The organism is Streptomyces sp. WAC05374, assembly GCF_004353505.1.
Lineage (GTDB): Bacteria > Actinomycetota > Actinomycetes > Streptomycetales > Streptomycetaceae > Streptomyces.
In genome coordinates this window covers 227855-339782 of record NZ_SMNQ01000001.1, presented here as the reverse complement: position 1 = coordinate 339782, position 111928 = coordinate 227855, and the positions used below count along the sequence as shown (strand labels likewise).

At 72.9% G+C, this 111928-nt stretch carries 109 protein-coding genes and 4 pseudogenes (2 of these 113 cut by a window edge); 57 read left to right on the top strand and 56 right to left on the bottom strand.

Annotation, left to right across the window (positions count from 1 at the left end):
• On the bottom strand, positions 1 to 187 hold the 5' portion of the coding sequence (locus E2B92_RS01625; protein ID WP_126889347.1) for an EF-hand domain-containing protein. It extends 71 nt beyond the left edge of the window; 187 of the gene's 258 nt are visible here — the first part of the coding sequence; it begins with the start codon at positions 185 to 187; the stop codon falls past the left edge of the window.
• A 715-nt stretch (positions 188 to 902) separates the two neighbouring features.
• Here E2B92_RS01625 and E2B92_RS01620 point away from each other — a divergent pair.
• Entirely contained in the window at positions 903 to 2384 is a 1482-nt protein-coding gene (locus E2B92_RS01620) for an amino acid permease (RefSeq protein WP_133087355.1), read from the top strand.
• A 106-nt stretch (positions 2385 to 2490) separates the two neighbouring features.
• Here the strand turns inward: E2B92_RS01620 and E2B92_RS01615 are convergent, their stop codons facing one another.
• Both E2B92_RS01615 and E2B92_RS01610 read right to left on the bottom strand, forming a co-directional pair.
• Positions 2491 to 6219 carry a DUF4132 domain-containing protein gene (locus E2B92_RS01615; protein ID WP_160159725.1) on the bottom strand — a complete coding sequence of 1243 codons (3729 nt, stop codon included), beginning with the start codon at positions 6217 to 6219 and terminating at the stop codon, positions 2491 to 2493.
• 193 nt (positions 6220 to 6412) lie between these two features.
• The gene (locus E2B92_RS01610) at positions 6413 to 6916 is read right to left on the bottom strand and encodes a MarR family winged helix-turn-helix transcriptional regulator (protein WP_235023636.1); all 504 of its coding nucleotides are present in this window, start codon (positions 6914 to 6916) and stop codon (positions 6413 to 6415) included.
• A 104-nt stretch (positions 6917 to 7020) separates the two neighbouring features.
• Here E2B92_RS01610 and E2B92_RS01605 point away from each other — a divergent pair, with 104 nt between their 5' ends.
• Complete coding sequence (locus E2B92_RS01605) at positions 7021 to 9117, top strand: MMPL family transporter (RefSeq protein WP_126886173.1); 2097 nt, start codon at positions 7021 to 7023, stop codon at positions 9115 to 9117.
• Between the two features lie 19 nt (positions 9118 to 9136).
• On the opposite strand, the gene E2B92_RS01600 is transcribed toward E2B92_RS01605, so the two are convergent.
• Together E2B92_RS01600 and E2B92_RS01595 are read right to left on the bottom strand one after the other, a co-directional pair.
• Positions 9137 to 10387 (bottom strand): NAD(P)/FAD-dependent oxidoreductase, encoded by a 1251-nt coding sequence (locus E2B92_RS01600; RefSeq protein ID WP_126886171.1) that lies wholly within the window; start codon positions 10385 to 10387, stop codon positions 9137 to 9139.
• Between the two features lie 134 nt (positions 10388 to 10521).
• Entirely contained in the window at positions 10522 to 11550 is a 1029-nt protein-coding gene (locus E2B92_RS01595; RefSeq protein ID WP_133087354.1) for a MerR family transcriptional regulator, read from the bottom strand.
• Positions 11551 to 11694: 144 nt separating this feature from the next.
• Here E2B92_RS01595 and E2B92_RS33205 point away from each other — a divergent pair.
• The 4 genes and pseudogenes from E2B92_RS33205 to E2B92_RS01575 all read left to right on the top strand — a co-directional run.
• A pseudogene (locus E2B92_RS33205) lies at positions 11695 to 12297 on the top strand (RNA polymerase sigma factor); the annotation flags it as partial.
• Between the two features lie 335 nt (positions 12298 to 12632).
• Entirely contained in the window at positions 12633 to 13487 is an 855-nt protein-coding gene (locus E2B92_RS01585; RefSeq protein WP_126886167.1) for a DUF4397 domain-containing protein, read from the top strand.
• Between the two features lie 193 nt (positions 13488 to 13680).
• Positions 13681 to 13983, top strand: a complete 303-nt coding sequence (locus tag E2B92_RS01580) for an ArsR/SmtB family transcription factor (RefSeq protein ID WP_126886165.1) — start codon at positions 13681 to 13683, stop codon at positions 13981 to 13983.
• Entirely contained in the window at positions 13980 to 14372 is a 393-nt protein-coding gene (locus E2B92_RS01575) for a VOC family protein (protein ID WP_126886163.1), read from the top strand. The genes E2B92_RS01580 and E2B92_RS01575 overlap by 4 nt, the downstream gene beginning before the upstream one ends.
• A 47-nt stretch (positions 14373 to 14419) precedes the next feature.
• Here E2B92_RS01575 and E2B92_RS01570 read toward each other — a convergent pair whose 3' ends face one another.
• Positions 14420 to 15958 carry a serine/threonine-protein kinase gene (locus tag E2B92_RS01570; RefSeq protein WP_160159724.1) on the bottom strand — a complete coding sequence of 513 codons (1539 nt, stop codon included), beginning with the start codon at positions 15956 to 15958 and terminating at the stop codon, positions 14420 to 14422.
• Between the two features lie 355 nt (positions 15959 to 16313).
• Between E2B92_RS01570 and nsrR the strand changes: the two genes are divergently transcribed.
• The 4 genes and pseudogenes from nsrR (at position 16314) to E2B92_RS01550 (ending at position 19015) form a co-directional block, all read left to right on the top strand.
• The gene (gene nsrR / locus E2B92_RS01565; protein WP_126886159.1) at positions 16314 to 16757 is read left to right on the top strand and encodes a nitric oxide-sensing transcriptional repressor NsrR; all 444 of its coding nucleotides are present in this window, start codon (positions 16314 to 16316) and stop codon (positions 16755 to 16757) included.
• Between the two features lie 73 nt (positions 16758 to 16830).
• Complete coding sequence (locus E2B92_RS01560) at positions 16831 to 18027, top strand: globin domain-containing protein (RefSeq protein WP_126886157.1); 1197 nt, start codon at positions 16831 to 16833, stop codon at positions 18025 to 18027.
• 26 nt (positions 18028 to 18053) lie between these two features.
• The gene (locus E2B92_RS01555) at positions 18054 to 18482 is read left to right on the top strand and encodes a hypothetical protein (protein ID WP_126886156.1); all 429 of its coding nucleotides are present in this window, start codon (positions 18054 to 18056) and stop codon (positions 18480 to 18482) included.
• Positions 18483 to 18593: 111 nt separating this feature from the next.
• Positions 18594 to 19015 (top strand): annotated as a pseudogene (locus tag E2B92_RS01550) (GNAT family N-acetyltransferase).
• A gap of 45 nt (positions 19016 to 19060) precedes the next feature.
• Here the strand turns inward: E2B92_RS01550 and E2B92_RS01545 are convergent.
• Positions 19061 to 19732 carry an NAD(P)-dependent oxidoreductase gene (locus tag E2B92_RS01545; protein ID WP_126886179.1) on the bottom strand — a complete coding sequence of 224 codons (672 nt, stop codon included), beginning with the start codon at positions 19730 to 19732 and terminating at the stop codon, positions 19061 to 19063.
• 98 nt (positions 19733 to 19830) lie between these two features.
• On the bottom strand, positions 19831 to 20796 hold the full coding sequence (locus tag E2B92_RS01540) for an EamA family transporter (protein ID WP_126886154.1): 966 nt from the start codon (positions 20794 to 20796) through the stop codon (positions 19831 to 19833).
• Positions 20797 to 20875: 79 nt separating this feature from the next.
• On the opposite strand from E2B92_RS01540, the gene E2B92_RS01535 reads away from it, so the two are divergent.
• A complete protein-coding gene (locus E2B92_RS01535) occupies positions 20876 to 21766 on the top strand; it encodes a LysR family transcriptional regulator (RefSeq protein ID WP_126886177.1) in 891 nt (296 codons plus the stop codon).
• 57 nt (positions 21767 to 21823) lie between these two features.
• Here E2B92_RS01535 and E2B92_RS01530 read toward each other — a convergent pair whose 3' ends face one another.
• On the bottom strand, positions 21824 to 22381 hold the full coding sequence (locus E2B92_RS01530; protein ID WP_235023635.1) for an NADPH-dependent F420 reductase: 558 nt from the start codon (positions 22379 to 22381) through the stop codon (positions 21824 to 21826).
• Positions 22382 to 22464: 83 nt separating this feature from the next.
• Between E2B92_RS01530 and E2B92_RS01525 the strand changes: the two genes are divergently transcribed.
• From E2B92_RS01525 to E2B92_RS01510, 4 genes are all read left to right on the top strand, one after another.
• A complete protein-coding gene (locus E2B92_RS01525; protein ID WP_126886152.1) occupies positions 22465 to 23244 on the top strand; it encodes a helix-turn-helix transcriptional regulator in 780 nt (259 codons plus the stop codon).
• Positions 23245 to 23441: 197 nt separating this feature from the next.
• Complete coding sequence (gene fabV / locus E2B92_RS01520) at positions 23442 to 24650, top strand: enoyl-[acyl-carrier-protein] reductase FabV (protein WP_126886150.1); 1209 nt, start codon at positions 23442 to 23444, stop codon at positions 24648 to 24650.
• Between the two features lie 136 nt (positions 24651 to 24786).
• Positions 24787 to 25038, top strand: coding sequence for a DUF6400 family protein (locus tag E2B92_RS01515; protein WP_126886148.1), 252 nt, complete (start codon positions 24787 to 24789; stop codon positions 25036 to 25038).
• Positions 25022 to 25252 (top strand): hypothetical protein, encoded by a 231-nt coding sequence (locus E2B92_RS01510; RefSeq protein ID WP_126886147.1) that lies wholly within the window; start codon positions 25022 to 25024, stop codon positions 25250 to 25252. The genes E2B92_RS01515 and E2B92_RS01510 overlap by 17 nt, the downstream gene beginning before the upstream one ends.
• 31 nt (positions 25253 to 25283) lie before the next feature.
• On the opposite strand, the gene hypE is transcribed toward E2B92_RS01510, so the two are convergent.
• From hypE to E2B92_RS01440, 15 genes are all read right to left on the bottom strand, one after another.
• The gene (gene hypE, locus E2B92_RS01505; protein ID WP_185923621.1) at positions 25284 to 26273 is read right to left on the bottom strand and encodes a hydrogenase expression/formation protein HypE; all 990 of its coding nucleotides are present in this window, start codon (positions 26271 to 26273) and stop codon (positions 25284 to 25286) included.
• A 70-nt stretch (positions 26274 to 26343) separates the two neighbouring features.
• Complete coding sequence (gene hypD, locus E2B92_RS01500; RefSeq protein WP_126886143.1) at positions 26344 to 27531, bottom strand: hydrogenase formation protein HypD; 1188 nt, start codon at positions 27529 to 27531, stop codon at positions 26344 to 26346.
• Positions 27528 to 27872, bottom strand: coding sequence for a HypC/HybG/HupF family hydrogenase formation chaperone (locus E2B92_RS01495; protein ID WP_126886141.1), 345 nt, complete (start codon positions 27870 to 27872; stop codon positions 27528 to 27530). Before E2B92_RS01495 ends, hypD begins: the two co-directional genes overlap by 4 nt.
• 10 nt (positions 27873 to 27882) lie before the next feature.
• Positions 27883 to 30267 carry a carbamoyltransferase HypF gene (hypF, locus tag E2B92_RS01490; RefSeq protein WP_399431747.1) on the bottom strand — a complete coding sequence of 795 codons (2385 nt, stop codon included), beginning with the start codon at positions 30265 to 30267 and terminating at the stop codon, positions 27883 to 27885.
• Between the two features lie 38 nt (positions 30268 to 30305).
• Positions 30306 to 31001 (bottom strand): hydrogenase nickel incorporation protein HypB, encoded by a 696-nt coding sequence (gene hypB / locus E2B92_RS01485; RefSeq protein ID WP_126886137.1) that lies wholly within the window; start codon positions 30999 to 31001, stop codon positions 30306 to 30308.
• Positions 31002 to 31003: 2 nt separating this feature from the next.
• Entirely contained in the window at positions 31004 to 31417 is a 414-nt protein-coding gene (locus tag E2B92_RS01480) for a hydrogenase maturation nickel metallochaperone HypA/HybF (RefSeq protein ID WP_126886136.1), read from the bottom strand.
• Positions 31418 to 31570: 153 nt separating this feature from the next.
• The gene (locus E2B92_RS34060; protein ID WP_382678384.1) at positions 31571 to 31687 is read right to left on the bottom strand and encodes a DUF6893 family small protein; all 117 of its coding nucleotides are present in this window, start codon (positions 31685 to 31687) and stop codon (positions 31571 to 31573) included.
• 51 nt (positions 31688 to 31738) lie between these two features.
• Positions 31739 to 32269, bottom strand: a complete 531-nt coding sequence (locus E2B92_RS01475) for a hydrogenase maturation protease (RefSeq protein ID WP_126884460.1) — start codon at positions 32267 to 32269, stop codon at positions 31739 to 31741.
• The gene (locus tag E2B92_RS01470) at positions 32266 to 33723 is read right to left on the bottom strand and encodes a hypothetical protein (protein WP_126884461.1); all 1458 of its coding nucleotides are present in this window, start codon (positions 33721 to 33723) and stop codon (positions 32266 to 32268) included. Before E2B92_RS01470 ends, E2B92_RS01475 begins: the two co-directional genes overlap by 4 nt.
• On the bottom strand, positions 33720 to 34358 hold the full coding sequence (locus E2B92_RS01465) for a DUF6084 family protein (RefSeq protein ID WP_126884462.1): 639 nt from the start codon (positions 34356 to 34358) through the stop codon (positions 33720 to 33722). The genes E2B92_RS01470 and E2B92_RS01465 overlap by 4 nt, the downstream gene beginning before the upstream one ends.
• Positions 34355 to 34996, bottom strand: coding sequence for a DUF5947 family protein (locus E2B92_RS01460; RefSeq protein WP_126884463.1), 642 nt, complete (start codon positions 34994 to 34996; stop codon positions 34355 to 34357). The genes E2B92_RS01465 and E2B92_RS01460 overlap by 4 nt, the downstream gene beginning before the upstream one ends.
• On the bottom strand, positions 34993 to 35544 hold the full coding sequence (locus E2B92_RS01455; RefSeq protein WP_126884464.1) for a hypothetical protein: 552 nt from the start codon (positions 35542 to 35544) through the stop codon (positions 34993 to 34995). Before E2B92_RS01455 ends, E2B92_RS01460 begins: the two co-directional genes overlap by 4 nt.
• On the bottom strand, positions 35541 to 37322 hold the full coding sequence (locus tag E2B92_RS01450; protein WP_126884465.1) for a nickel-dependent hydrogenase large subunit: 1782 nt from the start codon (positions 37320 to 37322) through the stop codon (positions 35541 to 35543). Before E2B92_RS01450 ends, E2B92_RS01455 begins: the two co-directional genes overlap by 4 nt.
• Positions 37323 to 37402: 80 nt before the next feature.
• Complete coding sequence (locus E2B92_RS01445; protein WP_126884466.1) at positions 37403 to 38491, bottom strand: hydrogenase expression protein HypE; 1089 nt, start codon at positions 38489 to 38491, stop codon at positions 37403 to 37405.
• Between the two features lie 56 nt (positions 38492 to 38547).
• Positions 38548 to 40272, bottom strand: coding sequence for a hydrogenase maturation protein (locus E2B92_RS01440; protein ID WP_126884499.1), 1725 nt, complete (start codon positions 40270 to 40272; stop codon positions 38548 to 38550).
• A 277-nt stretch (positions 40273 to 40549) separates the two neighbouring features.
• Between E2B92_RS01440 and E2B92_RS01435 the strand changes: the two genes are divergently transcribed.
• Together E2B92_RS01435 and E2B92_RS01430 are read left to right on the top strand one after the other, a co-directional pair.
• Positions 40550 to 40933, top strand: coding sequence for a hypothetical protein (locus E2B92_RS01435; RefSeq protein ID WP_126884467.1), 384 nt, complete (start codon positions 40550 to 40552; stop codon positions 40931 to 40933).
• Positions 40934 to 41197: 264 nt separating this feature from the next.
• Positions 41198 to 43273 carry a SpoIIE family protein phosphatase gene (locus E2B92_RS01430; protein ID WP_126884468.1) on the top strand — a complete coding sequence of 692 codons (2076 nt, stop codon included), beginning with the start codon at positions 41198 to 41200 and terminating at the stop codon, positions 43271 to 43273.
• A 128-nt stretch (positions 43274 to 43401) separates the two neighbouring features.
• Here E2B92_RS01430 and E2B92_RS01425 read toward each other — a convergent pair whose 3' ends face one another.
• Positions 43402 to 43875 (bottom strand): hypothetical protein, encoded by a 474-nt coding sequence (locus E2B92_RS01425; RefSeq protein WP_126884469.1) that lies wholly within the window; start codon positions 43873 to 43875, stop codon positions 43402 to 43404.
• 49 nt (positions 43876 to 43924) lie between these two features.
• Positions 43925 to 44212: a DUF1330 domain-containing protein gene (locus tag E2B92_RS32580; RefSeq protein WP_160159723.1), complete on the bottom strand. Its 288-nt coding sequence runs from the start codon at positions 44210 to 44212 to the stop codon at positions 43925 to 43927.
• Between the two features lie 136 nt (positions 44213 to 44348).
• Between E2B92_RS32580 and E2B92_RS01415 the strand changes: the two genes are divergently transcribed.
• Positions 44349 to 45305 (top strand): AraC family transcriptional regulator, encoded by a 957-nt coding sequence (locus tag E2B92_RS01415; protein WP_126884471.1) that lies wholly within the window; start codon positions 44349 to 44351, stop codon positions 45303 to 45305.
• A gap of 87 nt (positions 45306 to 45392) precedes the next feature.
• Here E2B92_RS01415 and E2B92_RS01410 read toward each other — a convergent pair whose 3' ends face one another.
• From E2B92_RS01410 to E2B92_RS01400, 3 genes are all read right to left on the bottom strand, one after another.
• Positions 45393 to 45755 carry a hypothetical protein gene (locus tag E2B92_RS01410; protein WP_126884472.1) on the bottom strand — a complete coding sequence of 121 codons (363 nt, stop codon included), beginning with the start codon at positions 45753 to 45755 and terminating at the stop codon, positions 45393 to 45395.
• Positions 45756 to 45945: 190 nt separating this feature from the next.
• On the bottom strand, positions 45946 to 47694 hold the full coding sequence (locus tag E2B92_RS01405; protein WP_126884473.1) for a hypothetical protein: 1749 nt from the start codon (positions 47692 to 47694) through the stop codon (positions 45946 to 45948).
• Positions 47695 to 47745: 51 nt separating this feature from the next.
• Positions 47746 to 50460, bottom strand: a complete 2715-nt coding sequence (locus E2B92_RS01400; protein WP_200836904.1) for a hypothetical protein — start codon at positions 50458 to 50460, stop codon at positions 47746 to 47748.
• Positions 50461 to 50638: 178 nt separating this feature from the next.
• On the opposite strand from E2B92_RS01400, the gene E2B92_RS01395 reads away from it, so the two are divergent.
• Positions 50639 to 50830, top strand: coding sequence for a hypothetical protein (locus tag E2B92_RS01395; protein WP_126884474.1), 192 nt, complete (start codon positions 50639 to 50641; stop codon positions 50828 to 50830).
• Positions 50831 to 50925: 95 nt separating this feature from the next.
• Here E2B92_RS01395 and E2B92_RS01390 read toward each other — a convergent pair whose 3' ends face one another.
• The 3 genes from E2B92_RS01390 to E2B92_RS01380 all read right to left on the bottom strand — a co-directional run bounded on the left by E2B92_RS01390 (position 50926) and on the right by E2B92_RS01380 (position 53495).
• The gene (locus tag E2B92_RS01390) at positions 50926 to 52086 is read right to left on the bottom strand and encodes an oxygenase MpaB family protein (protein WP_126884475.1); all 1161 of its coding nucleotides are present in this window, start codon (positions 52084 to 52086) and stop codon (positions 50926 to 50928) included.
• Positions 52087 to 52171: 85 nt separating this feature from the next.
• Positions 52172 to 53227, bottom strand: coding sequence for a polyprenyl synthetase family protein (locus tag E2B92_RS01385; RefSeq protein ID WP_126884476.1), 1056 nt, complete (start codon positions 53225 to 53227; stop codon positions 52172 to 52174).
• Entirely contained in the window at positions 53217 to 53495 is a 279-nt protein-coding gene (locus E2B92_RS01380; protein WP_126884477.1) for a polyprenyl synthetase, read from the bottom strand. The genes E2B92_RS01385 and E2B92_RS01380 overlap by 11 nt, the downstream gene beginning before the upstream one ends.
• A gap of 379 nt (positions 53496 to 53874) precedes the next feature.
• Here E2B92_RS01380 and E2B92_RS01375 point away from each other — a divergent pair, with 379 nt between their 5' ends.
• The 4 genes from E2B92_RS01375 to E2B92_RS01360 all read left to right on the top strand — a co-directional run bounded on the left by E2B92_RS01375 (position 53875) and on the right by E2B92_RS01360 (position 58492).
• Positions 53875 to 55065 carry a cytochrome P450 gene (locus E2B92_RS01375; RefSeq protein ID WP_126884478.1) on the top strand — a complete coding sequence of 397 codons (1191 nt, stop codon included), beginning with the start codon at positions 53875 to 53877 and terminating at the stop codon, positions 55063 to 55065.
• A gap of 279 nt (positions 55066 to 55344) precedes the next feature.
• Positions 55345 to 56964 (top strand): PP2C family protein-serine/threonine phosphatase, encoded by a 1620-nt coding sequence (locus E2B92_RS01370; protein WP_126884479.1) that lies wholly within the window; start codon positions 55345 to 55347, stop codon positions 56962 to 56964.
• Positions 56961 to 58091, top strand: coding sequence for a cobalamin B12-binding domain-containing protein (locus E2B92_RS01365; RefSeq protein ID WP_126884480.1), 1131 nt, complete (start codon positions 56961 to 56963; stop codon positions 58089 to 58091). Before E2B92_RS01370 ends, E2B92_RS01365 begins: the two co-directional genes overlap by 4 nt.
• Entirely contained in the window at positions 58088 to 58492 is a 405-nt protein-coding gene (locus E2B92_RS01360) for an STAS domain-containing protein (protein ID WP_126884481.1), read from the top strand. The genes E2B92_RS01365 and E2B92_RS01360 overlap by 4 nt, the downstream gene beginning before the upstream one ends.
• A gap of 41 nt (positions 58493 to 58533) precedes the next feature.
• Here the strand turns inward: E2B92_RS01360 and E2B92_RS01355 are convergent, their stop codons facing one another.
• A complete protein-coding gene (locus E2B92_RS01355; RefSeq protein ID WP_126884482.1) occupies positions 58534 to 58755 on the bottom strand; it encodes a DUF5133 domain-containing protein in 222 nt (73 codons plus the stop codon).
• A gap of 270 nt (positions 58756 to 59025) precedes the next feature.
• Here E2B92_RS01355 and E2B92_RS01350 point away from each other — a divergent pair, with 270 nt between their 5' ends.
• The 6 genes from E2B92_RS01350 (at position 59026) to E2B92_RS01325 (ending at position 63350) form a co-directional block, all read left to right on the top strand.
• A complete protein-coding gene (locus E2B92_RS01350; RefSeq protein WP_126884483.1) occupies positions 59026 to 59343 on the top strand; it encodes a hypothetical protein in 318 nt (105 codons plus the stop codon).
• Positions 59344 to 59549: 206 nt separating this feature from the next.
• Positions 59550 to 60110, top strand: a complete 561-nt coding sequence (locus E2B92_RS01345) for a VanZ family protein (protein WP_235023634.1) — start codon at positions 59550 to 59552, stop codon at positions 60108 to 60110.
• 245 nt (positions 60111 to 60355) lie between these two features.
• A complete protein-coding gene (locus tag E2B92_RS01340) occupies positions 60356 to 60871 on the top strand; it encodes an ATP-binding protein (RefSeq protein WP_327437478.1) in 516 nt (171 codons plus the stop codon).
• 182 nt (positions 60872 to 61053) lie between these two features.
• A complete protein-coding gene (locus E2B92_RS01335; protein ID WP_126884485.1) occupies positions 61054 to 61401 on the top strand; it encodes an STAS domain-containing protein in 348 nt (115 codons plus the stop codon).
• 184 nt (positions 61402 to 61585) lie between these two features.
• Positions 61586 to 62791: a phospholipase D-like domain-containing protein gene (locus E2B92_RS01330; RefSeq protein WP_126884486.1), complete on the top strand. Its 1206-nt coding sequence runs from the start codon at positions 61586 to 61588 to the stop codon at positions 62789 to 62791.
• Between the two features lie 130 nt (positions 62792 to 62921).
• Positions 62922 to 63350 carry an SRPBCC family protein gene (locus E2B92_RS01325; RefSeq protein WP_126884487.1) on the top strand — a complete coding sequence of 143 codons (429 nt, stop codon included), beginning with the start codon at positions 62922 to 62924 and terminating at the stop codon, positions 63348 to 63350.
• Positions 63351 to 63365: 15 nt separating this feature from the next.
• Here E2B92_RS01325 and E2B92_RS01320 read toward each other — a convergent pair whose 3' ends face one another.
• Complete coding sequence (locus E2B92_RS01320) at positions 63366 to 64076, bottom strand: MOSC domain-containing protein (protein ID WP_126884488.1); 711 nt, start codon at positions 64074 to 64076, stop codon at positions 63366 to 63368.
• Positions 64077 to 64258: 182 nt separating this feature from the next.
• Here E2B92_RS01320 and E2B92_RS01315 point away from each other — a divergent pair, with 182 nt between their 5' ends.
• Together E2B92_RS01315 and E2B92_RS01310 are read left to right on the top strand one after the other, a co-directional pair.
• Positions 64259 to 65107: an RNA polymerase sigma factor SigF gene (locus E2B92_RS01315; RefSeq protein ID WP_126884489.1), complete on the top strand. Its 849-nt coding sequence runs from the start codon at positions 64259 to 64261 to the stop codon at positions 65105 to 65107.
• A 336-nt stretch (positions 65108 to 65443) separates the two neighbouring features.
• Positions 65444 to 66409 (top strand): YihY/virulence factor BrkB family protein, encoded by a 966-nt coding sequence (locus E2B92_RS01310; protein ID WP_126884490.1) that lies wholly within the window; start codon positions 65444 to 65446, stop codon positions 66407 to 66409.
• A gap of 59 nt (positions 66410 to 66468) precedes the next feature.
• On the opposite strand, the gene E2B92_RS01305 is transcribed toward E2B92_RS01310, so the two are convergent.
• From E2B92_RS01305 to E2B92_RS01295, 3 genes are all read right to left on the bottom strand, one after another.
• Positions 66469 to 66978: a MarR family winged helix-turn-helix transcriptional regulator gene (locus tag E2B92_RS01305; RefSeq protein ID WP_126884491.1), complete on the bottom strand. Its 510-nt coding sequence runs from the start codon at positions 66976 to 66978 to the stop codon at positions 66469 to 66471.
• Positions 66979 to 67241: 263 nt separating this feature from the next.
• A complete protein-coding gene (locus E2B92_RS01300; RefSeq protein WP_126884492.1) occupies positions 67242 to 68120 on the bottom strand; it encodes an STAS domain-containing protein in 879 nt (292 codons plus the stop codon).
• A 574-nt stretch (positions 68121 to 68694) separates the two neighbouring features.
• Entirely contained in the window at positions 68695 to 69186 is a 492-nt protein-coding gene (locus E2B92_RS01295; RefSeq protein WP_235023633.1) for a MarR family winged helix-turn-helix transcriptional regulator, read from the bottom strand.
• Positions 69187 to 69288: 102 nt separating this feature from the next.
• Between E2B92_RS01295 and E2B92_RS01290 the strand changes: the two genes are divergently transcribed.
• Positions 69289 to 70455: a PP2C family protein-serine/threonine phosphatase gene (locus tag E2B92_RS01290; protein WP_126884494.1), complete on the top strand. Its 1167-nt coding sequence runs from the start codon at positions 69289 to 69291 to the stop codon at positions 70453 to 70455.
• A 17-nt stretch (positions 70456 to 70472) separates the two neighbouring features.
• Here the strand turns inward: E2B92_RS01290 and E2B92_RS01285 are convergent, their stop codons facing one another.
• The 4 genes from E2B92_RS01285 to E2B92_RS01270 form a co-directional block, all read right to left on the bottom strand.
• The gene (locus E2B92_RS01285; RefSeq protein ID WP_260604325.1) at positions 70473 to 70913 is read right to left on the bottom strand and encodes an ATP-binding protein; all 441 of its coding nucleotides are present in this window, start codon (positions 70911 to 70913) and stop codon (positions 70473 to 70475) included.
• Positions 70914 to 71054: 141 nt separating this feature from the next.
• Positions 71055 to 71897, bottom strand: coding sequence for an alpha/beta fold hydrolase (locus tag E2B92_RS01280; RefSeq protein WP_126884495.1), 843 nt, complete (start codon positions 71895 to 71897; stop codon positions 71055 to 71057).
• A gap of 4 nt (positions 71898 to 71901) precedes the next feature.
• A complete protein-coding gene (locus E2B92_RS01275) occupies positions 71902 to 72519 on the bottom strand; it encodes a dihydrofolate reductase family protein (RefSeq protein WP_126884496.1) in 618 nt (205 codons plus the stop codon).
• Between the two features lie 126 nt (positions 72520 to 72645).
• Positions 72646 to 73293, bottom strand: a complete 648-nt coding sequence (locus tag E2B92_RS01270) for an FMN-binding negative transcriptional regulator (protein ID WP_126884497.1) — start codon at positions 73291 to 73293, stop codon at positions 72646 to 72648.
• Between the two features lie 443 nt (positions 73294 to 73736).
• Here E2B92_RS01270 and E2B92_RS01265 point away from each other — a divergent pair, with 443 nt between their 5' ends.
• The gene (locus E2B92_RS01265; protein WP_235023632.1) at positions 73737 to 74156 is read left to right on the top strand and encodes a subtilase-type protease inhibitor; all 420 of its coding nucleotides are present in this window, start codon (positions 73737 to 73739) and stop codon (positions 74154 to 74156) included.
• A gap of 72 nt (positions 74157 to 74228) precedes the next feature.
• Here E2B92_RS01265 and E2B92_RS01260 read toward each other — a convergent pair whose 3' ends face one another.
• Positions 74229 to 75059 carry a dienelactone hydrolase family protein gene (locus E2B92_RS01260; protein WP_133087353.1) on the bottom strand — a complete coding sequence of 277 codons (831 nt, stop codon included), beginning with the start codon at positions 75057 to 75059 and terminating at the stop codon, positions 74229 to 74231.
• A gap of 145 nt (positions 75060 to 75204) precedes the next feature.
• Between E2B92_RS01260 and E2B92_RS01255 the strand changes: the two genes are divergently transcribed.
• The 4 genes from E2B92_RS01255 (at position 75205) to E2B92_RS01240 (ending at position 79224) form a co-directional block, all read left to right on the top strand.
• Positions 75205 to 76248, top strand: a complete 1044-nt coding sequence (locus E2B92_RS01255) for a GlxA family transcriptional regulator (protein WP_133087352.1) — start codon at positions 75205 to 75207, stop codon at positions 76246 to 76248.
• Between the two features lie 122 nt (positions 76249 to 76370).
• Positions 76371 to 77315 (top strand): RNA polymerase sigma-70 factor, encoded by a 945-nt coding sequence (locus E2B92_RS01250; protein WP_126888697.1) that lies wholly within the window; start codon positions 76371 to 76373, stop codon positions 77313 to 77315.
• Between the two features lie 112 nt (positions 77316 to 77427).
• Positions 77428 to 78630, top strand: coding sequence for an NAD(P)/FAD-dependent oxidoreductase (locus E2B92_RS01245; protein ID WP_126888698.1), 1203 nt, complete (start codon positions 77428 to 77430; stop codon positions 78628 to 78630).
• Between the two features lie 183 nt (positions 78631 to 78813).
• Positions 78814 to 79224: a DUF3995 domain-containing protein gene (locus E2B92_RS01240; protein WP_235023631.1), complete on the top strand. Its 411-nt coding sequence runs from the start codon at positions 78814 to 78816 to the stop codon at positions 79222 to 79224.
• Positions 79225 to 79253: 29 nt separating this feature from the next.
• Here the strand turns inward: E2B92_RS01240 and E2B92_RS01235 are convergent, their stop codons facing one another.
• The 3 genes from E2B92_RS01235 to E2B92_RS01225 are packed head-to-tail and all read right to left on the bottom strand — an operon-like array spanning position 79254 to position 83433.
• Complete coding sequence (locus tag E2B92_RS01235; RefSeq protein WP_126888700.1) at positions 79254 to 80510, bottom strand: ATP-grasp domain-containing protein; 1257 nt, start codon at positions 80508 to 80510, stop codon at positions 79254 to 79256.
• Positions 80507 to 81784, bottom strand: coding sequence for an MDR family MFS transporter (locus E2B92_RS01230; protein ID WP_126888701.1), 1278 nt, complete (start codon positions 81782 to 81784; stop codon positions 80507 to 80509). Before E2B92_RS01230 ends, E2B92_RS01235 begins: the two co-directional genes overlap by 4 nt.
• On the bottom strand, positions 81781 to 83433 hold the full coding sequence (locus E2B92_RS01225; RefSeq protein ID WP_126888702.1) for an AMP-binding protein: 1653 nt from the start codon (positions 83431 to 83433) through the stop codon (positions 81781 to 81783). The genes E2B92_RS01230 and E2B92_RS01225 overlap by 4 nt, the downstream gene beginning before the upstream one ends.
• A 416-nt stretch (positions 83434 to 83849) precedes the next feature.
• Here E2B92_RS01225 and E2B92_RS01220 point away from each other — a divergent pair, with 416 nt between their 5' ends.
• From E2B92_RS01220 to E2B92_RS01165, 12 genes are all read left to right on the top strand, one after another.
• Entirely contained in the window at positions 83850 to 85214 is a 1365-nt protein-coding gene (locus tag E2B92_RS01220; RefSeq protein WP_126888703.1) for a condensation domain-containing protein, read from the top strand.
• 140 nt (positions 85215 to 85354) lie between these two features.
• On the top strand, positions 85355 to 87865 hold the full coding sequence (locus E2B92_RS01215) for an ATP-grasp domain-containing protein (RefSeq protein ID WP_133087351.1): 2511 nt from the start codon (positions 85355 to 85357) through the stop codon (positions 87863 to 87865).
• Between the two features lie 96 nt (positions 87866 to 87961).
• A complete protein-coding gene (locus tag E2B92_RS01210; protein ID WP_126885082.1) occupies positions 87962 to 89638 on the top strand; it encodes a carbamoyltransferase C-terminal domain-containing protein in 1677 nt (558 codons plus the stop codon).
• Positions 89635 to 90990, top strand: a complete 1356-nt coding sequence (locus E2B92_RS01205; protein WP_126885083.1) for a KamA family radical SAM protein — start codon at positions 89635 to 89637, stop codon at positions 90988 to 90990. The genes E2B92_RS01210 and E2B92_RS01205 overlap by 4 nt, the downstream gene beginning before the upstream one ends.
• The gene (locus E2B92_RS01200; RefSeq protein WP_126885084.1) at positions 90987 to 92252 is read left to right on the top strand and encodes a pyridoxal phosphate-dependent aminotransferase; all 1266 of its coding nucleotides are present in this window, start codon (positions 90987 to 90989) and stop codon (positions 92250 to 92252) included. The genes E2B92_RS01205 and E2B92_RS01200 overlap by 4 nt, the downstream gene beginning before the upstream one ends.
• A 42-nt stretch (positions 92253 to 92294) precedes the next feature.
• Positions 92295 to 93053, top strand: coding sequence for a maleylpyruvate isomerase family mycothiol-dependent enzyme (locus E2B92_RS01195; RefSeq protein WP_133087350.1), 759 nt, complete (start codon positions 92295 to 92297; stop codon positions 93051 to 93053).
• A gap of 68 nt (positions 93054 to 93121) precedes the next feature.
• On the top strand, positions 93122 to 94309 hold the full coding sequence (locus E2B92_RS01190; protein ID WP_133087349.1) for an acyl carrier protein: 1188 nt from the start codon (positions 93122 to 93124) through the stop codon (positions 94307 to 94309).
• Positions 94310 to 94356: 47 nt separating this feature from the next.
• A complete protein-coding gene (locus tag E2B92_RS01185) occupies positions 94357 to 94620 on the top strand; it encodes an acyl carrier protein (RefSeq protein ID WP_126885085.1) in 264 nt (87 codons plus the stop codon).
• Positions 94617 to 95795 (top strand): acyl-CoA dehydrogenase family protein, encoded by a 1179-nt coding sequence (locus tag E2B92_RS01180; RefSeq protein WP_126885086.1) that lies wholly within the window; start codon positions 94617 to 94619, stop codon positions 95793 to 95795. The genes E2B92_RS01185 and E2B92_RS01180 overlap by 4 nt, the downstream gene beginning before the upstream one ends.
• The gene (locus E2B92_RS01175; RefSeq protein WP_126885087.1) at positions 95788 to 96975 is read left to right on the top strand and encodes an acyl-CoA dehydrogenase family protein; all 1188 of its coding nucleotides are present in this window, start codon (positions 95788 to 95790) and stop codon (positions 96973 to 96975) included. The genes E2B92_RS01180 and E2B92_RS01175 overlap by 8 nt, the downstream gene beginning before the upstream one ends.
• Entirely contained in the window at positions 96969 to 97652 is a 684-nt protein-coding gene (locus E2B92_RS01170; protein ID WP_200836903.1) for a 4'-phosphopantetheinyl transferase family protein, read from the top strand. The genes E2B92_RS01175 and E2B92_RS01170 overlap by 7 nt, the downstream gene beginning before the upstream one ends.
• A gap of 8 nt (positions 97653 to 97660) precedes the next feature.
• Positions 97661 to 99208 carry an AMP-binding protein gene (locus tag E2B92_RS01165; protein ID WP_126885088.1) on the top strand — a complete coding sequence of 516 codons (1548 nt, stop codon included), beginning with the start codon at positions 97661 to 97663 and terminating at the stop codon, positions 99206 to 99208.
• 53 nt (positions 99209 to 99261) lie between these two features.
• Here the strand turns inward: E2B92_RS01165 and E2B92_RS01160 are convergent, their stop codons facing one another.
• From E2B92_RS01160 to E2B92_RS01150, 3 genes are all read right to left on the bottom strand, one after another.
• The gene (locus E2B92_RS01160) at positions 99262 to 99675 is read right to left on the bottom strand and encodes a VOC family protein (protein WP_126885089.1); all 414 of its coding nucleotides are present in this window, start codon (positions 99673 to 99675) and stop codon (positions 99262 to 99264) included.
• A 49-nt stretch (positions 99676 to 99724) separates the two neighbouring features.
• Complete coding sequence (locus E2B92_RS01155; protein ID WP_126885090.1) at positions 99725 to 100114, bottom strand: thiol-disulfide oxidoreductase DCC family protein; 390 nt, start codon at positions 100112 to 100114, stop codon at positions 99725 to 99727.
• A gap of 94 nt (positions 100115 to 100208) precedes the next feature.
• Complete coding sequence (locus E2B92_RS01150) at positions 100209 to 100961, bottom strand: ZIP family metal transporter (protein WP_126885091.1); 753 nt, start codon at positions 100959 to 100961, stop codon at positions 100209 to 100211.
• A gap of 239 nt (positions 100962 to 101200) precedes the next feature.
• On the opposite strand from E2B92_RS01150, the gene E2B92_RS01145 reads away from it, so the two are divergent.
• From E2B92_RS01145 to E2B92_RS01130, 4 genes are all read left to right on the top strand, one after another.
• Positions 101201 to 101596, top strand: a complete 396-nt coding sequence (locus tag E2B92_RS01145; protein WP_126885092.1) for a hypothetical protein — start codon at positions 101201 to 101203, stop codon at positions 101594 to 101596.
• A gap of 542 nt (positions 101597 to 102138) precedes the next feature.
• Positions 102139 to 102357, top strand: a complete 219-nt coding sequence (locus E2B92_RS33200) for a hypothetical protein (protein WP_235023630.1) — start codon at positions 102139 to 102141, stop codon at positions 102355 to 102357.
• 626 nt (positions 102358 to 102983) lie between these two features.
• Complete coding sequence (locus tag E2B92_RS01135) at positions 102984 to 104156, top strand: outer membrane protein assembly factor BamB family protein (RefSeq protein WP_160159722.1); 1173 nt, start codon at positions 102984 to 102986, stop codon at positions 104154 to 104156.
• Positions 104157 to 104342: 186 nt separating this feature from the next.
• On the top strand, positions 104343 to 104819 hold the full coding sequence (locus tag E2B92_RS01130; protein ID WP_126885095.1) for a hypothetical protein: 477 nt from the start codon (positions 104343 to 104345) through the stop codon (positions 104817 to 104819).
• A 77-nt stretch (positions 104820 to 104896) separates the two neighbouring features.
• Here E2B92_RS01130 and E2B92_RS01125 read toward each other — a convergent pair whose 3' ends face one another.
• Positions 104897 to 105241 (bottom strand): hypothetical protein, encoded by a 345-nt coding sequence (locus E2B92_RS01125; protein WP_126885096.1) that lies wholly within the window; start codon positions 105239 to 105241, stop codon positions 104897 to 104899.
• Between the two features lie 284 nt (positions 105242 to 105525).
• Between E2B92_RS01125 and E2B92_RS01120 the strand changes: the two genes are divergently transcribed.
• Complete coding sequence (locus tag E2B92_RS01120; protein ID WP_126885097.1) at positions 105526 to 106428, top strand: hypothetical protein; 903 nt, start codon at positions 105526 to 105528, stop codon at positions 106426 to 106428.
• Positions 106429 to 106446: 18 nt separating this feature from the next.
• Here E2B92_RS01120 and E2B92_RS01115 read toward each other — a convergent pair whose 3' ends face one another.
• The 4 genes and pseudogenes from E2B92_RS01115 to E2B92_RS33195 form a co-directional block, all read right to left on the bottom strand.
• Positions 106447 to 106824, bottom strand: a complete 378-nt coding sequence (locus E2B92_RS01115; protein WP_235023629.1) for a DUF4240 domain-containing protein — start codon at positions 106822 to 106824, stop codon at positions 106447 to 106449.
• Positions 106825 to 106868: 44 nt separating this feature from the next.
• Positions 106869 to 107630 carry a maleylpyruvate isomerase family mycothiol-dependent enzyme gene (locus tag E2B92_RS01110; RefSeq protein WP_126885099.1) on the bottom strand — a complete coding sequence of 254 codons (762 nt, stop codon included), beginning with the start codon at positions 107628 to 107630 and terminating at the stop codon, positions 106869 to 106871.
• A 133-nt stretch (positions 107631 to 107763) separates the two neighbouring features.
• Positions 107764 to 108270 (bottom strand): DUF6624 domain-containing protein, encoded by a 507-nt coding sequence (locus E2B92_RS01105; protein WP_126885100.1) that lies wholly within the window; start codon positions 108268 to 108270, stop codon positions 107764 to 107766.
• 201 nt (positions 108271 to 108471) lie between these two features.
• A pseudogene (locus E2B92_RS33195) lies at positions 108472 to 108549 on the bottom strand (DUF4287 domain-containing protein); the annotation flags it as partial.
• 99 nt (positions 108550 to 108648) lie between these two features.
• Between E2B92_RS33195 and E2B92_RS01095 the strand changes: the two are divergent.
• Positions 108649 to 108822, top strand: a complete 174-nt coding sequence (locus tag E2B92_RS01095; protein ID WP_126885102.1) for a DUF4259 domain-containing protein — start codon at positions 108649 to 108651, stop codon at positions 108820 to 108822.
• A complete protein-coding gene (locus E2B92_RS01090) occupies positions 108822 to 109043 on the top strand; it encodes a hypothetical protein (RefSeq protein WP_235023685.1) in 222 nt (73 codons plus the stop codon). Before E2B92_RS01095 ends, E2B92_RS01090 begins: the two co-directional genes overlap by 1 nt.
• A gap of 9 nt (positions 109044 to 109052) precedes the next feature.
• Here E2B92_RS01090 and E2B92_RS32845 read toward each other — a convergent pair.
• Positions 109053 to 109734 (bottom strand): annotated as a pseudogene (locus E2B92_RS32845) (IS5 family transposase).
• 106 nt (positions 109735 to 109840) lie between these two features.
• The gene (locus E2B92_RS01080) at positions 109841 to 110362 is read right to left on the bottom strand and encodes a hypothetical protein (protein ID WP_126885104.1); all 522 of its coding nucleotides are present in this window, start codon (positions 110360 to 110362) and stop codon (positions 109841 to 109843) included.
• A gap of 197 nt (positions 110363 to 110559) precedes the next feature.
• On the opposite strand from E2B92_RS01080, the gene E2B92_RS01075 reads away from it, so the two are divergent.
• A complete protein-coding gene (locus E2B92_RS01075) occupies positions 110560 to 111180 on the top strand; it encodes a DinB family protein (RefSeq protein WP_126885105.1) in 621 nt (206 codons plus the stop codon).
• A 722-nt stretch (positions 111181 to 111902) separates the two neighbouring features.
• Here E2B92_RS01075 and E2B92_RS01070 read toward each other — a convergent pair.
• Positions 111903 to 111928 carry the end of a hypothetical protein gene (locus E2B92_RS01070; protein WP_126885107.1) on the bottom strand. It continues 319 nt past the right edge of the window, so the window shows 26 of its 345 coding nt (coding positions 320-345); its start codon lies beyond the right edge, outside the window; it ends in the stop codon at positions 111903 to 111905.

The window sequence follows — 111928 nt, the reverse complement described above, 5'->3', positions numbered from 1 at the left end:
GGTCGGCGGAGTCGAACAGCGCGGAGGAGGCATCGGCGTCGCCCAGCCCCCAGAACGGCAGGTCCCCCGCCGCGGCCAGGGAGGGCCCCTTCGTCCGCAGCGCGGTGATCACCTCTTCGCGGGTGAGCGTCCCGTCCTCGTCGAGGTCGAGCGCCTCGAACAGCTTCCGGGCCTTGTCGCTGGTCACGTCGTGTGCGTCCTTCGAACGGAGGGCGGGACGGTCGCCCGCTCACCGGTGAGAACGCCTCCTGCGCCCCGCCGGTTCCCGGCCAGGGAAGGGGTTCTCCGCCGCCCCAGCGCGCCCACAGTGTCCGTGCCCAGTCGCCCGCTTCCGGACCCGGCCGCTCCGGTGCCGGCAGGGCGCCGGATGCCGTGTCGACGAGGTGCACGAGCATCCAGGCGAACGCCGTCCACCGATGCCGCCAGGCCCCAGCGGCGGAGGCCATGATCTCCTCTGCGCCGCTACAGTCCGTGCGCGATCACGTACCCGGGCCGGAAATTCGCCGGCGTCCGGAATCAGCCAATCGACCCACGCGGCGGAGGTGCCGGACCGGGTCCGCGAAACGGCGATGTGCGCGCGTCTTACCCCTCCATCCATGGGAAACATCCGCGGGAGTTCGCTCAACGGATGCTCAGATCCGAATAACGATCCGGTCACCGCCCCACCGCTTTTGCCTGGCCATGACCCTTCAAGCCTTGAACGACGTGGTCCGCGTCACAGTCGATCGTCACTCCCCGTGATACACCTTCCCGACCGCCTGCCGGACGACACCCATGTCCGCGCCGAGGCGCTGAGCCGACCGATCGTCGGCATGCAACTCCAGCAGTGTCCGGGGGATCGGAACCCGATCTGCCGCCGAGAGTGGCGGGGGTCGGTATGGAGCGGAAAGGCGCACCACAACATGACCTCAGCGCAGGTCGGCAAGCACAACGACGGCAACACGGCGGCGGGAGGCACTCCCGAAGAGGGGTATGAGCGCGGGCTCGGCAGCCGCCAGGTCCAGATGATCGCGATCGGCGGCGCCATCGGCGTGGGCCTCTTCCTGGGCGCGGGCGCGAACATCGCGAAGGCCGGACCCAGTCTCATCCTGATGTACGCCCTCGCGGGCGTGATCGTGTTCTTCATCATGCGGGCGCTCGGCGAGCTGCTCCTGTACCGCCCGGTGTCGGGGTCCTTCGCGGAGTACGCCCGGGAGTTCCTCGGCCCGTTCTTCGGGTTCGTGACCGGCTGGACGTACTGGCTCATGTGGGTCGTCACCGGCATGGCGGAGCTGACGGCCGCGGCGATCTACGTGAACTTCTGGTTCCCGCAGATTCCGCAGTGGGTGACCGCCCTGGTCTTCCTGCTGGTCCTGTACCTGGCCAACCTGATCTCGGTGAAGATCTTCGGCGAGATCGAGTTCTGGTTCTCGATGGTCAAGGTCACCGCGCTCATCGGCATGATCGTGATCGGTCTCGGTGTCGTCACCCTCGGCTTCAGCCAGGCCGGTGACACCGCGGCGGTCTCCAACATCTGGGCCCACGACGGGATCTTCCCCAACGGCATCGGCTCCAGCCTGATGACCCTCCAGGGCGTCATGTTCGCCTACCTCGCCGTCGAGCTGGTCGGCGTGACGGCGGGCGAGTCGGAGAACCCGGAGAAGACCCTCCCCAAGGCCATCAACACCCTGCCCTGGCGGATCATCGTCTTCTACGTCGGCGCGCTCAGCGTGATCCTGATGGTGGTCAAGTGGACCGAGTTCGAGGCGGGTGTGAGCCCGTTCGTCGCGGCCTTCGCGCAGATCGGCATCCCGGCCGGTGCGGCGATCGTCAACTTCGTCGTCCTGACCGCCGCACTGTCGTCCTGCAACTCCGGCATGTACTCCACGGGCCGCATGCTCCGTGACCTCGCCGCCAACGCCGAGGCGCCCAAGGCGCTCGGGAAGCTGAGCTCCACCAAGACCCCGGCCGTCGGCATCACCCTCTCCGTCGCCCTGATGGGCATCGGCGTGGTCCTCAACTACGTCGTGCCGGAGAAGGCGTTCGGTTACGTCACCTCCGTGGCCACCGCGGCGGGTATCTGGACCTGGCTGATGATCCTGGTCAGCCACATCCTCTACCGCCGTGCCGTCGTCGCGGGCCGCCTGCCCGCCTCGTCGTTCCCGGCGCCGGGCGGCACGGTGTGCAGTTGGATCGCCGTGGCGTTCCTGCTCATGGTCACCGGCCTCATCGCCATCGACCCGGACAGCCGTATATCGCTGTACGTGGGCGCCGGCTGGGCCGTGTGCCTGGGCATCGGCTGGGCGGTCCTCAAGGCCCGCAACCCGCAGCTCGCGGCCCGCGCGGCGGCCGCCGACGGCGACGGCGGGAAGTCGCTGGAGACGGCGGGCAGCCCGCGCGGCTGACCCGACCACCGCGACGAGGCGCCCCGGCAACCATGCCGGGGCGCCTCGCTGTTCCCCCGGGGGGCCCGCCCGCCCCCAACGACCCCGCCCCAGTGCGCGGTACCGCTCAGGCACCCCGCGGGCGCGCGGCCAGTTCCCGGCACTCGACGGCGGACCAGAGCACTCCCGCGAGACCGTCCACCACGTGCTCGTGCGTCACTTCGGGCAGCACCCGCCGTATCGCCTCGCCCAACTCCGACCAGACGCGCTGCGTGGTCTCATGGACGACCCTCGCCCCGGAACGGGCGCCGCGCAGCTCCCGTACCGAGGTGCGCGTCTCCGGCCCCACGGCGGCGAGCAGTTCCTCCGCCGTGGCGGTGTCGACCGTACGCAGCCGGGCGGACCCCTCTTCGTCGCGCGGGCGCAGCAGGTGCCACCAGCCCGGGGGCGGGGCGAACGGGGACCCCGCGACCCACCGCCCATTGCGGCGGCCGAACACTCCCCGGCCCGTCAGCGCCCAGGCCGCCACGACGTCGCCGCCGGGGCCCCGAAGCTCGCCGAACTCCTGGGCGGTGCCGCCCACACGGTGTACGGCGCGGTGCACGGTCCGGGGCCGGTCGTCGCCGGGGAACAGCACCGTCTCCCGGGCGGCGGGCTCCGCCGGGGACCGGACCCGGTCGGCCCCGTCGAACGGGACGGTGACGAACGCGCCGTCCTCCCAGCGCAGGCCCGTCTGCCACGGCTTGCGGTGGTCGTACGTCTCGTCCTGCCAGCGCGTGCGCAGCCCCGAGCCGTCCACGGCGACCGCCCGGCCGGCGCCCACCAGGAGCAGGGCGTCACCGCCGTCGCGTATCTCCGCCCAGTCACCCCTGTGCCACTGATCGCCGTCGCCGGGCCACCCCCACTCGTCTGGGATGCCGTCGCGCAGGGTCCGGGCCAGTGCCACGGCGGGCTCGATGGCGAGCAAATGCTCCGTCTCCACGGCGACATGCCGACGGGCCGCCGGAACGGCGAACGGCTCCAGGTCGCGCAGTGCCGTGTGGAGCGGCAGCACACCGCCCGCCGCTGCCCGGCGACCGTGCTCGCGCAGGCGACCGACGGCGAAGGCGCGCAGCGCCGGTCCGGCCATGAGCGTCCTGACGCGCCCTGGGTCCTGGACCAGCGGATGGGGCGGACGGGGGCTGAGTGACAGGCAGACGGACGGGTGCGCAAGTTCGGCCGTCAGCCGGGGCGCGAAGCGGTCGTCCCGGAGGACATGCGGGAGGTCGTCGCCCTTCGCGCGGCCGAGCCAGTTCACGAACCCGAGCGGTTCGGCCGCGTCCTCCCGCACCGGCACACCGGCCGCCAGCAGGGCGTCGAGCAGGCCGAGGTCCAGCCAGCGGTCACGCGCCGATGCCTGGGTGTCCGGCAGGCGCAGCACGGGCAGGGCCCGGAAGACCGCGCCCTCCGCGCGCAGCCGCGCACCGATCCCCGTGAGCAGCTCGTGAAGCCCGTCCACCGGCGGCCGCAGGCCCCGATAGCGCCGGGCGAAGCGGTCGAGCCAGGCGCACAGGTCCTCGGCGTCCACTGCGGCACCCGCCTCTCCGGTGCCGGCCGGTGCCGGTTCCCCGGTCGCGGTGAGGAGTGCGGCCGCACCCGTCTCGCGCAGCAGCCTCACCCATCCCGCCGCCGCCTCCGCGAGCGCCGCCCGCCCGCCGCCGGTGGGCGCCGCGGTTGCATGGAGCAGTTCCTCCGGCCCGACGGTGCCGTCCCGGAGCAGTGCCGTGAGGACCGGGGCCCACCCGTCCCAGACGTCCATCGTGGCCTCGTCCATGCCACCGTGCGACAACAGGCCGCGCAGCAGCACCCGGTGCTCCTCGTCCACCGGTGCCGTGCCCCCGGCGAAGTCCAGCAGGACCGGTGCGAACTCGGGCCTGGACGGCAGCCCCGCTCGGTGCCAGGACAGCACCAGCCGGCGGTAGCAGCGGGCCGCCCCCGGCGCGGGCAGACGCGCGACGAGGGCGTCGCGGTGGTCGGCCAGGGCACGCTTCGACACGGCGCCCGCCGCCGCACAGTCCACGAACGACTCGATCAGGGCGTCCTCGTCGATGAGTGCCCCGCTCCGGTTCTCCACCTCACGGGCGCGCGCGAACAGCGGCTGGGCCATGGCGGGACTGCCCGCGTCGGCGACGATCCGCGCGCCCTCCTCCAGAGCGGCGGTGACCAGACCCGGTGACTGCTTCTCCAGGGGCGTGACGGCCGCCTCCAGGCCCTTGGCCGCGCGCCCCGGCTTCGTGGCCGCGGTCACGCCGCACGCGCGGAGCTGTTTCAGCAGTCCGATCGCCCGGCGCGCGTCGGCGGGTTCGGCCCGGCAGACCCGGGCGAGGAAACCCGCCGGGGCGGACCGCACACGACCGACGACCTCACGACCGACGACCTCACGCCCGGCGACCTCACGCCCGGCGACCTCGCGCCCGGCGACCTCACGCCCGACGACCTCACGCCCGACGACCTCACGCCCGGCGACCTCGCGCCCGGCGACCTCACGCCCGGCGACCTCGCGCCCGGTGTCGTCACGCCGCCCGGCGTCCCCGGGCCCGGATTCCTCCTGCCCGGAGCCTGACTCGGCCAGGGGGACGAGACCGAGCACCCGCGCCACGGCGTCCTCGGCGCCGGCGGCCCGCCGGGGCACCAGCCGCACGATCCGGGCCCCTTCCTCCAGCCCCGCCCAGCCGTACCGGCACACGACGAGCGCGTCCTCGCCCGCGGCGGCGTCCGGCTCCGTACCCGGAGCGATGCCGCCCGCGTCGAGCAGCTCCGAGTCCTCCCACGCCCCGGGAGCCGTGCTGTCACCCACGCCCGAGCCTTCCCCGTCCGCGTTCTCGGCGCACCGGGCCAGGAACCTTTGGTACGCGGTGGACGCGTCGGGCCGGTCCTCCTGGCGGTAGCCACCGTCCCGGGCGTCGTACAGGTGGGCGACCGTCCGCATGCCCTCCGACCAGGCGACGAGCGGGATGTCGTCGTAGGCACCCGCCCCCTGCCGGGCCGTGCCGCGCGCGCCCCAGTACACGTCGTTCATCAGGGTGCCGCTCATGGGGCCCTGCCAGCGCAGGTCGATCCGCATGGCGTGACGCGTGCGGCCCGCGTACACGTCGAAGTGGGCGGTCTCCCCCCGGATGCGGCCGCCGAACCGGGACACGGCCCGTTCGAAGCGCGCCCCGCTGTCGAAGTCCGCCCCGTCGAAGGCGTCCACGCCCCGCCAGTCGTGCCGTGTCGCGGGCGCCGCACGGGGCCGCCACCACACCGTGCGGTGCAACTGCTCGACGCCCTGCTCGCCCCCGTACGCGTCCAGGAGGGAGCGCCAGCGCTCGAGCTGTCCCCGTCCCTCGGGGTCGAGCAGCACCGGGTGAGGGATCGTCACCAGCGGTTCCTCGAGGTACAGCTCCCCCTCGGGCGACACCACCCGCAGCCCCCGCACCGGGTCGCCTCCGGCCCGGACGAGCAGCCCGGCGCGAGCGACGTCCGCCGAGCCGTCCGGCCGGTACGGCGCGACGACCGCGTGGCGCAGGACGCGCTGCCAGTAAGGGTCCGGCCACACGGCGTGCAGCAGCCTCGCCGGCAGCGGCAGGGAGCGCGTCATCCACCGCTCCGCCTGCGACCGGGCGTGTGCCGCGTGCTCGGCCAGCCAGTCGGCCAGTGCCTGGAGCAGATCTGCCTCGTCGCTCTTGCGCACGGGAGCGGGGACCTTCTTGAGGACCCGCCCCGCCGCGTTCCGGCACACGAGTGCGGGGCGCGGCTCCGCGTACGGGTCCAGCGCCACGTCATACGCCGCGCGCCCGGACTCCCCCTCCGTGCCGTCGACCGCCACCCACTCCATCGCCGTACCCCCCGTTCGTCGAGCAACCGGCGGCATGGCGCACCGCCGTACGCCGGCATCCGTCGCGGACGAAGGCCGACGTGATCACTGTAGGGCCGGCCACTGACAACGCCTCGCGGGCCACTGACACCCCCTCACCGGCCCGCGCCCCGCCTCGCGGGCCCGAGGCCCCAGGGCGGGGGAGGGGGTCTGCTCAGCCGGCGTCGCGGCGCAGCAGGGCCAGCTCCCGGTTCATCTCGGTGAGGAACCGGACGACCACCGCCAGCTCGTCGGGCGTGAACCGGCCGCGTGCCGCGTCGGTGCCGCGGGCCAGCGGGCGGAAGTAGTCCCGGGCGATGCCCTTGGCCGCCTCGGCGTAGTGCAGGTGCACCACCCGCCGGTCGTCGACGGCCCGGACGCGCCGGATGTGGCCCGCCTTCTCCAGCCGGTCGACGCACGCGGTCACCGCGCCCGACGTCAGGTTGAGCTGCCGCCGCAGCCGCCCGGGCGTCATGGGTTCGTCCTCGTCGTCCGCGTCGGCGTCCAGGATCGCGATCAGTGCCTGCACGTCGGTGAGGTGCAGCCCCTGCGCCTGGGCGAATTCCTGGGCGATGCGGTTGAACTCGGCGTTCATCCGGCGCAGGAGCACCGCGAAGGCCTGCAACCCCGTCGGGTCGTCCCCCGGAAGTAGGGGCAAGGGTACGCCGGAGCCGCTCATGGCATCAGTATAGGATCACTCAATCATTGAGATACTTAATGAATGGCTTACCCGATCCGGGTGACTCTCCTACCGACTCATCCGTCCAACCGCTGGGACTGCTCATGAAAACCGCACAGCGCCGGGCCCGATGGCTCGTGCCCCTCGTACTGCTCCTCGTCTGGCTCGGTATCGGCGGGACGCTGGGGCCCTACGCGGGCAAGCTGGGCGAGGTGGCCACCAACGACCAGGCCGCCTTCCTGCCGCGCAGCGCCGAATCCACCCAGGTGCTGGAGGCCCGCAGGGCCTTCGACCGGGCGGAGACGCTGCCGGCCATCGTGGTCTGGACGGCGGACGGGGACCGGGTCAGTGAGGCCCAGCGGGCCGCCGCGACACGCGCCGTCACCGCGCTCGCCGGGGACACCGGTGTCGTGGGCCGGCCGTCACCCGCGCTCCCGTCCGACGACGGGAAGGCCCTCCAGGCGGTGGTTCCCCTGGAGCCGGGCCTGGGCGACGAGTTGCCGGCGGTCCTCGACCAGGTGCGGCGAGCCGCCGACGGTGTGCCGGACACCACCGCGCGGATCGCCGGCCCGGCGGCGAGCCAGGCCGACCTTTCGGACGCGTTCTCCGGCATCGACGGCCTGCTTTTGGCGGTGGCGCTCGGCGCCGTGCTGGTCATCCTGCTGCTCGTCTACCGCAGCGTCCTGCTGCCGTTCCTCATCATCATCGGCTCCGTGTTCGCCCTGGGGCTCGCGTGTGCCGTGGTGTACGCACTCGCCGACCGGAACGTCGTCCGGGTGGACGGCCAGGTGCAGGGCATCCTCTCCATCCTGGTGATCGGCGCCGCCACCGACTACGCGCTGCTGCTGACCGCCCGCTTCCGGGAGGAACTCGCCGTACGCGGTGACCGCGTCGCGGCCGCGGTGGCGGCGGTCCGCAGGTCGGCCGGCGCGATCACCGCCAGCGCCGCCACCGTGGCCCTGGGGCTGCTCGCCCTGCTCGCCAGCGACCTCACCAACAACCGCGCCCTCGGGCCGGTCGGTGCCATCGGCATCGTGTGCGCCGTGCTGTCCTCGCTCACCTTCCTGCCGGCCGTCCTGGCCCTGCTGGGCCGGTCCGCCTTCTGGCCCTCCCGCCCGAAGGCGTCCGACGCGACCGTGGAGGGGCACGCCGTGTGGCGCCGCGTCGCGGCGAAGGTGGACGCCAGGCCGCGCCGGGTGTGGCTGGTGACCGCGCTGGTCCTCGGCGTGTTCGCGGCGTTCGCCCCGTCGCTGACGTCCAAGGGCGTACCGCTCGACGAGATCTTCGTCCGCGACGCGCCCTCGGTCACCGCCCAGGAGACGCTCGGCCGGCACTTCCCGGGCGGCTCCGGCAACCCTGCCGTCATCATCGCCGACGCCGACCGCGCGGAGCAGGTGACCGCCGCGGCGAGGAACACCGGGGGAGTGGCCTCGGTGACCGCGTTCTCCGGGGCCGGGCGCCCGGGCAGCGGTGAACCGCTGGTCGTCGACGGACGCGTACGCATCGACGCCACCCTTGAGGCGGCGGCCGACAGCGACGCCGCCAAGGAGACCGTCCAGCGGCTGCGCGACACGGTGCACGCGGTGCCCGACGCCGACGCGCTCGTCGGCGGGTACACGGCCCAGCAGTACGACACCCAGCAGACCGCGGCCCGGGACCAGGGCGTGATCGTCCCGGTCGTCCTCGGCATCATCCTGCTGATCCTGGTCGTTCTGCTGCGCTCCCTGCTGGTGCCCGTGCTGCTGGTGGCGACCGTGGGGCTCAACTTCCTCGCCACGCTCGGCGTGTCCGCCCTGGTCTTCGAGCACCTCCTCGGATTCAGCGGTACGGACGCGTCGGTGCCCCTGTACGGGTTCGTGTTCCTGGTCGCGCTCGGCGTGGACTACAACATCTTCCTGATGTCCCGGGTCCGGGAGGAGGCGCTCACGCACGGCCCCCGGCAGGGCGTCCTGCGCGGACTGACGACCACCGGAGGGGTCATCACCTCGGCCGGTGTGGTGCTCGCCGTCACCTTCGCGGCCCTGATGGTGATCCCCCTGGCCTTCCTGGTCCAGATCGCCTTCATCGTGGCCTTCGGCGTCCTGCTCGACACCCTCGTGGTCCGCTCCCTCCTGGTGCCCGCGCTGGTCATCGACATCGGGCCCCGGGCATGGTGGCCCACCTCCTTCGGCCGGGAAAGCGTTGAACGCCCGGCGACGTAGGGGCGGCGCCGGGTCTGGCTCAGCCCGGCAGCAGCGGGTCGGCCAGCACCTCGCGGGCGGCCCGCGCCCCCGACGCCAGCGCGCCCTGCACCGAACCGGTCGCCCGGTGGTCCCCGCACACATAACGGCCCGGCCCGAAGCGGGTGGTGCGGCTCAGCGGCCACGGCGGCCGCATCACGGGCAGGGCGCCCTCGACCGTCCGGACGGCGACCCGGTGCCAGTCACCGGTGTCCGTCGCGTACAGCTCGGACAGGCGCCGCAGCACCGCATCGCCCGCACCGGGCCGGTCCGGGCCCAGCACGGACGTGGAGACCAGTGAGGTGCCGGCCGGGGCGTACGTACGCGTCACCTCGGTCAGCACGCAGGTGTTCAGGACCGCGCCGGAGTCGTCCACCACCAGGGTCGGCTCCGCCAGGGGCGTGTGCGGCGCCGCGTGGTAGTACGTGGTCACCGTGCGGCCGTCCGGTACGGGCAGCCCCGGCAGCAGTCGCGCCGCCGTGGCGGCGTCCGTCGCCACCACGACCGTGGCGGCCGGCACCTCCCCTCCGTCCGACAGCAGCACCCCCGACGGGGTGATCTCGGCGACGGGCGTCTCCAGCCGCAGCACGCCCTCGGGCAGGCCCTCGGCGAGCTGGGCCGGTACGGCGCCGATGCCGTCGGCGGGCAGGCAGAGCGTTCCCCTCACCATGCTGCGCCAGACCAGGTGGAAGAAACGGGCGGACGTCTCGAGCCGGTCCTCCAGGAACACACCGGACAGGAAGGGCCGCAGCACCCGCTCGACCGTCGCGTCCGACACCCCGGCCCGGGACAGGGCGGCAGCGGTCGAGCCGTCCGGACGCCGCTTGACGAGACCCGCCGGTGGCAGCGCGTCCCGTGCGGTGAGCGCGGCCAGCGCCGCGAGGTCCCGCGCCGGAAGGACCCGCCCCAAAAGCAGCGAGGCGGCCGAACCCGGCCGCCTCGTGGGGTCGGAGAGGCGGACCGGCCCGGTCGGAGAGGGGAGGACGAGGCCGGGAGTGAAGGGCCGCAGCCGCAGGCGCCGAAGGTCCAGACGCCGCCTGACCTGCGGATAGGAGGTGTTGAACACCTGGAACCCGCGGTCCAGCAGGAACCCGTCGCGCCGGTCCGTGCGCATCCGGCCGCCCACGCCGTCGGACGCCTCCAGCAGAACCACCCGCCGCCCGGCGCGGCCGAGGTCCAGGGCACAGGCGAGGCCAGCGAGACCGGCGCCCACGACGACGGTGTCCGGTCGGCCGTGATGATGCGTGGTCATGCTCCTCCTCCGTCGGCGCCCGCCCGCGGCGAGCGGGGCCGTGGTGAGCCGTAGGCGCCCGCCCGCGGCGAGGGGGGCCGTGGTGGGCGGGCGCGGGACCCGCGCGAACGGCTCGACGCGGCCCGTCGTCACGCCTACCCCGTAGCGCGCCCCTCGTCACGCCAGGGAGGAGCCGCGGACCGGGGCACCAGGGACTCCACCGCCGCGACCGCCTCCGCCAGTCCCGCCGGACGGCGCAGCCCCGGTACGGCGCGGCCCGCCCAGCCGGGCCCGAGCGTGAGGACGGCCGCCTTCCTCCGCGCGCCGCGCACGCCCCACTCCATCGCCGCCACGTGCTCGGCGAGCGGCCGGCTGGCGGTGGTACGGGACTGGGCCCACAGCCCCACAGCGGCCGGCCCTGTTCTGCGTACCGCCGCTATGAGGGACTCGACCGGCAGGGCGCCGCCGAACATCCGTACCGGGACGTCGCGTTCGGCGAGTGCGGCGGCGAGCACCTCCAGCGGCAGCGTGTGGTTCTCCCCGGGCACGCAGGCGAGCACCACGGTCGCGCCGGGACGGTCGGCCACCACCGGCGGGGCACAGCGCCGCAGCGCACCGGAGACGTGCCAGGACAGGAAGTGCTCGACCTCGACGTACCTCTCACCCGAGCTCTCCCACTTGCGGCCCACCGCCTGCAACGTCGGCATGATCACCTCCGTCCAGGCGGTGACCAGCCCGTACTCGTCGATCGCACTCGCCAGCAGCCGCTCCAGGGTGGCGGCGTCCAGGCGCAGCGCCGCGCGGGCGACGCCCTTGCACTCCTGGCGCACGTCCCCCAGCCGCAGGCCGCTGCCGGCCCGACTGCGCGCACGCACCGGCGGGCGGGGCGGCGGTGCGGGGGCGGGCGGCGTCCGGGCAGGGGCCGGCGGCTCTTCCGTCCTCACCACGCGCGCGGCCTCGGCGGGCGGCACGCCGGTCGCCGTCAGGGCGCACATGCGCTCCAGACGCGCCACGTCCGCGGGGGTCCACCGGCGGTGGCTGCCGCCGGTGTGCTCCTCGGGCCCGAGGCCGTAACGGCGGTCCCAGGTACGGACGGTGGTGGGCGCGACTCCCAGGCGCCTGGCCACCTCCCCGGTGGTCAGTCCGCCGCCGCTCCTGTTCCCGTCGCCCCTTTCGCGCGCCATGCCTCCAGCTTACGACGCACAAACGACGCATGTTGTCTGCGTCGCTTTGGTGCTCCAAGACTGGACGTACGGCACGTACGACGACCCGCTCCCTGGCGGACGGCCTTCCGCCCCCGAAGGGGACACAGGCAGGAGGAAAAGGCCATGAGCAGCACGGACACGCGCAGCACCCGCTCCCGCACCCCGTCCACGGGCACGCCCGCGGCGGCGGAGAGGGTGTACGAGGACGAACTGGGCCGCGCCCTCCGGGCCGCCGACGAGGACGCCTTCGCGGTGATCTACCGGCGGTGGGGGCCGCTCGTGCGCACCATGGCGACCCGGTCCCTGGGCGACGCCGATGAGGCCGAGGACGTGACACAGCAGGTGTTCATAGGCGCGTGGCGGGGACGGGCCGGCTTCCATCCGGAGCGGGGCCCGCTCGGCGCATGGCTCGTCGGCATCACCCGGCGCAAGATCGTCGACGCGCTGTCGGCCAGGACCAGGCGCCTGGAGCTGGTCGGCTCGGCGGCGCGCGGCGCCCGTCCGGGGCTCGCCGACGGAGTGCAGGAGGAGGTCCTGGACCGGGTTCTCATCGTGCACGAGATGTCACGGCTGTCGCGCGACCAGCGAGACGTGCTGTGCCTGGCCTTCTTCGAGGACCTGACGCAGGCGCAGATCGCGGAACGGACCGGGATGCCCCTCGGCACCGTCAAGAGCCACGCCCGCCGTGGCCTGAACCTCCTGCGCCGGGGCATCGAACAGGGCCGGGGCGGCGGCGTCCCCGGACGCGTACCGGCACGGCGAGCGGCGCCGCCCGCACCCCCGGCGCGGCCCGCGTCCCCCGCGCGACCTCCGTCCCCCGCGCGGCTCTCGTCCGCAGTGCCGCGCACGACCGCCGTGCCGCCCGTGTCCACCGCACCACGGGCGTCCACCGCACCACAGGCGCCCTCGGCATCACGGGTGTCCTCAGCATCCGCCGCATCCCACGCACCCCTCACATCTCCCGTATCCGTGGCGCCCACCCGCATCCGCGGAACCGCCCGTACCGGAAACATGTACGACTCCCCGCCAACCGGGGAGGTTCTCCCGAAGGGATGATCCCCATGACCCGTCGGACCCCCCACACCATCGCCGCCGCAGCCGGCGCGGGCGCCCTCGTGCTCGGCGTCACCGTGCCGGCCGTCGCGGCCTCCTCCACCAGCGCGGCCGCCGCCGACAGCACCGAAACCGCCATGGTCTCCGTCTTCCACGGCGTTCCCGGGCTGACGGTCGACGTCTACGCCAACGGTGACGAGCTGCTCGGCGACTTCAAGCCCGGCACAGTCACCGCCCCGCAGGCGCTCGACGCCGGCACGTACAACATCCAGATCTTCCCGGCGGGCCAGGGGCCCGACGGCACACCGGCCATCGCAAAGGAGATCAAGGTACCGGCCGGAACCAACGCCACCATCGCCGCCCACTTGTCCGCCGACGGCAAGCCGCAGCTCACGGCCTTCGTGAACGACGTCGCCAAGGTCGACGCCGACAAGTCGCGCCTGACCGTGCGACACGTCGCCGCCGCCCCGGCCGTCGACGTCCGCGCGGGCGGACAGCCGGTGTTCAAGAACCTCCAGAACCCCAAGGAGGCCACCGCTGTGGTCGACGCCGGCAGCGTCAAGGCCGACGTCGTCCTCGCCGGTACGCAAACAGTGGCCATTGGCCCGGCCGATCTGACCCTCAAGGAGGGAACCAGCAACGTCGTCTACGCCTGGGGCAGCGCCACGGACAAGAACCTGGCCCTGGCGACGCAGACGTTCAGCGCCATGAAGTCCGATCCGAGCGCGATGGGCGTGGGTGGCGGCGGTGCCACCGCGACCCCGAACTCCTCGGGCGAGTGGCTCGCCTGGATCGCCGCCGCCGGTGCCGTGACGGTGACCGGCGTCCTGGTGACCCGCAGGCTCGCGGGCCGGGGTATCTGACCCCGTCGCCCGTCCCACCGGACCGACGGTGGGGGCCGCCTGATCATTGATCCTCGCCAGGCGGCCGCCACCGTCGGTCCGGTCGTGCGCGCTCCGTGCGACGGGCCATCCCGGGTCCCCTGGAGCCGGCCCGGTGAACCACCGTTCCGTGTCGCAGTTGATAGGCAAGTGATTGCTTGCGTATGGTGGCGTTGTGGCCGACGACCTTTTCAAAGCCCTGGCCGATCCCACCCGGCGCACCATCATGGACGAGCTCGCGGAGAAGTCCGGACAGACGCTGTTCGAGATCTGCTCGCGACTGAGCATGAAGCACCGGCTCGGCATCTCGCGCCAGGCGGTCTCCCAGCACCTCGCCGTGCTGGAGGCCGCCGGGCTCGTCGAGACCAGGCGGGAGGGTCGCTACAAGTTCCACGACCTGAACAGGGCCCCGCTGCGGCAGATCACCGAGCGATGGCTCCTGCCCGACACATCCGGAGCGGAAGAGAGCACGCCGTGAAGATCCACCTGACCAGCGTCTTCGTCGACGACCAGGCCAAAGCCCTGCGCTTCTACACCGAGGTCCTCGGCTTCGTGAAGAAGCACGACGTCCCGGTGGGCGAGAGCGACCGGTGGCTGACCGTCGTCTCGCCCGACGAGCCCGACGGCACCGAACTGCTCCTGGAGCCCCTCGGCCACCCGGCCGCCAGGACCTACCGCGACGCCCTCGTCGAGGACGGCATCCCGCTGGCCCAGTTCGCCGTCGACGACGTGAAGGCGGAGTACGAGCGCCTGAGCGCCCTCGGCGTCCGCTTCATCCAGGAGCCGCTGGACATGGGTACCGTCACCACCGCCGTCCTCGACGACACCTGCGGCAACCTGATCCAGATCGCCACGCAGCCGCAGTAGGCGCGCGACCGGGCGGTGCCCGGCCGGTACCGGCGTACGCCGCGGCCTCAGGGGTCCGGCACGTGGTCCGGGTCGTCGTACAGGTGGCCCGCGAACCGGCGCAGCGGCTCGCGCAGCCGCTCGGGGTCGACGGCGCCGGGGCGCTTGGGCGTGGCCTCGTAGACCCACAGTCCGCCGCCCTCGCGTGTCGTGACCCCGTGCCGGGCCCGCCACGCGGCCGTCGGCTCGTTGGCCGGCCGGAACCACGCGGCGAGGGCCGAAGGCGCCGTCACGTTCGGCTCGCGCTTCTCGACGGCGACGCGTTCCACCGCGTCCCAGCGGATCGTGAAGGTGGGGGGCGCGCCGGGCAGGAGAGTGCCGTCGGGTGCGCGCCGCACCTGCGTCGGCGGCTTTCCCGAGGTCACCGTGATGCCCTGCTCGTCGACGGTGACGCTGTCCGGTTTCGTCCACGCGCCGACGCCGGCGCCGATCGGTGCGAAGGCCACCAGGCCGAGGACGGCCAGCACCCCGGCGCCCAGCACGGCGTTCCCGAACCGATCGTCGCCCTCGATCACCACGTCCCCGAGGGAGATGACGGGTTCCCCGAAGGTGATCGCCCCGAGCACGCCCCCGATGGCGAAGCACCAGGCGAGGGCGAGCATGCCGTACCGTGCCGCGCACACCCCCGCCATCGCGCCCCGGGTGTTGGTGAGCGTCACGGCCGCGCCGCCGCCCGGGGGTCGCTCCCGCACCGTCTCGCGGACCGTGGTCCGGGTCGTGTCCGGAGGTCTGGTGCCGAGCATCGCGCGGGCCTCGGTCGCGGTGGGCCGGTGGGCGGGGTCCTTCTCCAGGAGGCGGGCGAGCAGCGGGGCCAGTGTGCCGGCCCGCTCAGGCGGCCGGGGCGGTTCCGTCAGGGCGGCGGTGGGGTTGTCGGAGCGGAACGGCAGGACGCCCTCGACCGCTTCGTAGAGCGTGACCCCCAGGGAGAACAGGTCGGCCCGGCCGTCGCTCGCGGCGCCCTGCCAGCGTTCGGGGGCCATGTAGGCCGGGGAGCCGATGACGAGAGTGGTACGGGTCAGCCGGGGGTCGGTCGCGGCGAGCGCGATGCCGAAGTCGGCGAGCAGGACGGAGCCGTCGGCGGCGAGCAGCACATTGGCCGGTTTGACGTCCCGGTGCACGACACCGGCACGGTGCGCCGCGTCGAGCGCGCCGAGCAGTCCCTCGGCGACCTCCCGGGTCCGGCGCACGCTCAGCGGGCCGTGCGCCCTCAACTCCTGAGCCAGGGAACGGCCGTCGACCCACTGCATGACGATCCACGGCACCTTCCAGGCGCCCTCGTCGACCTCGACCACGTCGTGGACGGTGACGATGTGCGGATGGTCCCGCAGCCGGGCCGCGTGGCGCGCCTCGCGGGCGGCGCGGGTCAGCAGCTCGGCGCGCGCCTCGTCCGGTAACGCGCCGTCGAGGCGGACCTGTTTGACGGCGACGTCCACGCCCAGGGCGGAGTCGTGCGCCTGCCAGACCTGGCCGAAGCCGCCCGCACCGATCGGGCGGGTCAGGGTGTAGCGTCCGCCGATCACCGTTCCGGGCCGTGCCCCGTTTGCCATCGCTCCCCCGTTCCGGACCGCCGCCGCGGGTCGCCGTGCGCCGGAGGCCAGCATAGGGACGGGGCCGGAAGGCCGGGAGACCTTCAAAAGATCTCCACCGGACAGGTCCCGCGCACCGCGTCCGGATCCGCATGCCGGGGCGGCGCCGACGCACCGTCGGGTACGCCGTGCGGTCGAGGCCCCCGGCGGTACCGCGAACAGCGCGTGCGGCAGGCGGGCGGGTCCCGCGTCTCGCACCTCCGGCACGGCCGGCGCCGGCCCGCCTGAGGCGGGCGAGCGGGGACCACTCCGCGGTCCATACGTCCATCGCCCCCTAAAGAAGAGTCTCAGATGCGTGTTTGATAGTGTCCTGGGCGTGAGGCTGACGAAGTTCACCGACCTGGCGCTGCGTGCCGTGATGCGTCTGGCGGTCCGCGAGCAGGACGGTCCTCTGACCACCCAGGAGGTGGCGGAGGCCATGGGCGTGCCCGCCACTCACATGGCGAAGGCCGTCACCCGCCTGCAGCACCTCGGCGTGGTGGAGGCCCGGCGCGGCCGCGGCGGCGGGCTGGCCCTCACCGGTCTCGGACGGCATGCCTCGGTGGGCTGGCTGGTCAGGGAGCTGGAGGGGGAGGACGAGGTCGTCGCCTGCGAAGGCGACCAGCCCTGCCCGCTGCGCGGTGCGTGCCGGCTCCGACGGGCCCTGCGCGACGCGCAGGAGGCCTTCTACGCCACTCTCGATCCCCTGACCGTCGCCGATCTCGTCGGCTCACCGACCGGGCCGGTCCTCCTCGGGCTGGCCACGCGCCGGCCCGACTGAGGCGCCCCGCCGCCCCCGCGTACGTCCCCACACATAAAAACACGAAGATCATTTACCTATTCAAGGAGTCGCCGTGCTCTCCGAGCAGTCCACGCCGGTCGTCCGCGCCACCCTCCCCGTCGTCGGGGCCGCCCTCGCCGACATCACGCAGCGGTTCTACGCCAAGCTCTTCGACGACCGGCCCGAGCTGCTGCGCGACCTCTTCAACCGCGGGAACCAGGCCAACGGAGAGCAGCGGCAGGCCCTGGCCGGCTCGATCGCCGCCTTCGCGAGCATGCTCGTCGAACACCCCGGCGCCCGGCCGGACGCGATGCTCGCCCGCATCGCGCACAAGCACGCCTCGCTCGGCGTCACGTCCGACCAGTACAAGCTCGTCCACCGGCATCTCTTCGCCGCCATCGCCGACGTCCTCGGTGACGCCGTCACCCCGGACGTGGCCGAGGCCTGGGACGAGGTCTACTGGCTGATGGCCAACGCCCTGATCGCCGTCGAGACCCGGCTCTACCAGGAGGCCGGAACCGCCGAGGGCGAGATCTGGCGCCCGATGCGGATCACCGAGCGCCACGACGAGACCCCGGACGCGGTGTCCTTCGTCCTGCGCCGCGCCGACGGCCGCCCCGCCGGCACCTTCCGCCCGGGCCAGTACGTCAGCGTCCGGGCCGAACTCCCGGACGGCGCCCGCCAGGTACGCCAGTACAGCCTGTCCGGAGCCCCCGACGGCGACCGGTGGCGCATCACCGTCAAGCACGTCAAGGGCGGCGACGGTCCCGAGGGCGAGGTCTCCTCCTGGCTGCACGGGCACGCCCGCGCCGGTGACGTCCTCACCGTCTCGGCCCCGTTCGGCGACCTGGTGCTGCCCGGCGGCGAAGGGCCGCTGCTGCTCGCGTCGGCGGGCATCGGCACCACGCCCATGCTGTCCCTCCTGCACCACCTGGCCGCCGAGGGCTCCACCCGGCGGGTCACCGTGGTGCACGCCGACCGCACACCCGCCGACCACGCCCACCGGGACGAGCTGCACCGCCTGGTGCGCGCGCTCCCGAACGCCACCCTGCACCTCTGGTACGAGGAGCCCGGCGCCCACGCCCCGGAGGCGGCACGTGGACGCGCCGACGTCACGGCGACGGAACTCCCGGACGGGCTGACCGCCTACCTGTGCGGGCCGCTGCCCTTCATGCGCGCGGTACGCGGCGACCTGCTCGGCAGGGGCGTGCCCGCGCGGGACATCCACTACGAGGTCTTCGGCCCCGACCTCTGGCTCGGCCGGGACTGATCCGACGTCACGAGGGAGCGCACACCATGAACGCCACGTCGGCCGGCATCGCCACCGCCGCCACCTTCATCTGGTTCGGCATGGTCCTGGCGATCTCCTTCATGGAGGCACCGCTGAAGTTCCGGGCGCCCGGCGTGACCGTGCCCATCGGCCTCGGCATCGGCCGCATCGTCTTCCGGGCCCTCAACCGCGCCGAAACGGTGCTCGCCGCCGCCGTGATCGCCGCGGTCGCCTCCGGCGGCCCTCCGGTGTCCGTCACCGTGCCCACCTGCCTGGCGACGGTGTCGCTCGCCGTACAACTCCTGGCCATCCGGCCCGCCCTCAACCGGCGTTCCGACCGCGTCCTCGCCGGAGAGACCCTGCCCCGCTCCCGTGCCCACCTCCTCTACGTGGCCACCGAGGCCGTCAAGGCCCTGACCCTGCTCGCCCTGGGCATCGGCCTGCTCGCCGCCTGAAGTCCCGCCCCGTCGCACCCGACGAGCCCGGGTGGTCGACGACACCGCGCCGTCGGCGGAAGGCGGGAAGGGCACGGCAAGGTGGGGCTCAGGGCCCGGCACGCGGACGACATGCCCATCTTGCGGGCCGAGCTCTGCGACGACGTGGTGAACGCCTCGCGGACCGAGAGCGGGCCGTGGCGGCCGATCACGCCGGGCTCGGACGACCCCCGGCTCGTGGCGGACGACGACGATCAGGGGCGCGTCCGGTTCTCCGTGGTGGAGCGCCGGGGCTGCTGCCGTCCTTCCGCGGCAAGGGCTACGGCACCGACGTGGTGGCGGTGCTGTGCCACTACGGTTTCATCGTGCGCGGTCTGCGGCGGCTCCAGATCGAGACCCTGGCGGACAACACCGCGATGCTGCGCTCCGCCGAACGCAACGGCTTCGTCCGCGAGGGCGTACTGCGCTCCTCGGCCTGGGTGATGGGCGAGTTCCTGGACGAGGTGCTGCTCGGCCTCCTCGCCCAGGAGTGGAAGGCGCGGGTGGCGCCGTAGGGCACGCGGGCACGTGACGCCGCGGCGGCCGGACCCCCGCACCGCTCAGGCCGGGAGGTGTCCGTCCCGGTGGACGACCGTGAAGTGGCGTGCGTGACCCGGGTTTTCGAGTTCGTCGACCACCGCCACGGCCAGGTCCTCGGCGCTGATCCGTGAGCGGCCGTCGGCGGCGGTGAGCAGCGTGTCGGTGCCTCTGCGGTAGTGGCCGGTCCGCGCGCCCGGTTCGAGCAGGGCGGGCGGGCTCAGGTAGACCCAGTCGGCACTCCCGTGGTCCTGGCAGGCCCGCAACTGAGCGACGCCCGCCCCGGCGATGACCCTCACTTCGTCGGGCACGTACAGCGGGTTGTCGGCCACCAGCAGGCCGGGGTCGTCCGGGCTGCGCAGCGCACCCGCGCCGCCGACCACGAGGACGCGCGTACCGAGTTCCGCCGCCGTGTCCAGCACCGTGCGGGTGGTACGCACCAGGAACTCCTGGTCCACCGGGTACGTCCGCACGCTCAGCACGACGGCCTCCGCGGCGCCGTGCGGCCGGGCGGCGCCCGCGAGCGCCTCGCGCAGGGCATGCGGGTCGTTCACATCGACCGCCACAGGGATCACCCGCGGGTCCTCGCTCACCGGTGTGCGGGACAGCCCCAGGACCTGGTGCCCGCGGCCACCGGCCTCCCGTACCACCCGGCTGCCGACCATCCCGGAGGCCCCGAGCACCGCGATCGTCATGCCGGTCGCCCTCGGACCCGCCGTCGTCGCCCGCGCCGGCGCCGGCCGCGTCGCCATCATGTCCGTGGAGTCCATCGCATCCATCCCATTCCTCGTGTTCATCGTGTACGTCCTCCTCGTGTCCGCGCGTCCCCGCGTGTCCCCCGTCGGCGGACGCGTCCGGGCAGGCTCCTGATGTCGAACTGGGCGGCGAGCAGGGCGGCCAGGGCGAGGGCGAACCCCAGTGCCTGAGGCAGCGTCAGCGATTCGCCGAGCACGATGCCGACGACGGTCGCGACCAGGGGGGACAGCAGCACGAGCGGCGCGGACGCGCCGACCGGCAGGCTGCCGATGCCGCGGAACCACAGCGTGTACGCGATCAGGCCGCCCACGCTGCCGAGCCACAGGTAGCCGCCGACGGCTCCGGCGTCGATCCGGTGCGGCACCCCCTCCACCGTGAGCGCGAGCGGCAGCAGGAGCAGGCCGCCGACCGTCAGTTGCCAGCCGGCCAGGGCCATCGGGCCGACGCCCGGGGGACGGCCCCAGCGCTTGGTGAGGACGACCCCCGCCGCCATGGAAGCCGTTCCGCCGAGTCCGGCGAGCACCCCGACGGCGTCCAGCCGGGCGCCCGGGCCGAGCACGACGAGTCCGACACCGACCGCACCGAGCACGCCCCAGACCAACCGCCAGGCCGAGGGCCGGTCGTGGACCACCGCGACGGCCAGCCCCGCGACCATCAGGGGCTGGGTGGCGCCGAGGGTGGCCGCGACCCCGCCGGGGAGCCGTTCGGCGGCCAGGAACAGCAGGGGGAACAGGGCGCCGATGTTGAGCACGCCGAGGACGGCGGCCTTGCCCCACCAGTCGCCGCGCGGGAGTACGCGGGTGAGGGCGAGCGCGAGCAGTCCGGCGGGTAGGGCGCGCATCAGTCCGGCGAACAACGGGTGCCCGGGCGGCAGCAGTTGTGTGGTCACGGCGTAGGTGGTGCCCCACGCCGCCGGAGCGAGTGCGGTCAGTGCGACGGTGGCCGCCTGCCGCGCGTACGGGAGCGGGAGCGGGCCCGGTGGCCGCTCGGTCAGGGTGTGCATGCGGTGCAGTCTCCGCCGCCTCCCTGTATGAATCCAACACATGGTTGTCATGCCAGCCATGAACAGCAACGATGGTGGCGTGGACCTCCAGCAGATGCGCTACGTCGTCGCCGTGGCCGAGACCCGCAACTTCACGCGTGCGGCCGAGCGTTGCTCGGTGGTGCAGTCGGCCCTCAGCCACCGGATCGCGGGCCTGGAGCGGGAGCTCGGGGTCAGGCTCTTCGCCCGCTCCAGCCGCCGCGTCGAACTGACCAGCGCGGGAACGGCGTTCCTCGCCGCCGCCCGCGAGTGCCTGGCCGCCGCCGACCGCGCGGTCGCCGACGCCTCGGCAGCCGCCGGTGTGGTACGCGGCCGGCTCGCCGTCGGCGTGCTCGTGACCACGGCCGCCGTCGACGTACCCGAGCTGCTCGCGCGCTACCGGGCCCGGTACCCGGACGTGCGGGTGCTCCTGCGCGCCGGGGGCAGCGACGAACTGGCGGCGGCCATCCGCGACGGCGACCTGGACATCGCCTTCCTCGGCCTGCCGGAGGGCGAGCGGCCCGCCGGTGTGGAGACCCTCGTGCTCGACGACGACGCCCACGTGCTGGTCGTCCCGGCCGGTCACCGGCTCGCGGGAGCGTCCCGGGTCGCACTGGCGGAGGTCGCGGGGGAGACCTTCGTCGACTTCGTGGACGGCACACCCGCCCGGGCCCAGTCCGACCGGGCGTTCACCGCGGCGGGCCTGGTCCGGGACGTCGCCTACGAGGCCGGGGTCGCCGAGCTCATCACCCGGCTGATCGCCCGCGGGCTCGGCATCGCGCTGCTGCCCTCGGCGTTCGTGGAACCCCTGGCCGCCGACGACCCCGAACTGGCCCTGGTTCCCGTGGTCGACGGCCCGCGCCGCATCGAGTACCTGGCCTGGAGCCGCTTCAACCCCAGCCCGGCCGCCCGGGCGATGCTCGACGTCCTCGGGGTCGGCCCCCGGACGTAGCCGCACCCACCCCGGCCGGTCCCCTCCGGCCCCGACCGGCCCCGGCGCGGACCGCCGTCAGCGGACCACCTTGACGCCGAAGGCGCCGCCGAACCGGTGGCCCAGGCCGAAGCCGATGGCGGAGTGCATGTGGGCGTACATCTCCATGCCACGGGCGCACACCAGCGGACCGAGGCCGAGGATGTCGCTCCACCCGTAGGACCTGAGGAGATCGGTGGTCCGCTGCTTCGCGTCCGCGTGGTCGCCGGCGACGAACATGGTGTGGTCGCCGCCGCCCACGGCCGCCGGGTCGACCACGGTGGTCTGCTCCTGGGTGACGAAGCTCTTGACGACCTTGGTGTCGGGCAGCGCGCGCCGGATCCGCTCGGCGAGGCTGTCCGTGTCGCACGGGTCCAGCTTGGGCATGACGCCCCACGGGGTGGGCCACGGGTGCTCGGTCTCGTACCGGTAGACGTAGGGCACGGCGTAGTCGATGAGCGTCTTGCCGGCGAGCCGGTCGGCCATGGGCGCCAGGGCGGCGCGGGCGTTGTGGCCGTCGATGCCGTCGATGCCGTCGATGACGTTGATGACCAGTCCGTCCGCGGCGGCCGCCGCGTCGGCGAATTCCTTTTTCATCCCGTTCCGGTGGTTCCACCCCAGGGTCCTTTCAGGACAGGTCATGTCCTTTGAGTGGGCCGTAGTGGGATCATGACCGCGACATGACCGCCCGGATGCTGCGCCTGCTGTCCCTGTCGCAGACCCGCCGGGAGTGGTCCGGCACCGACCTGGCCGACCGGCTCGAGGTCACCGTCCGGACCGTACGCCGTGACATCGACCGGCTCCGGGGCCTGGGCTACCCGGTCGACAGCGCGCGTGGCCACGCCGGCGGCTACCGGCTCGCCTCCGGGGCCACCCTGCCGCCGCTGCTCCTCGACGACGACGAGGCCGTCGCCGTGGCCGTCGCCCTGCGCACCGCCGCGGGAGGCCTCACGGGCATCGAGGAGACCGCCCTGCGGGCCCCGGCCAAACTGGAACACGTCCTGCCCCGCCGCCTGCGCGGCAAGGTCACCGCCCTCCAGACGTCCGTCGCCGGCATCGCCTGGGAAGGCGGGGGGCCACGCGCCGACCCGGCCCTCCTCGCCACCCTCGCCGTCGCCTGCCGCGACCACGAGATCCTCGCCTTCGCCTACACCGACCGCACCGGCACGACCACCCCGCGCCGCGTCGAGCCCCAGCACCTCGTCGCCTCGGGCGGCCTGTGGTACCTGCTCGCCCACGGCACCGCCAAGGACGACTGGCGCGTCTTCCGCCTGGACCGCATCACCGACCCCGTCCCCACCGGCCGGCGCGTACCCGCCCGCGCGCTGCCCGGCGACGACCCCGCCGCGTTCGTCGCCGCCCGCGCCGGCCTCCCCGCCGACTACACCCTCGACGCGGACCCCGACGTCCTGGACCACCTCCGGGCCACCGCCCACCGCACCCTCCGCGCCACGCCCTGACCCCGCACCCGGCTGCGGCCGCGGCGACCCTTCGGCGCGCCAGGGCCGCCGGAGCTGGTGGGAACCCTCCAAACCCGGCGGGACATCGTTGTGCCCGGTCAAGATCACGGCGGTGCTCCGCACGGCCGCAGACTTGCAGGGCGGCGGGCCCATGCGGCCGCCGCGTCCTCGTCCGTCACCACACCAGGGGCACCACCGTGAGCGAACGCGTCATCGAGCCCAGGAGCCGGGGCTTCCTGTTCCTCGACTCCCACCCCGAGGGCTGCCGCCGGCTGGTGGACGAGATGTGGCAGGCCGTCCCCGCCCCCGTCACCGCGGTGGGCGACGGACCGGTGGCGCTGGTCATCGGCTCCTCCGCCGGGTACGGCCTGGCCGCCACCATCGCGGGTCTGGCCCGGGCCGGCATCCGCGGCATCGGCGTGTGCTTCGAGAAGGCGCCCGCGCGGCGCACCGGAACGGCCGGTTGGTACCGCACCGCCGCCACCGCCCGCCTCGCCCGGCAGCACGGGCGCGACATGGTGTTCGTCAACGGAGACGCGTTCAGCGACGCGGTGAAGGAGCAGGTCGCCGACCTCCTCGCCGAGCGGTTCGGAGGACGACTCGACCACCTCGTCTACTCGGTGGCCGCGCCCCGCCGCACCGACCCGGACACCGGCGACGTGTACGCCTCGGTCCTCAAGCCGACCGGCTCGCCGCACACCACCAAGACCCTCGTCCTCGACGAACACGGCGCCCCGGAGGTGAAGGAGGTCACCACCGCACCCGCCGAGGGCGACGACGTCGAGCAGACCGTGGCGGTGATGGGCGGCGCGGACTGGGAGCGGTGGGTCACGTTCCTGGCCGACCGGTCCCTGCTCGCCCCCGGGTTCTCCACGGCCGCCCTTTCCTACATCGGCTCGCCGCTCACCGCCGCGATCTACCGGCAGGGCACCATCGGCGCGGCGAAGTCCCACCTGGAAGCCACCGCGCGGACGCTGGACGAGCGGCTCCGCAAGACCGTGGGCGGCCGGGCCATGACCTCGGTCAACGCCGCCGCCGTCACCCAGTCCTCCACCGCCGTCCCCGGCATCGCGCTGTACGTCGGGCTGCTGCGCGGCGTCCTCGGCGACGCCATGGTGGCCCCGGTCGGACAACTGGTGGAGCTGTGGGACCGGCTGACCGGCGCCCGCCCCCTCGACCTCGACGACGAGGGCCGCGTCCGCCTCGACACCTGGGAGATGGACCCCGCCGTTCAGCGGGCCGTCGCCGAACGATGGGACTCCGCCACCAGCGGCACCATCACCGCACTCGCCGACCTGGACTGGTTCAGCGACGAGGTCCGCCGGCTCTACGGCTTCTCCGTCCCCGGCATCGACTACACCGCCGCCGTCGAGACCGACGTCCCCTGGCCCACTCCCACCACCTGACCCGCACCGCGTACGCGGTGGCCCCCGGGCGATGCCGGCGGTGCCGATGAGGTCCGTCACAATGCCTTCCGGCACGGACACCCACGCTGGTACAGGTGGCTGGGACCAGTGAATCCCGTGGGAAAGTGCTCCGCGCATGAACGACAGCCCCGGCCACGAACCCGTGGCCTTCTCGATCGACCTCACCCTGGAGGAGTCCCGCCGCCGCGCCTCGGTCGTGGCCGCCATGGGGGACGACTGGGACCCCCTGGCCGTGCTCCGCTCGGAGGACGAGGCCTACCGCCTGCTGTACTCCGGGCTGGACGCGGAGCAGGAGCGGACGTACGCCATGCTGGTGGAGGCCGGTGTGCTGCCCGGACGGGACACGGGCGATGCGGCTTCCCATTGACCCGCAGGCGGACCGGGCCCGCCGCGCCTGGGTGCCGTGCCCCGGGTGCGACGACGCCCGGGACTGCGTGACCTGCGCGGAGCGGCGCAACTGCGCGGACCACTGGCGCTACCTCATCGCCAACGAGGGCGCCCGGGTCCACCTGCAGTGCCCCGGCTGCACCCACACCTGGACCCTGGACACCCGCCCCGGCAGGCGGGGCCCGGCCGCCTGAACCCACGGGGCGCGGGCCCAGGCGGCACCGGTCAGCAGATGCGCGGGAGCTGCTCCCCGAGCGGCATGTCCACCACACGCGTCCCGCCCAGGCCCGTCCGGGCCACGACCATCCCGGGATGCTCGGCCACCGCCTCACCGATGACCGCCGCCTCGGCGCCCAGCGGGTGCGCCCGCATCGCGGCGAGCACCGCCTCGGCCCGGTCCCGGGGCACGAACGCCACGAGCTTGCCCTCGTTGGCCACGTACATCGGGTCGAGGCCCAGGATCGCGCAGGCACTGGCCACCGGCGGCGGCACCGGGACGGCGCGCTCCCGCACCACCACCCCGGTGCCCGAGGCCGCCGCGATCTCGTTGAGCGAGGCGGCCAGACCCCCTCGGGTGGGGTCGCGCATCACGTGCACGTCCGGGGTGACCGCCAGCATCGCCTCCACCAGGCCGCCGAGCGCCGCGCAGTCGCTCTCGATCTCGGCCTCGAACTCCAGGTTCTCCCGCTCGCTCAGGATGGCCACACCGTGCAGGCCGATGGCCCCGCTGACGATGACGACGTCCCCGGGCACGACCCGCTCCGGACGCGGATCGACGCCGGGCGGGACCAGCCCGATGCCCGCGGTGTTGATGTAGACCCCGTCGCCGTGACCGGACTCCACGACCTTGGTGTCGCCCGTCACCACCCGTACACCGGCCGCGCGGGCGGCGGCGCCCAGCGCCTCGGCGACCCGGCCCACGGTGGCGATCTCGACGCCCTCCTCCAGGATGACGCCGCACGACAGGAACGCCGGCCGGGCGCCGCTCATCGCCAGGTCGTTGACCGTGCCGTTGACGGCGAGGTCACCGATGCTCCCGCCCGGGAAGAACAGGGGCCGCACCACGAACGAGTCCGTGGAGAACGCGAGCCGCGCCCCGCCCAGCTCGACCGTGGCCGAGTCGGTCAGCCCACCCGGCGGCGGGCCGCCCAGGGCGGGCAGGAAGACCTGCTCCACGAGCTCGGCGGACATCGCGCCGCCCCCGCCGTGCCCCATCACCACCCGCGGCCGGTCCCGCAGCGGGGCGGGACAGCTCCACGACAGGACGTCCGGCCCTGTGTACGTGTCAGACAACGGGGCTGCCCTCCAGGGTGTCGGGTGCGGCCGCCAGGGCCGCCGGGGTCGCCACGGTCACCGGGGCCTCGACCGGAGCCGGGCGGGCCGGCAGGTCGAGCCGCCGGTACAGGTAGTACGCGGCGCACGCGCCCTCACTGGAGACCATCGTGGCCCCGAGCGGGGTACGCGGCGTGCACGTGGTGCCGAACGCCTCGCACTCGTGCGGCTTCAGCAGCCCTTGCAGCACCTCGCCGCTGCGGCACTCGGCCGGCTCCTGGGTGGTGATGTCACCGACCTGGAAGCGGTGCTCGGCGTCGTGGTCCCGGTAGCGCGCGGACAGCCGCCACCCGCTGTCGGGAATGACGCCGATGCCGCGCCAGGCCCGGTCGGTGACCTCGAAGACGTCGTCCAGCATCGCCCGGGCGGCGGGGTTGCCCTCCGGCCGGACGGCACGCTCGTAGGCGTTCTCCACCCGGTGCTCGCCCCGCTCGAGCTGCCGCACGGTACGCCGTACGCCCTCGAGGATGTCGAGCGGCTCGAAGCCGGTGACCACGATCGGCACCCCGAACCGGTCGGCGAGCCCGGGGTACTCCTCGGTCCCCATCACGCTGCACACATGGCCGGCCGCCAGGAAGCCCTGGACACGGCAGTCCGGCGACCGCATGATCGCCTCGATCGCGGGCGGGACCCGCACGTGCGACACCAGCAGGCTGAAGTTGCCGATGCCGCGCTTGCGCGCCTGGTGCACCGCCATCGCGTTGGGCGGCGCGGTCGTCTCGAAGCCGATGCCGAAGAAGACGACCTCCCGGTCCGGGTTCTCCTCAGCGATCCTCAGCGCGTCCAGCGGCGAGTACACCACCCGGACGTCGCCGCCCTCCCCGCGTACCTGGAACAGGTCACGGCCGGTGCCCGGCACCCGCAGCATGTCGCCGAAGGAGCAGAAGATCACCTCGGGGCGCGACGCGATCTCCAGCGCCTTGTCGATCACCTCGAGCGGGGTCACGCACACCGGACACCCGGGGCCGTGGATCAGCTCCACCTCCTCGGGCAGGAGCTGGTCGATCCCGTGGCGGATGATCGTGTGCGTCTGGCCGCCGCACACCTCCATCAGCGCCCAGGGCCTGGTCACGGTGGCCCTGATCTCGTCGAGCAGCCGCGCCGCGAGCTCGGGGTTCTGGAACTCGTCGATGTACTTCACCGCAGCACCTCCCCGGCCGCGGCGGCGCCGTCCGCCCCGTGACCGTCCGCCCCGTGACCGTCGGTCGCGCCCGCCTCCGCGGCGGCCAGCTCCCACGGATCACCGAACTCCTCCTGGAGCATGCCGAGGTTCTCGAACAGCTCCAGCGTCCGGCGGGCCGACTCCTCGTCCAGCCGCTGCAGGGCGAAACCGACGTGGACGATCGCGTACTCACCCACCTGAAGGTCCGGCAGGTACTCCAGGCACACCTCCTTGACCACGCCGCCGAAGTCGACGCTGGCCATGCGTGTGCCGTTGCGTTCCTCGACCCCCAGTACCTTCCCTGGTACCGCCAGGCACATATGTGTCTCCTCACTGTCGCGCCACCGCATCCGCGTCCGTGGCGGTGTCCGTGTCCGCCGATCCGGCGCGGGCGGCCACGACGAGCTGACCGAGGGCGATCCCCCCGTCGTTCGGCGGGACGTTCCGGTGGCGCAGCACGGTGAACCCGTCCGCGCGCAGCCCGCGTGCGCAGGCCGACGACAGCAGCGCGTTGGAGAAGACCCCACCGGTCAGCGCCACCGTCTCCAGCCCGGCCGCCTCGCGGGCCAGCGCGCACACCGTGCGCACCAGCCGGGCCACCGCCGCGTGGAAGCGGGCCGCGACGACCGGGGCGGGGACACCACGCCGTACGTCCTCGACGACCGCGGCCAGCAGGGGGGCCGGATCGGCGGACACCGGCGACGCGTCGCCCCTGCCCCGGCCGGCCAGGCGGAAGACGTACCGCGGGTCCTCGTCCCCGCTCCCGGCGGCGACCGCGGCCGCCTCCAGCTCGATCGCGGCCCGCGCCTCGTACTCGGCGTGGTGGCACACCCCCGCCAGCGACGAGACCGCGTCGAAGAGCCGCCCCATGCTGGAGGTGGGCACACAGTTCAGCCCCCGCCCCAACTGCCGCTCCAGCACCGCCCGTTCCTCCGTCGGGCACGCGGCGGCGCACGGCAGGTCCACCTCCGCCGTGATGCCCGCCGCCCACAGGTGCGCCAGCGCCATGCGGTACGGCCGCCGCACGGCCGCGTCACCCCCGGGCAGCGGTACGTACGCCAGGTGCGCGAACCGGTGGAAGCCGCCGTAGTCCGCGAGCAGGAACTCCCCGCCCCACACCGCGCCGTCGGTCCCGTGCCCCGTGCCGTCGAACGCCACCCCGACCACCCGCTGCCCTTCGGCCACGCCGTGCTCGGCCATCACGGCGGCCACGTGCGCGTGGTGGTGCTGGACCCGTGCCACGGGGCGCCCCGCGGCATGCCGCCGTGCCCAGGCACCCGAGCGGTACCCGGGGTGCGTGTCGGTGACGAGCACTCCGGGGCGGACGCCCGTGATGGACTCGAGCTGCCGTTCGGCGCGGTCGAAGGCGCCCTGGGTGGCGAGGTCGTCCATGTCCCCGACGTGGGCGGACAGCCACGCCCTCGTCCCCTCCCCGAGGCAGAAGACGTTCTTCAGGTCGCCGCCCACCGCCAGCGCGGGCACCACCGGCACCGGCAGGGTCAGCGGCAGCGGGGCGTAGCCGCGGGAGCGGCGCAGCACCAGCGCTTCGCCGTCGCAGACGCGTACCACCGAGTCGTCGCACGGCACATGGATGGGCCGGTCGTGGGTGAGCCAGGCGTCGGCCAGGCCCGCCAGCCGCTCCAGGGCCTCGTCGTCGTCGGTGACGATGGGTTCCCCGGAGACGTTCCCGCTGGTCATCACCAGCAGCCGGGGCCCGCCCGGGCCGAGCAGCAGATGGTGCACCGGTGTGTACGGCAGCATCACCCCGAGGTCGGGGCTGCCGGGCGCCACCGCCCCGGCCGGCACGGGCGCTCCCGGTGGCACCGGTGCGCCGGTGCGCCGCCGCACCAGCACGATCGGGCGGACGCGGCCGGTGAGCAGCTCCCGCTCGGCGGGGCCGACGTGCACCAGGTGCGCCACGTCCGACACGTCCCGGGCCATCAGCGCGAAGGGCTTGCCCCCGCGCGCCTTGCGGCGGCGCAGCTCGCCGACCGCCCGGGCGTCGGTGGCGTCACAGGCCAGGTGGTACCCGCCGACGCCCTTGACCGCGACGATCGCCCCGGACGCGAGCAGCGCACGCGCCGCGCCGACGGGGTCCTCGCCCGCGGGCCGCGCGTGCGGGGCGGCCGTGACGAGCCGGAGGCGCGGGCCGCACGAGGGGCACGCCACGGGCTGCGCGTGGAAGCGGCGGTCGGCCGGGTCGCGGTACTCGCGGTCGCACGCGGGGCACAGCGGGAACCCCGCCATCGTGGTGTGCTCACGGTCGTACGGCAGGCCGGTGACGATGGTGAACCTCGGCCCGCAGTGCGTGCAGGTGATGAAGGGGTGGCGGTGGCGGCGGTCCGCGGGGTCGGCCAGCTCGGCCAGGCAGTCGTCGCAGGTGGCGGTGTCGGGCGCGACCAGGGTGCGCACGGGACCCGACGCGCGGGAGGGGACGATGCCGAAGCCGCTGCCGCCGGTGGGAGGCAGGTCGGCGGTGTCCACCGACTCCACGACGGCCAGCGGCGGGGCCTCCGGCGCGAGGCGCGCGCAGAACCGCTCGACGGCCGCCGCCTCGCCCTCGACCTCCACGACTACACCGTCACCCGTGTTGGTCACATGTCCGGCGAGCCGCAGCTCCGACGCCAGGCCGTACACGTACGGCCGGAACCCGACCCCCTGCACCACCCCCCGCACGACGGCCCGGACGCGCCGCACCGGCCCGGCCGGCGCCACCGCCGCGTGCCGTGGCGCGGCAACGCCGGGCGTCGCGTTCACGCCTGTGCCCGTGCCATCACCGGGGCGTGCACCGCCGCCCCTCCGGCCGCCGCCAGCGCCCGCTCCACCAGCAGACCGGCGCCCAGTCCACCGCGTACGGAGCTGAGGGCGACCTCCACACCGGGGTTGACCTGCTGCACGTTGGCCCGGAAGGCGGCCTCGTCGAACTCGGCGGGACCGGCCAGATCGGCCTTGGTGACGATCACGAGGTGCGCGAGGCCGAACGCGGTGGGGTACTTCAGCGGCTTGTCCTCGCCCTCGGTGACCGAGGCGAGGACCACCCGCAGCGTCTCGCCGAGGTCGTACGACGCCGGGCACACCAGGTTGCCCACGTTCTCCACGAACAGCAGCCGGGTGCCCTCCGGGAGCCAGTTGTGCAGGTGCCCGGCGAGCATGTCCGCCTCCAGATGGCACAGCCCGTCCGTGAGCACCTGCTTGACCGGCACCCCGGAACGGCCCAGGCGCACCGCGTCGTTCTCGGTGGCGAGGTCGGCCGTCAGCGCGGCGGCCGGGACGCCGCGTTCCCGGGCGATCGTCAGCTCCCGCTCCAGGAGGGCGGTCTTGCCGCTGCCGGGGCTGGAGAGCAGGTTCACCACGGTCGTGCCCCTGGCCGTCAGTTCATCGCGCAGGACGCCGGCGGCCATGGTGTTCCTGGCGAGGACCGCCTGCTTCAGGTCGACCACACGGCACATCGTCAGCTCTCCTCGAGGATGGTTGCGGGGGTGGTGCCGGCCGTGCCGGGGAGGCCGGGCGCGGGGGTGTCCTCGGCCCAGCGCACCTCGGTGATGCGCAGTTCACGGCCCCCCACCAGCTCGGTGGCGGCGGCGCGGCAGCCGGGGCACAGCATGTCCGGCGGCATTCCGGTCTCCCAGGTCCGCCCGCACGGCGCGCACCGCGCGCTGCCGGGGACGGGACGGGTGACGAGCTCGGCGCCCTCCAGGAGGGTCCCGGCACAGGCGAGGGTGAAGCAGAAGTGGAGCGAGTCGGCCACCACTCCGGCCAGCTCTCCGACGTCGAGGTGCACGTGCTGGACGGCCCGCACGCCGCGGGACCGTGCCGCCTGCTCGACCTGGTCCACGACGGACAGGGCCACGGACATCTCGTGCATCGGTCTCCGTCCGGGCCCGGGGATGTCTCTCCGGCGCCCATTACAGGGCCGTGACCCGGCGGCGCGCCGACCGGCGCGCCGGGGTCCCACGGCTGCGTAGGCCGTTCGGCCCACCCGGGTCCGTGGGACGGCGCCGGGCACGGGGCCGGTGGGTCACATCCGGCGGATGCGCAGGTAGCGGCGGACGTCGGGCAGGACGTTCGCGACGATGGCCGCGAGGGCGGTGGCGGCGGTCGCGGCGGCGGCACCGCCGATGAGGCGCTTGTTCATGGTGCTCTCCATGAGGGTCGGTGTGTCGGGGGAGGGGGTCGGTGGGGCGGGTCAGTCCCGCAGGACGGCTTCGCCGGGGAGCGGTTCGGCCACCAGCTCGGTGACCAGACGCACCGCCTCGGGGACCGCGGCGGCCACGGGCGGGCTGAGCCCCATGCCCTCCTCGACCGTGGCGGGCTCGCAGCCCACGACCAGGGTGCGCCGCGGCGGCGTGGCACCGGTGCCCGCGCACAGGGTGTCCAGCAGCGCCAGTACGGCGTCGGGGGACATGCGGTGGCCGTCCAGGGGCACGCCCTCGGCCGGCTGCCGGGCACCCGGCTCGGTGGCGTCGATGACGTACAGCGTGCCCGGTGCGCCGCCGCGGGCCGTCGCGTCCAGGAGGACGAGGGTGTCGTACCCGTCGAGGAGCCGGTACGCCAGGTGGACGCCGCGGATGCCGATGTCGGCGACCTCGACGCCGGCGGGCGGGCCCAGGGCGGCCAGCGCGCGTGCCGCCTCGACGCCGAAGCCGTCGTCGCCGAGGAAGACGTTGCCCGCCCCGGCGACAAGGGTGCGCGGGCGGGCCGGTGCGGGGGTCGTCACGCGTCCTCCATGACGTCGACCTCGTCGGGCTGGAAGTAGAGGAACCGTCCCTGCTCGCGGCGGATGTCGGCGCCCGGGTCGTCCTCGACGGTGACCGCGATGTGCACGCCGCCGTCGACGTCGTGCAGGACCGCTTCCACCAGGGCGCTGCGTCCGCTGAGGAACAGGTCCTGGGCGTCGGTGCGGCGCAGCCGGGGGCGGAGCACCACCCGGCTGCCGGCCCGTACCGGCCGTCCGCCGACGAGGACGTGGTCGGTGGCCGGGTCCACGGTCGCGTCCGCGCCCGGGTCCCACCAGGGGGTGTCCGGCCGCGTCACCCCGCCCTGCCGGAAGGGGTCGGACGGTACCGCGGTGGCCGGCGGGGCCGCCCCGGCGGTCACCTCGCGCAGGCCCCGTACGGCGCCGTGGAGGCGCTCCAGGACCTCCGGCGGCATGGAGTCGGCGAGGTCGATGACGGCCGCGGCCCGGGCGTCCGTACCGCGGGCCTCGCGCTTCTCCTCGTCCGTGAGCGCGGCGGTGCGCAGCGCCAGGATCTCGTCGATCTCCGTCGCGTCGTACAGCGCGCCCGGGCTCTCGGGAGCGATCGCCGGGTGGTCCTCCAGGATGATCGGCGAGGAGAGCACCAGGTCGCCCCGGCCCGGCTCCCCGGCCAGCACCGGCCAGGTGTGCAGGTTGCGGCACGCGGCGGCCGCTCCCCGCGCCCACTCCGGCGGATCGGTCATCGACAGGAACCGCCCCGAGTCCAGGCACAGCAGGGCGTGCGTGGCGACCAGGGACCGGGGCAGGGCGGCGTCGCGGTCCGCGTCGCCGTCCGGCGTCCAGCCGCTGGTGTTCTCCACCACCAGGCTCAGCCGGTACGTGCGGTACGGGCCCTCCAGCTCGGCCGCCGACAGGCGCAGCGCACCGCCGACCTCCTCGCGGCGGCGTACCAGCCGGCCCACCACCCGCCCGGCGGAGTCGGTGACCGGTTCGGTCTCCTCGGCCGCCGGGCGGGTGAACGGGACGGTGATCCCCTCGCCCGCCAGGGACTCCACGGGAACGGTGAGCCGGACGGTCTGTTCGTGGCCCTCGTCCCACGGGACGACCACCTGGTCGTCCAGGCGCAGTTCGGCCACCGTCTCGAAGGTGCCGTCCGGGCACGGCCGCTGCACCGTGCGCCGCTGCGTGTGCAGGAAGCGGACCTCCACGGCGAGTTCGGCACCGCGCCTGGGCTCCATCAGCAGTTCGGTGTGCTGGAAGTCGTGCTCCTCGGCCCGCGCCGTCCAGGCCGGCGGCACCAGCACGCCGAACTGCCAGCGCAGCCGGTTCTTGGCGGCCGACGCGCGGTACGGATAGAGCACGTATCCCTCGAAGAGCACCGCGTCGGCGACCCGGCGCGCCACCGCCAGCCGCGCCTCGGTCGCGGGGGTGAACGTCGTCGTCGTGAACGTCGTCGTGGACGGCGTGGTCGTCATGGCGTCCTCTCCCCGGCCGTGTCGAGGAGCTCCTCCACGGTCGCCTCCCAGGACGGCAGGGCGCGCCGCGACCGGTGGGCGAGGAGGGCGTCCATGGTGTCCCGGGGCAGCCGGACCCAGCCGGAGCCGGGGAAGTGCTGGTCGATCATCTCCCGCCAGGTCTTCACGGGCATGCGGAAGGCGGCCTCCTTGTCCCAGGGGACCGGCTCGACACGGAAGCCGCCGGCGCCGGTGAACGCGGTGCCGGAGAACAGCATCAGCAGGGGCACCTCCCCCTCCTCCAGGGCGTGGAAGTACCGGGTGGACGCGACGTCCATGTCGTAGGTGCAGGGCACCACCAGGTCGGTCTCGGCCTCGCCGGTGAAGCCGGGAACCATCACCGACACCTGGGCGAACTGCACCGGGTGCAGGCTGCCGCCCCAGCGCGAGCGCTCACCGAACAGGTCGCTCAGCCGGGCGGCCTCGGCGTCGCCGTAGCCGCGCCGCACCGGCTCGATGCGGATCTGGCAGCGCAGGGCCAGCGCGTGGACGCGGGCCCGGTCGGACGCGGTGATGCGCAGCTTGAACACCAGGGTGGGGCCCGCCGCGTACGGATCGGCGCGCACCCCGGTGCAGGCGAAGGCGAAGTCGGTCACGACCCGCTCCCTCGGACGTCACGGGCGCGGTCGCGTACGTCGGCGAAGAAGGCGTCCAGGTCGGCGCGGGCCTCCGCGCCGCCGTCGAAGCCCTGCCACCGCAGGCGCATCCGGCCCACCAGTTCGTAACAGATGTCGACGGGCACCAGGTAGCACTCGACCTCGCCCTGGTGGCGGCGCAGCAGCAGCGCCTCCACGTCGGGTTCCAGGAGCCCCGCGAGGGGCGAGCCGGCCAGTACGGCCTGCCAGGAGTCGGGTTCCAGTTCGCTCTCGGTCGCCCCGGCCGGGCTCGGGTAGAGCGCGACGAGCCGGTCGAGCGCCGAGTTGCGGAAGAAGAACGCGACGCCGACGGGGATGCGCAGGTGCTCCCAGGCGCGCTCGTCGATGCCGTGCGCGGGGTCGCTCAGGTAGCGGCCGGGGACCGCGCGGAAGCGGCCCCCCGCCCCGCCGGAGCCGTCCAGCAACTGGGCGCAGGGGCCACAGGCGCAGGCCAGCGCCCGCTTCTCGGTGTCGACGAGGTGCCGGTGACGCTCGCCGGCCAGGGGCGCCGCGCACAGTTCGCAGCGCTCCTCGCGGGGCCGTGGCGGCGCCACGAAGCGGCGCAGCCCCCGTACTCCGCCGGCCGCCGGCGCGCTCACGGCGTCGTGGCCGGTGAGCGGCCGTGGTCGACGGGGCGCGGCGGACCGGAGCCGATCTGGAGCAGGGCGGGCTCGCGGGCCGGCTCCCGCACGTCCACCGCCGTCACCTCGGGCGCGAAGGACGCGAGGGCGTCCCGTGCCGCCTGCCCGACGCCCTCCAGGGTGCCGGCGCAGCCGCAGCCCCCCGATCCGGTGAGCCGCACGCGCAGCACACCGGTCGCGGGGTCGAAGCCGTCGCTCACCACCGGCTGGGGCAGCCCTTCGAGCGCCCGGTCGATGCGCCGGGACACGTCGTCCGGGTGCAGCCCGTGCAGGACCAGCAGGCCGGCGACGAGCTCGTCACCCAGCAGGGCGGCGAGGGCGTCGGGGTGCTGTCGCAGCAGATCCACCGTACGGGCGAGCCCGGCCCCGTAGAACTCCATGAGGACCCGGACGAGTTCCTCGGCGGTCTCGCACGCCGCGCGGTCGCCGGAGTCGGCCAGCCGGTCGAGGACCTCCTCGACCCGCCGGCCGGCCGTCTCCGCGTTCATGCCCGTGGTGCCGCTCATCCGGCCAGGCCGCTCAGGCCGGTGGGGACGTGCATGGACTTCACGGTCCTGCCGTCACCGACGTACATGTGCACCCCGCAGGGCAGGCACGGGTCGAAGCTGCGCACGGCGCGCATGATGTCGATGCCCTTGAAGTTCTCCGGGGTGTTCTCCTCGAAGATGGGCGTGTTCTGCACGGCGTCCTCGTACGGCCCGGGCGTCCCGTAGGTGTCGCGGGTGGAGGCGTTCCACGGCGTCGGCGGGTACGGGTGGTAGTTGGCGATCTTGCCGTCCCGGATGACCATGTGGTGCGAGAGGACGCCGCGTACCGCCTCGGTGAAACCGACACCGATGGACTCGTCCGGCACCTCGAACTTCTCCCAGGTCTGGGTGCGTCCGGCGCGCACCTCGGCGAGGCCCATCTCCGCGGAGTGCAGCGCGACGGCGGCCGCGTACGCCTGGAAGTAGGTGCGGGCGCGGTTGCGTTCCAGCGCGTTGCTCCAGCGGGGGATCTTCCACTCGAAGGTGGTCTCCGGCTTGGTGAGCGTGCGCGGCAGGTTGATGACCACGCTGTGCCCGGTCGCCTTCACGTACCCGATGTCCACGAGGCCCGAAAGGGCGGTCGACCACAGGCGTGCGATGGGGCCGCCGCCGGTGTCGAGCGGCAGGTGGTCCTTGCCGTCGAACCAGCGCGGGGACATCACCCAACTGTATTTGTCGTTGAAGTCCCGCTTCTGCGGGGCCGGGATGGTGTGCTGGTTCCACGGGTGGCGCGGGTCGACCGGGTTGCCGAGCGGGTCGTGGGTGACGAACTGCTCCTGGCCCGCCCAGTCCTCGTAGTAGGAGCTGCCCAGCAGGATGCGGATGCCGAGGTTGATCTCGGTGAGGTCGTTGGTGACCAGCTTGCCGTCCACGATGACGCCGGGGGTGACGAACATGCGCCGTCCCCAGTCCGTCATGTTGGCGTATGTGAAGTCGCAGTACTCGGGGTCGTTGAACGCTCCCCAGCACCCGAGCAGCACGCGCCGGCGGCCGACCTCCTCGTACCCGGGCAGCGCCTCGTAGAAGAAGTCGAACAGGTCGTCGTGGAGCGGCACGACCCGCTTCATGAACTCCACGTACCGCATGAGCCGGGTCATGTAGTCCGTGAAGAGCTGTACGGAGCCGATGGTGCCGACGCCGCCCGGGTACAGCGTGGAGGGGTGGACGTGGCGGCCCTCCATCAGGCAGAACATCTCCCGCGTGTAGCGGCTGACCGCCAGGGCCTCGCGGTAGAACTCGCCCTCCAGCGGGTTGAGCGAGCGCATGATGTCGGCGATGGTGCGGTAGCCGTGCTCGGCGGCGTGCGGCGCCTCGGTGCGTTCGGCGAGTTCGAGCACCCCCGGGTTGGTCTCGCGGACCATCTTCTCGCAGTAGTCGACCCCGACCAGGTTCTCCTGGAAGATGTTGTGGTCGAACATGAACTCCGCGGACTCGCCGCAGTTGATGATCCACTCACCGAGGTGCGGCGGCTTCACGCCGTACGCCATGTTCTGCGTGTACACCGAGCAGGTGGCGTGGTTGTCGCCGCAGATGCCGCAGATGCGGCTGGTGATGAAGTGCGCGTCGCGCGGGTCCTTGCCCCGCATGAAGACGCTGTAGCCGCGGAAGACGGACGAGGTGCTGTAGCACTCGGCGACCCGCTTCTGCTTGAAGTCGATTTTCGTGTGGATGCCGAGGCTGCCCACGATCCGTGTGATCGGGTCCCACGCCATCTCCACCAGGCCGGTGCCGTCACCGGTCGTCGTCGAGGTCGCCATGGTGTCTGTGATGCCCTTCGGTCAGTGCGGTGAGCGGGAGGGGAGGCAGGGGTGCGGAGCGGACGCCGGACCGTGCGCGGTCACCACGGCGGCCGGTATCCGGTGGTGATCTCGCGGCCGGTGTGGCGCCACTTGGGCTCCTTGTCCACCGTCTTGGCGGTGATGGTCCGCAGGCGCCGGATGACGGCGCCGTAGGCTCCGCTGGCGGTGCTGGAGAACTTGCCGCCGGGAGGCTCGTCCATGAACGGCATGAACTTGTCGGGGAAGCCGGGCATGGTGCAGGCGATGCAGATGCCGCCGACGTTGGGGCAGCCGCCGATGCCGTTCATCCAGCCGCGCTTGGGCACGTTGCACTTGACGACGGGACCCCAGCAGCCCAGCTTCACCTGGCACTTGGGGGAGTCGTACTCCATCGCGAACTGGCCCTGCTCGTAGTAGCCGGCCCGGTCGCAGCCCTCGTGGACGGTGGCCCCGAACAGCCAGGTGGGGCGGAGCTTGTCGTCCAGCGGGATCATCGGCGCCGATCCCGCGGCCTGGTAGAGCAGGTACGTCAGGGTCTCGGCGAAGTTGTCGGGCTTGATGGGGCAGCCCGGTACGCACACGATCGGGATGCCCGCCTGGGACTTCCAGTCCCAGCCCAGGTAGTCGGGCACGCCCATGGCGCCGGTCGGGTTGCCGGCCATGGCGTGGATGCCGCCGTAGGTGGCGCAGGTGCCGATCGCCACCACGGCGAGGGCCTTGGGTGCGAGGCGGTCGATCCACTCGCTGGTGGTGATGGGCTGGCCGGTCTCCGGGTCGTCCCCGAAGCCGCACCAGTAACCCTCCTGTTTGATCGCCTCGTTCGGGATGGACCCCTCGATCACCAGCACGAACGGGTCGATCTCGCCCCGCTCGCCCTTGAAGAACCACTCGATGAACGTGTCGGCGCCGTCCACCGGCCCGCACTCGAAGTCGATCAGCGGCCAGTGCACGGCGATCTTGGGCAGACCGGGAAGCGCCCCGAGGGCGATCTCCTCGATGCTGGGCTGTGTGGCGGCCGTCAGGGCGACCGAGTCACCGTCGCAGCTCAGCCCGGCGTTGATCCAGAGGATGTGGATCGGTTTCTCTTCGGTACCGGGCGCGCCGGCGGCGCCCGTCTCGTCGGCCGTGGTGGGAGACGCTGTGTTCATCGGGGCCCTCCTTGGGGAGGAAAACGGCGAAACCGTTCGAACAATCCATTACCGGGCTAAGAGTCCGTCGGCCCGGCGCTCCTCGCACCCTCGGTGGCCCGATCGGAGCCACCCGCTTCCTTGCGCGCGAACGCCCCGCGCAGCGCGTGGTACGGGGCCGCGGGGTCGTCGAAGATGTCCCGCATGCGCGCCAGTTCCCGCCGCCGGACGTCCGCCAATGGGGTGACGGCCTCCCGGCGCTCGCTCTCCGCCTTCTTCGCCGCGAGCAGCGTCTGGGCGCGGGGCGAGGCGGCGAGGTGGGCGGCCAGCCCGGTGACGTGGGCGGTGAAGTGCGACGGGGTGGACTCGACCACGCGGTCGATCAGGCCGATGTCGCGGGCGCGGGCGGCGGTGACCGCGAGCGCCTCCCCGGTGAGCTGCTCCGCCCCGGGGGCCCCCACCCGGCGGGGCAGGGTGTAGGTCCAGTACTCCGAGCCGTACAGCCCCATGCGCCGGTAGTGCGGGTTGAGCACGGAGCCGGAGCGGCACCACACCTCGTCGGCGGCCAGCGCCAGCATGACGCCCCCGGCGGCGGCGTTGCCGCCGATGGCGCTGACGACCAGGCGGTCGGTGGTGGTGAGCACCGCCTCCACGAGGTCGTCCATGGCGTTGATGTTGGCCCAGGACTCGGCCGCCGGATCGGCCGCCGCCTCGATGACGCCCAGGTGGATGCCGTTGGAGAAGAAGTCGCGGCCGCCGCCGAGGACCAGCACGGAGGTGGGCCGGGCGCACGCCGCCCGGTAGGCGTCGAGCAGGCGCCGGCAGTGGTCGGTGGACATGGCGCCGCCCGGGAACGAGAACGACAGCACGCCCACCGGGCCGTCCTCCCGGTAGCGGATGTCGGACCAGGTGCTGTCGTCGTCGGCGGACGGGAGCGGCGGAAGGGGCAGCTCGGGCACGCCTTCCAGGCCCGCGCACCCGCCGAGCGCCAGGGTGGCCGGCAGCTTGCAGGCGCGTGGCGCGCCGGGTCCGGTGCGCGCCCGCAGCTCGGGGATCCACACCGCCCCGTCGCGGGTGGCCCGGCAGATCGCGCCCGCCCGGGTGGCCAGCAGCTCGCCGGGACGGCCGCGCAGCCGGCGCTCGGGATGCCCGCCGTGGAGGTACCACTGCCCACCGAGGAGGTCGTCCAGGACACCGGGCTGCGAGTCGGCGGCCCGCAGCGTGCGCAGCACCGTGCCGGTGGAGTCGTCGGCCCACGCGATACGGCGGTCAGCCTGGCGCATCGGGGGCCTGCTGCGCGCGCCCGGCCACCCGGGGAGTGTGTCCTGGCCGGCCGGGGCGTACCGGCCGGAGGCGAAGCGCTCGACCGCCAGCAGCACCGCCCCGACGGCGGCGTCGCCGAGCTCGTTGCGGTACAGGTCGCTCTTGCCGACCGGCGGGACGGGGAACGTCGCCGTCGCCCAGACGGGCCCGGCGTCCATCTCCTCCTCCGCCTGGAGCACGGTGACGCCCCACTCGCCGGCGCCCTCGCGGACGGCCCAGTCCAGGGAGGACGGCCCCCGGTCGCCCACGGGCCCGGGATGCACGATCAGGCACGTCCTGGCCGTCCACACGTCACGCGGTACGACCGCCTTCAGCATGGGCGCCACCACCAGCTCGGGCGCGTGCCGGACCACGGCGGCACGTACGTCATCGCCGTGCGGGGTCACCTCGGCGGCGACGGTGTGCCCCCGCTCGCGCAGCTCGGCGTGCAGGCGCTGGGTGAGACTGTTGCAGGCGCTGGCGACGAGCAGGATGCGCATGGCGACCCCTCCCAGGGTGCGGCGGTCGGTGGTGACGCGAACCGGCTGCCTGCGATGGTCGGGTACGGCCCCGCGCGGCCGGTGGCACCGGTGCCGCGCCTCACTCGTACGGGTCGCGGGTTCGTGCCACATGGTCGGCAGGGGACGCCTCGGCGCGTCCCACGCCCCCGCACACCCGCTCTGAGTTGATATGCCGATTTTGGGTGGTGGTGGAAGAATCCTTACTGCCCCGGCACGGGAGACGTGCCTCCACCGCAGCGGACAGGCAGGTCGGCGCATGCCCAAGGAACACAAGCCATCGAAGCCGTCACGCGACCAGGGGCCCAGCCGGCACAAGGGGAGCGAACACCACGGCTGGTCACCCGACGTCGACGAGACCCGGCAGCAGGAGAACCCCAGCGCCCGCCGCTCCTTCCGCGCGCAGGACGCCCCGCCGCCCGGCCCGGGCCGGGAGACCTCCAAGGAGGAGCGCACCTCCGTGCCCGGCGACCGGGCCGAGAGCGGCACCACGCGCGGCGAGGAGTACGGGGAGAAGTCCGAGAAGGGCATGCGGGACACCGGCCGCAAGGGCCGCTCCGGACGCCCCTCCGGCACGAAGGACGACACCGCGTTCACCGGTGTCGACCCCAACGACACCGAGACCGGCCCCCGCCAGGGCTGACGCCCCGGCCACCGGCACGGCACACACGACGCCGCCCTCCCCACCGCTGTCGGTGGGGAGGGCGGCGTCGTTGCGGCCGAGGGTGAGGGCACGGGCGCCCTCACGCTGCGTCCCTTGTGTCCCTACGCCCCGTATCGGCGAGAGTCCCGGAGGGGCGAGCCGACCCGTTGTCCGCACAATGGAGGCAGAGGGTCCCAGCCGTGTGCCTTCGGTGTGCCGTCAGCGCGACTCGGACCAGTCTGCCAGGTGTGGAAGGGGCCGCTGGTGCCGTCGGATCGGCTGGGCCGTGAGCAGGTTCCCGGCCCGCTCTGGTCGGAGCCCGGGACGCTGCTGGAACACGTCCGCGTGGCGGTCTTCGGCATCGACGGGGACGACCGGATCTGTTACTGGGGGCCCGGTGCCCAGGACCTCTTCGGCCACGAGCCCGGAGGGGTGCTGGCGCGGCCCACGGGCGTCCTCCTCGCCGAGCCTCCGCCGGACGTGGCCGACGCGCCGGTGTCGCTGGGGGAGCGGGGCCGCACGCTGGGGTACTGGCGCGGCAGGCTGCGGGCCCGGCACCGGGACGGTGAGGACTTCGACTGCGGCTTCCGCGTGTTCCCGGTGACCGGCGCCGGAGGAACGTCCGTGGTCATGGCGCTGGCCAGCCGGAGCGACCAGCTCGACCGGGTGAAGACCAACCTGGCCTTCCTCGACTCGCTCTTCGAGACCTGCCCCATCGGGCTGGTGATGCTCGACGAGGACCTGCGGTACGTCCACCTCAACCAGGCCCTCGCCGACATGGACGGATGCCCGATCGAGCAGCACCTCGGCCGCCGGGTGGACGACCTCATGATCACGTCCGACGACGGGGCCTACCTGCGGATGCTGCACGAGGTCGCTCGGACGGGGCGCCCCGTCGTCGGCGCGCTGGTGGGCGTGCGCACGCCGGGCCGCCCGGACCGCGACCAGGTCCGGTCGGTCAGCTTCTTCCCCCTCAGCGGGGCGGTCGGCAGCCGGCCCGGCCTGGGCGGCCTGATGGTGGACGTGACCGACCGGGAGCGGGCGATCGTCGAGGCCACCGCGGGCCGCCAGCGGCTGGCCCTGCTCAACCGGGCCGCGGCCGCGATCGGCACCACCCTGGACGTGGACGTCACCGCCCGCGAACTGGTCGACGCCGCGGTGCCCGACTTCGCCGACGCCTCCGTGGTGGAGGTCGTGGAATGGATGGACGAGCACGAGGCGTTCGACCCCGACCGGCCACTGATCACCCGCAGGATCGCCTCCGGCACCATCCTGCCCCCGCCCGCCACCGAACTCGTGAGCGGCCTGGACCACGTGACGTACCCGCCCGGTTCCGCGATCCACCGGATGCTCGCGACCGGCGGCGTCGTCGCCGTCCCGGTGGACGACGCGTTCGTTTCCAGTACCGTCATCCACCGGGAACGCGCCCGGCTGCTGAGGGACAGCGGCCTCACGTGCATCCTCATCGCCCCGCTCATCGCCCGCGACACGGTCCAGGGCCTCGCCATGTTCGGCCGCTCGGCGGCCCGTCCCGCCTTCACCGAACAGGACCACGGCCTGGGCGGCGAGCTCGCCTCACGCGCCGCGCTCTGCCTGGACAACGCGCGCCTCTACAGCCGCGTGCAGGACATCGCGCTCACCCTCCAGCGCGCCCTGCTGCCGAGCGCGCTCGCCACCAGCCCGTACGTACAGGTGGCCCACCGCTATGTGCCCGGCAGCCGCATCACCGAGGTCGGCGGCGACTGGTACGACGTGATCAGCGTGGCCGGCGGCCGGATCGCCCTCGTCGTCGGTGACGTCATGGGGCACGGCGTGCCGGCCGCCGCCGCCATGGGACGGCTGCGCATCACGGCCAAGGCGCTCGCCCGGCACAACCAGGAACCGAGCGCCCTCCTCGCCGAACTGGACGCCTGCGCCGAGGAGGCGGGGATCGATCTGGCGACCTGCCTCTACATCCTGTACGACCCGGCCACCGGACGCGCCTGCATCGCCAGCGCGGGTCACCCCCCGCCGCTGGTACGGAACCCGGACGGTACGGTCGGGACGATCAGTGACGTCCTGGGTGTCCCCCTCGGCGTGGGCGGCCAGCCGTTCGCGACGACCGAGACGGAACTCCCCGACGGCGCGGTCCTCGCCCTGTACACCGACGGCCTCATCGAGGCCCGGGGCCGGGACATCGAGGAGGGCCTGGACGCCGTGCGCACGGAACTCGCCGCGGAGTGCGGCGACTTGGAGGCGGCGGCCGACCGCATGCTGTCCCGGCTGCTGCCCGGCCCGCCCGACGACGACACGGTGCTCGTCCTCGCCCGCGTACACCGAGCCCTCCCCACCGCCCCATAGGCGCGGCCTCGGCTCCTGGGCCGTCCACGGGCGCGGCACGAGGGCGGCCGCCGTACTTCTCGTACGGCGGCCGCCCGGGCGCCGGCGCGACCCGGCGGTGTCAGCCTTCCCGCGGCGACCTGCGGGGATCAGCCGTACACACGCTCACCGGGCGCTCCGGACTCGTAGTGGGCGAGGTTCTTCCAGCAGTGCACGTTCAGGTTGATCGCGGTGCTGTCGACACGGCACATGCGGTTGCCGCGCAGGTCGATGCCCTTGGTGTCCCGTCCGGAGACGACGTTGACGTCGATCCAGACCCGGTCGCCGGGCTTGTGGACGACACCGAGCCGGAAGTCCGTGCCCAGCGGCTTGTTGCCGCTGCACGCGGCACGCTGGTTGCCGCTGGTGGTCGACAGCAGGCAGAAGTCGGCGACGAACAGGGCGCGGTGGGAGATCAGGATGTTGTACCTGCCCTCCGCCGCCGCGGCCGTGCTCTGCGCGCGCACGGCCACCGTGCCGGAGCCGCCCGCCGTGGCGTGCGCGGGCGCGGACAGGGCCGCCAGCAGGGCCACCAGGGCGGCCAGGGGCGCGAGGAGCCGTACGAGCGTGGTCTTGACGATCATCCGGAGTACCTCCGTACTCGGTCGAAGAGGAGAGAGGGAAACGGCGGGATCAGCGGGGCTCGGCCACGACGACCCTGACCGTGGAGTGCTTGCGCCGCAGCGCCTTGAGCGGCTGGTACTCGGGCGCGTCCCAGAACGCGAGGGCGGCCTCCTTGCCGGCGAACTCGTGGATGACGAGGGCGGCCGGCCGCCAGTCGCCCTCCAGCACCAGGCAGTCGTCGTCCACGACGAGGTTGCGGGCACCCGCCTTCTCGATCAGGGGAGTCACGGCCTCCACGTACTCCTGAAAACCCGCCGGATTGCCGACGTCGAGGTCGATCACCACATATGCGCTCATGCCCAAGTCCTTCATGAATCGGCTCGGTTGGTCACTGATCAGACCGTACGGGCCGCCCCGCGGGCGTCTCCATGCGTCATACGCCGCGGAACATGCGTGATCGTCCGGAACTCCGGAGGACGGGTACGTTTCTCCCATGGATGTCCTGAGCGATGTCGTGACGACCATGAAGGCCGGACGGCCCAAGATCACCCGCTCCCGGCGCCGTGGCCGCTGGGGCAGCCGCTACGGCCCGTATCCCGGTGCCGGTTTCCACGTCGTCCTCGGCGGCGCCTGCTGGCTGCTGCGCCCCGGTGGCCCGCCCGTGTGGCTGACCGCCGGCGACGTGGTCCTGCTGCCCCACGGGGTCGTCCACGGGATGAGCGACAGCCCCGACCGCGGCGTCGACCAACTGCCCCTGGACCCGCAGGCCGCCGGGCCGGCCTCCCTGGTCACCGACATCGGCGCCGAACTCGCACGGGCGGACGATGCCGGTGACCACACCCTGTTGCTGTGCGGCGCCTACCGCCTCGACCGCGGCGTCGTGCACCCCTTCCTGCGCAACCTGCCCGACGTCGTGCACCTCCCCGCCCGCCTCGGGCGCCACGCCTCGCTGCGCGCCATCGTCGACCTGCTCGGCAGCGACATCACCGAAGCCCGGCCGGGCGCGGACGTGGCGCTCCCGGCCCTGCTCGACCTGCTCCTCGTCCACACCCTGCGGGCCTGGCTGGAGGAGCAGTGCCCCGAGGAGGCCGGCGGCTGGTGCGCGGCGCTGAAGGACCCGGCCGTCGCCTCCGCCCTGGACCGCGTCCACCGCGACCCCGCCCACCCCTGGACCGTGCAGGAACTCGCCGCCGCCGTCGGACTGTCCCGGACCACCTTCGCGGCACGCTTCACCACCTACGTCGGCCAGCCGCCCATGGCGTACCTCACCTGGTGGCGCCTCAGCACCGCCGCACGGCTGCTCCGGGAGTCCACGGCACCGCTCGCCGGAATCGCCCGACAGGTCGGCTACGGCTCCGAGTTCGCCTTCGCCCACGCCTTCAAGCGCCAGTTCCACACCGCGCCGGGCACCTTCCGCCGCACCGCCGCGACCATGGACGCCCCCGGGTGAGGTGTGCTCGGCCCGATGCCGGCCACCATCCGGGGGCGCCCTCCTTCACCCTCGTACAGGCTGATCGCTTCGCACCGTCAGGCGGGGTCAGTTCTGTGCGGCCGGGGTCCGCCGGTTCCGGCCCCGGTACCACAGCACGAGGGGGGTGCCGGCCGCGACGGCCGCGAGCACCACGATCAGGACCCACATGCGGAGCGGCACGGGTTCCCTGGACAGGGCGAAGAAGATGCCGCCGACGGCCCCGGCCGAGATGCCCAGTGACGGACGCCAGTCGTCGTCCCGGATGACCGTGTACCCGTAGAAGACCAGGAGCCACGGCATCGTCATCATGGCGCCGAAGTACCAGCCGCCGCCGTCGGGAACACCGCACCCTCGCGTCGACGGTCCGCAGCCGAGGTACACCGACCCGGCGAGCGCCCAGCCGAGCACTCCGGCAACGGACAGCCCCACGAGAAACCCCAACCCCTTTTTCCCCATGCCCGGATGGTATGCGGTGACCGGCGAACGGCCCTCCTGGGCCATTCACCCCCTTCCCCGCCATGGCGCGGTCACCCGCGCGGTACAGGCCGCCGGCCCGACCCCGTAAGACCGGCCCGGCGCCACGCGAACCAGCCGGCCTGGCCCGTCCGGTCGCGTACACCTAGGGCGTCATCGAGGCCTCCATGAAGCCGACGGACGACGGATGCCTGGGGTCGCCGTGCAACTCGTCCCCGGCGAAGACCACGAACTGATGCCACCACTCGGCCATCTGCTTCCCCGGGAACATGTCGTTCTTCCACGGCTTGGCGTCCGCGAAGACGTACTCCGCCCACGCGTTGTCCGGGTTGGGCGGGTGCTGGTAGTACGTGGCCCCCGCCCTCGGCCATACGGCCACCTGAGACCCCGGCGCACGCACGCCCTTCAGGAAGGCCTCGGTCGGCTCACCCATGCTGTAGGGGCTCCACACGATGCGCACCTGGAGCCGTTTGCCGCGGGCCTTGGCGGTCGCGAGGAGCCGCTGCTGGCCCAGGCGCCAGTCCACGGTGTCGAAGACGAGTGCGCGGCCGGTGGTGGCCCGGTTCCCGGCGTCCCCGAGCAGTTCCCAGAGCGCGTGACCGCCACTGCTGAAGCCGCCCACCCAGACGTCGTCCGCGACGCGCAGCGTCCCCCGTGCCGGAGCGGTGGCACCCGGCTGGGGAGCTACCAGCGGCTGCGGCTCGCCGGTCCGCAGCAGTTGCTGGCCCACGCCGCCGTACAGGCCCAGCGTCCACAGCAGGCGCAGAGCCGCCGACACACGCCCGGCGTTGCCCGGTCCTTTGGCGGTGCCGTACTGGGAATCGGGCACCGGCATCAGCAGCACCCGCAGGCTGCGCGTCTCCGCGAGGAGCCGCGGCGCTGTGCGGTCCAGGGCGTACTCCATGCCGCAGGGCAGTGCCCCGTAGGCGCCGAGCGGATTCGTCGTACCCGTGCTGTGGTCGATCAACTGGTGCCAGTCCGGAAGCCCGGTGATCCTCCCCTTGTCCGCCCGGTTGTGGCCCTGGAGGAGGAAGCGGCAGAGGTTGCGCATGCCCTTGGTGGCGTGCAGCGGTTCCGTCAGGGCGCCCATGCCCGTGGAGGGATAGGCGTAGGCGCTGGCGACGGGCCGGAAGAAGACGTACCCCCCGACGGTCGTCCCGTCGGGCAGGGCCTCCTTGTCCGGGGGAGCGGCCTGCCCGCCGGCGGCCTCGGGAAGCGTCGCGAACCAGAGCACCGGGGTGACACGGGTACTGACCAGGACCCTGAGCCGGGCCGGGCGGGGGTTGGCCGTCGGTTCCAGGTACCAGGGGTTGAACCCGGCCTCGACGTTGTTGGGGCAGGTCCGGAAGTGCAGCGCCCACCACAGGTTGGTCACGTCGAGGAACTCGGTGTCCACCTCCACCGTGCTCCCGCCCGTCACCTCCAGCAGCGGGTGGTGGCCGAAGAAGCCGCGTACCCCTCGGCCCGGCGCCCAGTGCGGCACCTTCTGCCTCACCTCCGTGTTGCCGCCGCGGTCGAAGACGGTGAGCCGGTAGCGGGGGACCTCGTAGGCGTCCGGGACGAGCCGGCCCCGTGCGCCGACCGTGAGCCGCTGGGTCACGGTGAGCGCCTCTTCGTCGTGTCCGCCCACGCGCAGGCGCACGCTGAACGTGAGCCGCAGCGCCGCCGCCGTGTCGGGCACGGTGAAGGAGCAGTCCGTGTGCGACGGCGTGCCCACCGGGGTACACGGCCGCCCCACCGCGGGATCGGACCACGTGAGGACCTCCCGCGCGTCCAGCGCGGTCACCGCCACCTCCACCGAACCATCGGCCGGACCGCCCTGCGACCGGCGTTTCAGGAGGAAGTGTTCCGCCTCCTTGGCGCGCCGCCAGCGGACCGTCATGGGGAAGGGCATCGCGCTACCCCGCCGGGCTCTGACGCCATGTGACCGGAGCCGTGCGGGGCCTCACAACTGCTGTCCCGACTTGGGGTCGTACTTCACCTGGACGGCGACGACCTGGTCCGTCGGGAGCACCTCGACCCATTGGTCGAAGACCTGGTACGGCTCGGCGGGCCGGAAGCCGCCCTCCAAGGGGTCGAACCCGTTCTCGAAGACCATCTCCGCGGCCAGGGCCTGGTCGAGGTTCTCGCCCGCCAGCGACTGGAGGTGCCCGGCGAGCAGCTCCAGAACCTGGCCCACGGTCTTGTCCCGGTACGTATCCGGGTCGTCGTCCTGGAGGGCGTAGGGCAGGTCGAAGCCCGCCTCGCCCTCCACCTTGGCCAGCCAAGCCAGCGCGGCACGCTCCTGGCCGGGCCGGATGGGCAGCACGGCCTTCACCCAGGCCGCGTTCAGGAACTCGTTGCGGCGTTCGTCCGCGTCGATCTGGATGAGCCACCCGAGCGAGCTGCCGAGGGGCGCGGGCCGGGTCTGCTCGGAGATCAGGTAGTTGACCCGCCATTCCTCGGGCGACTGGTAGCGCTCCGCCCGGGAGTACCAGCCGGCCACGGTCTGCCCGGCCAGCGGCAGGGGCGCGCCACCGCCCGGTGCCACGGGCTCCTCCAGCGGCGGCACGGGGTACCTGCCGGTGCTGGTCGCGGTGGGCGTGCTGACCGGGCCCGGCCGCCAGAAGTCCGGGGCGACGAAGTACAGCATCTCGTCCACGTCGAAGTACTGCTGGATCTGCCCCGCCTCCAGGTACGGCGGATGCGGGTTCGCCGGGTCCTGCGGGTACTGGTCGCCCGGCAGCTTCCTGATGAGCTTCCGGAACACCGTCCGGCGCTCCTCGCTGCGGAGGTCCTCGGCGGGACGGGCGCGCAGGGAACTGACCATGCGGAGCCTCTCGCGGACCGCCTCGCCGTACGCCGCGTGCTGGATCCGCCGCACCTCCTCCTGGTATTCGGTCTTCGCCTTGTCGTTGAGCTTCTGGACCTTCTCCATGGCGTCCTGCGTCGGCACGTAGAGGAGCACGGCGTCGAAGGGCAGCGACTTGCGGCCCTGGAAGTTCGCGTACGTCAGTCGCAGGGTGACGATGTTCCTGTCCACGTCGACCTGGGGGTCCGCGAAGGTGACCTGGGCGCCGTGCTTGTCCAGGGACGCGATCTGGCTGAACCGGTAGCCCTCCGGAACAGGGGGGAGCGGCCGGTCGAAGCAGAACTGGATGGTGTCGTCCACCTCGTCGACGAGGGGGACGTTGTTCTCGTGCAGTCCGCGACAGGGATTGGTCGGATTGGGCAGGTACGTTTCCTCCGCTTCGTCGTCGGGTCCGCTGTCGTGCCGGAACTCGATGTCGAAGTGGAAGGGGATCTGCTTGTTCTCGGGGACCGGGATCTCCTCGGGCTTCTTGACCGACGAGAGGTCCGGGGCCTGGACGACGTGGACCATGTCCCCGAGCCCCAGCTCGCGTCCGGGGTCGGGGAGGTGGATCTGCCAGCACAACCGCGTGCCGATGTGCTGGAGCTGGATACCGACCTTGCGCATCTTGCGCCGCAGTTCGAAGTTCACCAGCTCGTCGCCGGTGTTGTTCAGGACGTAGCGCCGGCTGGAGGTGTCGGTGGTCTCCGTCACCGTCTTGAACGTGGTCTTGAAGTTCCGCTTGATCTCGCTGGTGGCCTTCGCGGTCTGCGTACGGGTGTGCTTGTGCGTGGTCTCGGAGCCCCGCTTCACGGTGTTCTGCGTGCTGAAGCTGGCGCTGGCGTCGGCGTGGTAGATCTTGGCGTTCACCCCGCCGGTGGCGCTCACGCCGAGCTTGGTGTCGCTCGAGTTGTCCTCCTTGACGGCGTCCGCGACGTCGCTCTGCTCGGTGAGGCTCTCCTCCGTCCTGCGCGTCGTCTCCTCCGCCTGCTCCGTCACCTTCTCGACCAGTGTGCGCCTCGTGCTGCTCTCGACCACTTCCACGGTGCCACCGGGGCTGACCCAGATGTGGCCCGCCGGGGTACCGAGGAACGTGTCGAACTCGAAGAAGTACTCCCGGAACAGGTTGACCAGCCCCACCGGCGACAACGCGCCCCCCGCGGCGTCCTTGTACCGCTGCGCCAGCGCCTGGAGCGCCGCGTCGGTCAGCGCGCGGGCCTCGGCGCCGCGGAAGCGGTCGAGGGTGGTGAGGCCCCCGAACGGCGAGGTCGGGTGCACCGCGGCGGCGGCCATGCCGGACGTCGCACCGATCCAGTTGCTCAGCGGCTGGTAGACGCCGAACGCCTCACTGGCGTACGGCAGGGTGCCGACGAAGTCGTACACGGGCCGGCCGGTGTACACCGGGGCGCCCCCGGCGGGCATGACCAGGGAATGGGAGTGGCTCGACGTCGTGCCCGGGGGAGTGGTGAACGGCACGGACACGAAGTCATTGCCGGGCGTCGACTTGAAGAGTTGCACCATGCCCTGGGACTGGCGGGCCGACGCCACGAACGCGATGGTCACGCTGCCGGCCGCCGCGGCCTTGGCGGCCGCGTACTGCTGGCTGGACTGCGGGTCCCGCCACACGATCGTGTCCGCCACCGCGGTGACGGTCGGGAAGGCGCTGGGGTCCAGCACGACGACGGTGCTCGGCAGGGCGAGCGTCATCCGCTGCCCGACCGGGATTTCCGCGTTGAGCCCTTCGACCTTGTACGACCAGACGCGGTACGCGTTGCCGCTGCCCGTCACGGGAATGGTGGACGCACCCGTAAAGGTGACACTGAACGCCACAATAAACTCCTCAATGTGCACTATCTCCCTTCGCTGTATCCCGCGACGCGCGGTCGCTGTCACCGGGGAGCTCGCCACGTCACGCGAACAGCCCCGCTGAGCGGGGCGGAGAGGGGCGAGGGCCGCCAGGCTGGAGCAGCGAGAAGAGGGAACAGCCGGCACAGCGAGGAGCGCACACGTGGACACCTACACCGTCGAGTACACGGCACCGAAGACCCCGCCCCTGAGGGAACGCAAGGTCAAGGCGGACGACTACGCGGTGAAAGGTGAGTTCGTCGACTTCACCACCCTGGACGGCACGAAGGTGTTCAGCATTCGCGCCGACGCCATCGTCACGATCGCCAAAGAAGCCCCATCTTCGCTTCCGTAGGCATCCCGGACGGCTGAATCCCGAAGAGGGCCCTGCGGCCGCCCGCCGGAATCCGCCCCGGCGGGCCGGACCACCAGCGGGTGTCGGTGCGGCGGTCAGGACACCGTGGGGGCCGGTGGGGTCCATCGGCGCGTGCGGGGCACCCCGCTGGAGACGCCGTAGTCCTTCTTCAGCGTCTCCGGGATGGCGTAGTGCATGACGCGGCCCCGCGTGAGGGAGGACAGCTCGAAGATGGTCGTGAGGTGGCCGAGGCGGTCCAGGGCCCAGGCGCCGAGCGGGGAGCGGTCCTCGATGGTCTCCAGCACGCCCAGGAGATGGGGGGCGGCCTTGACGACGGTGTCCCACCGGGTGCGGGGAACGGCGAGCCAGTCCGCGCACGTGTCGCCGATCAGGTAACGGATGAGGGCGGACACGATCGGGTCGAAGAAGGTGCCGGGCACCACCTCTTCATAGAGGTCGATGAGCTGCCTGGTCAGGTGCGTGCCCTCGTCGGAGGGCCCCATGTGCCGCACCATGTACAGGTCGAGGAACCGGCGGGCGTCCTCCAGGGTCTTCGGGACAGCCGCCTGGTCGACGCCGAGCATGGCGCCCACGACGCGCCAGGCGTAGTAGTAGGCCTCCGCGCCGTCCGTCGACATATGGATGCCGAGCCGGTGCAGGCTGTCCAGCACGAGCATGGAGAAGAACATCTGTCCGCCGATCATGTCCTCCTGACAGATCGGCACCCCCAGCGCGGCCTCGTCCCAGCGGTTCGCGCGCCTGAGGTGGTGGCGGATGGAGGCGTGCAGCAGACGGACCTTCTGCGCGGCCGGGATGAAACGGCTGCCGGCCTCGAAGGCGTCCGGCTGCATGAGGTAGACGGTGAACTGCCCGGTCTCCGCCATCCGTTTGGAGGGGTACTTGAGACCGTGCGTGGCCGACAGCAGCTTCGCCACGTGCGGGACGACGTAGCAGGCGGGCATCGAGGCGAAGGACAGCGCCGTGGAGATGTGGACGTTGTTGTCGACGAAGAACAGCCGGGCCTTCTCCATCTCCGCCCAGTCGACCCACGAGGGCGGGACACGGGTCGCCTCCAGGTACTCCCGGGCGACCTCGGGCAGCCCGTCCGGAAGGGGGGCACCCGCGGTGGAGACGTAGCGCATCAGGGTGTTGAACGTGCCCACCTCGCCGCGTTCGAAGAGAGTGGCGACGGTGGCGTCGGCGAGTTCGTCACCGGACTGGCGCAGGGCGTCCATCGACGCCTCGGTGCGGGTCATGGCAGGGCTCCTTGTCGTGCACGGGAGTTGATCGGCGTCGGTCGGCGGTACGGCGGCGGCCGCGGGCTGTTCCGGGTACGAGGGGTCAGGACGCGCGGACCGCCGCGGAATGCGCCAGCGCGGTCAGGGCACCGGCCGCGTGGGGCGGCACCTCCAGCTCGTGGAGGGCGTCCAGAGCCGTCTCGACCCGCGCGCCGATCATGTCTTCGACACGGTCCGGCGCCCCGAGCCGGCGCATCACCTCCCGCACCGCGTCCAGACCGTCCCCGTCCGGCCCGCCCCGGCCCAGCAGGGCGCTCAGACCTTCCCGGTCCTCGTCGCCCGCGAGGCGCCACGTCTCGGCCAGCAGGGCGGTGGGCCGCCGGCCGCGCAGGTCGTCGGCGTTGCACTTGCCGGTGCGCGACGCGTCCCCGAACAGGCCCAGCAGGTCGTCCCGCAACTGGAACGCCTCGCCCAGCGGCAGCCCGTACGCGCTGTACCCCTCGCGCAGCTTCGCCCCCGCCCCGGCCAGCGCGCCGCCGATCAGCAACGGCTGCTCGACGGTGTACTTGGCAGTCTTGTACCGGACCACCTTCAGCGACGCGTCGGTGTCCAAAGCGGCCCCGGTGCGCAGGATCTCCAGGCACTCGCCCGCCACCAGTTCGCGAGCCATCACCGACCACAGCGGACGGGCCCGGGCCAGGTACGCCGCGGGCACACCACTGGTGGCGAACAACTCCCCGGCCAGCGCCATCAGCAGGTCCCCCACCAGCATGGCCAGCGACCTCGCCGCGGCGTCGGCACCCGTACGGTGCCCCACGGCGTCGCGCAGGGCGACCTGGGCCGTGGCACGCCCGTGCCGCAACGGGCTGTCGTCGATCAGGTCGTCGTGCACGACCGCGGCCGCGTGCACCAGCTCCATGGAGGCCGCCGCCCGCACCAGGGCGTCACTGTCCGGCTGCCCCACCGCGCGCCAGCCCCAGTAGCAGAACGCCGCCCTCAGCCGCTTGCCGTCCGCGACCGCCGCCTCCAGTTGCGCGGCCACCGGGTTCAGCAGCGGGTCGATCGCCGCGAACAGATCCGCCTCCCTGGCCACGTACCGGCGCAGCACCTCGTCGACACGTGCCTTGAACGCGGCCGGCTCCCACCGGTCAGACGTCACGGGCGGCCCTCCGGGCCAGGGCGTGCCGGGCGAGGACCTCCAGGTGGGCCGGGGGCGCGGCCGCGTACCGGTCCAGTACCAGACGCCCGCGCGCCACCAGCTCGTTCTCTGCCTCCGCCGCCAGCCCCGCGGCATCGGAGCGCCGCAGCAGCCCCCGTACGGTCCCCAGCGCCGAACCGACCGCGCTCACCGCCAGATCGGTCAGCCCGGCGACCAGCAGCACCGCCTGTTCGTCCCGGCCCGCCCGCCATCCCGTTTCTCGCGTCACGCTCTTCCCCCACTCACCGAATCACCCGGGCCGCGCCCGTACGCGCCCCGTTCCGAGCATCCCGTCAGCGGAAGCGGGAGAGCCCCGTAACTCACGATCGAGTGACCACACTGCTCGGCCGTGCGGATCATGGAGACGCCCCCCGCGCGATCGCGCCGGCCGGTGCCGGCCCGGGTGCTCCCGCCGCTGCCCGACGAGCCGCCGGCATTGCCTTCGCCGCCATATCATTGCAACGAGCGTTGCGTTCAGTCGCACGGTCATTGCATCAAATGCCCGGCTATTGCCTGCATCAATGCCTTTTATTCGTTGACGATTTACTGAACGCAACGTAGCTTTCAGGTTGTGTCAACCACGTTGCGCCGCGAGACGAGGAACCGTCATGGCTGAATCCGTCCACACCGTCACGACACTGCCGACCGCACGCCGCCCGGGCTGCCCCTTCGACCCGCCGGCGGAGCTCATCGACGCCCGCCGCAACGGCCCCATCAGCCGGTGCACCCACCCCGGTGGCAGGCCCGGCTGGCTGGTCACCGGATACGACCTCGTCAAGTCGGTCCTCGCCGACCCACGGTTCAGCGCCCGCAAGGACCTCCTCAATGTGGTGGACTTCGAGCTCCCTCCGGCACCGCCCGGCGAGTTCCTCCTCATGGACGAGCCGCAGCACGGGCGCTACCGGAAGCCCCTGGTGGGCAAGTTCACCGCGCGGCGGATGCGCCTGCTCACCGAACGCGTCGAGCAGATCACCGCCGACTGCCTGGACGCCATGGAGGCAGCCGGCCCGCCGGTGGACCTGGTGACCGCGTTCGCCAAGCCCATCCCCACCATCATCATCTGCGAACTGCTGGGAGTGCCGTACGAGGACCGCGCGTCCTTCCAGGAGCAGATCGACTCCTTCATGAACGGCGAGCCGAACGAGGAGGAGCTGGTGGCGGCCTACACCGCGACCCAGAACTACCTCGCCGGGCTGGTGGCCGCCAAGCGCGCGAACCCCACCGACGACGTGCTCAGCGAACTCACCGACAGCGACCTGACCGACGAGGAACTGCAAGGCATCAGCCTCATCCTGCTGGCGGCCGGGTTCGACACCACCGCGAACATGCTGGCCCTCGGCACCTTCGCCCTCCTGCAACACCCGGCGCAACTGGCCGCGCTGCGCGACGATCCCGCCCTCACCGACCGGGCCGTGGAGGAACTGCTCCGGTACCTGAGCGTCGCCAAGACGTTCATGAGGACGGCCCTGGTGGACGTCGAGGTGGGCGGCCAGACCATCGAGGCCGGCACCACGGTGATCCTCTCGTACAACACCGCCAACCGCGACCCCGAGCGGTTCACCGACCCTCATGTGCTCGACCTCCACCGGAAGGACGGCGGGCATGTGGCCTTCGGTCACGGCATCCACCTCTGCCTGGGGCAGCAACTGGCGCGCGTGGAGATGCGTGTGGCGTTCTCCGCGCTGCTCAGCCGCTTCCCCACACTGCGCCTGGCCGTGCCGGCCGAAGAGGTCGGCCTGCGCCCGGAGACCGCCGACATCCACGGGGTGAAGAACCTCCCGGTCACCTGGGACGTGTGACCGGAGTCCTCCGCGGGGCGAACGCCCGCACGCCGGCAGGCCAGGGATGCGGACGCGTATGTGTGCGTGAGGTCTGGGCGGTGTGGGTGGCGTGAAGATTTCGCGGTCCCGGCGGCTCGGCTTGTCCCAGAAGGTCGCAGCTCAGGACCGTTGGGGCGGGGGTGGGACGTTTCCGGCGAAGGGGTTGCGGGCGGGCCCTGCTTGCAGGATCGTTGTCGATCGGCAACTTTTTCTTTGCGGCAAGAAAGGCGAGAGCCCGCGTCGTGCGGGCTTTGCTTCATGGCTCCTTCCCCAGACCATGCGCGTACCGGCGCCCCCAGCGTGGTGAGCGCTGCCGCTGCCCCGTGCCCGGTGGTGGTCCTGAACGCCGACGGGTGCGTGGTGGAGCTCAACGCGGCCGCCAGCGCGCTCCTTCCGGATGCGCGCGTCGACCAACCCCTGTCGTCGCCCCACTGGCTCGCCGGTGCCCACCGTGCCGCCGACGCCACCGAGACCAGAGGCGCGGTGGGGGAGGGCTTCTTCTCCGCGCACCCGTCCGCGGTGCCCGGGGGGAGTACGGCGTGGTGGCTCGTGGAAGAGACCGCCTACCGGTCCGTGGTGGAAGAGCTGGAGGCGGAACGCCGGCGCACCCGCTTCCTCGCCGAGGCCTCCAGCGCCCTGCTGTCGTCGCTGAACCTGGGACGGTGCATGGAGCTCACCGCCCGCCTGGCCGCACAGCAGCTCGCCGACGCCGCGCTCGTCATCGCCCCGTCCACGGCCAGGAAACTGCCCATGGTGGTCTGCGACCACCGCGGGCGCATCACCCACACCACGGTGTCCGGCGCCGTGCACGGCGTGCCGGGCCTCCAGGAGGCGCTGCGGGGCTTCCCCCCGGTGCCCTCCCGCTGGATAGACCCCGCCTCGGCGCCCGACTGGCTGATCCCCGAGGGGTTCGGCGAGATCGGTTCGCTCGCCATCACGCCGCTCCCGGGCCAGGGCGTCCCGGCCGGCGCCCTCGTCCTGCTGCGGCGGGCCCAGCAGGCCGCCTTCAGCGCGTCGGAGGAGGCGTTCGCCGGGCTGTTCGCCGCCCGGGCCGGCGCGGCGCTGTCCGCCGCCCGCCTCTACGCCGAGCAGAACACCATCGCCGACACCCTGATGCGTGACCTGCTCCCGCCCGTCCTGCGGCACGTGCAGGGCGTGGAGTTCGCGGGCGGCTACCGGCCCAGCGTCGACAGCGACCGCATCGGCGGGGACTTCTACGACGTCCACCCGCCGAGCGCCGACTGCCCGGAGACCCTCGCCGTCCTGGGCGACGTGTGCGGCAAGGGACTGGAAGCCGCGGTGCTGACGGGAAAGATCCGCAACACCCTCCAGGCGCTGCTGCCCATGGGCGACGACCACGCCAGGATGCTGCGGCTGCTCAACAACGCCATGCGCAACAGCCACCACACCCGCTTCGTGACCCTCGTACTGGCGTCCGTGCGCCGCGAGGACCACGACGTGGTGCTGCGGCTGACCGCCGCCGGGCACCCCGCGCCGCTGATCGTGCGCCGGGAGGGCACCGTGGAGGAGGTCGACACCGGCGGCTCCCTCATCGGCGTCCTGCCCGAGATCGCCACCCGCACCGCCCAGGTACGGCTCGCGCCCGGAGAGACGTGCCTGTTGTTCACGGACGGCGTCACCGAGGCCAAGGGCGGCCCGCTGGGCGACGCCATGTTCGGCGAACAGCGCCTGAAGCGTGCGGCGGCCGAATGCGCCGGCATGCCCGCCGAGGCCGTCGTCGAGCACATCCAGATGCTCACCGCCGAATGGATCGGCGACGGCCCCCACGACGACATCGCCGTCCTGGCCATCACCGCACCGCGCGGTGCGCATCTCAGTGCAGTAGACGGCACAACTCCGGGCAGGTACACCGCATGACGACCACCCACGCTCCCGGCCTCGACGACGAGCCCGGGGGCCACCCCATCGGTGCCCGCCTCGCCCCCCGCAGTGACGAACGGGCCGCCCCATGGGCGGACAAGCTGTGGAACGCCGTCCGGGCGGCGGACGAGTACGCGGCCGTCGACGTCGTCACCGACGCCCTGGAGGCCGGGCTCGCACCCGAGACGGTGCTGCTCGAAGTGATCGGCGCCGTCCAGCACCGGGTGGGCACCGAATGGGCCGCCAACCGCATGAGCGTCGCGGCCGAACACGCCGCCACCGCCATCAGCGACCGCGTCATCGCCTGCCTGCCCGTACGCCGTCCCGCGACGTTCCTGGGCCGGGTGACGGTCGCCTGCGTGGACAAGGAATGGCACGCCCTGCCCGCGCGCCTCCTCGGCGAGACGCTGCGCCTGCGCGGCTGGCAGGTCGACTACCTCGGGGCCCAGGTGCCCACCGCCCATCTGATCAGCCAGATCCACCGCACCGGGCCGGCCGTGGTGTGCCTGTCCGGCTCCCTGCCCACGCGCCTGCCCCACGCCCACGCCACGATCAGCGCCGTCCAGGGCGCCGGTACGCCGGTGATGGTCGGGGGTCTCGCCTTCGGCGCCGACGGCCGCTACGCCCGCCAGTTGGGCGCCGACGCCTGGGCACCCGAGGCCCGCAGCGCCGCCGACCGGCTCGCGGCCGGCCCTCTGCCCCGGCCGCGGCCCCCGCACCAGGCGACCGACGACCTGCCGCACCTGGCCGACCAGGAATACACCATGGTCGTCCGCTCCTCCCGCAGCCTGGTGCGCGAGACCTTCAAGGTCCTGGAACAGCGCTTCCCCGCCATCGGCGGCTACGACGAGGAACAGCGGGAACGGACCGCCGAAGACCTCGCCCACATCGTGGACTTCCTGGCCGCCGCCCTCTACGTGGACGATCCCGACCTCTTCGTCGGCTTCCTCCTGTGGACGGGGGACGTCCTCACCGCTCGCGGCGTCCCGGTCCAGTCCGTCCTGCCGGGCCTCGATCTGCTCGCCGGGCAGTTGCGCGACTTCCCCCGCGCCCGCCGCTTCCTCAACGCCGGGCGTTCCGCGCTCGCTTCCCGTGTCCGACGCCGAGCCGGAAGGACGCTGTGACCGCCTCTCCCGACGCACATCCCGTTGTCGTCCAGCCGGACACCGGTCGGCACCTGCTGCGCCTCGCCCTCTTCGGTGACCTGGACTACGACTCCGGGGAGGAGATCCTGCACCTGGTGCGGCAAGCCCTGGGCGCGCACGAGGAGGCGCACGAGCTGGTGCTGGACTGCCGGGAGCTGCGGCTGGTCGACTCCATGGGGTTGTCGGTCCTGTTGCAGGTCCACCGGGACGCGTCGGAGGGCGGCAGACGATGTCACCTGGAGGCCGTCGGCCCGGCGCTGGAGCGCCTGCTGAGGATCACGGGCACCTTCGACCACCTCACCGCGCCGGGCCCGGCGTCGGCCTCACCGTCCGTCAGCCGTTCACAGACGGCGTGCGACACGCGGCATTCGGGTGCGTAGTGGCGGCTGCCACCAACGGGTTCCACGCGCCCGCCGCGTGCTCAGGAGGGCAGCAGGGGAGCGGGCCGCGCTTCGACCACACGGCTGCGGGCGGCGGCGAGGGCGGCTTCAATGTCACGGGTGCCCGTGGTCACGCACAGGGTGGAGGCGATGTCGTCCATGCGCCGTCGCGCTTCCGGCGTGCTCGCCTCGGCGTGCACGCTCCGGAGAGCCTCGTACTGCTCGACGAGGTCCTTGAGGACTGCGGGGTGGGCCATCAGCACGCCGGCGCTCCTTCACACATGTGGTCTTCCGGTGACGCGGCTACCCCGTCGCTCACTCCTCATACGTGAGCGGAAGGTTGCGGCCTGTGCGGGACCGCGGGGCCGGGGGGCATGCGCCGGACAGCCCGGCGGCCGGGCTGCCCCGAACGGGTGGCCTGTCATGCGATGGGTGGTGCGCCTGTTCGCCGGTACGCGGGCGGGGCACGCCATATAGGGGGTCGGGCATGCCGCCGGGCCCGTCATCCGTTCATGCCGAGACGAGGAGAGCACGTGACCACCTACGTCATCACGATCCCGGGCACGTTCCTTCGCGAACTGACCGACGACGCCCGCTCCACCCTGGTGCGGAACCTGCGCCCCGCCGACCCGCGCCACACGTCCCTGGGGCGGGTGGAGGAGCTCGACGTCCTGACGGTCAACGACAACGGCACCTTCAGCGTGCGCCTGGAGGTGGAGGCCGACGACAGCCGCCGTGCCGAGGAGGCCGCCCGGCGCACGGCGGCCGCCGCGCTGCGGGAGGCCGGTTACACCGAGGACGAGGCGCCCACCGGGCCGGCGGCGGTGACCGGCATCGACGCGCAGGCGTGAGGCGCATGCCGGGCCCGGGTACAGAGGGCACCCGCATGTGCGGGGACGTGGTGCGAAGACGTCCGCGTGTGGCCCGGGTGAGCGCCGCCGGGACGCGTCGGCCGGAATGGGGCGGTCACATCCCGCGTGGGGAGAACTCCCCGTGTACGGACGCCACTTGAGGGTAGCGGGACCGTCAATCGGACCCAACCCGGCGGGAGCGAGAGATGGCGGGTACACCATGGCGCCGCAAGGCCGTCGAGGAACCGGAGGACCGGACGGCTCCCGGGGCGACGCCCCGCCTGTCACGGTGGGGCCGCGTCGTGGTCATGCTGCTGGCCTTCGCGGCCATGGTGGGCTTCGCCGTCCTGCTCGCCCGGCTGACGCTCGAGCCCTCGGCGGCCTCCGAGCCACTGACGCACAGCAATCTCCGTCCCGGTGACTCCATCCGCGACTACCTGGCCCAGCCCGCCTTCCGGGACACGGTCAAGCAACTGGGCGGCAACATCGCGCTGGGGGTCCCGTTCGGACTGCTCCTGCCGGTTCTCGTGCCGCGTGCCCGGGGGCTGGTGCGTGTGACCGTGGTGACGGCCGTGGTGATGATCCTGGTCGAACTGGTGCAGGGCGCTCTGGTGACGGGGCGGGCCTTCGACGTCGACGATGTGATCCTCAACAGTGCCGGGGCGTTCCTGGGGTACGTGATCCTGGGTCGCAGGCTGGGGCGTGCCGTCCATCCTCGCCGGCGTCACTGGTGGCACCGCTACACCAGGCCCTCGGCAGTCGACTGACCGGCGCGGCAGGGCCTCGCCCCGCCCGGCCCCGCGCACCCGCCGGCCCGCGTCCCGGCGGCACCTGAAGCCGCAGACACCTGGTGGGGGTAAAGTGCCCCCGGGTCTATCCGCTCGCCGGTCGTATCCCCTGCACCGGGGCGCAGGCTGCTCGTACCGCCTTCCCGCGGCAGCACCGTGCAAAAAAGGCGGTGTCGTCGGGCAGATCCGGGATAGGGGTATGGGGGACCTGTGGCGAGAGGAAGATGTGTGAGATGGGGGTAGCTCTGATGCGTGGTGACAGTGTGGCCCCACCCGGGGCCGCGGAACCACCCTGGCCCGCCCCGCGGAACTCGGGGCAGGAGACACCCGCGCCGACTGGGCTGACGGCCGCAGGCGTTACCTCCACAACTTACACCGATCTTGACGGAGCCATCGCTTCGGCGCGGGACTTCGTCGCGGCGTTTCTCCTGGCCAAGGCGGCCGTCGGGGTCACCATGGGACCCACCACGGTCGGGGACGCCCGGCTCGTGATCAGCGAACTCGTCACGAACGTCGTCAGGCACGCCTCGGGTCCCTGCCAGGTCGACCTGGAGCTGATCGGCCAGGTGCTGCACATAGCGGTGTCGGACACGCACCCCGTGGCTCCCACCGCCCATGCGCCCGACCCGCAGCGCGTCGGGCAGCACGGGCTGGAGATCGTTCTGGCCGTGTGCGAGGGCGTCGAGGTCGAGCCCCTGCCGTGGGGCAAGCGTGTCCGGGCGCGTCTCGCCCTGCGCTGAGCGCCCAGCCGATTCCGGCCGATCGCGACGGAGTGCCCGGCGGGGTCGCGGAAGGGCCGGTCGCGGTCGTGCGAAGAAGATGCCCCGCACAGGCGTGACGTCGGCGTGAGTCGGGGGACAGTGGGCAGTCATCAATACCGGTGCGTAAGGGGCGCCCACGAGTTCGCGAGGAGACATCAGCTATGGAACCCGGGCGATTTCAGGCACAGGGCGAAGTGCGGCCGACGGGCGTCGCGGTCGTACGGGTCAGCGGCGAGCTCGACTACGACGGAGTGACGGTCCTCGAGAACGCGGTCAGATCCGTCCGGGCACTCGGCGGCCACCGCCTGCTGCTCGACCTGTCCGGCCTGACGTTCATGGACTCCTCCGGCGTCAACGCCCTGCTCAAGGCCCGCCAGGAGACACACGTCACCGGCGGCTGGATGCGGATCGCGGGCCCGCAGCCGCCGGTGCTGAAGGTCATAGAGCTCGTCGGTCTCGACCAGGCCATCCCCCTGTACTCCAGTGTCGGCGAGGCCCTCGAGTCCTGAGGCCACTCGTCCGGGAGCGCCATCGCGGGGGAGAGGTCCTCCGGTGCCCTTCCGGTCCTCGGCGGCACCCGTGCCGGCGTGAACGGCGCCCGCGGGGGAACGTGCGCTTCGTCAGCACCCGAGCAGGTGTCCGAGGCTGCGCCGCAGAACAGCCCTGGGCCCGAGGCCACCGCGGAGAGTCACCATGAGCGTCATCGATCCCCTCAGACGTCCCCCGACGACCGTCCCGACCCACGACGAACGCAAGCAGCGGCTGCGACGCCGGCTCGAGCGCCTGATCGGCATCGCCGCCACCGAAGGCAACGAGCTCCATCCCCTGCGCAACGGCGACGAGATATTTCCCGCCATGCTGGACGCCATCGGCTCCGCCCGGCACACGATCGACATGATGACCTTCGTCTACTGGCGCGGAGAGATCGCCCGTGAGTTCGCCACCGCCCTCGCCGCCCGTGCCCGGGCCGGAGTCAGGGTGCGCCTGCTGCTCGACGGCTTCGGCGCCCGCCAGATCGAGAACGGCCTGCTCGACCACATGGAGGAGGCAGGCGTCGACGTCGCCTGGTTCCGCAAGCCCCTGTGGCTGTCGCCCTTCAAGCAGAACCACCGCTGCCATCGCAAGGCCCTGATCGTCGACGAGCACACCGCGTTCACCGGCGGTGTCGGGATAGCCGAGGAATGGTGCGGCGACGCGCGCAACCCGGGCGAGTGGCGCGACACCCACGTCAAGGTCCGCGGCCCCGCCGTGGACGGCATCGCCGCGGCGTTCGCACAGAACTGGGCGGAGTGCCACGCCGAACTGTACGACGAGCGCGACCGCTTCACCGGGCACACCCAGCACGGGGACGCCATCGTCCAGGTCGTACGAGGCTCCGCCAGCATCGGCTGGCAGGACATGCAGACGCTGATCCGTGTGATGCTCACCTCCGCCCAGGAGCGGTTCCGCCTGGCCACCGCCTACTTCGCCCCCGACCGGTACTTCATCGACCTGCTCTGCGAGACCGCCCGCCGCGGCGTCGCGGTGGAGATACTGCTGCCGGGCCGCCACACCGACCAGCGAGCCAGCCAACTGGCCGGACAGCGGCATTACAGCGACCTCCTGGCCGCCGGTGTCGACATCCGCCAGTACGAGCCCACCATGATGCACGCCAAGATCATCACCGTTGACGAGGTCGCGTCCCTGATCGGGTCGACCAACTTCAACCGCCGCTCCATGGACCACGACGAAGAAGTGATGCTGGCCGTGCTGGACGAGGCGTTCACCGCCACGCTCGACCGCCACTTCGACGAAGACCTCACCCACAGCCGGCCGGTCACGCTGTCCCGCTGGAAGCGCCGCTCGGGCCTCCAGCGCGCCCTGGAAGTCGCGGTCAGCCCCATCAGGCGCTTCCTGTAGGCCGAATGGGCCGGGCGAACGGGCCGGCGCCTCGCCGCGGGCATCAGCGGGGGCGCTCGGGGTAGGCGGGCGGCACTCACCGCGGTCGTACCGCACGGATCCGTCACTCCAGGAGAAGGGAAGACCCGCCATGTCGTCCTCGCTGGTCGAAACAGTGGACATGAAGGCCCCCGTTTCGCTGATCTGGCAACTGTGGAGCGACGTGACGAGGTGGCCGCGGTTCCTCACGCACGTCACCCGGGTCGACCGGATCGACGAACGCAGGTTCACGTGGTGGCTCACCCTGCCCGGCGGGGACAAGTACTTCACCGCCGAACTGACCGAGGTCATCCCGGAGGAACGCATCGCCTGGAAGGTGGTCGCCGGCACGCAGCACGCCGGCGTGGTGACCTTCCACCGGCTGAGCGACACCACGAGCCGTCTCACCATCCAGCTCGAGTACGAGCCCGACGGGTTCATCGAGCACCTGGGGGCCCTCACCAACCTCGACAAGACGCTGGCCAACTACGACCTGGGACAGTTCCAGCGCATGGCCGAGGACCTGGCGGCATCCTCCTGAGCCGTGCGCCGGGCATCATAGAAGGACGATGCCGTCCCCCACTCGCACCAGCCCGGGGGCAGCGACCGTCGCCAAGGCGTCCAGGCGGGTGCCGTGCGCGCCGGCGATGGCTCGCAGCACCAGCGGCGAGTGGGGCAGGTCCCCCTGGGCCTCGTTGACCATCACGCACCGCTCGCTGGACCGCACGAACTCGACGTGGACGGATTCGCCGATCCGCGCCGTGCTCCCGAACCACTCGTCCTCGACGAAGGGGCGCGTGCCGGGAGGAGTGCGTACCAGGAGATTCGGCCGGAAGCGGCGCTCGTCCACGGGAACTGTGGGGACCGCCGAGCGCACCCAGTCGAGGGTGGCCGTGGTCAGGACGCTCACCGGGAGCTGGTCGACGTGCGAGGTGGCGCCCTCGCGCACCACGGCGACGTCGTCGCGGCCGAGGTAGCCGCGCAGATAGGCCGAAGGGTCGGGGACGGCCGTGCCTCGTGGGTCGAGCAGTTCCGGCCGGTCGATGCCGTCGGCGTAACGGGAACGCAGATGCAGCAGGCCGGGCATCCTGCGGAAGCGACGCGTGTTCTTCCCCGACCCGAACTTCCCCCCGGCGTCACGTACCGCGAAGAGGCGGTCTCCGAGCAGCCCCCTCGCGTCGACGTCCACCCGCTGGAGCGACTCACCACCGGTCGACTTGACCGGATACCGCCAGATCCGTTCGATCACACCCACGACGTCCGTCATCCGGGAGACGCTACAGGAGCCGTACCGCACCCACTTTCGACACACGTCCATGAGACCGCCCGGTGGGATCAGGTCGGACGTCCCCAAAAAACATGTGCATGAGTCGTGCATGCCTGGGTAGGCGCGGCTCACCGCCTCGCTGAGATCGACGGGGCTGCACTGATGTGGGAGGGGACAGGACGATGACGACTTCGGTGGCCACGGAAGCGGTGGCAGAAGCGGGTGTCGCGGAGCTGCCGGTGGTGGCGGACCCGGGGAAGCTCGCGCCCAAGGACGCCCGCGACCTGTCGAAGTTGTTCTTCGAGCGGCTGACCGTGCTGGAAGAGGGCACCAGGGAGTACCAGTACGCCCGGAACACCCTTATCGAGATGAATGCCTCGCTCGTCCGCTATGCGGCCGGACGGTTCCGCAGCCGCGGGGACCAGATGGAGGACATCGTCCAGGTCGGCATGATCGGACTGATCAAGGCGATCGACCGGTTCGAGCTCTCCCGGGAGGTCGAGTTCCCGACGTTCGCCGTGCCGTACATCGTCGGCGAGATCAAGCGCTTCTTCCGTGACACGTCATGGGCGGTGCACGTGCCGCGGCGCCTTCAGGAAGCACGTGTCGAGCTCGCCAAGGCCACCGAGGAGCTCAGCACCCGCCTGGGCCGCACTCCCACGGTCCGCGAACTCGCCGAGCTGATGAGCCTCAGCGAGAAGGAGGTCATCGAGGCCCGCATGGCCTCCAACGGCTACAACGCCACCTCCCTCGACGCGGCGCTCCACAGCGGTGAGGACGACGACGCCGCCCTGGCGGACTTCATCGGCGCCGAGGACCCGGCCATGGAACTCGTGGAGAACTTCCAGACCCTGGCCCCGTTGCTCGGCCAACTGGACGAGCGCGACCGCTGCATCCTCCACCTCCGCTTCGTCGAAGAGCTCACGCAGGCGCAGATCGGTGAGCGCCTCGGCGTGTCACAGATGCACGTCTCACGACTGCTCACCCGCATCCTGAAGCGGCTGCGTACGGGCATGCTCGCCACGCACTGAGCCGGGCGGCCCAGGACCGGCCGCACGGCAGGGCCTTCACGGGCGATCGGCTCCACCCCCTCGGGCAACCGGAACGGAGCCGATCGCCCCCGCTCGTACGACTCGCCCGTACGGACCACGGATTGGCGCCGCCGCATGGCGCCGGGTACAGCCCGGACCGGCGGATACCATCCGCCATGAGCCACCGCGGCCGCGGCACGCGCGTGGTCGTGCGGCCGTGCCCGCGAGACACCCGTCGGCGCGGCACGTGGGTGTCCCCCGCGCGCCCGGCGAGCAGCCGTGCGGCGAGGCCAAAACCGCCGCTCGTCAGCCCCGACTCGGCCACGCGGAGGACCGATGGGAACCGTCGTGCACGTCCCGCAGACGAAGGACATGCTCGGTGAGGAGCTCTCCGGCGACGAAGCCTTCACCGCACTGCGGCACTACGGTGGACGGAAGCTGTTCGTCGACGCCTTCGCACGCTTCCGCTACGCCGACGGGTTCACCTCCGCACGCTCCCTGGGCTACCAGGTCGTCCTCGGTATCGTGCCGTTCACCATCGCCCTGGTCGGCATCGCCACGACCACGCACACGGAGAACCTGGGGCGGGCCGTCGAAGTGGCCCTGGCCGAGATCATCCCCGGCACCAGCGCCGAACTGGTACGGCAGGCGCTCGCCGACACCCGGCGCAGTGCGGGCGGCGACGCGGCCGGGGCCGTGGCCATGTGGCTCGGGCTCGGCTTCGCCGTCGTCAACCTCGCCGGGGCGATGGGCCAGATCGAACGCGGATGCAACCGCATCTACGGCATCGAACGGGATCGTCCGTTCACCGCCAAGTACGGCAGGGGTGTGCTCCTCGCGCTGTGCGCCGGCCTCCCGCTCGGGGGAGGGTTCCTCGTCATGGTCGCGGGGCGCGCCATCGGGCGGGCCGTGGTCCAGGCCCTGGGCTGGCCGCCGTCGCTGCTCGGCTGGTGGCAGCACGCGTACCTGCCGGTGGGGGTACTCCTCGCGGCCGTCGCCTCGGCCGTGATCTTCCGTTGGGCTCCCCGCCGTGACCAGCCGGGTTACACCTGGCTCATCTTCGGCTCGGGCCTCCACCTCCTGCTGTGGGTGGCCGCGACGTGGCTCCTCGCGCTGTACGTCAACAACAGCGGATCGTTCGGAGCGGTGTACGGGCCGCTCACCGCCTTCGTCGCCCTGCTGCTCTGGGCGAACGTGACCGGCGTCGCGCTCTTCCTGGGGGTCGCCTTCGCCGCCCAGTTGGAAGCGGCTCGCGCGGGCATCACCGAACCGGTGCGTCCGGACCCCGGACCAGGCCCCTGACACGGCCTGTCCGCGAGGACGGGCGACGTTCTGCACGCGAGCCGGACGCCGGACGCCGCTCACGCGGTTTCGGCGGACGACGCCGTACCGCCGTCCGCCTCGCCTCCGTGGGCCCCGGTGTCCTCGACGGCGAGGCGAAAGCCGCCCAGGCCGGCCGCGAGCGCCGTACGTTCCGCGGGAGGCATGGCCGAGATGACGTCGAGCAGCGCGGTCTCACGCCGGGCACGCAGGTCCTTCAAGTAACTCTCCCCGCGGCTCGACAGGCGCAGTTCCAGCTCCCGCCGACTGGCCGAGCTGGGGGAGCGCTCCACGAAACCCAGCGCGTCGAGGCGGTCGCACATCCGGCTGACCGAGGACGGCGCGGACCCGAGCACATCACCGAGCGTGCGCAGATTGATGGGCTGGTCGCGCTCCAGGATGTACAGCACCCGCAACTGCGAGGTCGAGACCGGAGCCGACGACGTGGTGTCGCGGCCCTTGTTCCAGAGCACTTCCAGCAGTTCGATGACCTCCCGGGCGGCCCGTACGGCAGCATCCCGGTCGGCGCCTGGAGGGGTCTCGGAATGCATGCCCTCAACTGTGACACTTCGCAACGGCCTTGTCAGTCGCTGGGACACAGGGACTCCTCCTCGTACCACTGGGCAAGGGCCTCACAGCCGTCACGCTCGGGACCCGGCCCGGGGCGAGGCCTCATGCGCTCCACAGCCTATGCCCGTACGGAGGCACAGCCCAGCGGACGACGGCGCCGCCCCCGGCCGCCGGGCCGGCCAACCACCGCGGCGGACCGTGCGGTTCGGCCGGGCAGGCGCGGCGCGGATCGAGGGCGGCCGGCTCACACGACCGCGGCGGAGTCGGCCGGCTGGGCAGGCCGCTCGGTGAGGGCTGTCGCCGCTGCCAGCGCGTCGGCGAGGGTGGCGTGCGTGAGGACGGGGGACAGGTCGATGCCCAACTCGGCGATGGTCCGGGCGATGGGCGGGCGGATGCCACTGATGACACAGTCCGCCCCCATGAGGCGTACGGCGTCTACCGTCCGCATCAGATGGTGGGCCACCACGGTGTCCACGGTGGACACACCGGTGATGTCGAGGATCGCCGCCTGTGCCTCTTCCCGCTCGATGGCCTCCAGGAGGTTCTCCATGACGACCTGTGCGCGCGTGGAGTCGAGCGTACCGATGAGGGGCACGGCCAGGACCTTGTCCCACAGACGCACCACCGGCGTGGACACCTCGAGCAGTTGCCGGCTCTGCCTGCGGACGATCTCCTCGCGCCCCGCCGCATAGGTCTCGAAACTCAGGGCGCCCGCGGGGTCCAGGAGCCGGTTCACCAGCAGCGCCGTCGCATGGAGGGCACCCGGGTCACGGGTGGAGTGCTGGACCGCCTCGAGCAGCGACTCCTTCAGCGCCGGCACGGCCAGGGACGTGGCCGTGGGGCTGGCGCCGCTCCGTGCGCGGCTGAGGGACAACTCGACGATCGCGCGGCGCAGGACCGGATGCGTGGTGACCACACGGTCCGCCGGCTGGTCACTCTCCAGACCGGAGCGGAGCGCGTCGACCAGCGCGTCGGCCTCCTGCCGCAGCTCGGCCTCGGAGATCCCGCTTCCCGGCGCCGCCTGCTCGCACTGCAACCGCACCCAACGGTCGGCCACCTTCTCCGGCCGTTCCCGCAGGGCCGCGAGGACATGGATGCGGGCCTCCGTCTCCCTGGCGTCCATGGCCATCCACCTCCGCAATAGTTGTCGCGCGGCAAATGTACCGTCCTCGTGAATCGTTGAGCCGTGGAGGCAGGTATGTCACAGGGGATGCCGGGAATCAGCATGGAAACAAACACGGAGGAACCCACCCTGAGCGGTGGGTGAACGACGGCGACAGACCAACAGGTGCGGGCGCGCGGGGGACGCCGGCACGGCCGGACCCGCGCCGGTGACCAGGTGCACGGTGGAGGAGAAGTGGGCGCACCGCGTGGCAGGCATCACCGCGGCCCCCCGGCGGGCAGCCGGCCGGCCGCGCGCCGCCATGGCGGACGTCGGCTCTGAGCGCCTCCCCCGGATGGCGGCCGAGCCCACCGGGCCTCCAACGCGTGGGTGAACCGGCACCAGTTGTGGTTCCGGCCCCTCCGGGTCAAATGGCTGCCTCTGGGAAACTGTTGTCGTTTGACAACTGTAGGCCGGAGGAACACCCTTACGTGATGCGGGACCCGTCCGCGTGCCCCGACCCGTGGTCGCACGCTCGAGAACGAGGGCAGGTGAACTGTGAAGCGGACGACGACATGGCGACCCTGTGCGAGCCTCAGGCGGATTCCGCGGCGTCACCAGTGGTTTTCGAGGCGACGTCCTCGACCGCGAGGCGGAAGCTGCTCAGCCCGACCGCGAGCGCAGCGAGCTCCTCGGGTGGCATGGCGGAAATGACGTCGAGCAGCCCGGTCTCGTGGTGGGCGCGCAGGTCCTTGAGGTAGTTCTCCCCGCGGCTCGACAGGCGCAGCTCCAGCTCCCGCCGGCTCGCCGAGCTGGGTGACCGTTCGACCAGGCCCAGCGCGGCCAGGCGGTCGCACATCCGGCTCACCGAGGGCGGCGCCGACCCGAGCACCTCGCCCAGGGTGCGCAGGTTGATCGGCTGGTCGCGGTCCAGGACGTACAGGACGCGCAACTGCGAAGAGGACACCGGAGCCGGTGACGTCATGTCCCGACCCTTGCTCCACAACACCTCGAGCAGCTCGATGACCTCCCGGGCGGCATGTGCGGCAGCATCCCGGTCGGCGCCTGGAGATGTCTCGGAATGCATGCCCTCAACTGTGACACTTTGCAACGGCCTTGTCAGTCTCTGGGACATAAGAGGCCATCCGCTCCTTTCGCTCATTCTCCCGGAACAGGTGGTAATCGAACGGTGGACAGATTCTCGGCTGTGGAACGCGCTCTGCGCGGCGCCCCCGCCCACGCCCTCTTCGAGGCGGTACGGGACGCGCTCACCACCCATTACACGGCCGTCTCCGTCGACCTGCTCATGGCCGATTACGCGCTGACCATACTCCAACCGGTCAACGCCCTCCCCTACACCGCCGAGCCCGTCCCCGTCCACGCCAGCGCTCCCGGACGCGCCTTCGGAGCACAGCGCCCCCACGTGGAACGGCCCGCACGCGCCGCCGAGGTCATCGCCCACTTCCCCGTCAGCGTCCGCGGGGACCGCATCGGCGTGCTCACCGTCCGCCTCCCCGACGACCATTACACGCCACAGATCCAGGACGAACTCCAGGACATCGCGGAAATCCTCGGCCATGAAATCGTCGTGGCCGAACGCGATACCGACCTGTATCTCCAGGCCCGCAGAGCCAACAGGCTCACCCTCGCCGCCGAAATGCAATGGCAATTGCTGCCCGGCCGCTCCTGCGCACGGCCCGAGTACGAGATCGGAGCACAGCTCGAGCCCGCCTATGCCATTTACGGCGACAACTTCGACTGGTCGACCTCGGCCGACCACCTCACCCTCACCGTCACCAACGGCATGGGAGAGGGGATCGAGGCGGCCCTGCTGACCAACCTCGCCATCAACGCCCTGCGCAACGCCCGCCGAGCGGGCCTCTCCCTCACCGACCAGGCCTTCCTGGCCGACCAGGCGATCTACGGCCACTACCGCGGAGCCGCCCACCTCTCCGTCCTTCTGCTGCGCTTCGACCTCTCGACCGGAGAGGTCGAGATCGTGGACGCCGGATCGCCGAGAATGTGGCGCCTGCGGCAGGGCAAGGTCGAACCGATCGAACTCGACGCGCAGCTCCCGCTCGGCATGTTCGAGGACACCATTTACACGGCCCAGCCGTTCACCGTCCTGCCCGGCGACCGCCTCTTCTTCCTCAGCGACGGCGTCTACGACGTCGCCTCCCCGGCCGGCGAACGCTACAGCGAGAAGGCCCTCATCCGTGCCATGACGGCGACCCGCCTGCTCCCACCCTCACAGGTGCCGCGCGCGGTGCTCCAGGAACTCGCCGGGCACCGCGGCCCCATCGACGCCGAGGACGACGCCATGGTGGTGTGCCTCGACTGGCACGGCCGCCAGTAGGCGCCGGAGGCCGCGGCCTACCAGGGCAGGAACACGTGGATCTCCTTGCCGCCTCGCTCGGGAAGTACGGTGACTTCCCGAGCCAGTGCCTGGATGATGTGCCAGCCGAGCCCGCCGGCCCCACGGCTGGGCGCGCAGGACCGGGGGGTGGGCGCGACCGGGTTGCTGTCCCGGACGGCCACGTGCACTCCGTCGAACGTGCGGCGCACCTTCAGGGTGAAGGGCCCGGGGGCGTACTGGATGGTGTTCGCGGCCAGCTCGGTGACCACCAGCAGGACGTCGTCGCGGTTCTCCGGGTGAACGGGCGGGTCGGAGTGGGCAAGGGTGTCGAGGAACAGGCCTGCCGCCAGTCGTGCGTCCGTGACATCCCCGATGTCCCCGTCGAAACGCGCGGTGAGCCCTTCGGCGGCCTGCAGACGGACCATTTCCCAGCCGTCCCTGAGTGGCCCGGTGGTCATGTCGCTCTCCCGTCTCTCCCGTGGACGCTACGCATCCGCTGACAGACCTCTCCCTGTTCCCCTCTGTGGTGCTTTCATACATATGGTCCGTGGGGTGCGGGACCGCTCCGGGCGACGGACCCGGGCTGTACGGGCCGTCGTTCATCCCAGCGTGAGCATCGCCTCCGCGACCTCACCGGCCGCCGCACCGGGGAGCGCGGTGGCCGCCTCCTCCAGCACGAGCAGCCGCGCCCCGGGGATCTCACGCGCGAGCGCCTCGCCGTTGCCGACGGGGAAGAACCGGTTGCGGCGGCCGTGGACGACGAGCGTGGGAACGTCGATCCCGGGCAGGCGCTCGCGCCAGCGGGGCGTGCAGTCGAGCCTCGCGAACACCGTGCCCAGGTGGTTCGCCATCCGGACCGGTGGCGCGGTGCCGGGCGTGCGGTCCCAGATACGCGCGGCGATCGCCCGCGCGGCGACGGGGTCGTCGCCGAGGATCTGCGCGCCGCCGGCGGCGAAGTCCGCGACCGCCTCCCGGTCGGCCCAGTCGGGCCCCGGACGCGTGAACAGCCGGCTCATCGTCGCCCGGTCGTGATCGGGGAGGTCGTCGTCGGGCGGGCCGGGCGCGACCGCGCGGGTGTTGACCAGGGTGAGCGCCGAGAACGCGCCCGGATGGTCGAGCACGGCGACCTGGGCGACCATCCCGCCGACGCCGATCCCCGCCAGGTGCGCGGGCCCCCCGCCGAGCGCGCCGGCGAGTCCCGCCGCGTCGGCGGCCAGGTCCCGCAGGGTGTAGGCGGGCGCCTCCGGATCCGCCGTGGCCGACTCCCCGCTGTCGCGAAGGTCGTAGCGCACCACGCGGCGCCCTCCGGCGGCGAGACGTTCGCACAGCGCGTCGGGCCAGGAGAGCATCGTCGTCCCGCCCGCGAGCAGGACGAGCGGTGCGTCGTCGTCACCGAACGACTCGATGCCCAGGGTGGTGCCCCTGACGTGGACGGTGGTCATCGGATCACCCGCGCACGTCGTAGGTGAGGTGCGTCGAGGTCGACGTCGCGATCACGCTCCGCTGCACCAGCGTGCGCGGCGTCCCGCCGGTGAACAGCGGCGTCCCGGCACCCAGCACGACGGGCGCGAGGTGCAGCGTCAGCGCGTCGACCAGCCCCGCCTCCAGCGCCGAGGCGATCGTGGCGCCGCCGCCCATGAGGACGACGTCCAGATCCTTGCCGCTGTCCGACGCCGCCGCCTCTGCCCGCCGGCGCGCCACGGCGACGGCGTCGGACAGACCGGTGGTGACGAACGTCCAGTCGAGGTCGGCCGTACGCACCGACGCCGGCGGCGAGCCGGTCACGACGACGAACGCGGGCCTGCCGACCTCCCCGGCGCCGTAGCCGGTCCGGTCGTCCCAGCCGTTCGGCCCGTCGACGAGGTCGAAGAGGCGGCGGCCGAGAACGACGGCGCCCGACCGGGCGGTCCCCTCGCGCAGGACCCGCCGGTCGTCGGGATCGTCGGAGAACGCCCATGTGTGCAGGGCGTCGCCGCCCGTGCCCAGACCGTTGTCCGGGCCGGGGTCCGGCCCGGTCACGAAGCCGTCCACGGAGACGGAGATGTCGGCGATGATTCGAGTCATACCCGTGCAGACCCGATCGGCCGCCCGAACTCATCGCTCACCCGTGAAGCGCCGTGGGCGGGATGCCGTTCGACCCGCTCCAGGACCCGGCGACCACCCGCCGGCCCCGGGCCGGCGGTGCGCTGATCAGCGCTTCCAGGGGCCGACGCGGTTCAGGCGGCGGCGCTGCTGGGCGGCGGTGGGCACATCGAGGCCCCGGGCGCGTCCGGTGAGCCGGCCGGCGACGGCGGTGCGGTGTTCGACGGGCTTGTGGTCGTCGTACTTGAACTTGGCCCGTACGTTGGTGACATCCAGGCGCAGGCCCCGGATGCCGGACAGCATCCGGCCGTAGGGGGGCTGGTCGGCGGTGATCGGGGCGTGGTCGCCGTCGGGCTGGAAGTGGGCCATCTGGCGGCGCAGCAGTTCGGCCTTGGCCTCGGGGGCGTCGACGATGTGCGCGCGGCAGGTGAACTGGACGGCGGTGTAGTAGCTGGTGGGGACTCCGTCGGTGGGCGGGGTGCCGGCCGGGGCCCGCCAGGGGCCGGGGACGAAGGCGTAGTCGCCGAAGACGGTGAACAGGACGTTCGGGTCGTTCTCGATCGCCTCCCAGGCGGGGTTGGGGCGGGCGAGGTGGATCAGGAGGTGGCCGGGCTCGCCGGTGAAGTGGGTGGGGACGGCGACCGGCGGCCGGCCGGGCAGACCGTTGACGCCGAGGATGCCGAAGTCGTGGCCGTCGGCTATCCATTCCTGCCACTCGGCTTCGTCCAGTGCGGCGTCCCAGGGGTGGATGAGCATGCGGGGCTCCTTGCGGCGGTGGCGGTGGCGACTGACAGTGTGGACCGACGGTCCCGGCGTCAACAAAATGACCGCACGGTGCAATGCAGTGACCCACGCCGATGGATCGGCGCACGGCGTGAGGCGCGGACCGGGCCGGCATCGACACGATCCGGTCACCTTGGATGCACGCAGGGTGAACCCGGGGCGGCGAACGGCTGGTCACAAGCCGGACATATGTGCGACATGCCGGCTGTCACCCTCTGTGGAGGCGCCGTCATGGACGGTGCACACCCCGCCTGAGCTGCCTGAACGGCCGTTCAGTACCCGATAATCGAACGCGGTGTCTGTAAATCGGTCATCGATGTGCGCACAACCTTCACACGCGACAGACTCAGCGGCGTTCTGCCAGTCAAGTGCAGGAAATCCACGTAGTTTTCCTTTAAATGAAAGAGAGTCGTCTCGTGCGTCGCCACGTCGCTGCCGCTTCCGCCGTCACCCTCCTCGCCCTGGCCTCCGCCACCGGCGTCGCGGAAGCCCGGCCCGCCAGCCTGTACGCCCCCTCCGCCGTCGTGCTCGCCGTCGCCCAGGGCGACGGCGACGGCCCCGTCCTCCGGGCGTCCACCCTGAGCTGCGAGCCGACCGCTCGGGGAACGCACCCCGACCCCAAGGCCGCCTGCGACGCCCTCGCCGCCACCTCCGGCAGCCTCGACACGCTCCTGGCCACCCCCGACACGGACCGCGCCTGCCCGATGCACTACGACCCCGTCACCATCACCGTGGACGGCGTGTGGCAGGGCAGCCGCATCGCGTGGAAGCACACCTTCTCCAACACCTGCGTCATGTCCGCGACCCTGAACGGCAACGCGGTCTTCGCCTTCTGACGCTCCGTCCGCGGCCGCACGCCCCGTCCTGTCCGCCCGCGCCCGGCCCGCGGCGGACAGGACGGGGCTCCGTCAGGTGGCCGGCGCCGGTGGGCTGCCGCCCGGGCGCAGGCGGGCGGTGAGGAAGGCCAGGATGTCGTCCCGTGCCCGGACCGTGGGGTGGCCGGCCTCGTCGACGAGATGGGCGGTGACGACGCTGTGCGGAGTGCCGACCAGGTCGGCGAAGAAGGGCGGCGGGGCCGGGTTCGCGGCGCTGTCCGGGAGCACGCGACCGTCGAAGGCGTCGCCGAGCAGCGACCGGTAGGCGGCGAACCGCTGCCCCGTGCACCAGCGGTCGCCCTCGAAGCGGTGGGCGAGGACGGTGAGGCCGTCACGGTGGAGCCGGTCGCGCACCGCGCGCGCGTCCGCCGGGTCGAGTTCGAGGCCGCCCGGATCGTCGAGCGGCAGCGACGGGTGGTTGACCACCGGGGCGATCACCGCCGGCTCCAGGGCCATGGTGAGGGCGAAGTTGCCGGTGAAGCACAGGCCGATGGCGCCCACCCCCGGCCCCCCGCACACGCCGTGGGCCCTGCGCGCCAGGCCGCGCAACCAGAGCGTCACCGGACTCGTGCCGCCCCCGGCGAAGGCGCGGAACTCGGCGCTGACACAGGCGCGGCGGACCACCTCCCGGCCGCCCTCGGCCGTGGGAAACGCGCCGTCCGTCCCGAACAGGGAGGGCACATGGACGGTGAACCCCGCGTCCCGCACCCAGCGCGCGAGCCGCAGGACGTCGGGGCTGATGCCCGGCATCTCGGGCAGCACCACGACCGCGGGTCCCTCCCCTGCCACGTACACCGTCTTCTCCACCCCCTCCACGGCCACGCTCTGCCGGGTGAAGTCGGTCATCGGATCGTCGTCGCTCATGGGGCCAGCCTGGTCCCGGCGCCGGCCACCGCGTGAGGGGCGGGATCGCCAAGGCCGGGGGTAATCTCGCCACACGCGGAGGGGGCGAGCGGTACGCGGCCGGTGGCGCCCGGACGGGACGCCGGGGGAGGGGGTACGGGGGGCCATGGCGGAGGAAGGTGCGGGGACGGGAGCCGGACCGGGTGGGCTGCGGGTCGGGGTCCTGGCGTACCCGGGGTGCTTCGCGTCCGAAGTCTTCGGCGTCCCGGACCTGTTGACGATGGCCGGGCACGTGGCCGGACCGGACGCGCCCGGCCACCGGGTGTCGGTCGTCTCGCCCCGCCGCCGGGTCACCGCCTCGGGCGGCGCGAACCTGGAGGTGCGCCCCTCGCGCCCCGTCGACGTCCTCGTGGTCCCCGGCTTCGAACTCCTGCCGGACACGGACCTCGACGCCCGGCTCGCCCGGCCCGCCCCCGAGATCGCGGCGATCCGCGCGCAGGCCGCCGCCGGCACCGCCGTCGTCTCCCTCTGCGTCGGCGCGTTCCTGCTCGCCGAGGCCGGGCTCCTCGACCGGCGCCGGGCCACCACCTCCTGGCTGTACGCCGGCGAACTGGCCCGGCGCTGCCCGGGCGCCGACGTGCGGCCCGAGCACCTGGTCGTCACCGACGCGGGGGTGACGACCACGGCCGCCTTCAGCGCCATGTACGACTTCGCACTCGACCTGATCCGCCGGCACCACGGCGCCCGGGTGGCCCGCACCACGGCACGGCTGGCGCTCGTCGACGACGCGCGGACCTCCCAGACGCCGTACGTCGACCCGCGCCTCCTGCCGCAGCCCGGCCGCGAGTTCTCCCAGCGGGTGATGCGCAGGCTCGACCAGAACCTCACCGACCGGTACGACCTCGCCGCCCTCGCCGGTGCCTTCCGCGTCAGCACCCGCACGCTGCTGCGACGCTTCGCCGAGGAGACCGGACACAGCCCGCTCGCCCATCTCCAGGCATCCCGTATCCGCCGCGCCCGCCACCTGCTGGAAACCACCGACCGCACCGTCGCCGCCGTCGCCGCGGCTGTCGGCTACCAGGACCCCGGCACCTTCGCCGCCCTCTTCGCCCGCCACACCGGCCACCGCCCGAGCGCCTACCGGGCCGCCTTCCACCGCACGGCCCGGCCGTCCGCCCCGGACGGCGACATCCCGAGCGCGTCAGTGTGACGGACCTGTCCGGGCGCGTTCCGGCGGTGTGCGGCTCGTGGAGCACCTGGCCGGCCGGGGGCCCGGCTTCGAGGACGCGTACGAGTGCCCTGTCCGCCGCGGCGGCGGCTAGGATCGCGGGCATGGCCCTGCTCATGAGTGACGTCGACCGGTTCGAGGCTGCCAGGCCCCGGCTGGAGGCCATCGCCTACCGGCTGCTCGGCTCGTCGGGCGAGGCGGAGGACGCCGTACAGGAAACGTTCCTGCGGTGGCAGGCGGCCGACGTCGGGCGGATCGAGGTGCCCGAGGCCTGGCTGACGAAGGTCCTCACCAACTACTGCCTCAACCAGCTCACTTCGGCACGCGCACGCCGTGAGACGTACGTGGGCAGGTGGCTGCCCGAGCCGCTGCTCGCCGGCGACCCCATGCTCGGCCCGGCCGACACCGCCGAGCAGCGCGAGTCGGTCTCGTACGCCGTCCTCGTCCTGCTGGAGCGCCTGTCGCCGGGCGAGCGGGCGGTGTACGTGCTGCGCGAGGCCTTCGCGTACGCGCACCGGGAGATCGCCGAGATCCTGGACATCACCGAGGCCGCCAGCCAGCAGATCTACCACCGGGCCAAGAAGCACGTCGCGGACGGCAAGGCGCGCACCGAGATCGACGAGGCCGCCGCCCGGAGGGTCGTCGAGGAGTTCCTGGCCGCGGCCACCAGCGGCCGCACCGAACCGCTCCTGCGCCTGCTCACCGAAGACGCGGTCTCCGTCGGCGACGGCGGCGGGAAGGTCCCGGCGCGGGCGAAGGCGTTCGAGGGCGCGCTCGCGGTCGCGAAGTTCCTGCGCGGCCTGTTCAAGCCCAGCGCGGCCAAGCGGGCCCACATCGGCGGGGCGGCCGAGATCCATGCCGCGACCGCCAACGGCGGCCCCGCCATCGTGGCCGTCGTGGACGGCCGGGTCGTCGGGGTCACCTGCCTGGAGGTCACCGAGGAGGGCATCGTCGCGGTCCGCAGCCAGGTCAACCCCGACAAGCTCGTCCGTGCGACCGAGCGGTGGGCCGCCCGGGAGGACGGGGAGACCCCGCTGTACGTCCTCTGAGCACATGTGGCACAGGTCACATTCCAATCCTGTCAGGAATCCGGGAGCTGCCCGGTTCAAGAGGCGAAACCGCGCACGACAGCCGCGGAACCTCGCAGACAGGAGCAGGGTCATGCAGCACCGCATCGTCGTCCTCGGAGCCGGCTACACCGGAGCCGTCGCCGCCGGCCGCATCGCCAGGCGGCTGCGCCGCGAGGACGTCACCATCACCCTCGTCAACCCGGAGCCCGACTTCGTCGAGCGCGTCCGGCTGCACCAGCTCGCGGCCGGCCAGGACCTCAAGCCCCGGCCGTTCAGCGCGATGTTCGCGGGCACCGGCGTGGAGCTGAAGCTCGCGAAGGTCACCGCCGTGGACGCCGACCGCAAGACGGTGACGGTCACCGCCGCCGGGGGCCCCGAGCAGGAGGAACTCGCGTACGACACGCTGGTCTACGCCCTCGGCAGCGGCTGGAACGACGGGGGCGTGCCCGGTGCCGCCGCACACGCCCACGAGCTCTCCAGCCGTCCGGGCGCCCTCCGCCTGCGCGACCGCCTGGCCGCCCTGGACGCGGGCTCGCCCGTGCTCGTGGTCGGCGGCGGCCTCACCGGCCTGGAGGCCGCCACCGAGATCGCCGAGGCCCGCCCCGACCTCGACGTCGCCCTGGCCACCCACGGCGCCCTCGGCGACTGGCTCTCCGCGAAGGGCCGCGCCCACCTGCGCACGGTGACCGGCAGGCTGGGCATCACGGTCCACGAGCACACCGAGGTCACCGCCGTGCGGGCGGACGGCGTGACCACCGCCGACGGCAGGACCGTCCCCGCCGAGGTCACGGTCTGGACCACCGGCTTCGCCGTCCACCCGATCGCCGAGGCCACCACCCTGGAACTCACCGACCGCGGTCAGATCGTGGTCGACTCCACGATGCGCTCGGTCTCCCACCCGGACGTGTACGCCGTGGGCGACGCGGCGATGGCCATCGGCCCCAACGGCAAGCCCCTGCGCATGTCGTGCGCCTCCGGCGTCCCCATGGCCTGGCAGGCCGCCGACGCCATCGCCGCCCGGCTGGCCGGGGTCAAGGTCCCCCGCACCCCCATCCGCTACTTCCAGCAGTGCGTCTCCCTCGGCCGCAAGGAGGGCCTGATCCAGTTCGTCACCGCCGACGACCGGGCGGTCGACCGCGCCCTGACGGGCCGCACGGCCGCCCTGTACAAGGAGCTGATCTGCAAGGGCGCGGCCTGGGGCGTCGCCAACCCGACGGCCGGCCTGCCGGCCCGGCGCCGGGCCGTCGTACGGCAGGGAGCCCCCGGACACACCCCGGCGGAGGCGGCGGCCTGACGCGCCGGGCGCAACCGCCGGTGCCGGCCGACGTGGTGAGCCCGCCGGCCGGCACGGCAGTCCGGCTCACGGACTCCTTGTGGAGGGGGCCGGCCGCGGGCGGGACGGATGCCGTTGCCATGATGGACGCGCATCCGTCGGCACGGGATTGGAGCACCGAGCATGGTCCGCACCGTGGTTCCCATGGCCCTGACGCTGGCCCTCGCGGCCATCGGGCTGCTGCACTTCGTCTGGGCGTTCTCCCCGTGGCCGATGAAGGACGCGGCGACGTTCTCCCGGACCATCGGCGGCGTCGACGACGACAGGATGCCGCCGGTGGTGAGCACCCTCGCGGTGGGGCTGGCGCTGTTCGGCGGCGCTGTGCTGACCCTGATGGTCAACGAGTCCGTGCCGGCGGTCGGACCGGACTGGCTGCGGCTGGTGGGCATGTACGGCCTGACGGTGGTTCTGCTCGCCCGCGGCCTGGGCGGCTACGTGATCAACCGCAGGGCCCCCGTCGAATTCCAGCGGTTGAACACCGTCCTGTACTCACCGTTGTGCGTGGCACTCGGCACCCTGAGTGCCATCGTCGCCGTGGCCGCGACCCGACGGTGAGGGCCGCGCTCCCGCCCACGGGGGGCGCCTCACGGTGACACCTCGACGGTGACGGCGTCCAGTGCCTCGTCGGCCGCCCGGTTGGCGGCCCGCGCGGTGCCGGCGCGGACCATGAGGTGGCCGATGCGCTGGAGGTTGTCTCGCGGGTCGCCAACGGGGTCGCCGGGGCGCTTCAGCAGCCCGGTGCTCACCACGTGATCGCCCCGGGGGAGCCCCTCGACGCGGGTGAGCGTGCCGGCGTGAGGGGCGGTGAGGAACCGGACGGCGGCGGCCCTTTCACGCCGGGGCGTGAGGTCGGGCCGCTCGCCCAGCGCCGTCATCAGGTACGCACGCGCCTGGTCGATCCCGGTGGCCTCCGCGACCAGCCGCATGATGCCGTCCCCCGGCGGCCGGGCGCCCACCTCGATGACGTGCGGCCGGCCCCGCCCGTCCACCTTCACCTCGGTGTGGGCGACGCCGTCGCGCAGCCCCAGCGCGGTGGCCGCGCGGGTGGCGGCGGTGAGGACGGCCGCGCGGACGTCCGCCGGGAGCCGGGCCGGCACGGTGTGGCCGGTCTCGGCCCGGCTCGCGTCCCGCGTGGTGAACTTCTCGGTCACCACCAGGTGGTGGACCTCGCCGCGCGTGAGGACGGTCTCGACGCTGAACTCGTCACCTTCCACGTACTCCTGCGCCAGGAGCGTGGTGTCCAGCGGGATGCCGTGCGACGGCTTGTGCGTCTCGCTCCCCGCCAGTCGCGCCGCCGCCGGCAGGCCCTCGGCGGAGGTGACCACGGTGACACCGATCGAGGCGGCGTTCTCGGCGGGCTTGACCACGAGCGGGAAGCCGATTCCGGCCGCTTCGGCGCGGCGCGCGAGGGTGCGGTGATCCGCGGCGGTGACCGTGCGCGGGGCCGGGACGCCGTGGGCCGCGAACACCTCGGCCATGAGCCGCTTGTTGCGGCAGGCCGCCGCCCGGTCCGGATCGTGACCGGGCAGGCCGAGCCGGGCCGCGAGCAGGGCCGCCACGGGGGAGAGGAACTCCCAGCAGGCGACCACTCCGTCGATGCGGCGCGCACGGCAGAACGCGGTCAGGTCGTCGAGCGCGGCGGCGGTGTCACCGAAGTCGGTGAAGGCGACACCGCTGATCAGCTCGGTGAGCTCGGGCCCGTAGTGCGTGGCGTGGACGTCCTCGTGCGTGGCGACGTACGCCTCGACGCCCAGCGCGGCGGCCGCGCGCAGCAGGTCCTCGCCGGCCGCGACCCACGCTTCCAGCAGCAGGACGCGCCTCGCCCTCCGTCCCGGGGTCATACCGCGGCCTTCACGGAGTCACCCTCGCGGCGGCGGACCGCCGGAGCGAGCGCCAGTTGCGCCGCCGCGGCCAGGACGCACAGGGCGGCGCACGACAGCCAGAGCACGGGCGCGCCGACGACCAGGAGCCGGGTGCCGACGACGGGCGCGACGAGGAAACCGGTGCCCCACGCCATGCCGAGGAGCCCGTTGTAGCGCCCGCGCAGATGGGCGGGCGCGAGGTCGGCGACGATGGAGGCGGTGACCGCGAAGACGAGCACCTCACCCAGGCTCCACACCGCGACCGCCACGCCGTACACCACCGTGCCGGACGCGAGGGCCACGAGCGCGTTGCCGCAGGCGGCCACGGTGAAACCGAAGGCGAGCACCCGGCTCTTGTCGAACGCGGCCAGCCGGTGGCCGATCAGTGGCTGTACGGCGATGACGACGATGCCGTTGACGCCCATGACGGCGCCGTACGCCCCGCTGGACAGCCCGCTGCCGCTCATCGCCAGCGGCAGGGTGGCGAACGCCTGCTGGAACACCGTGGCGTACAGCACGACGACGCCGGCGAACGCCACCATCACCTTGTCGGCGAGGACGGTGCGGAAGGTGCCGTCGGAGCGGCCGCCCGGGGCCGGCCGGTGCGTTTCCGGGACGGCGAACCAGACGAGCAGGCCGAAGACCGCGCACGCCACCGCGTCGACCCAGAAGAGCAGGTGGAACCCGTGGGTCGCCAGGTAACCGCCCATCACCATGGCGGCGGAGAAACCCAGGTTGACCGACCACAGCAGCAGCCCGAAGGCGCGCGTGCGGTCGGCCGCCGGTACCGCGTCGGCCACCAGGGCCTGCGAGGCGGGCCGGAACAGGTCGATCGTCACGCCCAGCGCGAAGCCGCAGGCGGCGATCGCGGGGAGGCTCTCGGCGTGCCCGAGCGAGAGCAGCACGGCCCCGTTCGCGATCATGCCGCCGGTGAGCGCGATCCTGCGGCCGAAGCGGTCGGTGATGACCCCGCCGAGCGGCTGGGAGATGACGGACCCGACGCCGACACCCGCGAGGATCAGGCCCGTGGTGGCGATGGGCACGCCCCGGACCTCGGTGAGGTAGAGGCTCAGGAACGGGTTGACCATGGCGCCGAGCCGGTTGACCAGGGTGCCGCACCAGAGCACCCAGAAGGCGCCGGGCAGGCCGCCGACCCGGACGGCGACATGCGTCCGCCACCGCGCCCGTCCACGGCCGGGTGTCGGCGCGGTGCCCGGGGCCGTACCGCTGCCCGGCCGGTCCGTCGTGCTCATCGTTCTCCCCTGCGGGGCGCGGCAGCGGTGCCCGGTGTCGGGTCCGGACCGGGGGCGGCCGGCGCGGGCGCGGCTGCCGACGCGGCCAGGGCCGCCCGGTCGACCTTGCCGTTCGTGGTGGTGGGCAGGGTGTCGAGGAGCCGGATCTCGCCGGGGACCATGTAGGCGGGCAGGGTCAGGGCGCAGAAGTCCCGCAGCTCGTCCGGCCGCGGCCGGTCCTCGCCGGCCGCCACGACCACGAACGCGGCCAGCCGGCTGCCACCGCCCGGCTCCGGCAGGGGCAGCGCGGCGGCCGCGGTGGCGCCGGGGAACTCCAGCAGCCGGCGCTCCACCTCGCCCAGCTCGACGCGGTTGCCGTTGATCTGCACCTGGGAGTCGGTGCGGCCGCAGAAGTAGAACTCGCCCTTCTCGCCCTGGACCGCCACATCCCCGGTGCGCAGCACCAGTTGCCCGGACTGCGGGCACAGCGGGTCGGGGACGAGGGCGGCGCGCGTGGCCTCGGGGTCGTCCCAGTAGCCGGAGAAGAGGGCGGGGCTGCGCAGGTGGATCTCTCCGGGTGTCCCGGGGCGGTCGACGACCCGTCCGGACTCGTCCACCAGCACCATCTCGGCACCGGGGTGGGCCACGCCGATGGAGAGGCGCTCGGTTCCGTCGGGGAGGGGGTCGGGGACGTCCTCGAAGGAGCAGGCCATCGACTCGGTGGCGCCGTAGCAGTTGACGACGCGCATCCCGGGCCGCAGCCGCTGCAACTGCCGCAGTTCCGGCAGGGGGAACTCCTCGCCGCAGAAGAGCACACCGCGCAGGTGGTCGAGCTCGGCGAGGCGGTCCGGCTCGTGGCGCAGCACCTGCCGCCAGATCGACGGTACGCCGTTGACCTGCGTCGCCCCGGTGTCGCGCAGCACCCGCAGGAAGTGCCGGGGCCAGCGCACCAGGGCCTGCGGTACGGGGACGACCGCGGCGCCGCTGCCGAGGGCCAGGCCGATGTTGAGCAGCGAGAAGTCGAACTGGAGCGGGGAGGTGCTGGCGATCCGGTCGCCGGGGCGCGCGATGTCGTGGGCGAGCATGCCCCGGTAGAAGGCGACCACGGCACGGTGGCTCATCACCACGCCCTTGGGGCGGCCGGTGGTCCCGGAGGTGAAGATGATGTACGCGGGGTCGGTGACACTGGGCGCCCGGCGCCTGCGGCGTACCGGGTCCGGTCGTCGTTCCACGGTGACACCGGCGGGTCCGAACCGGGCGGTGCCGACACCGGCGGGCAGGTCTTCGCGCCGGCCGTTCTCGGGCTGGAGGTGCAGGGCGGGCCGTGCGGTCCCGATCAGCGTGAGCAGCCGGTCCCGCGGTGTTTCGGGGCTCACCGGTACGAAGGTGAGGCCCGCGCGGGAGCAGGCGAGGAGCAGCGCGACGGAGTCGGCGGTCGCCTCGGCCTCCAGCAGCACACGGGAGCCCAGCTCCAGTTCCAGGGCGTCGAGTTCACCGGCGTACCGCGCCACACGGTCGCCGAGGCCGGCGTACGTGGTCACGGTCGCGCTTCCCGGCGGGCCGGGCTCCACGACGGCGGGGCTGTCGGGGCCGCGGGACACCCGGGCGAGCAGGAAGTCGTGCAGGAACTCGCCGGTGGCCGAGGGCGGTGCGCCCGGTGGTTGCGTCACGTCCGTGTCCTTCTCCTGCGCTGTGGTACGTCGTGTGTCGCCGGCGGCGGGGCCGCGTCGTGGGGCGGTGGAGGGCACCGCGGTCGGCACCTCGATCGCCACAATTCCGCTGTGCGGAATGCGAATTCCATCGCCGGAGTGAACGTTTGCACATACCGGCGCTCGAACGCCAGTCCTGACGGCCAGGAGGAGTGGTCGTGTCGGAGAGTCGCGCGCGGGTCCACGGAAGATGCCCGAATTTCCCGTGAACCCGTCATGTCCGGTGTGTTGCCCGGGTGTTGGGCGGTGGTCGCCCTCTTCGCGGTGCGGGTCGGCGGCCATGTCGGCGCTGGACAGGTGTCGGCGCCGTATGGCAGCTTGATGATCGCAACGGAAATCGTATTCCGCATCGCGGAAGCAATGTGAGTGGAGTGTGAATGGCCGAGACAACCCCCCTGTCCCTAGGGCAGCTCTCGGTCTGGCACGACATCCGGGACCTGCCGCCCTCGCGCCGGCACGAACCCAACAACGCCGCCGTGTGGGCCCTTCCGCGGGGCACGCGAACGGAAGCGGTCAGCGCCGCCCTCCACGCACTGGCACTGCGCCACCCCTCGCTCAGGACGCGCTACGACCTCCACGACCCCGACGACCCACGCCAGTTGCCTCCGGACGAGGAGATCCGCGCCACGGTCGACCTCACCGACACCGGCGGGGACGACGAACAACCCCTCACCCACGCCGCACTCGCCCTCGCGGCACGCCCCTTCGACCTCGGGCGCGAACACGGCTGGCGGGCCCGCCTGGTGACCCGCGGCACAGCGCCCTCCCACCTGCTCTTCGCCAAACACCACATCGTCGCCGACGCATGGGCCCAGGAGCAGTTGCGCCAGGAACTGCTGCGGGAGATCACCGATCCGGGACGGCTCGGGGCCCCGCCGCCCGGCCCCGCCGAACTGGCGGCGGACCAGTACTCACCCGCCGGTCTCCGGCGGCAACGCGCCGCGCTCGCCCACTGGGAGCACGTGCTCGACGCCGCCCCGCCGACCGGTCTTCCGCGTGACGCCGAAGCACCGGGCACCGCCGTCCAGGGCACCCTGACCTCCGTCCGCGCACGCGCCGCCGCGCGGACGATCGCCGCCCGCGAGGGAGTCTCCGTCGCCGGTGTGGTCCTCGCCGCCTTCGCGGGCGCCGTCGCCCGCCGCTGCCACTCCGACGGCCACGGCAGCGGCACCAGCGGCGAGCGGCTGATGGTGCAGTTGATGAGCGCCAACCGGTTCACCGCACGCTGGCGGGACACCGTGACGTCCATGAACCAATGGGTGCCGGCCCTGATCGAGGACACCGGCGCCCCCCTCGCCGAACTGGCCCGTGCCGCGCACTGGAGCGGGCTGGCCGCGTTCCGGCACGGCACGCACGACGTACGGGCGGTCGCGGCGCTCCGCGCTCGTACCCCCGGGGCGCCCGAAGCCGCCTGCGCGTTCAACTTCGTCGCCGTACCACCGGCCGCGGCGGGCCCGCTGCCGGACGGGCGGGACACGGCGCAGGACAGGCAGGTCCCGGCCCCGGACGCGCCGGACGGGGGCACCGAGGGCGAGGCCACCCTCGTGTGGGAGGAGCCCTTCACCACGATCGGCCCCCGCTGTTACGCACGGGCGCTGGAGGACGAGCACACCCTCTCCGTCCGTCTCACCGCCAAGGACCTGCGGCGCGAGACGTGCGCCGCCCTCCTGTGGGACCTGCACGACACCCTGCTGACCGCCGCCCACGGCCACGCGGCCCGAGAACACGGCCACCGGGCCTGAGAACACAACCACCCGGCCCGAGAAGGAGCACCGCGCCGCCCACCTCCGAGCCCGCCCGTCCCGTGCCCGCCCGTCGCGGCGTCCCCGTCCCCCACCCCCGTCCCGTACCCCCGTACACCGTTGTCGCTCCAGGAGGTTCCGTGCGCCACCACGTGATCGTCATCCACCGGTGGACCGACCGTTACGCCGACTACGCCGGGTACGTCGACCACACGGCCCACCGGGTCAGCTACATCACCACCGAGCAGGCCGCACGCCACCTCCCCGTCGACCAGGCCGCCGGCCTCCGCCTCGTGGACAGCACCGAGGACGAGAAGGCCGTACGGGAGGCCGTCGACGCGCTGACCGAACAGACCGGCCCGCCGACCCGCGTCGTGGCCCTCCAGGAGACCGACCTCGACCTCGCCGCCCAACTGCGCGGCGAACTCGGCCTGCCCGGACCCGGCGAGGAGGAACTGCGCCCGCTGCGCGACAAGCTCCTCATGGCTCGGCGGCTGGACGCGGCCGGTGTGCCGGTGCCGGCCACCGCGGAGGCCGGCGACCACGACGCGGTCGCGGCGTTCGCCTCCGAGCACGGCTGGCCGGTGCTGCTGAAACCGCGCCGGGGCACGGCCAGCGCCGGCATCACCCGGCTGGACACCCCCGAGCAGCTCACGCGGTACGCCTTCCCGTCCGACACCGGCATGCTCGTCCAGCCGTGGATGCCCGACGACGTCCTGCACGTGGACGGCGTCTTCACCGGCGCCGCCCTCGGCCCCTGGCGGGCCTCCCGCTACCTGAACACCTGCTGGGAGTTCACCACCGGCACCGCCCTGGGCTCGGTCGAGATCGACGACCCCGAGCTCCTCGCCCGGATCGGCGAGATCACCGGCGCCGCCACCCGGGCGCTGCTGTCCGGGCCGTCGGTGTTCCACCTGGAGCTCTTCGCGAGCGGCTCCGGCGAACTCACCGTGCTCGAGATCGGAGCCCGTCCGGGCGGCGCCGAAGTCCCGTTCGTCTGGCGGGACGTCCACGGCGTCGACCTGATGGCGGCGGCCTTCGCCCACCAGACCGGCGCGCCCGACCCCACCCCGCCCACGCTGCCCCGGCCCGGCGCGGTGGCCGGCTGGCTGCTCGTACCGCCCTCCGTCCCGCCGCCGTGCCGCGTGGAGGAGGCCACCGTCCCCGAGGACGGCGGCGCGTACGCCCGGGTCGTCCCCGAGACCGGGGCGCTGATGCGGGGCGGCGGCTACGAACACGCCGGGGCACGGTTCCGGTTCTCCGGCACGAGCAGCGCCGAGGTCGAGGCGGCGATCCGCCGCACGGCCGAGCGGACACGGCTCACCAGCACCCCGGTCGACCCCGGCGCGCCCGCCCGTCTGGTCGTCGTCGGCTGCGGCAACCCGCCCTACCGCCGGTACGCCCTGGACAGCGCGGCCGCGCACGTGGAGACCGCCCTGGTCCAGCCGCAGGACATCGACTGGCAACGTCCGTACGTGGCCGACCGGTTCCGGGCCGCCGACACCGCCGACGCGGACGACACGACCCGGGCCGTCGCCTCGCTGCTGACCGGCCGCCCCGGCCCGGGAGCGGTGCTCACCTGGGACGAGACCCTGCTGGAGACCACCGCCGAGGTCGCCCGCCGGCTGGGGCTGCCGCACATGAGCCCCCGGGCGGTGCGCGGCTGCCGCGACAAGCTCACCACGCGCCGCGTCCTGACCGCGGCGGGCGTGCCCTCGGCCGGGTTCCGGCACGTGCACGGCCGCGAGGAGGCAGTCGCGGCGGCCGAGGAACTGGGCCTGCCCGTGGTCGTCAAACCGCGCGCCCTCGCCGGCAGCATCGGGGTCACCGTGGCCGGCGGCGCCGAACAGGTCGCCCACGCCTACGAGCAGGCCGTCTCCTCGGCCTTCCCCGGCATCGACCGGCTCGACGGGGCGATCGTCGAGGAGTACCTGCGAGGTCCGGAGATCAGCGTCGACTGCGCGGTGAGCGGCGGCGAGGTCCGCGTGCTGAACGTGGCCCACAAGCGCCTGGGCTTCGCCCCGTACTTCGAGGAGGTCGGCCACCTCGTCAGGCCGTGGGACGACGAGCCGTGGGCCGACGCGGTACGGGCGGTGCTCACCGCGGCCCACGAGGCCCTCTCCATCCGCACCGGCATCACCCACACCGAACTGCGCCTGACCGGCTCCGGGCCGCGCATCGTGGAGGTGAACGGCCGGCTCGGCGGGGACTTCATCCCGCTGCTCGGCCGGCTCGCCACGGGCGTCGACCAGATCGCCGCGGCCGCCGACATCGCGCTCGGCCGCACCCCCGCGCCGGAACGCACCCGTGACCGGTGCGCCGAGGTCCGGTTCCTCTACCCCGCGCAGGACGCCGTCGTCCGCTCCCTGGACGTCGACGGCGCGGCGGCCCTCCCCGGCATCGAACGCGCCGTGGCGCTCGCCGCCCCCGGGAGCGTCCTCCGGCTGCCCCCGCACGGCATCGTGCCGCGCCTCGCCGCCCTGGTGGCCGTGGGCGACACCCCGCGGGAGTGCGCGACCGCACTGGACCGCGCGCAACGCGCGGTGCGCTGCGCCGTCGACCCCCTGACCCAGCCCGACCACCCCCACCCCCACCATCCCCACCCCGCCCCCGAGCCGCTCGGCGGGCCCGACACCGCGCCGCGCCCCTGACCCACGCACGCGCGGCACCCCACACACCGACCGCATCCGACACCCCGGCCCCGCCCGAGCCGACCGGGCCGGGGGAAGAGGAAAGGAACCCGCTCCATGTGGATTCTGGGCGTCAACGCGCCGCCGACCGGCTGGCACGACACCTCCGCCTGCCTCGTCAACGGTGACGGCGACATCGTCGCCTTCTCCGAGGAGGAGCGGATCAACCGCCGCCGCCACTCCCTGTACCGCAAGCCCGTGAACGCCGCCCGGTTCTGCCTGGAGCAGGCGGGCATCCCCGCGTCCGACATCGACGTCGTCGCCGTCGGCTGGGACGGCGAGCAGCTCTACCCGCGCCGGTTCGCCGACGACGCCGAGTTCCTCGCCTACGCGGTCGGCCTGGACTTCGGCGCCCGTACCCCGGAGGTCGTCCGGGTCCCGCACCACCAGGCGCACGCCGCCTCCGCCTTCCACGCCTCGCCGTTCCCCAAGGCCGGTGTCCTGGTGATCGACGGGCACGGGGAGAACGAGTCCTCGTCGATCTGGACGTACGAGGAGGGAGCGCCACCGCGCAGGGAACGGAGCTGGCAGCGCACCGCCTCACTGGGCTACGCCTACGACGCCGCCTCCACCTGGCTCGGCTTCTCGTTCCTCAACGCCGGCAAGACCATGGGCCTGGCCGCCTACGGGCGCGCCGCCGGCCTGGAGGTCGAGCAGCTCGTGGACGTCCGGGGCGACGACTTCCGGCTCGCCGTGGAGCCGCTGGCGGAGAACACCGGCCGGGCCACCGCCGACGAGATCAAGGAGCAGTACGAGACGGTCGTCGGCCGCTGGCGCGAGCGCTACACGGCCATCGCCGGGACGGACGCCCCGAGCCTGCCCGAGGGGCGCCTCGCCGAGGACCCCAAGGCGGTGCTCGTCGCCTACACCGCGCAGCGCGTCATCGAGGAGACGGTCACCCACCTCGCCGCCCTGGCCCGCAAGGCGGCCGGGGTCGAGGAACTCTGCCTCAGCGGCGGTGTCGCGCTCAACTGCAGCACCAACGGCACACTGCCCGGACCGCTGTACGTACCGCCCGTGCCGCACGACGCCGGTGTGGCGCTCGGCGCGGCCTGGACCGTCCGCCCGCCCCGCCGGCGCACCGGGGCCCTCAGCCCCTACCTGGGCAGCGACATCCACGGGTCCGGCCCCGCCGGGCGCGGCGAACCGGTCGACACCTCGGGCCTGACGGCCACCGCGCTGGACATCGACCACGTGACGGAACTCCTGCTCGCAGGCGCCGTCGGCGCGGTCGCCCAGGGCCGCGCCGAGGTCGGCCCGCGAGCGCTGTGCCACCGGTCGATCATCGCCGTACCGGACACCGCCGGCGTCAACACGCGCGTGAACACCATCAAGAACCGTGAGCAGTGGCGCCCCTTCGCGGGCGTGACCCGCCCCGCCTACGGGGCACGGCTGTGGGAGCGGCAGGAGCACCTGAGCCTGTACATGCTGGGCGCCGCGCGCGCCACCGAACTGGGCCGCGCGGTCGCCCCGGGCGTGGTGCACGTCGACGGCACGACCAGGCCCCAGGTGCTGCACGGCGACGAGGCACCGGCCGTGGGCGCCGTCCTGGACGCCCTGGAGACCCGGGGCGCGCCGCCGGTGCTGCTGAACACCTCGTTCAACGACCGGGGCGAGCCGATCGTCGACACCGCCCGGGACGCGGTGGCCGCGTTCCGCTCCATGGACCTGGACTTCCTGGTGCTCGGCGACCGGTTGTACCGCAAGGCGGACCGGCCGGGGGGTGCGCGGTGACACCGGCCGGCGCGGTGGGGGCCGAGCGCTTCCGGGCGTACGGGCCCCGCCACATCGACGAGATCGCGGCGCGGTACGGGCTGTCCGACGAGGTCCGCGAGACCGTGCGCCGCATCTCCCTGGTGCTGCCGTTCCGGGTCAACGCGTACGTCCTGTCGGAGCTGATCGACTGGCGGCGGGTGCCCGAGGACCCGATGTTCCAGCTCACCTTCCCCCAGCGGGGCATGCTCACCGCCGCGGACGAGGAACAGCTCGCCAAGCTGTCGGCCGACCCGGCGGACCGGCTGCCGCTGCGGGACGCGGTCAAGGACATCCGCGCCCGCCTCAACCCGCACCCGTCGGGCCAGCAGCGGCTCAACGTGCCGCGCGACCCGGCAGGCGCCGTCATACCCGGCCTCCAGCACAAGTACCGCGAGACCGTGCTGTACTTCCCCGGCCAGGGACAGACCTGCCACGCCTACTGCACCTACTGCTTCCGCTGGGCGCAGTTCGTCGGCGACGCCGACCTCCGCTTCGCCGCCCCCGACCCCACCGGCCTGCTCGGCTACCTGGACGCGCACCCCGAGGTGAGCGACGTCCTGGTGACCGGCGGCGACCCGATGGTCATGTCCACCGAGCGGCTGCGCGGCCACCTGGAACCCCTTCTCGAGGTGCGGACGGTGGACACCATCCGCATCGGCACCAAGTCGGTGGCCTACTGGCCGCAGCGCTTCGTCACCGACCAGGACGCCGACGACGTGCTGCGGCTGTTCGAGCAGGTGGTCGCGGCGGGCAAGCAGCTCGCCGTGATGGCGCACTTCAGCCACCCGCGTGAACTGGAGACCGGCCCGGCACGCCGGGCACTGGCCCGCATCCGCTCCACCGGCGCGGTCGTCTACTGCCAGGCGCCGCTGATCGCGCACGTCAACGACGACGCGGCCGCCTGGAGCACCCTGTGGCGGGCCGAGCTGGCGGCGGGCGCGGTCCCGTACTACCTGTTCGTGGAGCGGGACACCGGACCGCACGACTACTTCAAGGTGCCGCTCGCGCGGGCCGTGGACATCTTCGGCGCCGCCTACCGCACCCTGCCCGGTCTCGCCCGCACGGTGCGCGGCCCGGTCATGTCGGCCACGCCCGGCAAGGTCGTGGTCGACGGGGTCGAGGAGACCGGCGACGGTTCCTTCTTCCGGCTGCGGATGCTCCAGGCGCGCGACCCGTCCCTGGTGGGCCGCCCGTTCCGGGCCCGCTGGTCGCCGGACGCGGCGTGGCTGGACGAGCTCGAACCGGCCCCCGGCACCCCCCGGGACCTCGCCGCGGCCGTATGGGGAACGGCGGCCCCCGGACCGCACACCCCGGAAAGGAACCGGACATGAGCACGCCGGCCCCGCGCCCCCCTTCCCCGAACCTGGCGCTCAACCAGCTCGTCGACGAGCGCACGGCCGCGGGCGAGTCACTGGTGCACCTGGCCTTCGGCGAGGCACGCCTGCCGCTGCTGCCCCAACTGGCCCGCCGACTGGCGGACGGCGCGGCCCGCGCCGCGTACGGCCCCGTCGCCGGTGCCCCAGGCGTACGCCGGTCCGTGGCCGGGTACTTCGCCCGGCGCGGCCTGCCCACCGCGGCGGACCGGATCGTGGTCGCCCCCGGCAGCAAACCGTTGCTGATGGCCCTGCAACTGGCCGTCCCGGGGGACGTGCTGCTGCCGCGGCCGGCGTGGAACACGTACGCCCCGCAGGCCCAGTACGCGGGCAAGCGCGTCTTCGGCGTGCCCGTCCCCGCCGACTGCGGCGGTGTCCCCGAACCGGCCGCCCTGCGCGCCACCCTCCGGCAAGCCAGGGCCGACGGGCACGACCCCCGGCTGCTCGTCCTGACCCTGCCCGACAACCCGACCGGCACCCTCGCCCCACCGGCCCTGGTACGGGAACTGGCCGCGCTCGCCCGGGAGGAGGACCTGCTGATCGTCTCGGACGAGATCTACCGGGACATCGTGCACGACCCCGTCGCCACCCCCTTCCTCAGCCCGGCGGAAGCGGCCCCCGAACGCACGGTCGTCACCAGCGGCCTGTCCAAGACCCTCGGCATCGGCGGCTGGCGCATCGGCGTCGCGCGCTTCCCGGACGGCGAGACGGGCGCACGGCTGCGCGACGCCGTGGTGTCGGTCGCCAGCGAGGTCTGGTCCACGCTCGCCGGACCGATGCAGCACGTGGCCGAGTACGCCTTCGCCGAACCGCCCGAGATCGCCGAGCGGCTGCGGGCCGGTGCCCGACTGCACGGGGCGGTCGCGCGGGAGGTGCACCGGATCGCCGTCGGCGCGGGCGCCCTGTGCCGTCCGCCGGCCGGCGGGTTCTACGTCTACCCGGACTTCCAGCCGCTGCGGGAGGCCCTCGCCCGCCGGGGCGTCACCGACTCGGCGACCCTGGCCCGCCACCTCCTGGACGAGTCCGGGATCGTCGTCCTCGCCGGACACCTGCTGGGCGACGACCCGCGGGCCCTGCGCTTCAAGGCGGCCACCAGCCTGCTGTACGGGGACGACGAGCAGCAGCGGGAGGCGCTGGAGTCCGACGACCCGGTCCGGCTGCCGCACATCGCCGCCCAACTGGACCGGATCGCCGAGGCATTCGCACGGCTGGCGCGGTAGGCCCCCCACGCCCACCGCTCCACGACTCAGTGAGGAAGCACGTTGAAGGAACTGGACCCCACCGCCGCGTCCTTCGGTGAACTCGACGCGGCGGCGAGCCGGCTGCTCGCCGGCCTCGGCCCGCTGCGGGACGCCGACATCGCCGCGCCGTCCCTGCTGCCCAACTGGACACGCGGCCACGTCCTGAGCCACCTGGCCCGCCAGGCCCCGGCCCTGGAACGGCTCCTGGAGTGGGCGCGCACCGGCGTGGAGACACCGCAGTACACCGACCGGCAGGCGCGGGACGCCGAGATCGAGGCGGGCGCCCGGCAGCCGGCCGAGGCCCTGGTCGCGGACGTCCGGCGGACCGCCGCGCACTTCCGGCGCGCCGTGGAGGAACTGCCCGCGCCGGCCTGGGACGCGACCATCAGGCCGTTCACCGGCGAGCTGTGCACCCCGCGCCGCATCCTGGTGATCCGGCTGCGGGAGCTGGAACTGCACCACGTGGACCTGGACATCGGCTACGGCTTCCACGACATCCCCGCCACCGCCCGGGACATCGTCCTCGACGACGTCCTCGGCTACTACGCCGGGGCCGACGGCGTACCGGAATTCACCCTGCGCGACCGCACGGGCGCGGAACTCGCCCGCTTCGGCACCGCCCCGGACGTCGCCGTCGGCGACCCCGCCCCTCCGGCCCGCCCGCCCGGCCCCGTGGTCCTCGGCGAGCGTGCCGACATCCTGGCCTGGCTCTCCGGCCGAGCCTCCGGTGACGCCCTTCAGACCACGGGACGGCTCCCCGAGCTGCCCCCGTGGATCTGAGCGATCCGGGCCACCCCGCCCCGCCCCGTCCGACCGTCCCTCTCCCCACCCGAGGACTGTGCAACGACATGGCCGACACCCCCGGACCCGAGCGCTTCGACCTCGACTCGGTCCACACCGGTCTCCTCGACTGCGTCCAGGTCAACCTGGCCGTGCTCGCCGACCACGCCCACGGCCCCGGCACGCACCTGCGGCTCGGCGCGCCCCTGCGCTTCGCCTGGTGGCCCGGGGACGACGGGCTGCCCACGGTCGATCCGCCGCTGGACGTCCAGCTCGACGCGGCGGGCCGGCTCCTGGGCCTGCGGCCCGCGCGCAGGGAGCGGTTCGCCCGCGGGGACCTGCCCGACCCGGCGCGGTGGGGCGGCGGTACGCACTACGTCGTCGCCGACGCCCACGACATGCCCTGGCTGCCGTACCACGGGCAGGAGCACATGGACCACAGCTTCCTCCTGTCCGCCGGCCCCGGGGGCGGGCACGTGACCGACGCCTACCGCGTCGAGACGCGGTGGGGCGCGGCCGTGCCGGGGGCCTGGGTCTTCTCCCCGCGGGAACTGGCGGGGATCGGGCCCGGCGAGGTCATCACCTTCGAGGCGGTGCCCCCTCCGCCCGTCGCCGCGCTGCCGCCCACCGCGTACACGGCCGGCGACCCGGACACCGAGGCCGTGGAGTCGTACCTCGCCGCGTACGACGCGTGCGAGGACCGCGCGCTCGCCGTGGAGCGGCTCACCGCCGAGACGTGGCTCCTGGCCCGGACGCGCAAGCTGCACGTGAAGTACCGGGCCCTCCACGCGGGGCGCCAGGAGGACAGGGCGGAGCGGGACCTGCTGGGCGCCTGGGACACGGTCGTGGAGCAGACGTACCTCGCCCACCGCCGGGTCGCCCGTGGCCGCGCCGAGCCGCCGGGCGTGGTGGACCGGCTGCGAGCGGTGCTGGCCGACGAGGTGAAGGTCCTCGGCCGGGCGGCCCCGCTCCCCGGTGCGCCCGGCGACGCGGCCACCGGGCCCGCCGGGACGGCCGGCCGGGCGGAGTACGAGGCCCTGCGCCGCCGCGTGGCCGCCGTCGCCGCCACCGTACTCGGGGTGCCCGAGGAACCCCTGCTGAGCGGGGCGGAGTTCGCGTCGTACGCCTCCTTCAGCTCCTTCCGGCTCGTCGAGATCGTCGAGCGCCTCGAGGACGAACTGGGCCACGAGCTGGGCGGCGAACTCGTGCCCGAGAACCTGCGCCGCGTCGACGACCTGTGCCGCATCGCCCGCTGACCCACGCCCCGGCGAACACCCCACGCCCCCCTGCCGAAAGGACCGTCATGGACGACCGCTTCACCCGACTCCTGCGCCCCTTCCTGAAGAACGCCTCCGAGGACACCGTCATCACCCCCCAGACCGACCTGCGCAGGCTGGGTGTCGACTCCATGCAGGCGATCGAGCTGCTCTTCGCCATCGAGGACACCTTCGGGATCTCGCTCCCCGACGAGGAGCTGAACGACGTCACCTTCGCCTCCGCCGGCAACCTCTGGCGCGCGATCGCCGCCCAGCTCCCCGGCGGCACCGGCGACGAGGAGGCGGCGTGAGCACACGGCCCCGACGGCCCGGCGGACCGGACCTCACCGGCGCGCTGGCCCGGGTGGCGGAGGTCACCGAAACCCACCTGGCCCGCACCGACCGCGACGCGGCGTTCCCCGTGGAAGCCCTCGACGAGCTGCGCCATACCGGCCTGCTGGGCCTGCTGGTGCCCGTCGAGCACGGCGGCCTCGGCGGAACCGTGCGCGACCTGGTGGCGGCGGCCCAGACACTGGGCCGAGCCGACATGTCCGTCGGCATGATCTTCGCCATGCACTGCCAGCAGGCCGCGGCCGTGGTGCGGTACGCGGACGACCAACTGCGCAAGGAACTCCTGCCCCGCATCGCGGCGGGCGAGGTCTACCTCGCCTCCGTCACCACCGAGGCGGGCAAGGGCGGCCATCTGCTCACGGCCCGCGCCCCATTGGAGGCCACCGCCGACCGACTGCGCATCGACCGCTTCGCACCCATCGTGACGGGCGGCGCGCACGCCGACGGCTTCCTCATCACCATGCGCGGACCCGGCGACTCGACGGAGACCGACGTGTCGCTGGTGTACGCGGACCGCGAGCAGCTCGAGGTGTCCGGCTCGGGCGACTGGGACCCCATGGGGATGCGGGCGAGCCACAGCGTTCCCCTGCGCCTGGTGGGGAGCGTGCCGGGGCACCACGTGGTGGGGGAGCGGGGGCAGTTCCGCGAGATCGCCGGGAAGGTGTTCGGGCCGCTGGCCCACGTGGGCTGGTCGGCCGTGTGGCTCGGCACGGCGGCGGGAGCACTGTCCCGGGTGCTGGAGCTGATGCGCGGCCCGGCGGGCCGTGACCGCTTCGACACCGGTTCGGACCTGCTGCTGACCCGCCTCTCCCGTGTCCGGCAGCGACTGGACACGGTGCACGCGCTGCTGGCCCACGCGGTGGACGTGGTGGAGTCCGGCGAGGACCTGTCGCGGCCCTCGCGGCAGTTGCTGCTGAACTCGCTGAAGATCACCGCCTCCGAGGAGTGCGCGGCGGCCGTCGACGGCCTCGTGGAACTGGTCGGCCTGCGGCACGGCTACCTCAAGGACTCGCCGACCCGCCTGGAACTCGCCGTGCGCGACCTGCGGTCCGCCGCCCTCAACTACAGCAACGACCGGCTCCACCTCGCCGACGGCCGGCTGGCGCTGCTCGACCGGGGAGTGACCTTTGCCTGAGCCGACACCACGGGCGGCCGGCGACCGCGCCCTCCCCGGCCCGCCCTTCTCCGGCGGCCTGGACGCCCTGCCCCCCACCGCCGGCGGGGCCGCGGTGTGGGCGGCGCTCGGCGAGGCCGGCGGCGTCGTACGGGCGTACCGCGGCCGCTCCGTACGGGCCGGTGTCGACCCGGGCGGGCTCGGCGCGGTCCTGGACGCACTGGACGCCCGGTTCTCGATCGCGGCCACCCTGTCGGCCGCCGTGCAACTGGCCACCGCGCTGCCGGTCCTGGCGACGGGCACCGGCCCGGTCGTGGAGGGGCTGCTGGAACGCGCCCTCGCCGGGCGGGCGACCGTCGCGCTCGCGGCCACCGACGAGACCGCCGGTACCGACCTGGCCGGCCTGCGCACACGGGCGCGGTTCGACGGGGACACCGTCGAGGTGACCGGGGAGAAGCGGTGGATCGCCAACGCCACCACGGCCGAGGCGTTCCTGGTGCTCGCCCGGCACCGCGAGGGCCGGCACTTCACGCACTTCACCTGGGTCCTGGTTCCGGCCGACGCACCGGGCGTGACGGTACGGGCCGCCGATTCGGCGCTCTTCGCCGGTTCCGGCGCCGGGCACGCCGACTTCCACGGCGTACGCCTGTCCCGGGACCACGTCGTGGGGCGGGTCGGGCTGGGGCTGCCGGTGTTCGCCCGGCACATCGCCGCCGAACGGCTGGCCGGCGCGCTGTGGGGCGTCTCCCTGTGCCGCCGGGTGCTCGCCGACACCCACCGGCGGCTGTCCGCCCGGGAGCACGGCGAGGGCAGCGTGTGGGACCTGGAGTCCGTACGGCAGCGCTTCGCGGTCTGCCTCGTGCGGGTGCGCGAACTGCGCGCCCTCACCGACGCCTGGGCGGAGCCGGTCGCGACCGCGTACGACACGGTGGCGGGTGCGACGCTCAAGGCGGCCGCCGGTGCCACGGTCGGCCATGTGCTGGGCGAGTGCGCGCAGTTGTGGGGGGCGGCCGGGTTCGCCTCGGGCGGGATGCAGGAGATCCGGGCGCAGGCGGCGCTGTTCGGCATCGGCGGAGGCGCCACGGAGGTGGTGCTCGGCCTGGTCGCCGAGGACGCGGAACGGATTCTGGCGGGTCTGGCGGGGCCGGGGGACGCGGCGGGCCTGGGGGCTCCGACGGGTACGCCGGGTACGCCGTGGTGACGGCGCCGTGCGCGGTCGCCGACGGGGTGTGGGTGATCACGGGGGAGCTCTCCGCGACCCGGCCCAGCACCCACCGCGACGACCTGTCGCGGGCGGCCGCCCTGCCGGAGTGGCGGGCCCGCGAGTTCCTGGCGGGCCGCGGGCTGCTGCGGCGCCTGCTCACCGCCGTCCGGCCGGAGCTCGCCCGGTGCGCCGTCGTTCCGGACGTACACGGCAAGCCCTGGCTGCGCGCCTGCCCCGACGTGGGCGTCAGCGTCTCGCACAGCCGGGGCAGCCTCGCGGCCGCCGTCGCGGTGGGCGCGCGGGTGGGCGTGGACGTCCAGCGGCCGGAGGCGACCGTCACGGAGTCGTTCGCGCGCCGGCTGCTGGGCGAGCGGGGAGCCGAGGCGCTCGCCGGGCTGCCGGCGGCCCGTGCGGCCGAGGAGGTCGCCTGGGTGTGGACCGCGCAGGAGGCGTGCGTGAAGGCGGACGGGCGGGGCCTGGCGGGCCGGCCGTGGAACGTCGGCGTGGCGCCCGGGAGCCGCTGCGGCCGGTGGGGTCCCTACCGGTGGACGGCGCTGCGCGGGATCTCGGCGACCCCGCTGAGCTGTGCGTACGGGCCGCCGGATCACGCCTCGGTGTGGACGGGCGGCGAGCAGGGGCCATGGATGGCAGGGGAGAGGACGAGGGAAGGGTGAGGGCACCAATGGCAGGGGAGTTCCGCACGCTGCACGACTGGTTCGCGGAGTCGGTGCCCGCTCATGGTGAGCGGATCGCACTGGAGGCCGGTGCCACCCGGCTGACGTACGGCGAACTGGCCGCGCTGGCCGACCGGGTGGCGGCTCGGCTGGTGGACCTGCGCGGTGGTGAGGTGCCGCGCCGCGTGGGCCTCGCGGCCGGGCGCACGGCGGTGGCGTACGCCGGCTACCTCGCCGTGCAGCGGCTGGGCGCCACGGTCGTGCCGCTGGGGCCGGCCTTCCCGGCCGAGCGCAACACCGCCGTCACCCGGGCGGCCGCGCTCGACGCCGTGCTGACCGACGGAACCTGCGAGCACGCCGACCGGCTCCCCGCCCCGGTGCTGCGGCTGGCCGACGACGAACTGCCCGCCCTCGCGGCCGCGGCCGACCCCGGCCTGCCCGCACCGCGGCCCGGCGCCGACGACCTGGCGTACATCCTGTTCACCTCCGGCTCGACCGGCGTACCGAAGGGCGTGCCCGTCCGGCACCGCAACATCCACGCCTACCTCGCCCACGCCGTGCCGCACCACGGGGCGGGCCCCGGTGACCGCCTGTCGCAGACCTTCGACCTCACCTTCGACCCGTCGGTACTCGACATGTACGCGGCCTGGGGCTCGGGTGCCACCCTGGTGGCGGTGGAGCGCCAGGACCTCCTGCGGCCCGTACGGTACGTGCAGCGGCACGCCCTGACGCACTGGAACTCCGTACCCTCGGTGATCTCACTCGCCCAGCGCCTGCGGGCACTCAGGCCCCACAGCATGCCCACCTTGCGCCACAGCCTGTTCTGCGGCGAGCCCCTGACGCTCCAGCAGGCGCGGGCGTGGCGAGCCGCCGCCCCGCACAGCGTCGTGGAGAACGCCTACGGCCCCACGGAACTGACCGTCACCTGCACCTCCTACCGGCTGCCGGCCCGGGACGAGGAATGGCCGGAGCCGGCCAACGGCACCGTCCCCATCGGCCCGCTGCACCCGGCCCTCGAAGGGCGCGTGCGGGACGGGGAGCTGTGCGTACGGGGCGGTCAGCGCTTCCCCGGCTACCTCGACCCGGCGGACAACGCCGGCCGGTTCCTCGCGCCCGACGGCACACCGTACGACCCGTCCACCCCGCTGACCGACGGCCACTGGTACCGCACCGGCGACCGCGTCACCCCCGTCGACGGGGACGACGCGGCGGGCGGTCCGGCGCTCGTCCACCTCGGGCGCGTCGACCAGCAGGTCCAGGTGCACGGCTACCGGGTCGAACTCGGCGAGGTGGAGGCGGCCCTGCGGGCCCTGCCGGGCGTACGGGACGCCGTCGTGCTGGCCCTGCCCACCGCCGACGGCAGTGTCGAACTCACCGCCGCCCACACCGGCGAGGCGACGACCGCCGACTCGCTGCGCGAGGCCCTGCACCGCCGCCTGCCCCCGTACATGGTGCCCGCACGCCTCACCGCGCTGCCCACGCTACCCCTGAACCCCAACGGCAAGGTGGACCGCACCGCCCTGCGCCACCTGCTGACCCCGACCGGCGAGCGGTGAAGCCGCCGCCTCCGCCAGGATCCGAACGGCTCCACCTCCCGCGTAGCACCGGCCTACTGGCCGCGCGTGGGCCAGACGGGGCCCTCATCGGTCCAGACGACACCCTTGTTGCGGCAGAGGCAGAAGGGGTGGCCGATGGGATCGACGTAGACACGGAAGCCGTAGCCCTCGGGGCCGACGCAGTCCCGCTTCAAGGTCGCGCCGAGGGCCAGGACACGGCGCTGCTCGGCCTCGATGTCGTCGACCTCGAAGTCGAGGTGGTACTGCTTGGGGTGCTCGCTGTCGGGCCACTGCGGGGCGCGGTAGTCCGCCACCCGGATGAAGGCCAGTTCGATCCCGCCGAGCTTGATGCCGGCCCAGTTCTCGTCACTGCCCTCCTTGACCGGAAGCCCCAGCACCTCGGAGTAGAAGGCCGCCAGCTTCATCGTGTCCGGGCAATCGATGATGAAGTCGGTGAGTCGTAGCATCCCGCGATCTTGGCACACGATCGGATGAGCCGGAACCTCGAGACAGGCCCTACGTGCCCGTGGGGCGACGGCCCGGCAGGGCACACGCCGCCGTGCCGCCCGGCATGCGATGACGGTTGTCCGCCACCAGCCGGTAGACACCGTGCGCGACCCGGCGCACCACGGGCAAACCGAGCAGCGCACCCACGACCGGCCACCCGCCCCGGGAGCTCAGGAGCAGCTTGGCAACGGCCCGGGACCCGCCGTGGACCGTCCCGACCGGGGTCACCCACAGGGCTTCGTACTCCGCGCGCTGCCGGCTGACGCCCAGCTCCTCCAGGTCCGCGAACTGCCACGGCGTGGACACACAGCGGGGGCCAAGACGCCGCTCGGCGAACCGCACGCAGGTGGTGCAGAAGCCGCAGTCTCCGTCGTAGACGAGCACCGGTCGGTCCCGCATGGTCCCCTCACCCGTCGGCCTGCGCATACACCCCACCCTACGGGACCGGACCGAAGGGACCTCCCCGACTCCCGCGCCTCCGCGCCTCCGCGCCTCAGGCGTGCGACAGAGCGAACGACACGAGGAACCCGCACACCGTGATCAGCCCTATGGCCAGGTGCGCGTCCTCGAAGGCCTCGGGAATCATGGTGTCGGCGATCATGGCGAGGATGGCACCGGCCGCCACAGCCGTGACCGCTGCCACCACCGTCGTGGACAGTCCGCCCACCACCGCGTACCCCAGCACCGCCGAGACCGTGCTCGCCAGCGCGATCGCGCCCCACACGCCGAACACGTACGCCTTGCCGCGGCCCGCCCGCTTCATCCCCGCCGAGCTGGACAGCCCCTCCGGCACATTGCTGATGAACACGGCCACCACCGTCACCAGACTGACCGCGCCCCCTTTGAGCAGGCCCACCCCGATGACCGCCGACTCCGGTACGCCGTCCAGCAACGCCCCCAGCGCCAGCGCCAGCCCGGAGCCGCCCTGCTCGGACTCCGACGGCTGCTTGCGGGAGCCACTGCGCTTACGGTGGCGGGCGCCGCGCCGCGCGAGCCAGACGTTCCCCGCCGTGTAGGCGACGGCCCCGCCGACCGTGCCGATCGCCGCCGGGGCGAGGCCGCCCTCGTCGTACGCCTCCGCCACCAGCTCGAAGGACACCGCCGACAGCAACACTCCGGCACCGAACGCCATCACGTACGCGACCAGCCACCGCGGCACACGCAACCCGTACCCGACCAACGCCCCCAGCAGCAGCGCCGAGCCGGCCACCAGGCCCCACATCCCGGCCTCAACAATCTCAGGCATGCGCTCCTCCCTACCCGGCCGGCGCCGGAAGCCACTCCCGAACCGTGCACATCAAGCCGGTTGGATGCGCGCGCAGGACAGCCACGCACCTCCGGACGCCGGCGGCGGCACCCAGCACACGATGGCGAGCGTGCGCCCCACGGCCCCACCACACACCAGTGCCTGTCGTACGTGCCCCACGTCCCACCGGAGACCCGCTCCAGGCCCCCACCGCACCGGCGCGCCGTAGGCTGACGTCCATGCATGCCACGCTCACGGAAGACGCCCGCTGCCTCTACGGGGACGAATACCGGCCCACACCGCCGTGCGATCACCGGCACGACGAGGCCTTCTTCATCGAGCGCCTGACGTTCGCCGACGCCGACGCGATCCTGGCCATGCTGCGGGAACTGACCCCGAACCTGGTCGACGGCTACCTGCCGGTCCGCATCCGCAACCTCGCCTACCGGCTCGTACTCCTCCAGCGGCCCGATGACCCGGCGCTCATGAGGGAGGCGGCGGGCAGCCTCTACCTCCACGGCCCGGACTGGGACGACATCGCCGCCGACCTCGAGAAGCGCGCCGATGCCCTGGAGGCGGCATCCCCGGCCGGGCGGGGTGTGACGGGTGAGCCGGCGTCCGGCCCCGGGGAATGAATCGGCACGGGCCTCCGCGTTGGCGCGTCAGCCGTCGAAGTCCTGGCGGAATGCGGTGACGGTATCGGCCACCTCCGGCTGACCCTCGTCGACGAGTCGTGACGGAAACCCGGGCGACGGCCACCCGTGAGGTCTGCGTGGGTGGTGACGACCCACGGCGCGAGCAGTACCGTGAGGCCATGGCGGGATTCGTCGAACGGCTGCTGGACCGGCTGGAACGCTTCCTCTGGTCCCGCCCCGTCCGTGACCCGAGCACCGGCTACCCGAGGTATCACGCCTCCGACTGCCGGCATGGGCGGGGAGTGAAGCGGGTACGGGGCCTGGACTCAGGCGTGCCGGTGTACCGGTGCCGAGACTGCGGGCGCATCGTCTGAACCTTCGTCGCACCCACACGACTCAGCGGCATGGCCGCACCCTACGCCCCTGGACGACGCCGAGGCGCCGTGGCCTCCTCGCAGTGCCGCGCGCGGTGCCATCGCTCACCGGAGTGAACGGTCGGATCGAGCCGTTACCCGCCGCCCACACCGCACGGTTGAATGATCATGTACGCAGCCAAGACCCCTCCCCGCGACGGGCGGCGCCCCGACGGGCTGCCGACCGGGCCGCGTCACTGCGTGCCGCCTCACCCCCGCCGTGCCCTGGCCCTGGTGCTGCTCACCGCACTGTTCGCCCTGACCGCCTGTACGGCCCCGAAGGCGACTCCGCTCGGCCCGGACGACACCGTCAAGGCCGCCCAGCTCCTCCTCACCGAGCGCGCCTGACACGCCAGGGCCTCACGCCACCGCGTCCGGACCGGCAACCGGCCGACGCCGAGGAACAACGCAGGGTCAGCGAAGCGCTGTTCGGCACGGGACGGGCCGAACTCACGCTCACACTGCCCAGCGGACACGAAGTCCGCCGGCACACCGACGGCTGCCTGGCCCAGGCCCAGCAACGCCTCTACGGCTACCAGGAACGCTGGTTCCGCGCGTCGACCACCTCAACAACCTCAAGTCCCAGGCTCCGGCAAGCGAGCAGCACGCCTACCGGCAACTGCGCGCACACGCCGTCCGCACTGCCCAGTCCCTCCTGCGATCCGTACCGGACTAGGTATTGTCGTCCCGTCCCGCGCTCACAGTGCTGCGAGAGCGGCGGCTGCCCGCTGCGGGTCGCGGCGTCGCACCACTGTCTCGGTGGTCGAAGCCCTGTTTCCCCTGCGTCTCGCCGGTCGCAGCAGCAGTCGGAGACTGCCTGATACGGCAGCCACCCGGTGCCTGCTGGTCGAAGATCACCTAACCTGTTGATTTTTCGCCGGTCGAACCAGGGGTGGGATCGTATGACCGAATCGACGAACGGTGGGGGCGCCGTTCGGCCACGACGGACGGTCAGGTGGGGCGCAGCCCTCGCCGTGACCGCCGCGGCCGCCATCGGGCTCGCCCTCATCACGGGTTTCGTCTACCTCGTCATGCCGGGCTACCTGCCCGGCAACGCGATGACCACCGTATGGGAGGCACCGCGTGACAGCGAGGCCGCCGAGGGCGGGAACGGCACCTGGCTCGTCGGCGACACCGTCGTCCGCAGCCGTTTCGACGGTGCGACCGCCTTCGACGTCCGGTCGGGGAAGAGGCGCTGGGAGTACCTCGTGCCCTCCAGGGCCGAGACGTGCGGGTCGAGTGCCGACACGGCCGCCGGGGTCGCCTTGATCGCATTCCGCGAGGCGAGGCCGGAAGAGAAGGACTGCGTCACCGTCGTGGCGGTCGACCTCACCAACGGCAGGGAGCTGTGGCGCACCACCGGTGTCTCGGCGGCGTTCCTGGACGATGTCGTCACTGCCGGCGGAGGCCTGGGTGTTCTCCTCGAAGGTGGCCGCCTGCGCGCCGTCGACCTGAAGACCGGTGCCCCGCGCTGGACGGCCCCGTTGCCGAAGGGCTGCGCCCCGCACGGCCTCGGCCTCGCCCCGAAGCAGGTGGTCGCCGCCTCGATGTGCGGCACCGAGGCCACGGTTGCCGCGTTCGACCCGGTGAACGGCACGACACGGTGGACCGTGCCCGTCGATGCCCGGCGCGGTGTCGACGCGGATGCGGAGCTGAGCGTCGCCTCCGCCGATCCGCCGACCGTGCGGGTCCACGAAGCGGACGGCAGCGGCCTGAGCGCCGTTCTCGCCTTCGGAGCGGACGGCCGCGCCCAGAGCAGGATCGACGCCGTCGGCGACTACGGCCAGATCTTCACGACGGTCGTCGAGGACGGACGGCTCTTCGCTCTCGCCGGGCCGGGGAAGAGGCAGGGCGGCCCCTTCAGCGGGGTCGTCGCCTTCGACCTGGCGACCGGCGGCGAACTGTGGCGCAAGGGCGGTGGGGGCGACGCGTTCGACGTGGCCGACGGCCGGGTGACGGTGGTGAGGCCCAGCTACAAGAACGGCGACCTGATGTTCGTCGTCGACGCGGCCACGGGCGACGAGGAGGACGAGCGCGCGTTCCGCGACCGTGTGGCGGGCGCGGGGGCCGTGCTTGCCCATCAGGACCTGGTGGTCGTGGTGGGAGGGGGCGAGGGGAGCGCCTTCACCGTGTATGAGCGCTGGTGACGGACGTCTCGGACGACCGCCTACAGGGGGCGAGCTCCATGATGAAACCAGAAGGCCGCCCATCCGCCTCAGGCCGTCGAGCACACCGGGCGGTCACCGCCTGTCGGCGGGTGATGCGGCCGGGCGAGGGGTACCGCAGCCCACCCTCCTCCCCGCCGCCACGTCGTCGCGGGCACAATGAGCGGCATGGTGCACGACGGGAACGCCGGCTTCGTGGTGCCGCGGGGGGCGACAGGCTACTTCCGCCCGAAGGACAACCCGCTCCCGCGGACCGACCTACGGGCGTTCCGCGCCGCACTGCACGCTGCGGCCCGGAGCGCACAGGGCCAAGTGGAAGAGTTCGAGGAACAGGCGTATCCCCGGACGTTCCACACCGCGACGGTCGTCGGACGTGCGGGCGAGAGCATCGTCCTCTGTCACGCCCATCACCCGTGGATCGCGTTCGCCGGGGCGCGTCGTGACTGGTACGGAGATGAGTTCCTTGCGCCACCATCGTGGGCGCGGGCCTTCACGGACTCGGGCTTCGTCGTCCTGAGCAGCGAACAACTCGGCACGCCGCTTTCCGACGTGGACACCTCAGTGCTGGGGCCGACCGAGTGGCGTCAGGTCCGCCTGTACGACATCACCACACTGGGTGGCGTCCTCTTCAACTCTTGGGACTGACAAGCGTGTGCGGCCGTTGCTCGTGCTCGGACGAGTCAGTGACCACGGGCCCCCGACCTGTCACTCGACCCGCCCCATCACTCCACCGCTTCACCCTTCTCCATCTCGAACGCCGCACGACAGCGCTCGACTTGGTCGGCCACCTCTTCCATGAACCACCGCAGGATCTCGTAGGGCACGACCTGCTCGTCCGGGCTGTAGACGCGGACGGTCGGTTCCAGCTTCGGGTCCTCGTCCGGTACGAGGGCTCGCAGGACGGCAACACCGGGAAGGTGGGTCACCGCGGCGTCCGAGTTCTCGGCCACCCTGGCCGCCGTGGGCACAGCCACGCTCAGCTCCACGGACCACGCGTCGTCGGGCAGGGCGTAATGGAACAGGATGGCGTAGTGCCGTCCGGCATGTTCTCGCAGCTCCCACGTCATGTCCGCAGGCTGCCACAGTGGCCGTGGCGGAGTCTCATGAGTATCGCGCTGCGCATGGAGGCAGCAGGCCAGGAGCCGACGTGTATATCTCGTGGCGACGGCACGGCCTCTTGCCGCGCTTGCCCCCGTACTCTACCGGGCCGGCCAACCCTGGTGACCACGACCGCAGGCCGTGACGTGGAGCGGAACTGTCCACGGCTGGCAAGCGCCCGGCCCGCCCGACCGGGTACCGGCCACTGAAACCCATGACCGCGCCGGGAGCGTCGCCGCCTATGCTGCACGCCATGAGCATGCCCGCCCGCAGTACCGCGACCACGCTGACCGGCTGGGGCATGGTCCTCAGCGGCGCCGGCGCCGTGGCCGCCTCCGTCTGGGGGGTGTCGCCGTACCCGCCGCTCGTCCCCGAGCTGATCCTCGCCGGCCTCGCCGTGGTCTGTGCGGCGGGTTGGGTGACCGCCTCGTACAGGGCCGCCGCCCGCGCCCGCGACCCGCTGAGCAAGCCCTATCGGGAGAGCCGGGAGCCGAACCCCGTCCTGCCGTACCTCATTTCCTTCGGCGTCCCCGTGGCCACCTTCGCCGCCATCCTGACGGCCTTCACCGTCAGCAGCTCCTACGGCCGCGAGACCGAGCGTCTGGAGGCCGTTGGATACGACGAGTACGAGGTGACGGTCGTCCGCCTCGCGGGCAAGCCCGAGTTCCACGCAGGCGACCAGGACCGGGACCCGTACTACCTCACCGACCTCAGCCTGCGCATACCGTACGAGTCCGGGCCCCGGGAAGTCACCGTTCCCGGCGTGTACACCCGCCACAAGCCGCCCGCGCCGGGCACCGAGGTGGACATCTATTACGCGCCCCGCGACACCGGGACCCCGGTGACCGACAACGGCAAGCGGTCCAGCAGCGTCCGCTTCTTCCTCGTCGCCTTCCTGGGGCTCTGGATCTGGCCCCTGATCCTGGTCACCGGCTTCGGCCTGAAGTCGTATGCCGGCGCGGAGAATCTGCACCGGCTGCGCAGGTTCCGTCCCTTCGTCCACTTGCCCGCGTTCGGCATTCTCCTGACGGGCGTGGTCATGCTCCTGCCCACGGCCCTGGAGCTCGAAGTGGGGGGATACGCCCGGCCGCTCGCCCTTCTCTCGTGCGTGACTCCGGCCCTGGCCACGGTCTGGATGGTCAAGACCGCCCCCTGATCGACCATCGTCGGACACTCATGGCGACTCTCGGCGCTGTGCGTCGGTCCACCCGGCCGTGTTGGCGTACGACTCGTAGCCGTATCGGGTGCCGCGGTCCCATTCCTCGCCGGTGAGTTGCTCGTATGCGTTGTCGGCCACGTGGAGCAGCGCCTCGGCCCGGACGAGGCCGTCGGCGTATGGCGTGAACCGCTGCGGGTCGCGAAGGACGCTCTCGTACTCCTGCCGGCCGGCTGCGACGACCGCAGCCCGGGTGTAGAGGAACTGATCGCTCGACAGGGCATCGCCGTATTCCTCGCGGTCCAACCGGTACAAGGCCCAGGAGAGCTGCTCGGCGAAGCCGAGCACATCAGCCACAGGGCGCCGCGCGGAGGCGGAGCTGGTCGCGATGTTCACCGGAGCGGACGTCATCGAGACCGTCCGCCGACGGTATTGACGGGCTACTCCTCGGGCTCCCAGGCGATCAACTGCTCGAACACCTGCTGGTCACCCTCGACCTTCAGGTCGCTCAGCGTGAGGCGGCCCCAGACGAAGAGGAGCAACTGCTCAGCCGTGCCCGTGGCCGAAGCGGAGGCGGGCGCGGCGTCGTCCGTGAGGGGTGCGGGCCAGGCGCCGGTGCCGTCCAGCGTGAGGAGCCAGGAGCGGCCCTCGGTGGCGTGGTAGTGGATGGTGGCGGCCTCGTGCGGCCAGGCCGCCGGAGTGGAGTTGCAGGTGTCGAGAAACTCGGCCACGCCGTCGATCGCGAGGTCCGCCGGCATCCGCTGCACGGCGCCCGCGGCGAGCTGAGCGTCGTAGGTGTGCACCAGTACCTCGTGCACCCGGCGGCGGGCAACGCCCCAGGCATTCGCCGGTGACACGCCGGCGCCCCACCACGCCCAGCACTCGCGCTCCGGGCCGGCCTCGCGCAGCGCACTCTGCAGCAGCTCGTTCGACTCGGCGTACCAGGCCAGCAGCGCCTCGAGCTCCCGCGGCACCTCCGCGGCATCCTTGGCCGGCGGAGCCTCGGCCGGGCCCGCGGCGACGATCGCGGCCCACCAGCGCTGGCCCGTACCCAGGTGCCGCACCAGATCGAACAACGTCCACTCGGGGCAGGACGGCACCGGTACGTCAAGGCTGGACGCGGCGGCAACCGCACTCCTGAACGCGGCCGACCGCTCGTCGATCAGTCGCAGCAGGGTGGAATACTCAAGACTCTCTGTCACATCGCTTGCCTATCACCCCAGTACAGCCGGCCGCACTCCATTTTGCGGGCCAGGGTCCTGTCCGGCGGATGACCGCCCCGCGGCAGGTGCGCCTTGGGCAAGGATGGGTCGGCACGCAACCGGCCACTGGTCGTCAGGTCATCGCGAACTTGGCAATGTACTCGTCGAAGGGCTCGATGCCGACCTGCGCACGGAGCTCGTCCATGCGTTCAGGCTCTTCGCAAGGCCACGGAACCGGTGACCCGTCCTTCACGCCGGCGATCTGAGTGCCGTAGACCTGCTTGCGGCCCTCATTGACCAGCGTCCGGTCGCGCAGAAAGGCCAGCTCGCGTGGGCTGGCCGAGCCGGCCGACACCGCCTGCTCCATCAGGTGGAGGGCGCGCCGCTGGACATCGAGCTGTCGATCGGCGTGCTGCGCGATCAGCCATGCCGCGCGGGCGGCTTCCTCGCCGACCAATTCTGCGGTCGGCCAGCCGTACTCGTCCATGATTTCGCCGAGTCGGTCGCCGTGCCGTGCGGTCAGCCGGCGCCACGCCAACTGCTCGGCCGGGTCCTCGCTGTTCGCGCGGACTGCGGACTGGTGATCTGCCACGGCCATGCCGGTGAGTTCCACCGCCAGCGCGGCAACGTCGTGCGCCACTCTCGGCTCCCTGGATACGTCGGTGCGTTGTGCTCGTCGACGGCAACCCTAAAGGCGCGCATGAGGTGTAAAGATCATTCCGGAGAACGGTGACAGGCACACCTTCGCACCCAGATAATGGATCTATGCCCGGAGCCGGAGCCGGAGCCGGGTCGCTGCGACGGTACCAGCTCCGATTCAGCCTCGGTATCCCCGGCTGATCTACGTGCCGGTGCCCTCGGCGAGGGTGTGAGCGACGAAAGCGTTCGCGTGGCGGTGACCAAGGCCGTGCTCGGCTTTGCACTGCTCCGCCATCGGTTCCTCTTCGCCCCGTGACCGCGATGTCAGTGGCTGCTGGAACCACGCTTCGTCCGAGACAGCCGTTATCGGGAGCCATGCATGGGAACGTGGGGAACCGGCCCGTTCGACAGCGATCCCGCCGCAGATTTCGTCGATGGACTTGAAGGCCTCACCCACCAGCAGGTCATCGATGTGGTGGGCCGGGCGTTCCGGCGAGTCACCGAGTCTCGCGCCCACGACTGGCCGATGGCGGGTCTTACGATCGGTCCGTGATGGATAAGCCGACGCATTGGACCGTGCGCCACTTCTCGCAGGCCAACCCCTCCGGCCCCGGCTGCGACAGTGTTCCGGCACTCTTGCGGCGGCTGGCGGATTCCATCGAGGCGTTGGGCCCAGCCGAGATCCAGGACGTGGTCATCGCGTCGGAGATGACCGAGCACGGCCCCTGGCGGTCGGGGACCGTCTATTTCCACCTGCCTGAGGATGAGGACTGATTCTGGCCCTCACGAACGGAGCCAGATAGCGAGGGCTGCGGCAGTCGCGGTCCCAAGGAAGACGTAGCCGCGCTTGTCGTAGCAGGTGGCCACTGCTCTGGAGTGCTTGAGCCGGTTGATCGCCCGTTCGACGGTGTTGCGCTTCCTGTACCGCTTTCGTCAAAGCCGGGTGGCCGTCCGCCGCGTGGCCCTTTGCGCTGGCGGGCGGCCTGGCTGTCGGTCTCCTCCGGAATCGTGTGCCGGATGCCCCGGCGCCGCAGGTACTCGCGGCATGGGCCGTTGCTGTAAGCCTTGTCCGCCGCGAGGCTGCCGCTGCGTCCCCCTTTGGGGCGGGCGACGGCGACGGTTCGATGCGGGCGCCGGCGGCGTGCTGATGTGCCCGCACGACGGTGGAGTCGACCGAGATGTCCCAGCCGATCTCGCTCGCGGCGTCGGCCTCGGCTTGGATCTGCTGGAGCAGGCGTTCCCAGGTTCCGTCGGCCGACCACAGGCGGTGGCGTTCATAGACCGTCTGCTACGGGCCGAACCTTTCGGGCAGGTCACGCCTCTGAACGCCGGTCCGCACCTGGTGCAGAATGCCGTCGATCACCCGCCGATGATGGTCCCGCCACCTGCCACAACGCCCGTTGCTGACCGGTGGGAACGGCCGCAGCCGTTCCCACTCGGCATCCGTCAGATCGCCCCGCCCCATGTCCACATCAACGACACGGCTACGTAGTAGTCACATGATCGGCCGGACAAGTCCTCACCGTGACCGCATTACGGAAAGCGAGCCAGAACCCATTCCGGAGACGCCACTACGGGGTGGTCGACGAGGGCTCTTTCTCCTGTGCTGCCATGACCAGGCCAGAGCTCACAGCCTCGGTGCCAATCCGCTGAAGGCGGGCCCAGCGGTCGAGGTGTTCGCAGGCGCAGGCGGGGTCGTAAGCCGCGGTCGGTAGCTGCGGTATGCGCTTGCGGCCTGTTTCGTCGAGGCGATAGGGGACGTCAAAGGCTCTGTTCCAGCCTTCGAGGCTGGGGATGAAACGAGCCTCGGCTTCTGCCGCGTCGAGCCCCATGTACTGAGCGATCTCCGCCCAGGAACTGCCCCGCTCGCGTTCGTAGATCACGGCTGCGGCCAGCGCGCGTTCGGCGAGTTCGATGAGCTGGAACGCTTGGCTGACCCGGCCCCCGGGACCGGTGTCCGGGTCGTTCTCGGTGGCGACCAAGGCCGCGGCGCCGTCGGCGACGCTCACCGCGTCGTCGCAGAGAACCAGACGAGCCAGGGCCTGCCGCGTGAATCGGGCGCGGTCGGCGTCGTACGGGGTTGTTTCAGTCACCCACACAGCCTCGCAGGCGAAGTCCCCATCGGTCAGTCGACTTTCGCCGGTGCCCGTTCCTCGCCTGGCGGCGCGGCCGCATGCGGGGTCGTCCCGGGCGGGACCAGGGCCTTGGGGCAGAAAAAGAGGGCGCGATTGGGGTGCGGGTTGTGCGAGGCTGGCGGGTCCCTTGGCCCGGTCCGATGCAGGAGCGTTCGATGACGATTCCGTCCCGCCTGTCCCCGCTGCTGGAGCAGTTCGACTTCGCACGCCGGCGTCTCAGCGACCGCATGGCGGGGCCGGTCATGGACAGCGGTGACGGGACGGAGACCAAGGTCGGCCCCATGACCGACGAGGAGTACTTCTGGGAGCCGGTGCCCGGCTGCTGGTCGGTACGGCGGCGCGTGGACGGGCCGGGCCCGCGCGCGACCCTTCTGGCGGGCACCGGAGACTGGGGGCGCGATACCGCCTCCTACCCGCATCCGTGGCCGCCGCCCTTCACCACCATCGCGTGGCGCCTCAGCCACCTCAGCGAAATGATGACCCTGCGCGCCGACCACACCGCAGGCAGCCGCGCACTGACCCGGGACGACTACCCCGTCAGCGGGGACTCCGCCGCAGCGGTCGCAGCCTTCGAAGCCGCGGCCTCGGCCTGGCGCAAGGCGCTGCTGAGCGTGGACGACGCCGCACTCGACACCGTGGGCTACTGCACCTACCCCCATGGCAGCGACCCCGAGGAGCCGTTCCTCGACATCGTGTGGTGGGTCAACCAGGAACTGCTGCACCACGGAGCCGAAATCGCCCTGCTGCGCGACCTCCACCGCGCCCAACCGCACTGACCGCCGCCACCAGCGGACCGCCGCAACCGGCCCCGCCCGCAAGCAGTGACTGCTCCGGGCGAGTCCGAACGGCCGAGGGGGAGGCGGTGACGACTGTCTTCTCCAGGACGTCGGCCGCCTCTCCAGCGGCATCGCGGACACAGCGCTCCACTCCCCTGCCGGGTGTCGGGCTGTCGGAGCACCGGCGTACCGCAACGGCGGTCAAACGCCGGAGGCTCGTCGCTGCTTGGGCGGAGCTTCTGTGCCGTGTCTCGGCGGAACTCGAGGAGCGCGGCACCTTCGCACCCCCCGATGCGCGCGATCTTCAGGCCATCGGCCGTCGCCTGGGCGAGATCGATGCCGCCCGCCGCGCGGGCCTTTGGGCGAACGCCCTGGCCGCAGATCCGGCGTGGGACCACATACGCCTTCTTGCCCGCCGGTTTCTCCTCACCACGCTGGGCGACTGGCGCCAGCCCCTGCCACGTCCCGCGCGTCCGTACACGGGGAATCACTGAGCAGCCCAGCCCGTCTGTACGACTCCGCCGTGGCCGACGCCGCACCGGCTGCGGCCGCACGGGAGCGACGGGCTGTCGGCCTGTCATCCCGCCCCGGACGTCACGGCCAGCCCTGTCCCGGCTGCGGGGGACACCGCACCGGCGTAGCCCATGCCCGGCCGGCACGTGCCGGGCCCGAGCGGACGGGCCCGCCGGTGATCCCGGCGGGCCCCACACCGCGTCCGCCGGTCAGGCGCGCTCGTTGACCCAGTCGG

Excerpts from the sequence above, each read along its gene's own strand:
- E2B92_RS01620 (WP_133087355.1), top strand. The coding sequence starts at position 903 with ATGACCTCAGCGCAGGTCGGCAAGCACAACGACGGCAACACGGCGGCG.
- E2B92_RS01615 (WP_160159725.1), bottom strand. The coding sequence starts at position 6,219 with ATGGAGTGGGTGGCGGTCGACGGCACGGAGGGGGAGTCCGGGCGCGCG.
- E2B92_RS01610 (WP_235023636.1), bottom strand. The coding sequence starts at position 6,916 with ATGAGCGGCTCCGGCGTACCCTTGCCCCTACTTCCGGGGGACGACCCG.
- E2B92_RS01605 (WP_126886173.1), top strand. The coding sequence starts at position 7,021 with ATGAAAACCGCACAGCGCCGGGCCCGATGGCTCGTGCCCCTCGTACTG.
- E2B92_RS01600 (WP_126886171.1), bottom strand. The coding sequence starts at position 10,387 with ATGACCACGCATCATCACGGCCGACCGGACACCGTCGTCGTGGGCGCC.
- E2B92_RS01595 (WP_133087354.1), bottom strand. The coding sequence starts at position 11,550 with ATGGCGCGCGAAAGGGGCGACGGGAACAGGAGCGGCGGCGGACTGACC.
- E2B92_RS01585 (WP_126886167.1), top strand. The coding sequence starts at position 12,633 with ATGACCCGTCGGACCCCCCACACCATCGCCGCCGCAGCCGGCGCGGGC.
- E2B92_RS01570 (WP_160159724.1), bottom strand. The coding sequence starts at position 15,958 with ATGGCAAACGGGGCACGGCCCGGAACGGTGATCGGCGGACGCTACACC.
- E2B92_RS01555 (WP_126886156.1), top strand. The coding sequence starts at position 18,054 with ATGAACGCCACGTCGGCCGGCATCGCCACCGCCGCCACCTTCATCTGG.
- E2B92_RS01545 (WP_126886179.1), bottom strand. The coding sequence starts at position 19,732 with ATGACGATCGCGGTGCTCGGGGCCTCCGGGATGGTCGGCAGCCGGGTG.
- E2B92_RS01540 (WP_126886154.1), bottom strand. The coding sequence starts at position 20,796 with ATGCACACCCTGACCGAGCGGCCACCGGGCCCGCTCCCGCTCCCGTAC.
- E2B92_RS01530 (WP_235023635.1), bottom strand. The coding sequence starts at position 22,381 with ATGAAAAAGGAATTCGCCGACGCGGCGGCCGCCGCGGACGGACTGGTC.
- E2B92_RS01525 (WP_126886152.1), top strand. The coding sequence starts at position 22,465 with ATGACCGCCCGGATGCTGCGCCTGCTGTCCCTGTCGCAGACCCGCCGG.
- E2B92_RS01515 (WP_126886148.1), top strand. The coding sequence starts at position 24,787 with ATGAACGACAGCCCCGGCCACGAACCCGTGGCCTTCTCGATCGACCTC.
- E2B92_RS01510 (WP_126886147.1), top strand. The coding sequence starts at position 25,022 with ATGCGGCTTCCCATTGACCCGCAGGCGGACCGGGCCCGCCGCGCCTGG.
- hypE (WP_185923621.1), bottom strand. The coding sequence starts at position 26,273 with ATGGGGCACGGCGGGGGCGGCGCGATGTCCGCCGAGCTCGTGGAGCAG.
- E2B92_RS01495 (WP_126886141.1), bottom strand. The coding sequence starts at position 27,872 with ATGTGCCTGGCGGTACCAGGGAAGGTACTGGGGGTCGAGGAACGCAAC.
- hypB (WP_126886137.1), bottom strand. The coding sequence starts at position 31,001 with ATGTGCCGTGTGGTCGACCTGAAGCAGGCGGTCCTCGCCAGGAACACC.
- E2B92_RS01480 (WP_126886136.1), bottom strand. The coding sequence starts at position 31,417 with ATGCACGAGATGTCCGTGGCCCTGTCCGTCGTGGACCAGGTCGAGCAG.
- E2B92_RS34060 (WP_382678384.1), bottom strand. The coding sequence starts at position 31,687 with ATGAACAAGCGCCTCATCGGCGGTGCCGCCGCCGCGACCGCCGCCACC.
- E2B92_RS01470 (WP_126884461.1), bottom strand. The coding sequence starts at position 33,723 with ATGACGACCACGCCGTCCACGACGACGTTCACGACGACGACGTTCACC.
- E2B92_RS01455 (WP_126884464.1), bottom strand. The coding sequence starts at position 35,544 with ATGAGCGGCACCACGGGCATGAACGCGGAGACGGCCGGCCGGCGGGTC.
- E2B92_RS01450 (WP_126884465.1), bottom strand. The coding sequence starts at position 37,322 with ATGGCGACCTCGACGACGACCGGTGACGGCACCGGCCTGGTGGAGATG.
- E2B92_RS01445 (WP_126884466.1), bottom strand. The coding sequence starts at position 38,491 with ATGAACACAGCGTCTCCCACCACGGCCGACGAGACGGGCGCCGCCGGC.
- E2B92_RS01440 (WP_126884499.1), bottom strand. The coding sequence starts at position 40,272 with ATGCGCATCCTGCTCGTCGCCAGCGCCTGCAACAGTCTCACCCAGCGC.
- E2B92_RS01435 (WP_126884467.1), top strand. The coding sequence starts at position 40,550 with ATGCCCAAGGAACACAAGCCATCGAAGCCGTCACGCGACCAGGGGCCC.
- E2B92_RS01425 (WP_126884469.1), bottom strand. The coding sequence starts at position 43,875 with ATGATCGTCAAGACCACGCTCGTACGGCTCCTCGCGCCCCTGGCCGCC.
- E2B92_RS32580 (WP_160159723.1), bottom strand. The coding sequence starts at position 44,212 with ATGAGCGCATATGTGGTGATCGACCTCGACGTCGGCAATCCGGCGGGT.
- E2B92_RS01415 (WP_126884471.1), top strand. The coding sequence starts at position 44,349 with ATGGATGTCCTGAGCGATGTCGTGACGACCATGAAGGCCGGACGGCCC.
- E2B92_RS01405 (WP_126884473.1), bottom strand. The coding sequence starts at position 47,694 with ATGCCCTTCCCCATGACGGTCCGCTGGCGGCGCGCCAAGGAGGCGGAA.
- E2B92_RS01390 (WP_126884475.1), bottom strand. The coding sequence starts at position 52,086 with ATGACCCGCACCGAGGCGTCGATGGACGCCCTGCGCCAGTCCGGTGAC.
- E2B92_RS01375 (WP_126884478.1), top strand. The coding sequence starts at position 53,875 with ATGGCTGAATCCGTCCACACCGTCACGACACTGCCGACCGCACGCCGC.
- E2B92_RS01370 (WP_126884479.1), top strand. The coding sequence starts at position 55,345 with ATGGCTCCTTCCCCAGACCATGCGCGTACCGGCGCCCCCAGCGTGGTG.
- E2B92_RS01365 (WP_126884480.1), top strand. The coding sequence starts at position 56,961 with ATGACGACCACCCACGCTCCCGGCCTCGACGACGAGCCCGGGGGCCAC.
- E2B92_RS01345 (WP_235023634.1), top strand. The coding sequence starts at position 59,550 with ATGGCGGGTACACCATGGCGCCGCAAGGCCGTCGAGGAACCGGAGGAC.
- E2B92_RS01340 (WP_327437478.1), top strand. The coding sequence starts at position 60,356 with ATGTGTGAGATGGGGGTAGCTCTGATGCGTGGTGACAGTGTGGCCCCA.
- E2B92_RS01335 (WP_126884485.1), top strand. The coding sequence starts at position 61,054 with ATGGAACCCGGGCGATTTCAGGCACAGGGCGAAGTGCGGCCGACGGGC.
- E2B92_RS01330 (WP_126884486.1), top strand. The coding sequence starts at position 61,586 with ATGAGCGTCATCGATCCCCTCAGACGTCCCCCGACGACCGTCCCGACC.
- E2B92_RS01325 (WP_126884487.1), top strand. The coding sequence starts at position 62,922 with ATGTCGTCCTCGCTGGTCGAAACAGTGGACATGAAGGCCCCCGTTTCG.
- E2B92_RS01320 (WP_126884488.1), bottom strand. The coding sequence starts at position 64,076 with ATGACGGACGTCGTGGGTGTGATCGAACGGATCTGGCGGTATCCGGTC.
- E2B92_RS01315 (WP_126884489.1), top strand. The coding sequence starts at position 64,259 with ATGACGACTTCGGTGGCCACGGAAGCGGTGGCAGAAGCGGGTGTCGCG.
- E2B92_RS01310 (WP_126884490.1), top strand. The coding sequence starts at position 65,444 with ATGGGAACCGTCGTGCACGTCCCGCAGACGAAGGACATGCTCGGTGAG.
- E2B92_RS01305 (WP_126884491.1), bottom strand. The coding sequence starts at position 66,978 with ATGCATTCCGAGACCCCTCCAGGCGCCGACCGGGATGCTGCCGTACGG.
- E2B92_RS01300 (WP_126884492.1), bottom strand. The coding sequence starts at position 68,120 with ATGGACGCCAGGGAGACGGAGGCCCGCATCCATGTCCTCGCGGCCCTG.
- E2B92_RS01295 (WP_235023633.1), bottom strand. The coding sequence starts at position 69,186 with ATGCATTCCGAGACATCTCCAGGCGCCGACCGGGATGCTGCCGCACAT.
- E2B92_RS01285 (WP_260604325.1), bottom strand. The coding sequence starts at position 70,913 with ATGACCACCGGGCCACTCAGGGACGGCTGGGAAATGGTCCGTCTGCAG.
- E2B92_RS01280 (WP_126884495.1), bottom strand. The coding sequence starts at position 71,897 with ATGACCACCGTCCACGTCAGGGGCACCACCCTGGGCATCGAGTCGTTC.
- E2B92_RS01275 (WP_126884496.1), bottom strand. The coding sequence starts at position 72,519 with ATGACTCGAATCATCGCCGACATCTCCGTCTCCGTGGACGGCTTCGTG.
- E2B92_RS01270 (WP_126884497.1), bottom strand. The coding sequence starts at position 73,293 with ATGCTCATCCACCCCTGGGACGCCGCACTGGACGAAGCCGAGTGGCAG.
- E2B92_RS01260 (WP_133087353.1), bottom strand. The coding sequence starts at position 75,059 with ATGAGCGACGACGATCCGATGACCGACTTCACCCGGCAGAGCGTGGCC.
- E2B92_RS01255 (WP_133087352.1), top strand. The coding sequence starts at position 75,205 with ATGGCGGAGGAAGGTGCGGGGACGGGAGCCGGACCGGGTGGGCTGCGG.
- E2B92_RS01250 (WP_126888697.1), top strand. The coding sequence starts at position 76,371 with ATGGCCCTGCTCATGAGTGACGTCGACCGGTTCGAGGCTGCCAGGCCC.
- E2B92_RS01245 (WP_126888698.1), top strand. The coding sequence starts at position 77,428 with ATGCAGCACCGCATCGTCGTCCTCGGAGCCGGCTACACCGGAGCCGTC.
- E2B92_RS01240 (WP_235023631.1), top strand. The coding sequence starts at position 78,814 with ATGGCCCTGACGCTGGCCCTCGCGGCCATCGGGCTGCTGCACTTCGTC.
- E2B92_RS01235 (WP_126888700.1), bottom strand. The coding sequence starts at position 80,510 with ATGACCCCGGGACGGAGGGCGAGGCGCGTCCTGCTGCTGGAAGCGTGG.
- E2B92_RS01230 (WP_126888701.1), bottom strand. The coding sequence starts at position 81,784 with ATGAGCACGACGGACCGGCCGGGCAGCGGTACGGCCCCGGGCACCGCG.
- E2B92_RS01220 (WP_126888703.1), top strand. The coding sequence starts at position 83,850 with ATGGCCGAGACAACCCCCCTGTCCCTAGGGCAGCTCTCGGTCTGGCAC.
- E2B92_RS01210 (WP_126885082.1), top strand. The coding sequence starts at position 87,962 with ATGTGGATTCTGGGCGTCAACGCGCCGCCGACCGGCTGGCACGACACC.
- E2B92_RS01200 (WP_126885084.1), top strand. The coding sequence starts at position 90,987 with ATGAGCACGCCGGCCCCGCGCCCCCCTTCCCCGAACCTGGCGCTCAAC.
- E2B92_RS01190 (WP_133087349.1), top strand. The coding sequence starts at position 93,122 with ATGGCCGACACCCCCGGACCCGAGCGCTTCGACCTCGACTCGGTCCAC.
- E2B92_RS01185 (WP_126885085.1), top strand. The coding sequence starts at position 94,357 with ATGGACGACCGCTTCACCCGACTCCTGCGCCCCTTCCTGAAGAACGCC.
- E2B92_RS01165 (WP_126885088.1), top strand. The coding sequence starts at position 97,661 with ATGGCAGGGGAGTTCCGCACGCTGCACGACTGGTTCGCGGAGTCGGTG.
- E2B92_RS01160 (WP_126885089.1), bottom strand. The coding sequence starts at position 99,675 with ATGCTACGACTCACCGACTTCATCATCGATTGCCCGGACACGATGAAG.
- E2B92_RS01155 (WP_126885090.1), bottom strand. The coding sequence starts at position 100,114 with ATGCGGGACCGACCGGTGCTCGTCTACGACGGAGACTGCGGCTTCTGC.
- E2B92_RS01150 (WP_126885091.1), bottom strand. The coding sequence starts at position 100,961 with ATGCCTGAGATTGTTGAGGCCGGGATGTGGGGCCTGGTGGCCGGCTCG.
- E2B92_RS01145 (WP_126885092.1), top strand. The coding sequence starts at position 101,201 with ATGCATGCCACGCTCACGGAAGACGCCCGCTGCCTCTACGGGGACGAA.
- E2B92_RS33200 (WP_235023630.1), top strand. The coding sequence starts at position 102,139 with ATGTACGCAGCCAAGACCCCTCCCCGCGACGGGCGGCGCCCCGACGGG.
- E2B92_RS01130 (WP_126885095.1), top strand. The coding sequence starts at position 104,343 with ATGGTGCACGACGGGAACGCCGGCTTCGTGGTGCCGCGGGGGGCGACA.
- E2B92_RS01125 (WP_126885096.1), bottom strand. The coding sequence starts at position 105,241 with ATGACGTGGGAGCTGCGAGAACATGCCGGACGGCACTACGCCATCCTG.
- E2B92_RS01120 (WP_126885097.1), top strand. The coding sequence starts at position 105,526 with ATGAGCATGCCCGCCCGCAGTACCGCGACCACGCTGACCGGCTGGGGC.
- E2B92_RS01095 (WP_126885102.1), top strand. The coding sequence starts at position 108,649 with ATGGGAACGTGGGGAACCGGCCCGTTCGACAGCGATCCCGCCGCAGAT.
- E2B92_RS01090 (WP_235023685.1), top strand. The coding sequence starts at position 108,822 with ATGGATAAGCCGACGCATTGGACCGTGCGCCACTTCTCGCAGGCCAAC.
- E2B92_RS01075 (WP_126885105.1), top strand. The coding sequence starts at position 110,560 with ATGACGATTCCGTCCCGCCTGTCCCCGCTGCTGGAGCAGTTCGACTTC.